This window comes from Streptomyces sp. NBC_00209 (assembly GCF_045206345.1).
Taxonomy (GTDB): Bacteria; Actinomycetota; Actinomycetes; order Streptomycetales; family Streptomycetaceae; genus Streptomyces.
Genome location: NZ_CP108121.1, coordinates 5,066,141 through 5,178,223 on the forward strand (window position 1 = coordinate 5,066,141; position 112,083 = coordinate 5,178,223).

At 72.9% G+C, this 112,083-nt stretch carries 109 protein-coding genes, 1 other RNA gene, 2 pseudogenes and 1 riboswitch (2 of these 113 only partly in view); of the genes and pseudogenes, 44 read left to right on the plus strand and 68 right to left on the minus strand.

Annotated elements, in window-relative coordinates:
- Together OG867_RS23005 and OG867_RS23010 are read left to right on the plus strand one after the other, a co-directional pair.
- Window positions 1-89: the final stretch of a hypothetical protein gene (locus OG867_RS23005; protein ID WP_406288012.1), read on the plus strand. The gene continues 550 nt to the left of window position 1, outside the view; 89 of the gene's 639 nt are visible here — the last part of the coding sequence; its start codon lies off the left edge, out of view; it ends in the stop codon at window positions 87-89.
- 84 nt (window positions 90-173) lie between these two features.
- Window positions 174-836 carry a hypothetical protein gene (locus OG867_RS23010; RefSeq protein WP_406288014.1) on the plus strand — a complete coding sequence of 221 codons (663 nt, stop codon included), beginning with the start codon at window positions 174-176 and terminating at the stop codon, window positions 834-836.
- A gap of 314 nt (window positions 837-1,150) precedes the next feature.
- Here the strand turns inward: OG867_RS23010 and OG867_RS23015 are convergent, their stop codons facing one another.
- Window positions 1,151-1,813, minus strand: a complete 663-nt coding sequence (locus OG867_RS23015) for a M15 family metallopeptidase (RefSeq protein WP_406288016.1) — start codon at window positions 1,811-1,813, stop codon at window positions 1,151-1,153.
- A gap of 77 nt (window positions 1,814-1,890) precedes the next feature.
- Between OG867_RS23015 and OG867_RS23020 the strand changes: the two genes are divergently transcribed.
- On the plus strand, window positions 1,891-2,865 hold the full coding sequence (locus OG867_RS23020) for a threonine/serine dehydratase (protein ID WP_406288018.1): 975 nt from the start codon (window positions 1,891-1,893) through the stop codon (window positions 2,863-2,865).
- Between the two features lie 31 nt (window positions 2,866-2,896).
- A complete protein-coding gene (locus tag OG867_RS23025; RefSeq protein ID WP_406291130.1) occupies window positions 2,897-3,313 on the plus strand; it encodes a DUF6578 domain-containing protein in 417 nt (138 codons plus the stop codon).
- A gap of 18 nt (window positions 3,314-3,331) precedes the next feature.
- Here the strand turns inward: OG867_RS23025 and OG867_RS23030 are convergent, their stop codons facing one another.
- Window positions 3,332-3,838, minus strand: a complete 507-nt coding sequence (locus OG867_RS23030) for a hypothetical protein (RefSeq protein WP_406288020.1) — start codon at window positions 3,836-3,838, stop codon at window positions 3,332-3,334.
- 367 nt (window positions 3,839-4,205) lie between these two features.
- Between OG867_RS23030 and OG867_RS23035 the strand changes: the two genes are divergently transcribed.
- Window positions 4,206-4,718, plus strand: coding sequence for a GNAT family N-acetyltransferase (locus OG867_RS23035; protein WP_406288022.1), 513 nt, complete (start codon window positions 4,206-4,208; stop codon window positions 4,716-4,718).
- A gap of 16 nt (window positions 4,719-4,734) precedes the next feature.
- On the opposite strand, the gene OG867_RS23040 is transcribed toward OG867_RS23035, so the two are convergent.
- Together OG867_RS23040 and OG867_RS23045 are read right to left on the minus strand one after the other, a co-directional pair.
- Complete coding sequence (locus OG867_RS23040; protein WP_406288024.1) at window positions 4,735-5,787, minus strand: hypothetical protein; 1,053 nt, start codon at window positions 5,785-5,787, stop codon at window positions 4,735-4,737.
- Between the two features lie 23 nt (window positions 5,788-5,810).
- The gene (locus OG867_RS23045) at window positions 5,811-6,161 is read right to left on the minus strand and encodes a MerR family transcriptional regulator (protein ID WP_406288026.1); all 351 of its coding nucleotides are present in this window, start codon (window positions 6,159-6,161) and stop codon (window positions 5,811-5,813) included.
- Between the two features lie 74 nt (window positions 6,162-6,235).
- Here OG867_RS23045 and OG867_RS23050 point away from each other — a divergent pair, with 74 nt between their 5' ends.
- The 4 genes and pseudogenes from OG867_RS23050 to OG867_RS23065 form a co-directional block, all read left to right on the plus strand.
- Window positions 6,236-6,586 carry a putative quinol monooxygenase gene (locus OG867_RS23050; protein WP_406288028.1) on the plus strand — a complete coding sequence of 117 codons (351 nt, stop codon included), beginning with the start codon at window positions 6,236-6,238 and terminating at the stop codon, window positions 6,584-6,586.
- Window positions 6,583-6,768 (plus strand): hypothetical protein, encoded by a 186-nt coding sequence (locus OG867_RS23055; RefSeq protein WP_018103370.1) that lies wholly within the window; start codon window positions 6,583-6,585, stop codon window positions 6,766-6,768. The genes OG867_RS23050 and OG867_RS23055 overlap by 4 nt, the downstream gene beginning before the upstream one ends.
- 53 nt (window positions 6,769-6,821) lie before the next feature.
- The gene (locus OG867_RS23060) at window positions 6,822-8,066 is read left to right on the plus strand and encodes an MFS transporter (protein WP_406288030.1); all 1,245 of its coding nucleotides are present in this window, start codon (window positions 6,822-6,824) and stop codon (window positions 8,064-8,066) included.
- 146 nt (window positions 8,067-8,212) lie between these two features.
- Window positions 8,213-8,608, plus strand: a pseudogene (locus tag OG867_RS23065) (class I SAM-dependent methyltransferase); the annotation flags it as partial.
- A gap of 13 nt (window positions 8,609-8,621) precedes the next feature.
- Here the strand turns inward: OG867_RS23065 and OG867_RS23070 are convergent.
- The 4 genes from OG867_RS23070 to OG867_RS23085 all read right to left on the minus strand — a co-directional run bounded on the left by OG867_RS23070 (window position 8,622) and on the right by OG867_RS23085 (window position 11,956).
- Window positions 8,622-8,942 (minus strand): hypothetical protein, encoded by a 321-nt coding sequence (locus OG867_RS23070; protein ID WP_406288032.1) that lies wholly within the window; start codon window positions 8,940-8,942, stop codon window positions 8,622-8,624.
- Window positions 8,943-9,152: 210 nt separating this feature from the next.
- Window positions 9,153-9,491: a PadR family transcriptional regulator gene (locus OG867_RS23075; protein ID WP_406288034.1), complete on the minus strand. Its 339-nt coding sequence runs from the start codon at window positions 9,489-9,491 to the stop codon at window positions 9,153-9,155.
- Between the two features lie 25 nt (window positions 9,492-9,516).
- Window positions 9,517-10,806, minus strand: a complete 1,290-nt coding sequence (locus OG867_RS23080; RefSeq protein ID WP_406288036.1) for an MFS transporter — start codon at window positions 10,804-10,806, stop codon at window positions 9,517-9,519.
- Window positions 10,807-10,999: 193 nt separating this feature from the next.
- Window positions 11,000-11,956 (minus strand): LysR family transcriptional regulator, encoded by a 957-nt coding sequence (locus OG867_RS23085; protein ID WP_406288038.1) that lies wholly within the window; start codon window positions 11,954-11,956, stop codon window positions 11,000-11,002.
- A 90-nt stretch (window positions 11,957-12,046) separates the two neighbouring features.
- On the opposite strand from OG867_RS23085, the gene OG867_RS23090 reads away from it, so the two are divergent.
- The 3 genes from OG867_RS23090 to OG867_RS23100 all read left to right on the plus strand — a co-directional run bounded on the left by OG867_RS23090 (window position 12,047) and on the right by OG867_RS23100 (window position 14,305).
- Window positions 12,047-13,516 (plus strand): MFS transporter, encoded by a 1,470-nt coding sequence (locus OG867_RS23090; protein ID WP_406288040.1) that lies wholly within the window; start codon window positions 12,047-12,049, stop codon window positions 13,514-13,516.
- Between the two features lie 66 nt (window positions 13,517-13,582).
- Window positions 13,583-14,023: a hypothetical protein gene (locus OG867_RS23095; RefSeq protein ID WP_406288042.1), complete on the plus strand. Its 441-nt coding sequence runs from the start codon at window positions 13,583-13,585 to the stop codon at window positions 14,021-14,023.
- 57 nt (window positions 14,024-14,080) lie between these two features.
- Entirely contained in the window at window positions 14,081-14,305 is a 225-nt protein-coding gene (locus OG867_RS23100) for a DUF2277 domain-containing protein (RefSeq protein WP_073965355.1), read from the plus strand.
- Here the strand turns inward: OG867_RS23100 and OG867_RS23105 are convergent.
- From OG867_RS23105 to OG867_RS23125, 5 genes are all read right to left on the minus strand, one after another.
- Entirely contained in the window at window positions 14,292-14,951 is a 660-nt protein-coding gene (locus OG867_RS23105; protein WP_406288044.1) for a DedA family protein, read from the minus strand. The two genes, OG867_RS23100 and OG867_RS23105, sit on opposite strands and share 14 nt — an antisense overlap.
- A gap of 238 nt (window positions 14,952-15,189) precedes the next feature.
- Entirely contained in the window at window positions 15,190-15,648 is a 459-nt protein-coding gene (locus OG867_RS23110) for a DoxX family protein (protein WP_406288046.1), read from the minus strand.
- A 469-nt stretch (window positions 15,649-16,117) separates the two neighbouring features.
- Window positions 16,118-16,762: an HNH endonuclease family protein gene (locus OG867_RS23115; protein WP_328900010.1), complete on the minus strand. Its 645-nt coding sequence runs from the start codon at window positions 16,760-16,762 to the stop codon at window positions 16,118-16,120.
- A 358-nt stretch (window positions 16,763-17,120) separates the two neighbouring features.
- The gene (locus OG867_RS23120; RefSeq protein WP_328900009.1) at window positions 17,121-17,783 is read right to left on the minus strand and encodes an HAD-IA family hydrolase; all 663 of its coding nucleotides are present in this window, start codon (window positions 17,781-17,783) and stop codon (window positions 17,121-17,123) included.
- 165 nt (window positions 17,784-17,948) lie between these two features.
- On the minus strand, window positions 17,949-18,983 hold the full coding sequence (locus OG867_RS23125) for a peptidoglycan-binding protein (protein WP_406288049.1): 1,035 nt from the start codon (window positions 18,981-18,983) through the stop codon (window positions 17,949-17,951).
- Window positions 18,984-19,118: 135 nt separating this feature from the next.
- Here OG867_RS23125 and OG867_RS23130 point away from each other — a divergent pair, with 135 nt between their 5' ends.
- The gene (locus OG867_RS23130; RefSeq protein ID WP_406288051.1) at window positions 19,119-21,179 is read left to right on the plus strand and encodes a DHA2 family efflux MFS transporter permease subunit; all 2,061 of its coding nucleotides are present in this window, start codon (window positions 19,119-19,121) and stop codon (window positions 21,177-21,179) included.
- Between the two features lie 34 nt (window positions 21,180-21,213).
- Here the strand turns inward: OG867_RS23130 and OG867_RS23135 are convergent, their stop codons facing one another.
- A complete protein-coding gene (locus OG867_RS23135) occupies window positions 21,214-21,702 on the minus strand; it encodes a GNAT family N-acetyltransferase (RefSeq protein WP_328900006.1) in 489 nt (162 codons plus the stop codon).
- A gap of 54 nt (window positions 21,703-21,756) precedes the next feature.
- On the opposite strand from OG867_RS23135, the gene OG867_RS23140 reads away from it, so the two are divergent.
- Entirely contained in the window at window positions 21,757-22,848 is a 1,092-nt protein-coding gene (locus tag OG867_RS23140) for a serpin family protein (protein ID WP_406288053.1), read from the plus strand.
- Between the two features lie 45 nt (window positions 22,849-22,893).
- Here the strand turns inward: OG867_RS23140 and OG867_RS23145 are convergent, their stop codons facing one another.
- Both OG867_RS23145 and OG867_RS23150 read right to left on the minus strand, forming a co-directional pair.
- A complete protein-coding gene (locus tag OG867_RS23145) occupies window positions 22,894-23,847 on the minus strand; it encodes an IS481 family transposase (RefSeq protein WP_406288055.1) in 954 nt (317 codons plus the stop codon).
- Window positions 23,848-23,964: 117 nt separating this feature from the next.
- Window positions 23,965-25,056 (minus strand): DUF2330 domain-containing protein, encoded by a 1,092-nt coding sequence (locus OG867_RS23150; RefSeq protein ID WP_406288058.1) that lies wholly within the window; start codon window positions 25,054-25,056, stop codon window positions 23,965-23,967.
- A 353-nt stretch (window positions 25,057-25,409) separates the two neighbouring features.
- Here OG867_RS23150 and OG867_RS23155 point away from each other — a divergent pair, with 353 nt between their 5' ends.
- Window positions 25,410-27,359, plus strand: coding sequence for a bifunctional glycosyltransferase 87/phosphatase PAP2 family protein (locus OG867_RS23155; protein ID WP_406288061.1), 1,950 nt, complete (start codon window positions 25,410-25,412; stop codon window positions 27,357-27,359).
- 109 nt (window positions 27,360-27,468) lie between these two features.
- On the opposite strand, the gene OG867_RS23160 is transcribed toward OG867_RS23155, so the two are convergent.
- From OG867_RS23160 to OG867_RS23185, 6 genes are all read right to left on the minus strand, one after another.
- Window positions 27,469-27,906: a transglycosylase SLT domain-containing protein gene (locus OG867_RS23160; RefSeq protein ID WP_328900002.1), complete on the minus strand. Its 438-nt coding sequence runs from the start codon at window positions 27,904-27,906 to the stop codon at window positions 27,469-27,471.
- Window positions 27,907-28,209: 303 nt separating this feature from the next.
- Window positions 28,210-29,034 carry an ECF transporter S component gene (locus OG867_RS23165; protein ID WP_406288064.1) on the minus strand — a complete coding sequence of 275 codons (825 nt, stop codon included), beginning with the start codon at window positions 29,032-29,034 and terminating at the stop codon, window positions 28,210-28,212.
- Complete coding sequence (locus OG867_RS23170) at window positions 29,031-30,746, minus strand: ATP-binding cassette domain-containing protein (protein WP_328900000.1); 1,716 nt, start codon at window positions 30,744-30,746, stop codon at window positions 29,031-29,033. Before OG867_RS23170 ends, OG867_RS23165 begins: the two co-directional genes overlap by 4 nt.
- A complete protein-coding gene (locus tag OG867_RS23175) occupies window positions 30,743-31,903 on the minus strand; it encodes an energy-coupling factor transporter transmembrane protein EcfT (protein ID WP_406288066.1) in 1,161 nt (386 codons plus the stop codon). The genes OG867_RS23170 and OG867_RS23175 overlap by 4 nt, the downstream gene beginning before the upstream one ends.
- Window positions 31,900-32,613: an SCO2322 family protein gene (locus OG867_RS23180; protein ID WP_406288069.1), complete on the minus strand. Its 714-nt coding sequence runs from the start codon at window positions 32,611-32,613 to the stop codon at window positions 31,900-31,902. Before OG867_RS23180 ends, OG867_RS23175 begins: the two co-directional genes overlap by 4 nt.
- The gene (locus OG867_RS23185; RefSeq protein ID WP_406288071.1) at window positions 32,610-33,872 is read right to left on the minus strand and encodes a prenyltransferase/squalene oxidase repeat-containing protein; all 1,263 of its coding nucleotides are present in this window, start codon (window positions 33,870-33,872) and stop codon (window positions 32,610-32,612) included. Before OG867_RS23185 ends, OG867_RS23180 begins: the two co-directional genes overlap by 4 nt.
- A 122-nt stretch (window positions 33,873-33,994) precedes the next feature.
- Window positions 33,995-34,068: riboswitch (cobalamin riboswitch) on the minus strand.
- A gap of 183 nt (window positions 34,069-34,251) precedes the next feature.
- Between OG867_RS23185 and OG867_RS23190 the strand changes: the two are divergent.
- The 3 genes and pseudogenes from OG867_RS23190 to OG867_RS23200 form a co-directional block, all read left to right on the plus strand.
- A pseudogene (locus tag OG867_RS23190) lies at window positions 34,252-34,413 on the plus strand (HAD family phosphatase); the annotation flags it as partial.
- A 185-nt stretch (window positions 34,414-34,598) separates the two neighbouring features.
- On the plus strand, window positions 34,599-35,237 hold the full coding sequence (locus tag OG867_RS23195) for a helix-turn-helix transcriptional regulator (protein ID WP_406288074.1): 639 nt from the start codon (window positions 34,599-34,601) through the stop codon (window positions 35,235-35,237).
- A gap of 47 nt (window positions 35,238-35,284) precedes the next feature.
- Entirely contained in the window at window positions 35,285-35,752 is a 468-nt protein-coding gene (locus OG867_RS23200; RefSeq protein WP_328899993.1) for a DUF3291 domain-containing protein, read from the plus strand.
- Here the strand turns inward: OG867_RS23200 and OG867_RS23205 are convergent.
- The 3 genes from OG867_RS23205 to OG867_RS23215 form a co-directional block, all read right to left on the minus strand.
- Window positions 35,749-37,959 (minus strand): CDP-glycerol glycerophosphotransferase family protein, encoded by a 2,211-nt coding sequence (locus OG867_RS23205; RefSeq protein WP_406288078.1) that lies wholly within the window; start codon window positions 37,957-37,959, stop codon window positions 35,749-35,751. The two genes, OG867_RS23200 and OG867_RS23205, sit on opposite strands and share 4 nt — an antisense overlap.
- A 231-nt stretch (window positions 37,960-38,190) precedes the next feature.
- Window positions 38,191-40,173 (minus strand): helix-turn-helix domain-containing protein, encoded by a 1,983-nt coding sequence (locus tag OG867_RS23210; RefSeq protein WP_406288081.1) that lies wholly within the window; start codon window positions 40,171-40,173, stop codon window positions 38,191-38,193.
- Window positions 40,174-40,208: 35 nt separating this feature from the next.
- The gene (locus OG867_RS23215) at window positions 40,209-41,015 is read right to left on the minus strand and encodes a 3-hydroxybutyrate dehydrogenase (protein WP_328899990.1); all 807 of its coding nucleotides are present in this window, start codon (window positions 41,013-41,015) and stop codon (window positions 40,209-40,211) included.
- A 283-nt stretch (window positions 41,016-41,298) separates the two neighbouring features.
- On the opposite strand from OG867_RS23215, the gene OG867_RS23220 reads away from it, so the two are divergent.
- Window positions 41,299-42,543, plus strand: a complete 1,245-nt coding sequence (locus OG867_RS23220) for an alpha/beta hydrolase family esterase (protein ID WP_406288083.1) — start codon at window positions 41,299-41,301, stop codon at window positions 42,541-42,543.
- A 51-nt stretch (window positions 42,544-42,594) separates the two neighbouring features.
- Here the strand turns inward: OG867_RS23220 and OG867_RS23225 are convergent, their stop codons facing one another.
- From OG867_RS23225 to OG867_RS23255, 7 genes are all read right to left on the minus strand, one after another.
- Window positions 42,595-43,488, minus strand: coding sequence for an alpha/beta fold hydrolase (locus OG867_RS23225; RefSeq protein WP_406288085.1), 894 nt, complete (start codon window positions 43,486-43,488; stop codon window positions 42,595-42,597).
- Entirely contained in the window at window positions 43,485-44,600 is a 1,116-nt protein-coding gene (locus OG867_RS23230; protein WP_406288088.1) for a branched-chain amino acid ABC transporter permease, read from the minus strand. Before OG867_RS23230 ends, OG867_RS23225 begins: the two co-directional genes overlap by 4 nt.
- A gap of 316 nt (window positions 44,601-44,916) precedes the next feature.
- On the minus strand, window positions 44,917-45,804 hold the full coding sequence (locus OG867_RS23235) for a branched-chain amino acid ABC transporter permease (RefSeq protein WP_328899986.1): 888 nt from the start codon (window positions 45,802-45,804) through the stop codon (window positions 44,917-44,919).
- Complete coding sequence (locus OG867_RS23240) at window positions 45,804-46,550, minus strand: ABC transporter ATP-binding protein (RefSeq protein ID WP_328899985.1); 747 nt, start codon at window positions 46,548-46,550, stop codon at window positions 45,804-45,806. The genes OG867_RS23235 and OG867_RS23240 overlap by 1 nt, the downstream gene beginning before the upstream one ends.
- Window positions 46,547-47,335: an ABC transporter ATP-binding protein gene (locus OG867_RS23245; RefSeq protein WP_406288090.1), complete on the minus strand. Its 789-nt coding sequence runs from the start codon at window positions 47,333-47,335 to the stop codon at window positions 46,547-46,549. The genes OG867_RS23240 and OG867_RS23245 overlap by 4 nt, the downstream gene beginning before the upstream one ends.
- 3 nt (window positions 47,336-47,338) lie before the next feature.
- Complete coding sequence (locus OG867_RS23250) at window positions 47,339-48,586, minus strand: substrate-binding domain-containing protein (protein WP_406288093.1); 1,248 nt, start codon at window positions 48,584-48,586, stop codon at window positions 47,339-47,341.
- Between the two features lie 136 nt (window positions 48,587-48,722).
- Window positions 48,723-49,322: a TetR family transcriptional regulator gene (locus tag OG867_RS23255; RefSeq protein ID WP_328899982.1), complete on the minus strand. Its 600-nt coding sequence runs from the start codon at window positions 49,320-49,322 to the stop codon at window positions 48,723-48,725.
- A gap of 176 nt (window positions 49,323-49,498) precedes the next feature.
- On the opposite strand from OG867_RS23255, the gene OG867_RS23260 reads away from it, so the two are divergent.
- From OG867_RS23260 to OG867_RS23270, 3 genes are all read left to right on the plus strand, one after another.
- Window positions 49,499-50,830, plus strand: coding sequence for a glycosyltransferase family 4 protein (locus OG867_RS23260; protein WP_406288095.1), 1,332 nt, complete (start codon window positions 49,499-49,501; stop codon window positions 50,828-50,830).
- A gap of 123 nt (window positions 50,831-50,953) precedes the next feature.
- Window positions 50,954-51,715, plus strand: a complete 762-nt coding sequence (locus tag OG867_RS23265; protein WP_406288097.1) for a class I SAM-dependent methyltransferase — start codon at window positions 50,954-50,956, stop codon at window positions 51,713-51,715.
- A complete protein-coding gene (locus tag OG867_RS23270) occupies window positions 51,712-52,785 on the plus strand; it encodes a prenyltransferase (RefSeq protein ID WP_406288099.1) in 1,074 nt (357 codons plus the stop codon). Before OG867_RS23265 ends, OG867_RS23270 begins: the two co-directional genes overlap by 4 nt.
- A gap of 4 nt (window positions 52,786-52,789) precedes the next feature.
- Here the strand turns inward: OG867_RS23270 and OG867_RS23275 are convergent, their stop codons facing one another.
- Complete coding sequence (locus tag OG867_RS23275; RefSeq protein WP_266536037.1) at window positions 52,790-53,077, minus strand: hypothetical protein; 288 nt, start codon at window positions 53,075-53,077, stop codon at window positions 52,790-52,792.
- Window positions 53,078-53,225: 148 nt separating this feature from the next.
- On the opposite strand from OG867_RS23275, the gene OG867_RS23280 reads away from it, so the two are divergent.
- From OG867_RS23280 to OG867_RS23290, 3 genes are all read left to right on the plus strand, one after another.
- A complete protein-coding gene (locus OG867_RS23280; protein ID WP_328899978.1) occupies window positions 53,226-53,780 on the plus strand; it encodes a hypothetical protein in 555 nt (184 codons plus the stop codon).
- Between the two features lie 39 nt (window positions 53,781-53,819).
- On the plus strand, window positions 53,820-54,596 hold the full coding sequence (locus OG867_RS23285; protein ID WP_328899977.1) for a maleylpyruvate isomerase family mycothiol-dependent enzyme: 777 nt from the start codon (window positions 53,820-53,822) through the stop codon (window positions 54,594-54,596).
- Window positions 54,597-54,688: 92 nt separating this feature from the next.
- Window positions 54,689-55,729 (plus strand): PHP domain-containing protein, encoded by a 1,041-nt coding sequence (locus OG867_RS23290; RefSeq protein WP_406291132.1) that lies wholly within the window; start codon window positions 54,689-54,691, stop codon window positions 55,727-55,729.
- Window positions 55,730-55,798: 69 nt separating this feature from the next.
- On the opposite strand, the gene OG867_RS23295 is transcribed toward OG867_RS23290, so the two are convergent.
- From OG867_RS23295 to OG867_RS23320, 6 genes are all read right to left on the minus strand, one after another.
- Window positions 55,799-56,590, minus strand: a complete 792-nt coding sequence (locus OG867_RS23295) for a hypothetical protein (RefSeq protein WP_406291268.1) — start codon at window positions 56,588-56,590, stop codon at window positions 55,799-55,801.
- Window positions 56,591-56,813: 223 nt separating this feature from the next.
- Window positions 56,814-57,755, minus strand: a complete 942-nt coding sequence (locus OG867_RS23300; RefSeq protein ID WP_406288102.1) for an N-acetylmuramoyl-L-alanine amidase — start codon at window positions 57,753-57,755, stop codon at window positions 56,814-56,816.
- Window positions 57,756-57,838: 83 nt separating this feature from the next.
- Complete coding sequence (locus OG867_RS23305) at window positions 57,839-58,483, minus strand: class I SAM-dependent methyltransferase (RefSeq protein ID WP_328899974.1); 645 nt, start codon at window positions 58,481-58,483, stop codon at window positions 57,839-57,841.
- Between the two features lie 101 nt (window positions 58,484-58,584).
- The gene (locus tag OG867_RS23310) at window positions 58,585-59,910 is read right to left on the minus strand and encodes a M20/M25/M40 family metallo-hydrolase (protein ID WP_406288105.1); all 1,326 of its coding nucleotides are present in this window, start codon (window positions 59,908-59,910) and stop codon (window positions 58,585-58,587) included.
- Window positions 59,907-61,298, minus strand: a complete 1,392-nt coding sequence (locus tag OG867_RS23315) for a cytosine permease (RefSeq protein ID WP_406288107.1) — start codon at window positions 61,296-61,298, stop codon at window positions 59,907-59,909. Before OG867_RS23315 ends, OG867_RS23310 begins: the two co-directional genes overlap by 4 nt.
- Window positions 61,298-62,251 carry a DUF1177 domain-containing protein gene (locus OG867_RS23320; RefSeq protein ID WP_406288110.1) on the minus strand — a complete coding sequence of 318 codons (954 nt, stop codon included), beginning with the start codon at window positions 62,249-62,251 and terminating at the stop codon, window positions 61,298-61,300. The genes OG867_RS23315 and OG867_RS23320 overlap by 1 nt, the downstream gene beginning before the upstream one ends.
- 148 nt (window positions 62,252-62,399) lie before the next feature.
- Here OG867_RS23320 and OG867_RS23325 point away from each other — a divergent pair, with 148 nt between their 5' ends.
- Window positions 62,400-63,233, plus strand: coding sequence for an IclR family transcriptional regulator (locus tag OG867_RS23325; RefSeq protein WP_406288112.1), 834 nt, complete (start codon window positions 62,400-62,402; stop codon window positions 63,231-63,233).
- Between the two features lie 29 nt (window positions 63,234-63,262).
- Window positions 63,263-64,012 (plus strand): dipeptidase PepE, encoded by a 750-nt coding sequence (pepE, locus tag OG867_RS23330; protein WP_406288114.1) that lies wholly within the window; start codon window positions 63,263-63,265, stop codon window positions 64,010-64,012.
- On the opposite strand, the gene OG867_RS23335 is transcribed toward pepE, so the two are convergent.
- Window positions 63,975-65,780, minus strand: coding sequence for an MFS transporter (locus tag OG867_RS23335; protein WP_406288116.1), 1,806 nt, complete (start codon window positions 65,778-65,780; stop codon window positions 63,975-63,977). The genes pepE and OG867_RS23335 overlap by 38 nt on opposite strands.
- 276 nt (window positions 65,781-66,056) lie before the next feature.
- Between OG867_RS23335 and OG867_RS23340 the strand changes: the two genes are divergently transcribed.
- Entirely contained in the window at window positions 66,057-67,580 is a 1,524-nt protein-coding gene (locus OG867_RS23340; RefSeq protein ID WP_406288119.1) for an MFS transporter, read from the plus strand.
- On the opposite strand, the gene OG867_RS23345 is transcribed toward OG867_RS23340, so the two are convergent.
- The 7 genes from OG867_RS23345 to OG867_RS23375 form a co-directional block, all read right to left on the minus strand.
- A complete protein-coding gene (locus tag OG867_RS23345) occupies window positions 67,519-68,961 on the minus strand; it encodes a hypothetical protein (RefSeq protein WP_406288121.1) in 1,443 nt (480 codons plus the stop codon). The genes OG867_RS23340 and OG867_RS23345 overlap by 62 nt on opposite strands.
- A 42-nt stretch (window positions 68,962-69,003) precedes the next feature.
- The gene (locus tag OG867_RS23350) at window positions 69,004-69,636 is read right to left on the minus strand and encodes a response regulator transcription factor (RefSeq protein ID WP_328904307.1); all 633 of its coding nucleotides are present in this window, start codon (window positions 69,634-69,636) and stop codon (window positions 69,004-69,006) included.
- A gap of 5 nt (window positions 69,637-69,641) precedes the next feature.
- A complete protein-coding gene (locus OG867_RS23355) occupies window positions 69,642-70,838 on the minus strand; it encodes a sensor histidine kinase (protein WP_406288124.1) in 1,197 nt (398 codons plus the stop codon).
- A 53-nt stretch (window positions 70,839-70,891) separates the two neighbouring features.
- A complete protein-coding gene (locus OG867_RS23360; protein ID WP_328899964.1) occupies window positions 70,892-71,611 on the minus strand; it encodes an ABC transporter permease in 720 nt (239 codons plus the stop codon).
- The gene (locus OG867_RS23365; RefSeq protein WP_406291134.1) at window positions 71,611-72,591 is read right to left on the minus strand and encodes an ABC transporter ATP-binding protein; all 981 of its coding nucleotides are present in this window, start codon (window positions 72,589-72,591) and stop codon (window positions 71,611-71,613) included. Before OG867_RS23365 ends, OG867_RS23360 begins: the two co-directional genes overlap by 1 nt.
- Window positions 72,592-72,847: 256 nt before the next feature.
- Complete coding sequence (locus OG867_RS23370) at window positions 72,848-73,024, minus strand: hypothetical protein (RefSeq protein ID WP_328899963.1); 177 nt, start codon at window positions 73,022-73,024, stop codon at window positions 72,848-72,850.
- A gap of 122 nt (window positions 73,025-73,146) precedes the next feature.
- Window positions 73,147-74,418 carry a hypothetical protein gene (locus OG867_RS23375; RefSeq protein WP_406288128.1) on the minus strand — a complete coding sequence of 424 codons (1,272 nt, stop codon included), beginning with the start codon at window positions 74,416-74,418 and terminating at the stop codon, window positions 73,147-73,149.
- 198 nt (window positions 74,419-74,616) lie between these two features.
- Between OG867_RS23375 and OG867_RS23380 the strand changes: the two genes are divergently transcribed.
- The 3 genes from OG867_RS23380 to OG867_RS23390 are packed head-to-tail and all read left to right on the plus strand — an operon-like array spanning window position 74,617 to window position 77,362.
- Window positions 74,617-75,453 (plus strand): Nif3-like dinuclear metal center hexameric protein, encoded by an 837-nt coding sequence (locus OG867_RS23380; protein WP_406288130.1) that lies wholly within the window; start codon window positions 74,617-74,619, stop codon window positions 75,451-75,453.
- The gene (locus OG867_RS23385; RefSeq protein ID WP_406291136.1) at window positions 75,450-76,193 is read left to right on the plus strand and encodes a zinc ribbon domain-containing protein; all 744 of its coding nucleotides are present in this window, start codon (window positions 75,450-75,452) and stop codon (window positions 76,191-76,193) included. Before OG867_RS23380 ends, OG867_RS23385 begins: the two co-directional genes overlap by 4 nt.
- On the plus strand, window positions 76,193-77,362 hold the full coding sequence (locus OG867_RS23390; RefSeq protein ID WP_328899960.1) for a bifunctional RNase H/acid phosphatase: 1,170 nt from the start codon (window positions 76,193-76,195) through the stop codon (window positions 77,360-77,362). Before OG867_RS23385 ends, OG867_RS23390 begins: the two co-directional genes overlap by 1 nt.
- Before the next feature lie 192 nt (window positions 77,363-77,554).
- On the opposite strand, the gene eda is transcribed toward OG867_RS23390, so the two are convergent.
- Both eda and yaaA read right to left on the minus strand, forming a co-directional pair.
- Entirely contained in the window at window positions 77,555-78,175 is a 621-nt protein-coding gene (eda, locus tag OG867_RS23395; protein WP_328899959.1) for a bifunctional 4-hydroxy-2-oxoglutarate aldolase/2-dehydro-3-deoxy-phosphogluconate aldolase, read from the minus strand.
- Between the two features lie 64 nt (window positions 78,176-78,239).
- Window positions 78,240-79,040 carry a peroxide stress protein YaaA gene (gene yaaA / locus OG867_RS23400; protein WP_328899958.1) on the minus strand — a complete coding sequence of 267 codons (801 nt, stop codon included), beginning with the start codon at window positions 79,038-79,040 and terminating at the stop codon, window positions 78,240-78,242.
- 200 nt (window positions 79,041-79,240) lie between these two features.
- On the opposite strand from yaaA, the gene OG867_RS23405 reads away from it, so the two are divergent.
- The 4 genes from OG867_RS23405 (at window position 79,241) to OG867_RS23420 (ending at window position 82,804) form a co-directional block, all read left to right on the plus strand.
- Window positions 79,241-80,659 (plus strand): RNB domain-containing ribonuclease, encoded by a 1,419-nt coding sequence (locus tag OG867_RS23405; RefSeq protein WP_406291138.1) that lies wholly within the window; start codon window positions 79,241-79,243, stop codon window positions 80,657-80,659.
- A gap of 64 nt (window positions 80,660-80,723) precedes the next feature.
- Window positions 80,724-81,233 carry a TetR/AcrR family transcriptional regulator gene (locus OG867_RS23410; protein ID WP_406288134.1) on the plus strand — a complete coding sequence of 170 codons (510 nt, stop codon included), beginning with the start codon at window positions 80,724-80,726 and terminating at the stop codon, window positions 81,231-81,233.
- Window positions 81,234-81,262: 29 nt separating this feature from the next.
- An RNA gene (gene rnpB / locus OG867_RS23415) (RNase P RNA component class A) lies at window positions 81,263-81,664 on the plus strand.
- Between the two features lie 186 nt (window positions 81,665-81,850).
- On the plus strand, window positions 81,851-82,804 hold the full coding sequence (locus OG867_RS23420; protein ID WP_406288136.1) for an IS481 family transposase: 954 nt from the start codon (window positions 81,851-81,853) through the stop codon (window positions 82,802-82,804).
- On the opposite strand, the gene OG867_RS23425 is transcribed toward OG867_RS23420, so the two are convergent.
- The 5 genes from OG867_RS23425 to OG867_RS23445 all read right to left on the minus strand — a co-directional run bounded on the left by OG867_RS23425 (window position 82,801) and on the right by OG867_RS23445 (window position 88,706).
- A complete protein-coding gene (locus tag OG867_RS23425; protein WP_406288138.1) occupies window positions 82,801-83,016 on the minus strand; it encodes a DUF397 domain-containing protein in 216 nt (71 codons plus the stop codon). The genes OG867_RS23420 and OG867_RS23425 overlap by 4 nt on opposite strands.
- On the minus strand, window positions 83,013-85,346 hold the full coding sequence (locus OG867_RS23430; protein ID WP_406288140.1) for a tetratricopeptide repeat protein: 2,334 nt from the start codon (window positions 85,344-85,346) through the stop codon (window positions 83,013-83,015). The genes OG867_RS23425 and OG867_RS23430 overlap by 4 nt, the downstream gene beginning before the upstream one ends.
- Window positions 85,343-85,750, minus strand: coding sequence for a hypothetical protein (locus OG867_RS23435; RefSeq protein WP_406288142.1), 408 nt, complete (start codon window positions 85,748-85,750; stop codon window positions 85,343-85,345). The genes OG867_RS23430 and OG867_RS23435 overlap by 4 nt, the downstream gene beginning before the upstream one ends.
- 209 nt (window positions 85,751-85,959) lie before the next feature.
- Window positions 85,960-87,654 carry a glycosyl hydrolase family 18 protein gene (locus OG867_RS23440; protein WP_406288145.1) on the minus strand — a complete coding sequence of 565 codons (1,695 nt, stop codon included), beginning with the start codon at window positions 87,652-87,654 and terminating at the stop codon, window positions 85,960-85,962.
- Between the two features lie 686 nt (window positions 87,655-88,340).
- Complete coding sequence (locus OG867_RS23445; RefSeq protein WP_406288147.1) at window positions 88,341-88,706, minus strand: VOC family protein; 366 nt, start codon at window positions 88,704-88,706, stop codon at window positions 88,341-88,343.
- Window positions 88,707-88,892: 186 nt separating this feature from the next.
- Here OG867_RS23445 and OG867_RS23450 point away from each other — a divergent pair, with 186 nt between their 5' ends.
- Window positions 88,893-89,762 (plus strand): ScbA/BarX family gamma-butyrolactone biosynthesis protein, encoded by an 870-nt coding sequence (locus tag OG867_RS23450; RefSeq protein ID WP_328899936.1) that lies wholly within the window; start codon window positions 88,893-88,895, stop codon window positions 89,760-89,762.
- A gap of 7 nt (window positions 89,763-89,769) precedes the next feature.
- Here the strand turns inward: OG867_RS23450 and OG867_RS23455 are convergent, their stop codons facing one another.
- Together OG867_RS23455 and OG867_RS23460 are read right to left on the minus strand one after the other, a co-directional pair.
- The gene (locus OG867_RS23455; protein ID WP_406288151.1) at window positions 89,770-90,642 is read right to left on the minus strand and encodes a PhzF family phenazine biosynthesis protein; all 873 of its coding nucleotides are present in this window, start codon (window positions 90,640-90,642) and stop codon (window positions 89,770-89,772) included.
- Between the two features lie 54 nt (window positions 90,643-90,696).
- Complete coding sequence (locus OG867_RS23460; RefSeq protein ID WP_406288154.1) at window positions 90,697-91,479, minus strand: SDR family oxidoreductase; 783 nt, start codon at window positions 91,477-91,479, stop codon at window positions 90,697-90,699.
- 240 nt (window positions 91,480-91,719) lie between these two features.
- Here OG867_RS23460 and OG867_RS23465 point away from each other — a divergent pair, with 240 nt between their 5' ends.
- On the plus strand, window positions 91,720-93,348 hold the full coding sequence (locus OG867_RS23465; protein WP_406288156.1) for an alkaline phosphatase D family protein: 1,629 nt from the start codon (window positions 91,720-91,722) through the stop codon (window positions 93,346-93,348).
- Here the strand turns inward: OG867_RS23465 and OG867_RS23470 are convergent.
- On the minus strand, window positions 93,345-94,343 hold the full coding sequence (locus OG867_RS23470; RefSeq protein WP_406288158.1) for a Gfo/Idh/MocA family protein: 999 nt from the start codon (window positions 94,341-94,343) through the stop codon (window positions 93,345-93,347). The two genes, OG867_RS23465 and OG867_RS23470, sit on opposite strands and share 4 nt — an antisense overlap.
- 77 nt (window positions 94,344-94,420) lie before the next feature.
- Between OG867_RS23470 and OG867_RS23475 the strand changes: the two genes are divergently transcribed.
- Entirely contained in the window at window positions 94,421-95,719 is a 1,299-nt protein-coding gene (locus OG867_RS23475; protein ID WP_328899931.1) for a multidrug effflux MFS transporter, read from the plus strand.
- Window positions 95,720-95,749: 30 nt separating this feature from the next.
- Entirely contained in the window at window positions 95,750-96,748 is a 999-nt protein-coding gene (locus OG867_RS23480) for a small ribosomal subunit Rsm22 family protein (protein ID WP_406288161.1), read from the plus strand.
- Between the two features lie 31 nt (window positions 96,749-96,779).
- Here the strand turns inward: OG867_RS23480 and ddaH are convergent, their stop codons facing one another.
- Window positions 96,780-97,595 carry a dimethylargininase gene (gene ddaH / locus OG867_RS23485; protein ID WP_406288163.1) on the minus strand — a complete coding sequence of 272 codons (816 nt, stop codon included), beginning with the start codon at window positions 97,593-97,595 and terminating at the stop codon, window positions 96,780-96,782.
- Between the two features lie 317 nt (window positions 97,596-97,912).
- On the opposite strand from ddaH, the gene OG867_RS23490 reads away from it, so the two are divergent.
- A complete protein-coding gene (locus OG867_RS23490; RefSeq protein ID WP_328899928.1) occupies window positions 97,913-98,659 on the plus strand; it encodes a bifunctional DNA primase/polymerase in 747 nt (248 codons plus the stop codon).
- Between the two features lie 23 nt (window positions 98,660-98,682).
- On the opposite strand, the gene OG867_RS23495 is transcribed toward OG867_RS23490, so the two are convergent.
- From OG867_RS23495 to OG867_RS23525, 7 genes are all read right to left on the minus strand, one after another.
- Window positions 98,683-99,585, minus strand: a complete 903-nt coding sequence (locus tag OG867_RS23495) for a hypothetical protein (protein WP_406291140.1) — start codon at window positions 99,583-99,585, stop codon at window positions 98,683-98,685.
- Window positions 99,536-100,504, minus strand: a complete 969-nt coding sequence (efeU, locus tag OG867_RS23500) for an iron uptake transporter permease EfeU (RefSeq protein ID WP_406288166.1) — start codon at window positions 100,502-100,504, stop codon at window positions 99,536-99,538. Before efeU ends, OG867_RS23495 begins: the two co-directional genes overlap by 50 nt.
- A gap of 30 nt (window positions 100,505-100,534) precedes the next feature.
- Window positions 100,535-101,797 carry an iron uptake transporter deferrochelatase/peroxidase subunit gene (efeB, locus tag OG867_RS23505; RefSeq protein WP_406288168.1) on the minus strand — a complete coding sequence of 421 codons (1,263 nt, stop codon included), beginning with the start codon at window positions 101,795-101,797 and terminating at the stop codon, window positions 100,535-100,537.
- Between the two features lie 23 nt (window positions 101,798-101,820).
- On the minus strand, window positions 101,821-102,957 hold the full coding sequence (efeO, locus tag OG867_RS23510; RefSeq protein WP_406288171.1) for an iron uptake system protein EfeO: 1,137 nt from the start codon (window positions 102,955-102,957) through the stop codon (window positions 101,821-101,823).
- A gap of 191 nt (window positions 102,958-103,148) precedes the next feature.
- Window positions 103,149-103,988: a heme ABC transporter ATP-binding protein gene (locus OG867_RS23515; RefSeq protein WP_406288174.1), complete on the minus strand. Its 840-nt coding sequence runs from the start codon at window positions 103,986-103,988 to the stop codon at window positions 103,149-103,151.
- Entirely contained in the window at window positions 103,985-105,082 is a 1,098-nt protein-coding gene (locus OG867_RS23520; RefSeq protein WP_406288176.1) for a FecCD family ABC transporter permease, read from the minus strand. The genes OG867_RS23515 and OG867_RS23520 overlap by 4 nt, the downstream gene beginning before the upstream one ends.
- Window positions 105,079-106,134 (minus strand): hemin ABC transporter substrate-binding protein, encoded by a 1,056-nt coding sequence (locus OG867_RS23525; protein WP_406288179.1) that lies wholly within the window; start codon window positions 106,132-106,134, stop codon window positions 105,079-105,081. The genes OG867_RS23520 and OG867_RS23525 overlap by 4 nt, the downstream gene beginning before the upstream one ends.
- 146 nt (window positions 106,135-106,280) lie before the next feature.
- Between OG867_RS23525 and OG867_RS23530 the strand changes: the two genes are divergently transcribed.
- From OG867_RS23530 to OG867_RS23540, 3 genes are all read left to right on the plus strand, one after another.
- Window positions 106,281-107,690 (plus strand): HtaA domain-containing protein, encoded by a 1,410-nt coding sequence (locus OG867_RS23530; RefSeq protein WP_406288182.1) that lies wholly within the window; start codon window positions 106,281-106,283, stop codon window positions 107,688-107,690.
- A gap of 64 nt (window positions 107,691-107,754) precedes the next feature.
- Complete coding sequence (locus tag OG867_RS23535) at window positions 107,755-109,293, plus strand: HtaA domain-containing protein (protein WP_406288184.1); 1,539 nt, start codon at window positions 107,755-107,757, stop codon at window positions 109,291-109,293.
- 81 nt (window positions 109,294-109,374) lie between these two features.
- Window positions 109,375-110,046: a PhzF family phenazine biosynthesis protein gene (locus tag OG867_RS23540; RefSeq protein WP_406288187.1), complete on the plus strand. Its 672-nt coding sequence runs from the start codon at window positions 109,375-109,377 to the stop codon at window positions 110,044-110,046.
- A 4-nt stretch (window positions 110,047-110,050) separates the two neighbouring features.
- On the opposite strand, the gene OG867_RS23545 is transcribed toward OG867_RS23540, so the two are convergent.
- Both OG867_RS23545 and map read right to left on the minus strand, forming a co-directional pair.
- A complete protein-coding gene (locus tag OG867_RS23545) occupies window positions 110,051-110,713 on the minus strand; it encodes a heme oxygenase (biliverdin-producing) (RefSeq protein WP_406288189.1) in 663 nt (220 codons plus the stop codon).
- Window positions 110,714-110,871: 158 nt separating this feature from the next.
- The gene (map, locus tag OG867_RS23550) at window positions 110,872-111,729 is read right to left on the minus strand and encodes a type I methionyl aminopeptidase (protein WP_328899919.1); all 858 of its coding nucleotides are present in this window, start codon (window positions 111,727-111,729) and stop codon (window positions 110,872-110,874) included.
- A 58-nt stretch (window positions 111,730-111,787) separates the two neighbouring features.
- Between map and OG867_RS23555 the strand changes: the two genes are divergently transcribed.
- Window positions 111,788-112,024 (plus strand): hypothetical protein, encoded by a 237-nt coding sequence (locus OG867_RS23555; RefSeq protein ID WP_328899918.1) that lies wholly within the window; start codon window positions 111,788-111,790, stop codon window positions 112,022-112,024.
- Between the two features lie 35 nt (window positions 112,025-112,059).
- Here the strand turns inward: OG867_RS23555 and OG867_RS23560 are convergent, their stop codons facing one another.
- Window positions 112,060-112,083 carry the end of an MFS transporter gene (locus tag OG867_RS23560; RefSeq protein WP_406288193.1) on the minus strand. The gene runs 1,287 nt beyond the window's last position, so 24 of the gene's 1,311 nt are visible here — the last part of the coding sequence; its start codon lies off the right edge, out of view; the stop codon is at window positions 112,060-112,062.

The window sequence follows — 112,083 nt, forward strand, 5'->3', positions numbered from 1 at the left end:
TCCTTGCGTACGACCGCTTGCGAGGCTGCTACACAGGATCGGTGATCAACTTGGCGATGGAGGAGTGGTACCAAGAGAACTGCAAATAGAATTATGTGGTCCGATGTATTCCAGGGTGTGTGTCGACTTCCCGTCCTGTGAGTTTCCGTCTCCCAGCCTGTAAGGAGTTGGCCGTGATCCCCATTGCTGACATCGATGTTGACCCTGCATTTCCTGCGAGTCTAGCCATGGGTCTACCCTGCGTGGATGAGATTGATGAGGAAGGGTATGGCAATTTTCGAGATGTCTGGTCAATTGGAGAGGTGAGTCACGAGGAGGCGGTTCGTATGATCGAAACAGAGAGGAGCTTGGTCGGCCTCGTGGATCAGGCGAGCAGGAACGCCGCCGAGTTTGAAGCCATGGCTAGGGCTGTTGAGACAGGGGAACTTGAAAACCTTCCCAATGGTTATGTCGCGGAAAACCCGCATAGTGATATTGTCCGATTCCTTTCCGCCATTGATGAAGAACAGTCGACGCTAGACGCTCTGGAACTTGGTGTGGCCGGCCTGGCTTATGCCTTGTCTTCAGTCGGATGCTTCACCGCAGCAAGTTGTCGGAGTCACTACTCCGATCACTCATGGGCAGACCGACCGGTGGTGTTCTTCGCCGCTGAGCGGCCTACGGTCCACTGGCTGACACCGCTCGTGCAGGACAGTGGATGCGGCTTCGCGGACGGCAGCGACCGAGCCGTCAGGCTCTTGGTCATGCAAGCGCCGTCGATCACGAACTTTTTGGATTTGGCTCAGGGCATCGTCGAGCAGGTCAGCAGACAGGGACCGACCCGCCCGTCGCCGTGAGTGTCAGGCATAGCGTGCGGCTGGCTCGGCCCACACCGGTCCCGCACCCCTCACTCCTGGAGTCGGGACCATTGACATCGAGAGTTGACATCAACGTGGACGAACACCAGCGACAAGAGGAAGTCGCCGAGAGCGCTTCAGGCCATGGAATAGGCATAAACGGCAGCTGTCCGGCCGAACTTACAAAGCAGATGTCGGCGATTCGAAACCGTCCGCGCCCACCAGCACAAAGACCCCCAGCCGATCATGGCTGGGGGTCTTCGGCGTCCACATCTGCCGTGTACCGGTCGGACAGGTGGGGTCGGGGCAGCCGGTTACCCGAGTGGGGTGATCTCCTTCGGGCCGTAGCAAGCGGCGGGGTTCCCCGTGGCCAGAGCCCAGTAGCGGTCGCCGAAGGACCAGTGCCACCATTCCGTGGGGTAGTTCACCAGCCCGGCCGCCGTCAGCGCGGAGCCCAGCAGCTTTCGGTTGGCGCGGGCTTCTTCGCTGATGTTGGCGGCGTGGGTGTAGCAGGCGCCCTCGCTCTCCTCCGGGTCCGCGTTCATTCGCGTGCCCAGGTCCAGTTCGTTTCCAGCGGTGTCGGCCAGGGTGAGGTCGACGGCCGCGCCGGCGCTGTGCGGGGCGATATCGGGTGGTGACACATAGCGGCTCGCTGCTGAATGGATCTGCCGGGCGGACCGCTCCGGGTGGGCAGACCGCAGTTGGCTCGCGTACTCCTCGAAGTACTTCCGCTGAAGAGAAGGGGGTCGATAGCCCTCGACGAACAGCAGTCGCAGGTTCTGTGGAAGCCCCGCCTGGGCCTTGAGCAGCCGCTCCAGCACGCCTTCGCGCAGGTGGGCGAAGGAGTCTGCCGGGTCCTGCTTGCGTGCATCGACCAGCAGCGTACCGGTGGTGCGCACGTCCACAAGACGTTCGCCGCACTCCGAGACTGGAACGGCGGCGACCTTCGGGTCCGACATCAGAACGATCTCACTCATGATGTGATCATCTCGCAGACCTTCGACACGGTGATCGCACCGAGGGTCGGTAGGTTGCTCCTATCGACCTGCTGAGCGTGGAGGGGAATGTGCTGATCACCGTCGCGGATGTGGAAGCCGAGGCCGAGCGGATTGCCGCGTATGTGGTGCGGACGCCGACCGTGCCGAGTCCCGGGCTCTCCGCGTTTCTGGGTGCGCCGGTCACCACGAAGCTGGAACTGCTTCAGCGCACCGGGTCCTTCAAGGCGCGCGGGGCGACGGCGAAGCTGCTGGCGCTCAGCGAGGCCGAACGGGCCGCGGGGGTCGTCGCCGTGAGCGGCGGCAACCATGGCATCGCGGTCGCGGAGATGGCCGGTGCGCTGGACATCAAGGCGACCGTCGTCATGCCCCGGTCCGCCCCCGGCCGTTCCGTGGAGATCGCCGAGGCAGCCGGGGCGAACGTCATCCTCGCCGACACCATGGGCGGCGCCTTCGCTCTCGTGGGCGAACTCCAGGAGTCGGGGCTCGCGCTGGTCCACCCCTTCGACGACCCCGTCGTCGTCGCGGGCCAGGGCACGGTCGGCCTGGAGTTCGCGGAGGATGCCGGCGAGCTCACCGACGTACTCGTCAGCATCGGTGGCGGGGGTTTGATCTCCGGTGTCGCGGCCGCGCTGCACGCGCGCCGTCCGGGTGTACGGGTCTGGGGCGTGGAGACCGAGGGTGCGCGAGCCATGTCGGAGGCCCTGGCCGCCGGGGGGCCGGTGCCCGTCGAACTGTCCTCGATCGTCTCGACGTTGAGCGCCCCGAGCGCCTCACCGCTCACCTACGAACACGTCTCGGCCCTGGTCACCGATGTCGTCACCGTGACCGATGCCGAGGCCGTGCAGGGGATCCTCGACCTGGCCGACAACGCGAAGGTCTGGGCCGAGCCCGCCGCCGGATGCCTGCTGCCCGCGGCACGCCAGGTGCTGGAGCGCGTCGGTGGGAGCGCCAGGCTCGGCCTGGTCGTCTGCGGCGGCAACGCGACCACCGCCGATGTGACCGCCTGGGCCGAAGGGTTCGGGCTGCGCTGACCCGTACCGCACGGCGCACAATGGCGGTGTGATGTTGACGATTTGGGTCGATGACTGGCAGATGCAGTGCTGTGGGGACCCCTTCGCGCCTGGGGATGTCGTGTCGTGGACGCTGATGGAGGTTGATCCCGAGGATTACGTCGATCTCGTCGGCGCGGAGCGCGCGGAGGGGATCGACTTCTGCGAGGAGCATCACGGCGGAGGGGAGGGGCTCCCGCCGGTCCCGCTGGAGGTGGTGTCCGTCGTGGAGGTGCACTGCCGTTACGGGGTGCCTCCCGGTGCGACGGACCGGGTGAACCACCCCGTTCCGGGCACGACCGTGATGGTTCCGGTCGAGGTGGCGGCGGACGGGTGGGCGAAGGCCCGGGACGGGGTCAGCTTCGCGGGCTACTTGGTGACGGCCAGGCGGGTCGCCGATCCGGTGGAGGACGCGGTTGCTCGCGGGTGATGACGGGGGCAGAGCGTCTCAGGCAGCGGGGGCGGCGAGCGCGAGGGGTTCGTGGCGGTGCCAGATCAGGTAGCGGTCCTCGCGGCGTAGTTCTGCCGAGCCCCACTCGGCGCGCATCACGCCTTCGTGCATGGAGCAGGCGTAGGCGACCAGGACCAGGCGGATGTCTTCCGGGAGGAGAGCGAGGTCGGGGTGGGCCTCGGGTTCTTCCAGTTCGTCCAGGCCCAGGTCGAGCATCTGTTGCCTCGGCTCAGGGCCGTGGCGGCGGATGAGTTCCGCGCGGAATCCCGTCGCCCGGCGCAAGCGGGCGGCTGTGACCGGGACGTCCCTCTTCGCGTAGCGGATCGGGTAGATGACGTGGCCCGAGACGACGACCACGGTGCGGCCCTGGAGGCGTACGACGGAGGCGTCCGCCAAGTGGGCCAGTCCGGAGGCCAGTTCCTCGTACTGTGCGGCATAGAGGCCGTGCCCGTACGCCTCCAAAGTCTGGGTGTGCACGCCCTCGTGCCCGCTGCGGGCCCTCATGTGGGCTCGTAGGAGGCAGGCCGGGACCCGGTCCGCCAGTTCATCGGCCGCATCGCCGAATGTCGCACGTGCCCACTCGCTTGCTGAGCCCACGAGGTGCCGCCCCTCCCTGATCAGCGCCGAAACGACGAGCAGTAGTAGGTGAACGGTGCGGTCTCGCGGCGATGCGCGCAAGTGGGCATGGTCAGCGCAGGTGGGTCCCGGTGGAGAAGGATGCGTGGCTGTAGCGGGTTGTGCGTTGCCACTTCTTGCCCATGGCCCGTTGGTATGTGGCTGTGAGCGCCCAGAAGTCGGCCCATGTCATGGTCGCCGGGGCCGGGTGGCAGGCTGGTCCGACAATTGTGCCCGTGCCCGTGGAGGATGACCCGTGTCCGAAGTCCTGGTTCGTCTCCGTGAGGACGCTGATCTGGGCGCGGCGGCTGCCGTGCTCGCCGGTGTTCATGAGTCCGACGGGTATCCCGTCGAAGGGGTGGCGGATCCCGAGGCGTGGTTGTCGCCGGAAGGGCTGATCGCGGCCTGGGTCGCCGAGCTCGACGGGCGGGTCGTGGGGCATGTCGCGGTCAACCGGGCCCGGCGCGGGGAGGACGTGACGCGGCTCTGGCGGGAGAGCGGCGGCGCCGGGGACGCGGAGGTCGCGGTGCTGGCCCGGTTCTTCGTGGGGCGGGACGCGCGGGGCGCCTCCGCCGGTGCGCGGCTCATGGGTGCGGCGGAGCAGCACGCCCGGGCGCATGGGCTGCCGTTGGTGCTGGAGGTTCTGACCAAGGACGCCGCTGCCATCCGGCTGTACGAGCGGCTCGGATGGCAGCGGATCGGTGAGCTCCGGCACTTCTTCGCCGGGCGGCACTTCGACGCGCTGTGTTTCGTGGCGCCGAGTGAGTGAGGAGGACCGTAAGCGGTCAGGTGGTCGGTGACGTGTGGGCGTACCACTTCTGGGTCTCGTCCGGCGGTAGTACGCGGATGAGCTCCGCCCGGCCCGGCAGGTTCGGGAAGAAGCGGTCGGCGTTCCAGGTGCGTGCGTAGGACGGGGCCTCCAGGACCAGCAGGCGGCGGCCCTGCACCAACGGGATGTCGTCGGGCAGGCCCTCGTTCCAGAGGCGGGTGCCGTCCGGGGCGAGGAGCTCGAAGACGCCGGTCGCCACCGCGTCCGATTCGCCCTCGGCGGGCTCGGGGCTCGTCGCCAGGCGGACGCTCTCCGGGGAGGGGGCCGTGCCGGGGACGTGGCCGCCACCGACCAGGACGTGGGCGAGCAGGGTGTGGAGCTGGAAGTTGTCCCCGATGCCGTCGAGGCGTATCTCGAAGCCCTGGCCCGTGGGGCGGTGGAGCACGATCACGGGTTCGTCGTCGAGCACCGCCAGGGCATACGACAGGCACTTGAGGTCGTGCCGGTCCAGGGCCTCCACCGCGCGGCAGAGCGGGAGGAGGCCCGACGCGTGCCGGCGGCGTACCTCCGTGCTGCGGCAGAGCACCGCGAGGGCGGGCGGCTGCCACTGCTCCAGGGAGCACCAGGCGAGGGCCAGGCGGGTCGCCTCGTAGTCGTCGTCGCCCAGCCGGGCCAGGAACGCGTCGTCGATCACATCCTCGTCCGGGGCGGGCAGTTCGTCGCCCCTCGCCGTCCAGCGGCGCGCGAACTCCGCCGCGTCCAGCAGGTCCCGGCGGACGCCGTCCAGGATCGGTTCCGCGCAGGCCGGCGGGTCGGCGCCCCGCTCGACGCAGTAGCCGGCCGCCATCGCGAGCATCGGGCGCGGGCCGGTCGGCGGGAAGGCGGGGAGCAGGGCCGCGAGACGGGGTCCCGCGTCGACGCACTCGGCGTCCGACGCCGACTCCGCACTGTTCATCACGGCGCCGAACGCGCGCCCGGTGCGGTCACCGTCGCGGGCCGCGACCGCCTCTTCCAGCTCGGACACGGCGGCGGTGAGGCGCACGGCCTCGCGCTTCTTGTTGAAGATCACCGGCACACCTTAGGGCGTGGCCGTCACGCCGCATCCGCCCGGGCCGCCGTCACCAGGACGGACAGGGACGAGCGGGTTTCCTGGAGTGCGGAGATGCGGTCGTCCAGGCCCTGGAGGTGCTGTTCCAGGGTGTCCAGCTTGCACAGGGCGACCGTGCCGTCCTGCCGTACGCACGGGAGCAGGTCGCGGATGGTCCGGGTCGGCAGGCCCGCGTCGAGGAGCGAGCGGATGCGGCGGACCACGGCGGGGGCGTCGGCGTCGTAGCGGCGGTGGCCGCCCGCGAGGCGGTGGGAGGCGAGGAGGCCCTGTTCCTCGTAATACCGCAGCAGCCGGACCGAGGTGTCGGTCTCTGCGGCCAGATCGCCGATCTTCATGTGGCGCACCTCACATGCTCGCGGCCTCGCGGGCCCTTGAACCTCACATCAGTGTCAGATTCTAGCGTGGGGGCATGACACAACGGAGCACCAACTCCCTTGCCCTTTACGGCTTCCTGCGACCGCGCCCGGAATACGTCGACGAGGTCCGGCGTACGCTGTCCGATCTCGTCGGGCCCACCCGGAGCGAACCCGGCAACCTGGCCTACCACCTCCACGAGCAGGAGGACGGGCGGTTCTTCCTGTACGAGGTCTGGCGCTCGCAGGAGGACCTGGACCGGCACAACGCCCTGCCCGCGCTGCGTGCCTTTCTCGACAACCTGTCGACCTTCCTGGAAGGGCCGCCCGAGGGGTACTTCGACACCATGATCAGTCCGTACGCGAACTCCGCGGAGAGCACTCCACTCGGTACAGTCCCCAGGTGACCAGCGAGCCCGAACCGAAGATTCCCGAGATCACCCGCACCGACTGCGCGCGGTGCGGCACCGAGGTGCACGGTCTGGCCGGGCGGTACGCCTGTGCGCTCTGCGGGTGGGTCAACCACTACTCGGAGGGGCACGAGGAACTGCCCGGCCTGGACGCGGACCCCGACCACGGGCGGCGGTAGGCCGCGTCCGAAAGTCGGGTGCCTTCCGGCCGTGCCGCCCCTACCCTGCCGGGATGGGTGACGCGCGTGCGGGACTGATAACCACCGACGACCAGGGCGTTTCGCCGCTGCGACTGCCCGCCTTCCGGCGGTTCCTGCTCGCCCATCTCGTCTCCGCGACCGGGTCCGCGATGGCCCCCGTGGCCCTGGCGTTCGCCGTGATCGAGCAGGGCGGGGGAGCGCGGTCGCTCGGGATCGTGCTGACCGCCAACACCGTGCCGGCGCTGGTCCTGCTGCTCGTCGGCGGGGTGCTGGCGGACCGGGTCTCGCGCAGCCGGATCCTCTTCCTCGGCAACCTCGGTGCGGGGGCCGCGCAGGCGGTCGTGGCCGTGCTCGTCGCGACCGGGACGGCGACCACCGCCGCGATGAGCGTGTGCGCGTGTGCCTCGGGGGCGGCGGCCGCGTTCACCGCGCCGGCGGCCCAGGGGGTCGTGCCCCGGCTCGTGGGGCCGGAGCACCTTCAGCAGGCGAATGCGCTGGTCCGGGTGCCCAGGAACGCGGTCAAGGTCGTCGGGCCCGTCGTCGGAGGGTTCGTCGTCGCGCTGACCGGGCCCGCCTGGGCGCTCGGGTGGGACGCCGTCACCTTCTTCGTGGCCGCGCTCCTGCTGGCGGGGCTGCGGCTCGCGGGGGCGGTGTCCCCCGGTGGCCCGGGCGCGGGCCTCGTGGCCGATCTGCGGGTCGGGTGGGCCGGGTTCAGGTCCCGGGTCTGGCTGTGGAGTTTCACCCTGTCCGGTACGGCGGTCGTGGCCGCCTGGCTGGCCGGGTATCAGCTGCTGGGGCCGCTCGTGGCGGACCGCAGCTATGCGGGCGCCGGTTCCTGGGGGCTGGTGCAGGGGGCGTTCGCGGCGGGGCTGCTCGCGGGGACGTTCGTCTGTCTGCTGTGGAAGCCGCAGCGGCTCGTGCTGGTCGCCGTGGTGACGAGTTCCGGGCTCTTCCTGCCGTTGGCCGCGATGGGCCTCGGGCTGCCGCTGCTCTGGGTACTGGGTGCGGCCGCCGTGGCCGGGGCGGGGATGGACGTGGCCATCGTCGCCTGGTCCACCGTCATGCAGCAGCAGGTCCCGGACGAGGAGTTGGGACGCCTCAACGCCTTCAACTCGCTGGGGGAGCAGATCGCGATCCCGGTCGGCTACCTCGTGGTCGCCACCGCGTCCGCGTACTGGTCCAGCGGGCGCATCCTCCTGGTGTGCTCCGCCGTCATCCTCGCCGCCGGGGCGGCCAACGCCTGCGTACGCGATGTGCACCGGATCAGGCGTACGTGAAGCGCGTCCGGACGGGCCAAAGGGTCGTTGGGTTATATATGTCGTTCGCCGACCTATAGTGGCGCCATGGCATCCAAGAAGAACCTCGTCGCCAACCGTGCGTCCCTCACCCACAAGGTCCGTTACGCCGCGAGCCGGCCGGACCGCATCGCGCCCTATCTGAAGCGGGCATCGGGTGCGGGAACCTCCGGGCGGGCCGGCGGTTCATCGACCATCTGGAGCCCGGGCACTACTACGGCATCGACATCTCGCCCGACATCCTGATCGCCGCCAAGCAGACCCTGACCACGCAGGGGCTCCAGGCCAAGGTGCCGCACCTGACCATCGCCAAGGACCTGACGCTGGACTTCCTGCCGGACGCGCACTTCGACTTCACCTTCGACCGCACCACCGGCGCCGAACACCAGGTACTGCGCGAGGACTTCTACTACCGCACCGAGACCCTGACCGCCCTCGCCGCCAAGCACGGGCTGCGGGCCCGGTTCATGGAGGACTGGGAGAAGCTGGGGCACGGGCAGTCGAAGATACGCGTGACCGCCTGACGCACCCGCGCCCTCAGCCGGTGCTCGCCCAGCCCCGCAGCCGCCACAGCCACAGGTCCGGAGGGCAGGCCGGCGGCAGCGCGGCCACCGCGACCGGGGCCAGCAGATACGGGGCGACTGCGGGCGGGGGAAGCACTCCGGCCGTCAGCGGGACCACGAGGAGCGCGAACTCCTGGGCCGGCGTGCCCGCGAACGCGCACCGCGCCCCCGCCGCGAACCGCCCGCCCAGCGCCAGGACCGCACCCGCCAGCGTCACCAGGTCGCAGCCGGTCATGACGAAGCTGAGCGGGACCAGGAAGTCCGGGTTCCCGCTCAGCCGCCAGTCGCCGAGCATCGAGACCAGGCCGAAGGCGGCGTACGCGGCCGTCGCGGCCAGCGCGAACGGCGCGGCGGCCGCGAACAGGCGCCCGGCGAGCTGCGCGGAACCTCAGGGGGCGCCTTGCCGATCAGGGCCGGGTCCGCGACGCCTCGCGGTACGCCTCCGCGATGTCCGCCCCGAAGGCGCGGCGGTAGCCGGCCGGGTAGAGCCGCAGCAGCGGCGTGCTCATGCGGTGGCCGGTTTCCCGGCGACACCCAGACGCCGGGTCGCCTCGCGCGCGGTGGCGGCGATCCGCCGCGCCTCGGCGGCCAGGGTGTCCCGGCCGGTCGCGGTGAGCGTGTAGGTGCGGCGGAGCCGGCTGTCCACGACCTCCTCCGCGTGTACCTCGATCAGGCCCTCGTTCAGCAGCCGCTCCAGCGCCCCGTACAGCGTGCCGGTGCGCATCGTGACCCGGCCGCCGGAGATCGTCTCGACCTCGCGCGCGATGGCGTAACCGTGCCGGGGCTCGTCCGCCAGGGCGGTCAGGAGGAGGAGGGTCGGTTCCTGCATCGCGCGTTCGCTCATGCCCGTATCGTACGCCAGGAATGGGTCACTCACCGGCATATGACGGGCCGCCCTGGGCTGGGACGGGAAGGGCTTTCCCCAGGCGGGCCAAGGGGGAGAGCGCCATGAAGAGCGGGGAGAGGGCGAGCGCGACCGCCGTGACGAGGAGGCTCGGGCGCAGCCCCCACGTACCCGCGAGGAAGCCGCCGAGCAGGGAGCCGAACGGGGTCAGGCCCATCCCCGCGAAGTTGATCGTCGCCACCACCCGCGCCTGGATGCGGACCGGCGTGACCGCCTGCCGTACGGACATCACCGTGACGTTGACCAGCTGGCCGAACGTACCGAAGACCAGGTTGACGGCCATCAGCGCGGGCAGGACCAGGGGCCCGGAGCCGTGCAGCGCCGGTACGCCGAGCATCACGCCGTCCGCCAGGACCGCCGACCCCACCAGCACCACGCCGTACCCCAGCCGCTCCGGCAGCCTCGCCGCGAGCAGCGAGCCCAGCACCGCGCCCGGGCCCGTCGCCGCGAGCGCCAGGCCCACCTCGGCGCCGGACAGGCCCAGTTCACGCGGCAGGAACAGCAGATAGACCGTCATCAGCGCGGCGAGCGAGAACTGGAACAGGGCCGACGCCAGTCCCACCGCACGCAGCGCCGGGTGCCGGGCGACGAAGCGGAGCCCTTCGTGGATGCGCCGCAGGACCGGCGCCGGAGCCCCGGCGGGGCCGGGTACGCGTTCCGGGCGGCGGATGCGGCCGATCGACACGGCCGACAGCAAGAAGAAGCCCGCACCGGTGACGACCGCGAGCACCGGCGAGAACAGCGACATCAGCGCCCCGCCGAGCGCCGGGCCGCCGATCCGCGCCGCCGACCTGCTGCCCTCCAGCGCGCTGTTGCCCCGCATCAGCAGTTCGCGGTCCACCAGCCGCACCAGCGACGCCTGGTACGCCACGTCGAAGAACACGCTGCCCACCCCGAGCAGGGCGGCCACCACGAGCAGGACCGGCAGCCCGAGCACACCCAGCAGCAACGCCAGGGGCACCGCCGCCAGGGCCAGCGCCCGGCCGAGGTCCGCCGCGACCATCACCGTGCGGGTGCGGCGGCGGTCCGCCCACGCGCCCGCGAACAGCGACAGCAGCAGGATCGGCGCCTGCTCCACCGCGCGCAGCAGGCCCAGCGCGCCCGCGTCGGCGTGCAGCGAGACGACGGCGACCAGCGGCAGGACGACCAGGAGCGCCTGCTCACCGAACTGGGAGGCGGTCTGCCCGGCCCACAGGTGCAGGAAACCGGAGTCCCGGCGGAGGGCGGGGGAGCAGGTACGGGAAACGGGATGCACGGGGGCCCCTTGGGCTGCGGACGGCAAGGCTCCGCCGCCACTCGACGCAGAGGTGTACGTCGGCGGTCCGGCGGGAAGGGCTCGCTGTGCCGCGCTCGGAGGCAGCACGCGATGACGGGTCGTACTACGGCGTCAGCGCGTGCGCGGGCTACCGGGCAACTTTCCCTCCTTCGGGTCGTCGGGTGAGGGGAGGCTAGCCGCCCGGCGGAACGGGGAACAACGGATTTCCGCCGTCACCGTCCGGCGCCTCCTCGCGGGCCAGCTGCCGGAAGCACTCCCGTAGCCAGGCGTGAGCCGGATCCGCGTCGTGGCGCGGGTGCCACGCCATGCCGAAGGGGAGCGGCGGCAGCGCGAAGGGGATCTCGAACGTCCGCAGCCCCAGGGGTTCCGTCAACGGGCGCGCCCGCAGGGACGTGAGGCCGACCAGGTCGCTGTTGAGCAGGATGAACAGGGACGACGGCAGGGTGCCCACACTGGCCACCACCCTTCTGATCAGGCCGAGTTCCGCGAGGGCGGTGTCCACCGGGCCCGCCGTCCGGCCACGACGCGACACCGTCACATGGTCGGCGGCGGCGAACCGGGCCGGGGTGATCTCCCCGTCCAGGAGCGGGTGGCCCGGGCGCACCACGCCCACCATCCGGTCGTTGTAGAGGTGTTCGCGGTGCACCTCCGGGGAACGCGTGTCGAGCACACCCACCTCCAGGTCGGCGGCGCCCTCGCGCAGGAACGGGCCGTCCACATGGCTCTCCATCAGGAAGCGGAGCCGTACGCCCGGCGCCTCGCGGGCGATACGGGCGAACAGCGCGGGGCCGGAGATCGCCGCCAGGGTGTCCTGGGCCAGCACCGTGAACGTCCGCGACAGGGCGCGCAGGTCCACCTTGCCGCCCGACAGGAACAGCCCGCGCGCCCGTTCCACGACCGCGCGCACCTCGCCGTGGATGGCCAGGGCGTGCGGGGTGGGCACCATCGTGCGCCCGGCGCGCACCAGCACCGGATCGCCGAGCGCCCTGCGGATACGGCCGAGGGTGCGGCTCATCGCGGGCTCGGACAGATGCAGCCGGGCGGCGGCCCCGGAGACGCTGCACTCGTCCAGGAGAACGTCCAGGGCGACCAGAAGATTGAGGTCAAGACCGGATTGCGTCACGCGCATACATCCCTTGCCAAAGATGCATTGGAAAGCAAGTCACGCCAACTCTACGGTGGAAGCACATCCCACCCGTCACGGCTCCCAGGAGGAGCGTTGTCCCCGTATGCCCAGAAGCCCCCGCGCCTTACCCTCGCCGCGCAGTACGCGCTCTGCGCCTGCGTGCTCGTCGCGCAGGGCATGGTCGCCGCCGTCAACCTGCTCATCCCCCAGCTCGCCGCCTCCGCCCTGCACCCGTCCGCCAGCGAACTGCTGTGGTCGGTCGACGCCTACGTCATCGTCTTCGCCGGGCTGCTGATCCCGGCCGGTGCGCTCGGCGACCGCTTCGGCCGCAAGGGCGCCCTCCTCGCCGGACTCGGCCTCTTCGCGGCGGGCGCCGCCGTCAGCGCGCTCGCCACCGTGCCCGCCGTGCTCATCGCCGGACGCGGGGTGTGCGGGGCCGGAGCCGCGCTGATCATGCCCGCGACCATGTCCCTCCTGATCACCCTCACCCCGCCCGCCCGCAGGTCCCAGGCGCTGGCGACCTGGACGCTCGCGGCCGGCCTCGGCGGCCTCGCGGGCAACGTCGGCGGCGGCCTCGCCGGTCAGTTCTCCACCTGGCGCGCCCTGTTCTGGGCGATGGTGCCGCTCGCCGCGCTGCTCGCCCTCGCCGTCGCCCGCCTCACGCCCCGCAGCCCCGAACGCTCGGACACCGCGCCCGACCCGCTCGGTTCGCTGCTGCTCGTCGCCGCCCTCACCGCCCTGGTGTACGGGATCATCGAGGGCCCGCCGCAGGGCTGGGGCTCGGCGCGGGTGCTGACGGCCTTCGGCCTCGGAGCCGTACTGCTCACCGCCTTCACCGTCCACGGGCTGCGCGCCGCACGGCCGCTGCTCGACCCCCGGATCTTCGCCTCGCCCGTGGTGCGCGCGGGAACGCTGGGCATCGCCACGGCGTTCTTCGGGCTGTTCGCGCTGTTCTACGTCAACTCCCAGTACCTCCAGTACGTGAAGGGCTTCCCGGTCGGCCTCGCCGGGGTGGCGATCGTGCCGCTCACCGTCGGGATGGCCGTCATGCCGAAGTTCGGGGCGCGCTGGCAGGACCGGTACGGCATCCGCCCGGTGGCGGGCGGCGGGCTCGCGATCATCGGGCTCGGGCTGCTCCTCGTCTCGACCGCCGACGGCAGCACCCCGTACGCCCTGTACGCCGTCTACCTCCTCGTCATCTCCGCCGGTACGGGGCTCTGCGCGCCCGCGCTCACCGTGGCCGTCGTCGCCGGGCTGCCCGCGCACCGCAGCGGCCTCGGCTCGGGGCTCAACACGGCGGCGCGCGAGATCGGGGCGGCGCTCGGGGTCGCCGTCGTCGGCACCGTGCTGGCGTCCCGGGCCGGCGGCGCCGGGGCCGCCCACGCCGCCGCCTTCGCCCCGGCGATGTCCTACGGGCTGCGGGTCGTGGCGGCGGTGCTCCTGGTCGCCACGGTGTTCGTGGTCCTGGGGACGTCGGGGCGGCCGCGTGGTGCGGCGGAAGAGGCGGGAGGCGGGGACGGGGCGGAGGCCGGGAGCGTCACCCGTACGGGGGTTTCCACGTAGCCGTGCCGGGAAGGGCGGCGCATGGTCGGTCTGACCTGTACGTTCCCCTCCGGCTCAGGAGTCCTCATGGCACAGACCGCGCCCCCGCCGGGCACCCCGTCCTCGCCGTCCGCACCGCGCCCGGGGGACGAGAACCCCTGGGCGTCCGGCGGGGTCATGTTCGCCGGTGTGCTGCTGATGGTGGACGGGGTGCTCGACGCGATCAAGGGCATCGCCGGTATCGCGTCGGACGACGTGTACGCGCGGATCAACGACTACGTCTTCAAGTTCAACGTGACGACCTGGGGCTGGATCCACCTCATCCTCGGCATCGTCATCGCGATCGTCGGCTGGGGCATCCTCAGGGGCTCCGCCTGGGCGCGCGGGGCCGGTGTGGGGCTCGCGGCGCTCAATATGATCGCCAACTTCATGTGGCTGCCCTACCAGCCGGTCTGGGCCGTGGTCTCCCTCGCCATCGACACCTTCGTCATCTGGGCCCTGTGCACGGCGCGGAAGCCGGTCATCTGACCGGCCGCTCCGGGCCGGGTGCGTGCCGTTGTCAGTGGCACGGGTCACACTGGAGACATGTGCCGCAGTATCAAGACGCTCCGACCGCCCGTCCTGCCCGAAGAGGCCACCGAGGACGACATCCGCGCCGCCGCCCTGCAGTTCGTCCGCAAGGTGTCGGGCTTCCGCGCCCCGGCCGCCCACAACAGGGAAGTCTTCGACCGTGCCGTGGACGAGATCGCCGAGGCGACCGCCCGGCTGCTCGACGGCCTGGAGATACGGGGTGGTGTCAGGACGCCATAGGGGGCGTGGCGGCCGCGGCGGCGGCCGGGCGCCGCATGAGCAGCGCGGCGAAGGAGCCCGCGAGGAACAGGGCGAGGACCGAGACGGCCGTGCCCAGCCAGCTCGCGCCCAGCCACTGCGCGCCGAAGTAGCCGAGCCCCACGCTGTAGCCGGCCCAGGCCACGCCCGCGACGGCTGACCAGGGCAGGAATTCCTTCACCTTGCGGTGCGAGGCGCCCGCGCCCAGCGAGACGACCGAACGCCCGGCCGGGGCGAAGCGCGCGATGACGACGAGGATGCCGCCGCCCCGGCTCAGGGCGGCGCCGAGGCGTTCCTGCGCGGAGGTCAGGCGGCGGGAGCGGGCGATGGCGCGGTCCAGCCGCTCGCCGCCGTGCCGGGCCAGCCGGTACGCGGCGAAGTCGCCGAGCACCGAGGCGGTCGCGGCGCACAGGACGAGGGCCAGCAGGGACGGGACCTCGGTCACCTGACGGGCGGCGCCCGCCGCGTCGGCGGCGACACCGGTGGTGCCGGCCGCGGCGGCCGTGGCGGCGGTGATCACCAGCACACCGCTGGGCAGTACGGGGAGGAAGACGTCCAGCAGCACGGAGAGGGCGACCGCAACGTAGATCCATGGGCTGCCGGTCAGCGCACCCACACTCTCTAGCACCGTCTACTCCCCGATCGGCAACAGCGCCGCGACGTCGCAGGGGAGCGGCAGGAGCGGCAGGGTCAGCTGTACAGCGTACGCCTGCCGTTCACCCGGTGATCCATATATATGCGTGATGTTGGGCACCCCGGTCGAGGGCGGCTTGAGCGCGCACCGCCGGGGAGCGGTTTTCCCGGCGGTACGCGAGGGGTGTGCGGGGCCCGGTCGGTCGGCGGGCCCGGGGGAGCGGGGAGAGGGGTCAGACGGCGACCGGGGAGCTCTGTTCCTGGGTGTGGTCCTGGTCCTGGCGGTCCGGGGTGCGGGCGGTGAGGAGGTTGTCCAGGGCCAGGGCGCCGGGGCCGGTGAAGACGAGCAGCAGGAAGACCCAGCAGAAGACGGCCGACGACTCGCCGCCGTTCTGCAGGGGGAGCAGGGCGTTCGACTGGTGGACCGTGAAGTAGGCGTAGGCCATGGAGCCCGACGAGACCAGGGCGGCGAGACGGGTGCCGAGGCCCAGGGCCACGAGGATGCCGCCGACGAGCTGGATCACCGCCGCGTACCAGCCCGGCCAGGTGCCGGCGGCTATGGAGCCGCCGCCGTGGGCGCCGCCGAGGACGCCGAAGACCGAGGCGGCGCCGTGGCAGGCGAAGAGCCCGCCGACGACGATGCGGAAGAGCGCGAGGACGTAGGGCTGTGCCCGGTGGAGGTGTGGGGTCATGGGGGGGAGGCTCCTTCGGTCTGTGGGGACGTGAACCGACTGGGCGCAAAAGATTAGGTAGACCTCACCAATACTTGCAAGTTCAACGTTTTGTCGACTGGCTGAAATTCGACGGGCTCTTGTGAGCCGTTCCGCGCGCCAATACCGCCTCGAACTGGGCAGCCTCGTTCCTTTGTCTGGCCTGAACCAATGGCGGCGCAGTTTTCCGGCCACGAGCGTCCGGTTCCGTCAGTGGGGGCTCCCACCACGGCACCCCCGGGTCTCACCGGAGTCCCACTGGAGTTCCGGGCCCCTCGTGCCCCGTGGGCGGACTGTCGGCCCGCCGGTCGGCCCGCGGGGCGGCATGTGGCTTGTCATGGACGGTCGTAGTAGGCCGAAAACACGCCGGTGGCCCCGCCGGCCGGCCCGTCGTCGGGGCATCGGCCGGTGGAGCCACCGGGGTTGGGGTCGCGGTCGGGTGTTTCCGGCTTCAGCAGCCGCTGAGCGCGGACTGCAGGGCCGACTTCTCGGCCGAGTCGACGGACAGGTTGTAGTAGTGCTTCACATGGATCCAGGCGCGCACATAGGTGCACTTGTACGCGGCGCGCGGCGGCATCCAGGACGCCGGGTCCCTGTCGCCCTTGGACTGGTTGACGTTGTCCGTGACCGCGATCAGCTGCGGGCGGGTCAAGTCGTTCGCGTACGCCTGCCGTTGGGCGGTGGTCCAGCTGGACGCGCCCGAGCGCCACGCCTCGGCGAGCGGCACCATGTGGTCGATGTCCAGGTCGGACGCGGCGGTCCAGGTGGCGCCGTCGTACTGCGAGTACCAACTGCCGCCGGTCGCCGTGCAGCTGGAGTTCTGGGAGACGTTCGTGCCGTCCCGCTTCAGGACGACCTCGCGGGTGTCGCAGGCTCCCGACTGGGTGATCCAGTGCGGGAACTTGTCCCGGCTGTACCCGCTGGACGAGCCCTCCGCCTTGACGGTGAGCTCGCTCAGATAGGTGCGGGCGGTGGACGCGGAGACCGGGGTGGGCATGGCCGCCTGGGCGCTCGGCGCGGTGAGCAGGCCGGTGGTGGCGGCGAGTGCGGCGGATGCGGCGAGGACGGCTATGCGACGCGCGTAGACACCTGACATGCGAACTCCCTTGACGTGGGGGGATGTGGACGGGCTGTCATGAACGGCCCGGCCATCGTGGCGGCGCCGGGTTTCCGTGGGGTGGGCGCCAGGTAACAGGGTGGCGACATGGGCACGTCACATCAAGGGATCTGACAAAGGGGTTCGTGGTGCGGGGGGCGTACGGACCCGTGCGCGCGGGCGCGGTGAGCCGGGCCGGGACGGTGCAGGCGCTCATGACCTGCGGGGGAGCGCATGCGTACGGCCCCCGCCCGGGGTGGGCGAGGGCCGTACGGAGGTTCGTGGTGCTGGTGTTTGACGTGGGGTCAGCGGCCCCGGTATCCGCCGTCGGTGGGGCGTCGGGCGTCCCGCCGGGAGACTACCGCGCCTCGACGTGCAGCGTGAAGGCGCCGTCCGCCGCCGCCTCGACGCGCAACCGCGTCAGGTCGGCCACATGGGCGTCCGGGGAGTGGGCCCCCGCGCGCGGGCCGACGCCCACCACGCGCATGCCGGCCGCCCGGCCCGCCGCGATACCCGCCTCGGAGTCCTCGAAGACCACGCAGTCCGCCGGGGCGAAGCCCAGCGCCGCGGCGCCCTTGAGGAAGCCCTCCGGGTCCGGCTTGCTGGCGCCGACGCTCTCGGCGGTGATGCGGAGCTCCGGCATCCGCAGCGCGGCGGCGTCCATCCGGGCCGTCGCCAGCGCCAGGTCGGCCGAGGTGACCAGGGCGTGCGGAAGGGCGGCGATGGCGTCCATGAACGCGGGGGCGCCGCCGATCGGGACGACCCCGTCGGTGTCGGCGGTCTCCTCGGCGAGCATCAGCTTGTTGTCCGCGTAGTTCTGCTCCATCGGGCGCTCCGGGAGCAGGACCGCCATCGTGGCGTAGCCCTGCCGGCCGTGGACCACCTTCAGCGCCTCTTCCGGGTCGAGGCCGTTCCGCAGCGCCCAGCGCCGCCAGCAGCGCTCCACGACGGCGTCGGAGTTCACCAGGGTGCCGTCCATGTCGAGCAGCAGGGCGCGGGCGGTGAGGGCGGTGGCCGGCATGGGCGGGCTCCAGAGCGGGGGGAAGCGATCGCCGCGGGGGTGAGCGGCGCGGGAGATCAAGCGGCCCCCGCCCGCCGGTCAGGGTGTGCGCGCAGGGGCCACTTTGTTTCTCCACGATACAAAAACGCCGTCGCGAATGCGAATCCCCTCCCGGAGGCGGGCCCGTCAGTGGCGTCCGCGCCCCGTCGTCACCGCCTCCAGGCGGCTCCGGGTGATCGGACCGTAGACGCCCTCCGGGTCGCCCTCGATGTTCCACCAGGTCTGGAGGTCGCTCACGGCCCGCTCCGTGCGGTCCCCGTAGTCCGAGTCGACCGGGCCGTTGTACACCCAGGCCTCCCGCAGCCGGTTCTGGAGCTCCGCGACCTCCGCGCCCCGGTCGCCCTGCCGCAGGGTCCCGGCGTCGTCCGGCGACGAGGGGGGCGGGGCCACGCCCTCGACCGGGGCGCTGTCGCTCGCGGTGGCCGACGGGGACGCCGGGGCGCCCGCGTCGGGGGCCGAGGCGGACGACGTGGCGGACCGGGAGGGGGAGGCGGAGGACGAGGCGGAGGCGGACGACGACGCGGAGGCCGACGCCGATGCGGTGGGGGAGGCGGAACGGGTGGGCGACGCGGAGGCCGAGGCAGAGGCGGACGGCCCGGGCTCGCCGCTCTCCTCGGGGAGGCTCGTCACCGTGGAGGGCAGGGCCTGGTCCAGGTCGGCCTCCCCGCCGCCGTCCCCGTTGAACAGCCCGCCGACGAAGGCCGCCGTGCCGACCACGGCGACCACGGCCGCCCCCGCGATCACCGCGGCGAACGGCTTGCGGCGGCGCGGGGCCACCGGGTCGGGGCCGGTGAGCAGGAGGGCGGTGTCGGACTCCTCGGCCCGCGGCGCGGCGCCCGCCGCCGGGTCCAGGAACAGCGGCATCGTGGTCGCCGCGTCACTCTCGGAGCCGTAGAACCGCGGGGCGCCGGGCGGAGGTGTCGCGGTGTCGTCGCCCAGGGTCACGTACGGGCGGATGCGCAGCGGGTCGAAGTCCTCCGCCGTGGCCATCTCCGCGGACCGGCCCGCGTGGTGCTCGTCGGCGATGCGCTGCTGCTCGGCGGCCCGCTCCGGGCCGGTGACGTAACCCGGCGTACCGGTGTTCCGGCCCGCGCAGGCGCAGCCGGGACCGGCGCCCGGTCTGCTCTCCGTACCGCACTCCGGGCATATATGTCCGGCCATCGTGGGTCCCCTCCCCTTGAACTGCCTGCGATTATGCAGCCCGCCGCCGAGAAGCCCAATCATCCGGCCTCCCGGCAGGCCATAACAGGGCAGAGCGGACAGGATGGGGGTGTAGCGGATCCGAGGAGATGTCTCATGGCCCAGCAGCTGAGCCCGACGGCCCAGGCCCCCGGCGGGGACCGCTCGACGCGGTCGATCCTGGTGGCGATCGGCGCACTGCTCCTCGGCATGCTGCTGGCCGCACTCGACCAGACCATCGTCTCCACCGCGCTCCCCACCATCGTCAGCGACCTCGGCGGGCTCGAACACCTGTCGTGGGTGGTCACCGCCTATCTGCTGGCCTCGACCGCCGCGACCCCGCTGTGGGGGAAGCTGGGCGACCAGTACGGGCGCAAGAAGCTGTTCCAGACCGCGATCGTCATCTTCCTGATCGGCTCCGCGCTCTGTGGCCTCGCCCAGAACATGCCGCAGCTGATCGGCTTCCGCGCCCTCCAGGGGCTCGGCGGTGGCGGTCTGATGGTGCTGTCGATGGCGATCGTCGGGGACATCGTCCCGCCGCGCGAGCGCGGCAAGTACCAGGGGCTCTTCGGTGCCGTGTTCGGTGCGACGAGCGTCCTCGGGCCGCTGCTCGGCGGCTTCTTCACCCAGCACCTCAGCTGGCGCTGGGTCTTCTACATCAACCTTCCCATCGGCGTCGTCGCGCTTCTCGTGATCGCCGCCGTGCTGCACATCCCGGTCCGCCGGACGAAGCACACCATCGACTACCTGGGCACCTTCCTCATCGCCTCGGTCGCCACCTGCCTCGTCCTCGTCGCCTCGCTCGGCGGCACCACCTGGCCCTGGGGTTCGTGGAAGATCATCGGCCTCGCGGTGCTGGCCGTGGTGCTCCTGATCGCGTTCGTGTCCGTGGAGCGGCGCGCCACCGAGCCGGTGCTGCCGCTGAAGCTGTTCCGGATCAGGACCTTCAGCCTCGTCGCCGTGATCAGCTTCGTCGTCGGCTTCGCGATGTTCGGCGCGATGACCTATCTGCCGACCTTCCTCCAGGTCGTGCACGGGATCACGCCGACGATGTCCGGTGTCCACATGCTGCCCATGGTGTTCGGGCTGCTCATCACCTCGACGGTGTCCGGGCAGATCGTCAGCCGTACGGGCCGCTGGAAGGTCTTCCCGATCGTCGGCACCGGCCTCACGACCATCGGCCTGCTGCTCCTGCACCGGCTGACGGTGTCCAGCGGTACCTGGGAGATGAGCGCCTACTTCTTCGTGTTCGGCGCGGGCCTCGGTCTGGTGATGCAGGTGCTCGTCCTGGTCGCGCAGAACGCCGTCACGTACCGGGACCTCGGCGTGGCGACCTCGGGGGCGACGTTCTTCCGGTCCATCGGCGCCTCGTTCGGCGTAGCGATCTTCGGCACCATCTTCACCAGCCGGCTCACGGACAAACTCGGTGACGCGCTCGACGGACGGCCGCTGCCGCCCGGGGTCGACGCGGACAGCCTGGCCGCCGACCCGCGCGCCATCGGACAGCTCCCGGACGCGCTGCGGGGGCCGGTGCTCCAGGCGTACTCGACGTCGATCACGGACGTCTTCCTCTACGCGGCACCCGTCGTCCTGGTCGCCTTCCTCTTCGCCTGGCTGCTCAAGGAGGACAAGCTGCGCGGATCGGTGACGGCGCCGGACCCGAGCGAGACCCTGGCGTCCAACCCGGTCGAGCGCTCCTCGTACGACGAGTGCGCGCGGGCCCTGTCCGTGCTGGCCACCCGGGAGGGCCGCCGCGAGGTCTACGTCAAGATCACCGAGAGGGCGGGCCTCGACCTGCTGCCCGCCGCCAGCTGGATGCTGCTGCGGATCAAGCGCCACGGCACGGTGGAGCCCGCCCGGCTCGCCGAGGTGGCCCCCGTGCCGCTGCGGGTGATCAACGACGCCGCCCGGCAGCTGGAGGGGCGCGGGCTCGTCCGGCGGGTCGGGGTGCAGATGGTGCTCACCGAACCGGGTGCGGAGGCGGTGGTGAAGCTCTCCCAGGCCCGCGAGGACTCCCTCGCCGAACTGCTGGGCGACTGGTGGGGGCCGGACCGGCCGACGGACCTGGTCGCGCTGGTCTCCGAGCTGACGCGGGAGACCAGCGGGTCCAGCAAGGAGCGCCCGCACAGCCCGGAGCCGAAGCGCGACCACGCGGCGGGGCACCCGTACCGGGACTGACCCGCAGCTGTACGGGGAAGGGCGCGCGGGCGCCCTACACCTTCTGGGCCAGTTCCTTGGCGAACCAGCGTTCCCGGTAGGGACCGCTGCTGAACGCCGGGACCTCCCGGTAGCCGTGCTTCGCGTACAGGCCGCGGGCTTCCACCAGGTCGTGCCGGGTGTCCAGCCGGAGCACCGCCACCCCCAGCGCCCGGGCCCGCTCCTCCAGCGCCGCGAGCAGCAGCCCGCCGCCGCCCGTGCCCCGGAACTCCGGGCGGACGTAGACCCGGGTCAGCTCCGCCGTGTCCGCGGCCACGAGGACCAGGCCCGCGCAGGCGGCCGCCCGGCCCCCGGAGCGGCCGACGACGAAGTCACCGGTCGGGGCGGTCAGCAGCGCCACGCCGTCGTCGGTGAGCCCGTCCTCGATCTCCTCGGCCGTCGCCGGGCGGCCCCAGTACCGGCTGGCCACCTCGTCGTAGTAATCCCACCGGAGCAACGCCGCGTCCGGGGAGTCGAAGGGTTCGGGTGCCACGATCCAGGTCATTGGGCCATTCTTGCTACCCACAGGTGTATGGGCCAGGCAATTTGAGGGGGCGGCGTGGTGACGCAGGGGAACGGGGCCCAGGTGGTCCGGCGGCTCGGCGAGCGATGGATCCGGGAGCTGGCCCGCCCGGGCGGTGACTTCGTCTGCTCGCCCGCCGGGCTCTGGCTGGCCCTGACCGCGCTCGCGGCCGGGGCGCGCGGGGAGACCGCCGACGAACTGCGGGCGGTGCTCGGGGCCGCCGGGGACGAGGCGGCCGGGGCCGCGACGGCCACGGCCCGGGCGCTGGCCGCCACCGACGGGCTGGGCGTGGCGACCCGGGTGTGGACCCGGACGCCGGTGCACCGCAGGCTCCGGAAGGCGCTGCCCGACATCGGCTTCGGGCCCATGGACCCGGACGAGGTGGACGCGTGGGTGCGGAAGACGACCGGTGGGCTCATCGAGCGGCTGCCGGTGACCGTGACCGACCAGATGCTGCTGGTGCTCGTCAACGCGCTCGCGCTCAAGGCGGACTGGGCGATCCCCTTCGAACGTGAGGCGACGGGGGACCGGCCCTTCACCGACGCGGCGGGCGTCACCCGCAAGGTGCCGACGATGTTCGGGACACCCCCGCCCTTCGACGTCTGGATGACCGGGGGCGCGTTCGTCCTCGATCTGCGGTGTGCCAGGCGTCAGGGCGGGCCGCCACCGGTCAAGGTGCGCCTCGTGCTGGGGCGGCCGGGCGAGGGGGCGGCCGAGGTGCTGCCGTCGGCCTGGGCGCCGAAGGAGGCGCGGACCGCCCTCGGCGCGGACACCGTGACTATTTCCGTCCCGCGCTTCACCCTTCGTACGCACATCCAGGCCACCCGCCAGCTGCCGGCGCTCGGGATCCGCCTCGCGACGACCCCCGCCGCCGACTTCTCCGGGCTCTCGGCCACCCCGCTCATGCTCTCCGAGGCGGTGCAGGAGGCCGTACTGAAGGTGACCGAGGAGGGCCTGTCGGCGGCCGCCGTGACGGCGCTGCCCGCACCGGCAGGCGCGGCGCCCGGCCCGCCCCCGCGCCGCCTGCACCTCGCCTTCGACCGGCCCTTCGGCATCGCCGTCCTGGACCCGGGCGAGGAGGTCCCGCTCTTCGCCGGCTGGCAGGCGGAGACGCCCTCGGCGGACTAGGGCCTGTCTGACCATTCCCGTTTGCCGGGCGGCGTCAGACAGGCCCTAGCTGTACTGCCCCGTGAGGTTGGGGACGCGGCTGGCTGGTGGTTGGCCTTTGAGTGCGGTGTGTCCGCGGTGGTGATTGTAGGTGTGTAGCCATTGCGGGTAGGCGTCGCGGCGTTCGGTCTCGGTTCGGTAGGGCCTTGCGTAGGCCCACTCCTCCAGCAGGGTCCGGTTGAAACGCTCTACTTTCCCGTTCGTCTGCGGCCGGTAGGGGCGGGTGCGCTTGTGTGAAATGCCTTGCGCTGCAAGGTAGTTCCGCCAGAGGTATGACTTGTAGCAGGAGCCGTTGTCCGTCAGGACCCGCTGGACGGTGACTCCGGCGGCGGAGAAGTAGGCGTGGGCCCGTTGCCAGAATCCGACAGCGGTTTCCTTCTTCTCGTCGCCGAGGATCTCGCTGTAGGCGAGGCGGGAGTGGTCGTCGACGGCGTTGTGGAGGAAGCTCGTCCCGGCGTTGGCCCGGTTCTTGCGGCCTGCCTGCCGGCCGAGGACCTTGTGGCCGCCGCCGTCGGGGATGTTGCCGAGCTTCTTGATGTCGACGTGGACGAGGTCACCGGGGGCGGCGTGTTCGTAGCGGCGGATCACCCGGCCGGTGGCCCGGTCCAGGTGGGTGAGCCGGGCCAGGTGGTAGCGGGTCAGGACGCGGTGGACGGTCGCCGGGTTCAGGCCGAGCAGGTAGGCGATGCGGGCGGGGCCCCACCGGCGCAGGACACGGACCTGGATGATCCGCCGCTCGGTTCGGGTCGGTGTCCGGCGCGGGCTGTGGTGCGGTCGGGAGGACCGGTCGGTCATCCCGGCCTCGCCGAACTCGCGGTAACGGGCGGCCCACCTCTGAGCGGTGGTGGGCGAGACCTGGAAGCGTTCGGCGGCCCGGCGCAGGGGCCATCCGTCGTCCACGACGCAGCGGGCCAGGCGCAGACGTCCGGTCTCGGTCAGGGGTGCATTACGGTGGGGCATGAGGGCCTTCTGGTCGTTCGATGTTGATGTCGCAATCCACACCGAACCCGGAAGGCCCTCACTCGTTCAAGATCACCCCACCGTGAAACCTGTCACCAACCTCCGTGGACAGAACACCTAGCGCAGCGGCGGCGGCGTGAACACCGGCGGCGGGGGCAGGACCGGGCGCCGCCGCCGGGCGCGTACGAACAGGAGCAGGGGCAGGGCCACCACCAGCAGCGCGCCGCCGAGCAGCGTGAGCAGCCAGGCCGGCAGGCCGGCCCAGGTCAGCAGCGTGTCCCGGTAGACCACGGTCCGGTACGGGGTGTCCTCGGCCGTCGCCCGCAGTTGGTGGTCGCCGTCGATCCGCTCCGGCGACGGGAAGACCTGCTCGATGGCCGTCACGAAGACCGGCTTGTCCCCGGTGACCGCCGCCAGCGCCTCGTACGGCTCCTTCGCGGGGTCGACGCGGCCCGCGTACGAGACCGTCGGGGGCCGCCCGCCGATCGTGCCGCGCGGTTCCATGCGGTGGTCGGCCAGGATGTACAGGCCGAGCGACTGCGGGGTGGCGGCCAGCTTGGACAGGCGCATCGGATAGACCAGCCGGTCGCTGGCGAACCGCAGCCGCAGCGGGTCGAGCGTCCCGCTCAGCGTGCCCCCCCGCTTCTCCGGCGCGAGGCGCACCGCCACGTACTCCCACTTCTGCTCGACGTACGGGGTCAGGGCCGTCGCGAGGCGGTCCGGCAGCTCGAAGCCGTTCTCCTTCAGCCAGCTCTCCAGCGCCTCCGGGTCGGTCGCCGTCAGCCGGGCCACGTCGAACGGGCCGAGCCGTTCCCGGCCGACCACGTCGACCGGGGCGCCGGGCTTGGGGGCGGCGGCGCTGTCGCCCGCGGAGTTCCCCGAACCGCCGAACGGCCAGTCCTTGTCACGGGGCCAGAAGTAGTGCCGCTCCTCGGTGACCGGGGCGGTGATGGCCTTCAACTCGTAGAACAGTTTCGCGTCGCCCAGCTCGACCGTGGCGCGGTGCGGCACCGGCATGATCCAGGCCGCGTCCGGCGCGTTCCCCCGGACGCTCAGCTGCATGACGATCTGTTCGGTGCGGCCGTCCCAGCCGACCGCCGACGTCTCCCGGTCGACCGACACCTGGCTGTTCCGGTCCACCACCATCGCCCCGCAGCCGCAGGCGTACGCCGGTGCGATTAGCGACCCCGCCTGGAGCGACACCAGCATCAAGAGCAGGGAGAGCCCACGGACCGCCCAGCCCCCCGTCCCTCTTTCTCTCCCCGCGCGCCGCATCTTCCGTCCTCCCCGTCGTTACTGATCACGGGCTCAGACGTGCGCGGGCCCCGGCCGGTTCCGGCCGCGCCGCGCACCCGGGCGGGCGGACTTTCGGCCGAAGCCGGGTGACAGTCAGGCGTAAAAGGGGTTGATTGGGTCTGCCCAAGAGCACAATGCGACGGTTTCACACATGCCGGACAATCGGCCGGCATCAGACCTTGGAGGGTCGGCGCAGCGTGGCGAACGCGGAGCACGGTGGCAGCACAAGCGCGACGGCGGGAGCGAGGACCGGAACGGTACGGGCGGTGCTCTGGCTGGTCGTGGCCGCACTGGCCGTCCGGCAGATGGCGGTGGTGCTGCGGCAGCCGCCGGGCGAACGGCTCACCGATCTGGAGACCTGGATCGGTGACAACGGGGTGCTCCATGTGACCGGTTCGCTGTACGACACCGACCGGTTCACCGGCACCCCGTTCTCCGGGCTCGTCCTCAAGCCGCTGACCCGCATCGCCGAACAGAGCCTCGGGGTCGCCTGGACCTTCGGCTCGCTGCTGCTCGTCGCCGCCCTCGGCCTCGTCGCCGCCCGCGCCCTGCCGGGGCCCGTCGGCCGGCGTACCGCGCTGCTCGCCGCGCCCGTCGCGATCAGCCTGCTGATGCTCTCGCTGCCGGTGCGCAACGCTCTCCACCTCGGCCAGGTCAGCATCCTGCCCGTCCTCCTGGTCCTCGTCGGCCTCTTCGCCGTCCGGGGGGAGCGCAGGGCCGGGGTGCTCATCGGCGTGGCCGCCGCCCTCCAGCCGACCGTGCTCCTCTTCGCCCTCCTGCTGTGGCTCACCGGAAGACGCCGTTCCGCGCTCACCGCGGCCGCCGCGTTCGCCGCCTGCACCGCACTGGCGTGGGCCGCGATGCCGCACGACTCGTGGACGTACTGGGTGCACCATGTCGCCGGGGCGGGCCTCGGCGACCAGGCGGACGGCCTCGCCAACCAGTCCCTGCACGGCGCTCTGTTGCGCCTGGGCCTCGCCGGGCCGGCGGAGATCGCGCTGTTCCTCGCGCTGGCCGCCGCCGTCTGCGTCATCGGCCTGCGCCGCGCCGTGCGGTACGCGCGCGACGGGCAGCTCCTGCTCGCGGTGGCCGTCACCGGCTGCGTCGCCGTCGCCGTGTCCCCGACCGCCTGGCAGCACCAGCTGCTCTGGGTGCTGCTCGCCGTGGCCGGCCGGGCGGGCCGCAGCGCCTCCGACCGGCTGGTGTGGCCCGCCGTCGTGGTCCTGGTGACGACCCTGCCGGGCACGATGCTGCTGCCGAACGTCGAGGCGGTGTTCCCCGTACGCGACAACGTGCTGCTGATCGCCGCACTCGGGGCCGCCTGCGTGACGCCGTTCCTGCCGCGCACCTCCCCGTACTGGCAGAAGCCCGTGCCCACCGCGTACGCGCGGCCCGTTCCGGCCCGTTGGAGCAGGGTGCCGCTGCTGCCCGTCTGGCGGCGGGTGCTCGGCCGCCCCAACCTGCTCCTTGAACTCCTCCTCATCCGCGTCGTCTACTCCGCGTACGGGCACGTCAGGCTGGCCGCCACGGCCGGGCGGGACACCGCCGAGCGGCACGGGCACCAGATCCACTCGCTCGAACAGTGGCTGCACATCGACATCGAGCACCGGATCAACCACGCGGTCGCGGGCGTCGGCCGGCTGCGGGACTTCTTCGACTCCTACTACTCGACGTTCCACTTCATCGTCCCGCTGGCGATCCTCGCCGTGCTGTACGTGCGCCGCCCCGCCGACTACCGCTGGGCCCGGTCCACCCTCGGCTTCGCCACGCTCCTCGCGCTCGTCGGCTTCTGGCTCTACCCGCTGGCCCCGCCGAGGCTGATGCCCGGGCTCGGCTTCATCGACACGGTGCACGGGGTGCAGGACTTCACCAAGCCGGACTACGGGGCGCTGACGGCGGTGACCAACCAGTACGCGGCGATGCCCTCACTGCACTTCGGCTGGTCCCTGTGGTGCGGGGTGATCATCGTGCTGCTCGCCCCCAAGGTGTGGATGAAGGCGCTCGGGGTACTGCATCCGCTGTTCACGGTCTCCGCGATCGTCGCGACCGCCAACCACTGGGTGCTGGACGCGGTGGGCGGGGCGGTCGTCGTCGCGCTCGGGTTCCTCATCACGTACGTGCTCGCGGGGCCGCGGCGGCTGCGCGTGGCGCCGGAAAAGGCGGAGGGCGAAGCGGTCCGTGCGCCGGAGGGCGAGGCGCTGGCGGGCAGGCGGTAGCCCGCGCGCAGACGGCTCAGTGCCCAGCGCCCACGCCCACCGGACGCGCCGATGCCCCGGCCGCAGGGCGGTCGGGGCATCGGGGGTCACTGGCTCAAGCCGGTCCGGCTCAGTACCAGTTGTGGGCCTGCCAGAAGGACCAGGCGCCACAGGGGCTGCCGTAGCGGGAGTTCATGTAGTCCATGCCCCACTTGATCTGCGTACCGGCGTTGGTCTTCCAGTCCGAGCCGGCGGACGCCATCTTCGAACCGGGCAGCGCCTGGACCAGGCCGTAGGCACCGGAGGAGGCGTTGGTCGCGCTCGGGTTCCAGCCGCTCTCGTGGCTGACGATGTTGCTGAAGCACTGGAACTGCGCGTCGTCACCGATCATCTGCTTCGCCGTGTCCTGGGCACTCCCGGCGGAGGCCGGTGCGGCGGACGGGGCCGCCATGGCCGGGGAGACACCCAGGCCGATGCCGGTGGCGCCCAGCAGCACGGAGGCGCCCGCGATGGCGGCCTTGCGGCGGGAGGTGCGGGGCTTGGCGATGAGGTTACGGGCGAACGTCACAGGGATCCTCACGGTGGGGAACGGGGGAGTCGCGGCTCGGTCCGAATCCTGCGCTGACCGGCGTTCGTCGACCGCGATCCCTGGTGAGGACCCTGCGGTGCTCGGCGACGAGATCCAGTCTTAGCGAGCCCGTTCGGCGGTGGCAACGACCCCTGATACGAACCCGCCTCGCACCCGGGGCCGAAGGTCCCGAACCACACCAAACCGCTCCATAGGAGGTCGCTTGGGGTGCGGCGGGGCCCCGCGAGCCCCGTGCGCGGCTCCTAAGCCGCTTCGTACAGGACCAAGGTCCTGTGGGTGCCCTCACTCGCCAGGGGCGCCGAATGTGACCTGGGCCTCGAAGGAAGCCCGCCGCGTCGCCCGCCGCAGCGCCTTCAGCAGCGGCGCCCCGACCGCAAGCGTCAGCACGATCGTGAGCACCGCCCGGCCCAGGTCCCAGCCCAGCGAGGTCGTCGCGCAGTACGCGAGGAAGCGGACCAGGTTGTCGCCCAGCGGGTCACCGGCCCGGAACGAGATGCCCGAGGCGAGGCCCGGCACGATCGTCCACCCGTACAGATTCATGATCGTCCCGTACGCGAGCGAGGCGACGGCCCCGTAGGCCGCCAGCATCAGCAGCTCGCCGCGCCCGCGCAGCCGGTCCGGTCCCGGCAGCAGCCCGGCGCCCATCGTGAACCAGCTCATCGACAGCATCTGGAACGGCATCCACGGCCCCACCCCGCCGGTCAGCAGCGCGGACGCGAACATCGTCACGGACCCCAGCACGAAGCCGAAGCCCGGCCCCAGCACCCGCCCGCTCAGCACCATCAGGAAGAACATCGGCTCCAGGCCCGCCGTGCCCGCCCCCAGCGGGCGCAGCGCCGCCCCGACCGCGGCCAGCACCCCCAGCATCGCGACCGCCTTCGCGTCGAGCCCGGCGTCCGCGATCATCGCGACCACCACCCCGACCAGCAGCGGCAGCAGCGCGGCGAACAGCCACGGCGCGTCCTGCGCGTGCGCGAGCCCCGAGTCCCGGTCCGCGAGCAGCGGCCACCCGAAGGCGGCGATCCCGATCGCGCTGATCAGCACCAGCGCGACGATCGCCCGGGGGCCGAGCGGGACCGGGCGGCCACGTTTCAGCACCTCGCTCACACGCCACCTCCCAGAGCCGCGCGCACCTGGGGGACGGTGAGCCATTCCTGCGGGGCGAGGATCTTGGCGGTCTGCGGGGCGAACGCGGGCGAGGACACCACGACCTCGGCGGTCGGGCCGTCCGCGACGACCTCCCCGTCGGCGAGGATCACCACCCGGTGCGCCAGCTCGGCGGCCAGCTCCACGTCATGGGTGGCCAGCACGATCGCGTGCCCCTCGGCGGCCAGCGCGCGCAGCACCCCGACCAGCCGGGCCTTCGCCGCGTAGTCCAGACCCCGGGTCGGCTCGTCCAGGAGCAGCAGCGGCGGCCGGGCGGTGAGCACCAGGGCGAGGGCCAGCGCCAGGCGCTGCCCCTCGGACAGGTCGCGGGGGTGCGTGTCGTCCCCGACCCCCGGCAGCAGTTCCGAGACCAGGGCCCGGCAGCTGCCCGGCTCCGCCCCGGCGTCCGCGTCCGCCGCCGCGCACTCGGCGGCGACCGTGTCCGCGTACAGCAGATCGCGCGGCTCCTGCGGTACGAGGCCGACGCGGCGCACCATCTCGCCCGGCGGGGTCCGGTGCGGGGGCAGGCCCCCGGTCAGGACGGTGCCTGAGGTGGGCTCGACCATGCCGACGAGGGCGCCGAGCAGCGTGGACTTGCCCGCGCCGTTGCGCCCCATCAGGGCCACGGTCTCCCCGGCCCGGACGGTGAGCGACACCCGGCGCAGCGCCTCGACCCGGCCGCGTCGGATGCCGAGCCGTTCGACCCGGGCGGCGGGGGCGCCGGTGGCGGGTTCCGGGGCCTCGTGCGGGTCGCGCCGGAAGAGGCGGGCGAGGGCGCCCCGGCCGGAGGCGGGGCGGGGCGGCAGGGGTGCCGCCGGAGAGCCGGGCGCGTCCGGGGCCGGGTGCCCCGGCGTCACCTCCGCCAGCCGCTCGCGCAGGTCGCCGGCCCTGCGCCGCGCGTCCCGGACCGTAAGGGGCAGCGGGTCCCAGCCCGCGAGGCGGCCGAGCGCGACGACCGGGGGGTGCACCGGGGAGACCGCCATCACCTCGGCGGGCGTGCCCATCACCGGGGCGGCGCCCGGCGAGGGGAGCAGGACGACCTGGTCCGCGTACTGCACCACGCGCTCAAGGCGGTGTTCCGCCATCAGGACCGTGGTGCCCAGGTCGTGGACGAGCCGCTGGAGGACCGCGAGGACCTCCTCGGCGGCTGCCGGGTCCAGGGCGGACGTCGGTTCGTCCAGGACCAGGACGCGGGGGTGCGGGGTGAGGACCGAGCCGATCGCGACCCGCTGCTGCTGGCCCCCGGACAGGGTGGCGATCGGGCGGTCGCGCAGCCCGGCCAGGCCCAGCAGGTCAAGGGTCTCCTCGACCCGCCGCCGCATCACGTCCGGGGCCAGGCCCAGCGACTCCATGCCGTAGGCGAGCTCGTCCTCGACCGTGTCGGTGACGAAGTGCGCCAGGGGGTCCTGGCCCACCGTGCCGACCAGGTCCGCCAGCTCCCGGGGCTTGTGCGTCCGCGTGTCGCGCCCGCCCACGGTGACCCGCCCGGTCAGCCGGCCGCCCGTGAAGTGCGGCACGAGCCCCGAGACGGCACCGAGCAGCGTGGACTTGCCGACCCCGGAGGGGCCGACGAGCAGCACCAGCTCACCCTCCGGGATCGTCAGGTCGACCCCCGAGAGCGTGGGGCGCTCGGCCCCCTCGTACCGCACCGAAACAGCGTCGAACCGGATCACACCTGCTCCTGGAAGCCTGTGGGGGAGGGCGGGACGGGCGCGACCACCGCCGGAAGGAGCCCGAGCAGCACGGCGGCGGCCGGCCACAGCGGCAGCACGGGAGCGGTCAGCGGTACGACCCCGGGGTGCAGAGCCGCCGGGTCGGCGTTCCCGGCCCAGATCATCGCCGTCGCGACCGCCGCCCCGGACCCGGCGATCAGCCAGGCCCGTACGCCCCAGCGGTCGGGCCGGTAGCGGGTCCGCACCGAACGCGCCCCGCCGAGGCGCAGCCCCGCCATCGCCGCGAGGAGACCGGCGACGAGCAGCGGGACGCCGTAGCCGGCACCCTCGGCGGCCAGCAGCCCGTACGTACCGGCGCACACGCCGAGCAGCCCGCCGAGTGTCAGGACGTTCGTGGTGTGCCGGACGGCGGCCGGGACACGGGCGGTACGCCCGTAACCGCGCGCGTCCATGGAGGCGGCCACGGCGACCGACCGTTCGAGGGCGCCCTCCAGGACCGGCAGGCCGATCTGGAGGACGGCCCGCACACCGCCGGTCGGGCGGCCGCGCAGCCGGCGGGCGGTGCGCAGCCGCAGCACGTCGGCGACCATGTTCGGCGCGAAGGTCATCGCCACGACGACGGCCACCCCGGCCTCGTACAGCGCGCCGGGCAGCGACTTCAGCAGCCGGGCCGGATTGGCGAGGGAGTTCGCCGCGCCGACGCAGATCAGCAGGGCCGCCAGCTTCGCCCCGTCGTACAGCGCGAACAGCAGCTGCTCGGCGGTGACCCGGCCGCCGATCCGGACGCCCTTCGCCCAGTCGGGCAGCGGCACCTCGGGCAGCGTGAACAGGGTGTGCGTGCCGGGGATCGGCGAGCCGAGGAAGACGGAGAACAGCAGCCGGACCGCGATCACGAAGAGCCCGATCCGGATGAACATCCCGTACGACCGGGCCCACGGCGCGTCCGTGCGGCGCGCGGCCACCACATAGCCCGCGACCCCGACCAGCAGGCCGAGCAGCAGCGGGTTGGTGGTCCGGGAGGCGGCGGTGGCCAGGCCCAGCGCCCACAGCCACCACGCCCCGGCCGGCACCGCGTTGGAGCGGGTCGCGGCGGGGGCGCGCCAGGCGGGGAGCCGGTGTGTCGCGGTGTCCGTGCGGCCGGCCGTCGTGCCGGTCATCCGCGGCGGCGGCGGGCCTGCGCGACTGCGGCGATGCCGAGGAGCAGCACGGCGCCGATCCCGACGAGGATGCCGGCGGACGGGCCGCCGTCGTCGCCGTGGCCGGCGGTGGAGGCGGCGTCGGAGGAGGCCGGGGTGGGTGCCTCGCTGCCGCCGTCCGTGCCGCCGTTCGCAGCGCCGCCGTCCGTGCCGCCGGTGTCGGCGCCGGAGACCTGTTCGCCGCAGCCGGTGGCCGGGTAGCCGGAGATCGCGCAGAGCATCGCGCTCGCGTCGTAGCGCAGCGGCTTGGCGACCGCCGCCAGGGCCTCCGCGCTGCTCGCGTCCTTCGCGACCCGCGCGCAGGCGGTACGCAGCGGGGGCGGGGTCTCCCCGTCCGGCGCGTCGGCCGCGGTGCCCGGGTCGATGACGACCGCGACGCGCTTGCTGCCGTCCTTCGCCGGGGTGTCCGCGCAGACCTTTCCGAAATCGGGGGCGCGGCGCGGCTTGGTGGCGTCCTGCGAGTCCGCGCTCACCGCGAAGCGGAAGCCCTGCACCGAGCCGTCCTCGGGCCGTACGAGCGACGGCCCCTGGGTGGCGTACGACCAGCCGCTCGCGGAGCCCTCCCAGAACGACCAGTAGCGGTAGCCGGCCGCCTGAGCCGCGCCCGCGCCGAGCAGCGCCAGGACGGCGCCGATGACGAGGAGCGCGAGCGCCCGCGCGACGCGCCTCATAGCTGCTGGTTCTTGCGGCGGCCGCTGATCAGGAAGCCGGCGCCCGCGCCGACCGCGAGGCCGATACCGACGAACCACCAGACGCCGCCGATGCCGTCGCCGTCACCGCTGTCCTTCTTCTCCTCGTCCTCCGTGGCCGTCGGTTGCGGCTTCGTCACGGCGGCCGGCTCGGGGCCGGTCGCGTTCAGCTGGGCGACGAGGTCGGCGCCGCCGAAGTCGTGGACGTCGGCGCCGGTCGCGTGGGCGGCCAGGATCAGCTGGGCGTAGGCGGCGGGGCCGCTCTGCTTGGCCCAGGCGGCGGAGTTCTTCTTCAGCCAGGCGACCGGGCCGGCCGCCTTGTCCTTGTGCCCGGCGGCGGACAGGGCGACGACCGCGTCGGCGGTGTTGCCGAAGTCGGGCTGCGGGGCGCTGTCCTCCGCGCCGGGCATCGGGGCCGCGTCGAGGTGGCCGCTCTTGGCGAGGGCCGTCGCGAGGTAGGAGGCGCCGTTCTGCGCGGCCTGCTCGGGTTCGAGCGGGGAGCCCTTGTGGCAGGAGGGTTCCTTCACGGCCGCGTTGTCCGCGACGACCAGGCCCTTGCCGAGCGCGCCCAGGACACCGGCGGCGGTGGCGTCACCATTGGCGGCGAGCTTTCCGGCCTTGTCGGGCTGGTAGGCGAAGGCGCCGCCGTCCTTGCCGCCGCAGGGGATGGAGAACGTGAGCAGGGCGGCGTACGGGGTCTTGCCGCCGTGCGTCGTGACGTCGCCCAGCTTCTCGCCGGCCCGGGCGAGGGTGCCGATCACGATGGACGTGGAGTTCGCGTCGCTGGGGCTGCCGGCGGTGTAGCCCCAGCCGCCGTCCTCGTTCTGGATGGACTTGAGCCAGCTGACCGCGTTCGCCATGGCCTCCTGGTGCCCGCCGATGGCGCGCAGGGCCTGGGCGGCGGCGGCCGTCGCGTTGGTGTCGACCATCGTCTTGCCGTTGCAGGGCGCGGAGGCGTCCGGGCGGTACGCGGGGAAGGCGCCGCTGTCGCACTGCTGGCCGGTCAGCCAGTCGACGGCCTTGGCGGCCGGGGTCACGCCGGTGGCCTGCTGTGCGAGGAAGGCCAGGGACTGCCGCCACACCCCGTCGTACGTCGGGTCGCCGGTGCCGTAGAGCCCGGAGGGCAGCGCGGCCGGGGCGGAGGGCGACGGCGACGGCGCGGCGACGGCGGCCGGGGCGGCGGCCGCGCAGAACGCGGCGGCGGTGACGGCGAGCGCGGCGGCGCTGCGGCGTGCGGTCATGGCGGGCGGTGCCTCTCCTGGGGACCGGGCACGGCACACACGGCACCAGGCTCCGGCTCCGTATACCTCGACGGGGCGGGCCGCCGGGGTTCCGGCGGAGTGAGCCGGTCACGACTCGGACAGGGCATTCCGACTTTCGCCGCGTGCGGCGGTTTACGGCTGCGGGTCAGTGCCGGATTCGCACCGGCTTCCCCCTGAACGGGCATAGTGACGACGCGGCCAGTCTAGCGGGCGGGGTTTGTTCCCCTACCCGCCCCTTCCCGTAACCGGGGCGCTGCCCAGGACCCCGCGCCTCAAACGCCGGCGGGGCTGGATTTCGGGGCTCCGCCCCGGACCACGCCTTTCACGCGCTGGTGCAGGCACTACTCCTCGTTACGACCGCGAGTCCAACAGCTTCGGTCTCGACCCGTTCAACCCGTACGAACACGTCGGCATCTGGAACCTGTTCGACGTGCACGTCGTGTCCGAGCTGGTGGGCCTGGCGAAGCCCGACCCGGAGATCTACCGAGTCACCCTCGATCTCATCGGTGTCCCGGCCGAGCTGGGGCCCGCTTGAGGGCGAAACTTCCGCCCGCCCCGCTCGCGTCGGTCACCCGGGCGACGATACGGGAGCCGGCTGCCCAGGCGCACAAGGATCGGGCGGCCAGATCAAGCCCTTACGGCGATTGAGGAGCGGGGGTTCGGGGGCGGCGCCCCCCGAGAGGCGTGCGGCCTAGACTCGGGGCCGTGAGCAGTGATGACGCCGCCCTGGACGCGCTAGCGATGCTCGGGGACCCCGTACGCCGCGGGCTGTACCGGCACGTGGCCGCCGCCCCGGGCGACGTCACGCGGGACGCCGCCGCGGACGCGGTCGGCGTGACGCGGGCCGTCGCCGCGTTCCATCTGGACAAGCTCGTGGACGCCGGGCTCCTGGAGACCGCCTTCCGCCGGCTCTCCGGTCGCACCGGACCCGGCGCGGGGCGGCCGTCCAAGCTGTACCGGCGGGCGGACGGCGAGCACGCCGTCTCCGTACCGCCGCGTGCGTACGACACCGTGAGCCAGTTGCTCGCCGAGGTGGTCGAACGGGCCGGGCTCGACACGGAGTTGCAGGCGGCGGCGCGGGCCGCCGGAAAGGCGGCGGGCGCGGCGGACCCCGTCGAGGTGCTGCGGGGGCGCGGCTACGAACCGTACTGGGACTGCGGGAAACTCCGCCTGCACAACTGCCCGTTCCACGCGCTGGCGGAGCAATTCCCGGCCCTGGTCTGCGGGATGAACCTCGCGGGCATCGAAGGGCTGCTCGGCGAGGGCTGGAGCGCCGCCATGGACCCGCTGCCCGAAGGGTGTTGCGTCGCGATCGAGGGGCCCGAAGGGGTCGGCGAAGTCTAAAAAAGATTCCGTTGACTTTAGAAGGTTCACCCGGCCATGCTGGGCCCGTGAACGACTTCCACCTTGCCCAGGTCAACGTCGGGCGCATCCTCGCCCCGCTCGACAGCCCCCAGCTCGCCGACTTCGTCGCACAACTCCCCGAGATCAACGCCCTCGCCGACCACGCCCCCGGCTTCGTCTGGCGGATGGTGGACGACGAAGGGGCCGACGCGACGGGGCTGCGCCCCGAGGACGAGGACGACCTCCTCCTGTTCAACTGCTCCGTCTGGGAGTCGGTCGACGCGCTGAAGGCGTACGTCTACCGCAGCGACCACCTGAGGGTCATGGCTCGCCGCCGCGAATGGTTCGAGCGGCTGGCCGACCACCACATGGCCCTGTGGTGGGTCCCGGCCGGCCACCGCCCGAGCGTCGAGGAGGCGATGGACCGCGTCGCCCTCCTCCGCGCGCAGGGCGCCACCCCCGACGCCTTCACCTTCCGCGCCCCGCACCCGCCGCCGACGGGCAACGCCTCTTAGGGCCTCGGCGCCGGAGTGCGCCGCGCGAGCGGGACCGGCGCCGGGCCCTCCTCGGAGAGGAAGAGGCGGCGGACGACGCGTTCGGCGGCGTGCCCGTCGTCGTACGGGCAGAAGCGCTCCCGGAACGCGGCGCGCAGCGCGGCCGACTCGGCGTCGCGCCAGCGGCCGCTCCGGAAGACCTCGGTGAGCTCGTCCTCGGTGGCCGTGACCGGCCCCGGGGTATCGCCGGGAAGGCCGGAGAGCAGGTCGAAGGTGACCCCGCGGACCTGGTTGTACGTCTCCCAGTCGTCGGCGTGGATGACGAGGGGGCGGTCGAGGTTGGCGTAATCGAAGATCACGGACGAGTAGTCCGAGACGAGCACGTCCGCGGCCAGGCACAGTTCCTCGACCGAGGGGTGGCGGGAGACGTCGATGACGCCGTCGTGCCCGGCGAGTTCGCCCAGGCGCGGGCTCCGGCTGTCGAGCGGGTGGGCCCGGACCAGCAGGACGAAGTCCTCGCCCAGCGATTCGGCGAGCCGGGCCGGGGCGAAGGGCGGCGTCCACTCCTTCCGGTAGTCCCGGTGGGTCGGCGCGTACAGCACGGCCGTCCTGCCGGGGGCGATGCCGAGCCGGGCCCGGGCGGCGGCGACCTCCTCCGCTCCGGACGTGTAGAAGCGGTCGTTGCGCGGGTACCCCGTGGCCAGGGACTCGAAGGTGCCCGGGTAGACACGCTCCCACTGGGCCGTCGAGTGCGGGTTGGCGGAGACGCTCAGGTCCCACTGGTCCACCCGCTCCAGGAGCCGGTCGAAGTCCATGTTCCGGGCGGCGGCGGGATAGGACTTCCGGTCCAGGCCCATGCGCTTGAGCGGAGTGCCGTGGTGCGTCTGCGCGTACACCTGGCGCGGGCGCTTGACGATGCCGTCCGGGAAGTCGCCGTTGCTCACGAAGTACGTGGCGCGGGCCATCACCTCCCAGTAGCGGCGCGACCCGTGGACGACGTAATCGATGCCTTCGGGCACCTCGCGGGCGAGTTCCGCGCGCACCAGCCACACACCGCGCACCTCGGGGGCCAGTTCCCTCGCCTTCTCGAAGACGGCCAGCGGATTGCAGGAGGGCAGTCCGCCCCCGTACGAGGAGTAGACGGCGAGGTTCGGGTCCAGCGGGCGCCGGCGGTGCACGCCGTACAGGCGCTCGGCCGCGCGCTCGCCCGCCTTCGCTGTGATCCTCCGGACCTTCTTCGGTCCCTTCCGCCTGGCCCGGACGGCGAGTTCGGTCGCCCGGTAGGTGCCGAACGACCGCTTGGCCAGGGCGCGCATGGCGGCCCCGACCGCCCCGCCCGGCGGCGTGAACCCGGCCGGGAGGTGCTTCGCGTAGAAGTCCGCGGTGAGGGCGAAGAAGTCCTTGCGGTCGGCGACCTGCACCCGGTCGGGGCGCTTGAGCACGAACAGCATGTGGTCCAGGGCGCGCCCGAACAGCAGGCTCTGCGCCCAGGCCAGTCCGGGGCGCTCGGCGAGGGCCGCGAACAGCCCCTCGTACTGCCCGAAGATGTCGAAGTGCTTGCGGCCCGGCGTCTTGGTGATCGCGCCGTGGCGGCGCTGGCGGTATTCGACGCCGACCCGGTCCAGGCAGCCGATGCGGTCGGCCGTGACCATCGCCAGATGGGAGACGGGCGCGTCCTCGTACAGGCCGGGCGCGTACTGGAAGCCCTCCCGCAGGAAGAACTCCCGGCGGAACGCCTTGTTCCAGGCCACCAGGAACAGCTCGATGAACTCGGGCCGGTCCTGGACGCGGAAGACGTCCGTGCCCGCCCTCGCGACCAGGTCCGCGGTCTGGCTGCGCGGGCCCTTGCCGTACCAGTGGGTGCGCACATGGTCGAAGACCAGGATGTCCAGGCCCCCCACCGCGTCGAGCCGTTCCGCGAGCGCCTGGAGCAGACCGGGGGTGTAGGAGTCGTCGCTGTCCAGGAAGAGGACGTAGTCACCCCGCGCGTGCTCCAGTCCGGCGTTGCGCGCCCGCCCCAGGCCCACGTTCTCGGGCAGGTGCACCGCCTTGACGCGTGCGTCGCGGGCGGCGTACTCGTCGATGATCGCCCCGCAGGCGTCCGGCGAGCAGTCGTCGACCGCGATCACCTCGATGTCCCGGAACGACTGCCCCAGCACCGAGTCCAGGCACGCGTGCAGGTATCCCTGAACCTTGAACACAGGGACGACAATGCTGAATCGGGGCATTCGGGAACTCCAGGTCACGTGCGGGAATGCGGGAGGTCGGACAGACAAGACTCCCGAGCCCGCCGAAGCGTTGTACGAGGTGAGGAGGGGTGCGTCCGCACTCTGCCGGGTACCTTACGGGCTGACGCCGGGCGGCAGGCTTCAGGACGGGCCTAGGGCCTGTCTGACCATTCCCGTCGTCCGCCCGGAGGGCGGGCCGGGCGGCGTCAGGCGGGAATGGTCAGACAGGCCCTAGCGGAGGCCCGCGCCCCCGCCCGCCCCCGACAGCAGGTGCAGTCGCAGTGCCAGTTGCAGTTCCAGCGCCCGGTCCGGCTCGTTCCAGTCGCGGCCCAGCAGCACCTGGATGCGGTCCAGGCGCTGCACGACCGTGTTCACATGGACGTGCAGCTCGTCCTTGGCCCGGATCAGGCTGCCGCCCGCCCCGAAGTACGCGCTCAGCGTCCGCACCAGATGCGTGCCGCGCTGCGCGTCGTACTCCAGCAGCGGCCCCAGCGCCGCCGCCACGAAGCCGTCCACGTCCTGCGCGTTCCCCAGCACCACGCCCAGGAACCCCAGCTCCTCCACGCACGAGCCCTCGCCCGCCCGCCCCAGCACCCGCATCGCCCGCAGACAGCGCGCCGCCTCCGCGTAGGCGGCGGCCAGCTCCCCGGCGCCCCGGGCCGGACCGGCGGCCGCCACCGTGACGGGGGCCTGGGCCAGCTGCCCCAGCTGGGCCGCCGCCGCCCGGGCCGCCGCACCCGCGTCCGTACCGGTGTCCTCCGTCAGCAGCACCACCGTGCCCGCGTGCTCGGCGCTCACGCCCTGGTGCTCGCCGCCGAACAGGAACCGCATCGCGGCCGGGGCCAGCCGCTCGCGCGCCCCGGTCTCCGCCACGAGCAGCAGATGCGGGCGGTCCAGGTCGATGCCGAGGCGCCGGCCCCGCTCGGCCAGCCCGGCCGGGTCCCGGGCCGGGTCCGACAGCAGGTCCGCGATCAGCTCACCGCGTATCCGGTTCTCCGTCTCGGCCACCGTGCGCCGCAGCAGCAACAGCAGGCCCGTCACCACCGCCGACCGCTCGAACAGCCGCCGGTCCGAGTCGTCCAGCGGGCGGGCCCGGTGCAGGACGAGCCCGGCCAGCAGCTCCTGTCCGGCGAGCACCGCGCACACCACCCGCCCGTCGCGGTGCACGGCCCGCGCCCCGGTACGCGACTCCTCGGCCGCCTCCGCCAGCCAGCCGGCGTCCATGCTGTCGGCGGCGAAGCCCGTACCGTCCGGGCGGACGGCGGCCAGCGGGCGGCCGCCCGGGTCGTGGATGGTCAGCGGCGAGCCGAGCAGCCCGGCGACCGCCGCCGCCACGTCCCTGACGTCCCGGCCGCGCAGCACCAGGTCGGTGAGCCGGTCGTGCGACTCCTCCGCCCGTCGCATGGCCGCCGAGTGCGCCCGGACGGAGGCGTTGGCCTCGGCCAGCTCCGCGTTCGCCTCGGCCAGTTCGGCCAGCGCCGCCGTGGTGTCGGCGAGCGCGCGGGCCGTGTCGATGGCGATCGCCGCGTGCGCCGCCAGCGAGCAGAGCAGGGCCACCTCGTCCGGGCTGAAGACCCGGGGCGAGCGGTCCGCCGCGAACAGGACGCCGATCACCTTCCCCGTACCGCCCCGGCTCGACCCCAGCAGCAGCGGCACGCCCAGGATCGCGACCAGGCCCTCGTCCAGGACCCCGGCGTTGATGTTGCGGGTGTGGCGGAAGCGGTCGTCGGTGCGGTAGTCCGGCGTCGCGTACGGGCTCGCCGTCTGCGCCACCAGCCCGCCAAGACCCTCGCCCAGCTCCAGCCGCAGCCGCTGGAAGAGCACCGAGACCGAGCCGTCGGTGACCCGCATATAGGTGTCCCCGGCCTCCTCGTCCGGGAGCGTCAGATACGCGGTGTCCGTGCCCAGCAGCATCCTGGCCCGCCGCACGATCGCCTTCAGCACGTCGTCCAGGTCGCGCGAGGCCGCCAGGTCGCCCGCCGTGTCGAACAGCGCGGTCAGCTGGGCCTCACGCCGCCGGTGCTGGCGCAGCGCGCTCCTGATCCGCAGCGCGGTCGCCGTCGCCCGTTCCACCTCCGCCAGCTCCTCGGCGGGCACCCCGGCCGCCCGCGCCTGCGAGGAGACCGCCCCCAGCGCCTCGGCCGGGGCGTCGTCGGCCAGCAGGTCGAACAGGCGCCGGAGGTGGGGCGCGGCGGAGGGGAGCGGTTCGGGCATGGCGTCCAGGGTTCCTCGGGGGTTCGGGGCGGCGGTCAGTTCGCGGTCCAGCCGCCGTCCATGGAGAGCGAGGAGCCGGTGATGTGCCCGGTGCGCGGGCCGCACAGCCACAGGACCGCCTCGGCCACGTCCGCCGGCTCGATCAGCCGCTTGACCGCGCTGCGCTCCAGCATCACCCGCCCCACCACCTCGTCCTCGGAGATGCCGTGCGTGCGGGCCTGGTCGGCGATCTGGTTCTCCACCAGCGGGGTGCGCACGTACCCGGGGCAGACGCAGTTGCTCGTCACCCCGTGCTCCGCCGCTTCGAGCGCGACCACCTTGCTCAGCCCCTCCAGTGCGTGCTTGGCCGTCACATAGGCCGATTTGTACGGGCTCGCGCGCAGCCCGTGCACCGACGAGATGTTGACCACGCGCCCCCAGCCGCGTTCGTACATGCCCGGCAGGGTCCGGCGCAAGACGCGGAACGGGGTCTCCACCATCACGCGCTGGATCAGGGCGAACCGGTCCGGCGGGAAGGCGTGCACCGGGGCCACGTGCTGGATGCCCGCGTTGTTGACCACCACGTCCACATCGGCGGGCAGGGTGTCCACGACGTCGGGCTCGGACAGGTCCACCACCCAGGGCGTCCCGCCGATCTCCTTCGCCAGCCGCTCGGCGGCCTCACCGGCCCGGTCCACGACGTGCACATGGGCGCCCGCGGCGGCGAGCGCCTGCGCACAGGCCCGCCCGATGCCGCTCGCCGCCCCGGTCACCAGCGCGGTGCGCCCGGCCAGGACGGGTTCTGCGGGCGCCTGCGCGGGGGCGGCGGCGGGCTGGTGATCCGGTCTGCGGGAAGTCTCCATGGCGGTCACCGTAGGTACGCGCGGGCCCGCGTCACACGGCGTCGGTGCACACACCCGCGTACCGGGGCATGGTGGCGGCGTACATGGTGCGGGTGCCCGGGCGGCCGCCGGGCCGGGCCCGCCGGGGCCCGCGGCCCGGGTCCCATCGCCGCACCCCTTCGCGCAAGGGCGTCGGGGCACACAGCGGGGGCCCGGGTGTGGCCACCGGTCCCATGGGCGGGGGCCGGTGCCGCTCGTAGGTTCCAGCAGCAATCCGTACCCCCACGGCAGGGAGAAAGCACCCGTGCGCCCACCGATCCTGAAACGTCTCGTCCGCCGCCTCGCGGCGACGGCCGTCCTCGGACTGCTCGCGGCGACGCTGAGCGTCACCACCGCGCAGCCCGCCGCCGCTGCCGCCGGCCTCCAGCAGGTGACCGGCTTCGGCTCCAACCCCGGCAACCTCCAGATGTACGCGTACACCCCCGCAGGACTCCCCGCGAACGCCCCCCTGGTCGTCGCCCTGCACGGCTGCACGCAGACCGCGAACGCGTACTACACCAGCTCCGGCTGGCCGAAGTACGCCGACGCGTGGGGCTTCGCCGTCGTCTTCCCGCAGACCACATCGGCGAACAACGCGCTGTCCTGCTTCGGCTGGTTCGACCCGAACGAGGACACCCGGGGCAAGGGCGAGGCCGCGTCGATCGTGCAGATGGTCGACTACGCGAAGAAGACCTACGGCTCCGACGGGCGCCGGGTGTACGTCACCGGGCTCTCGGCGGGCGGCGGGATGACCGCCGACCTGCTCGCCGCCTACCCGGACGTCTTCGCGGGCGGTTCCGTGGCCTCCGGGCTGCCCGCCCAGTGCGCGACGAGCCAGGCGGCCGCCTCGGGCTGCCAGACGGGGCCGCAGAAGCTGACGCCCGCGCAGTGGGGCGACAAGGTCCGCGCCGCGTACCCCGGTTACAGCGGTCCGTGGCCCCGGGTCGCGATCTGGCAGGGCACCTCGGACTACACGGTCTACCCGGCCAACGCGACGGCCCTGCGCGACCAGTGGACCAACGTGTGGGGCATCAGCCAGACCCCGTCGTCCACGGACAGCCTCCCCGGCAGCACCACCCGCACCGTCTACGACGACGCCTCCGGGCAGCCGGCGGTGGAGATGTACTCGGTCTCCGGCATGGGCCACGGCCTGCCCGTCGGGCCCGGCTCGGGCGCCCAGCAGTGCGGCTCCACGGCCGCGTACTTCCTGAACACCCTCTGCTCCACGTACTACACGGGCGTCTTCTGGGGCCTGGACGGCGGCACCGACCCGGGCGACCCGGGTGATCCCGGCGACCCGGGGGACCCCGGTGACCCCGACCCCGCGCAGTGCTACTCCGCCACCAACTACGCCCACGTCACGGCGGGCCGGGCGCACCTGTCCGGCGGGTACGTCTACGCCAACGGCTCCAACCAGAACATGGGCCTGTACAACGTCTTCGTCAGCCACACCCTGAAGGAGACCCCGGCCGGCTACTTCGTCATCGCGGACAGCGGCTGCACCACCTGACGCACGACGAGCGGGGCCCGGCACACCCGCCGGGCCCCGCTCGTACGGCCGTCAGCCCCGCGCCAGCGCCACCAGCCGGTCCGCGATCTCCCGGCCGCCCCGGTCGCCCGTCAGGACCGTGTAGTGGTTCACGTCCTGCACCGCGACCGGTTCCACCCGGGTCCCGTCCAGTCCGGCGGCGGCGAGCCGGCCCTCGTCGTACAGGCCCTGCTCCTCGTCCATCAGGCCGCGCGCGGCCCACAGCAGCGTCGCGTCGACGGGCAGCCTCCGCACCGCCGACAGGACCTCCTCGTCGAACAGCCCGACCCCGTCCGTGCGGATCGCCTCGATCCGGCAGGACGAGCACAGGTCCGGCTCCTCGCCGGTCAGGTCGCGCTGGATGTACGCGTCCACCTCCTCCGACCACGCCCCGGCGAACGCCGGATGCGCCTGCCAGAAAGCGCGGTAGGCGGCCCGGTCCGGGAAGGTCATCGACAGCCGGTCCATCGCCGGGCCGATCACCGCCGTCATCAGCTCGTCGGGCGTCAGGTGCGTCGGCGCCGGGAAGCCGATGCCGCCGTCCACGAGCAGCAGCGGTCCGAAGCGGTCCGGGTGGCGCACCGCCGCCAGGGCCGCCACGAACGCCCCCATCGAGTGGCCCGCGAGCACCACCCGGTCCTGGCCCAGGGCCTCGGTCAGGGCGGCGATGTCGTCGGTGTGCGCGGCGATCCCGTACGGGCCCGGCAGCCGCGCACTCCCGGCCCGGCCGCGCAGATCCGGCGCGACCAGCGTGACCCGGCCGTCCAGCAGCCGGGCCACCGCCGCCCAGGACAGGGCATTGGAGGTGATCCCGTGCAGGGCCACCACGACCGGGGCCTCCGGGTCGGAGGCCGGCCAGCGCAGGGCCGCCAGGAAGCCCCCGCGCACGGGGACCTCGATCTCTTCGTACTCCGTGAGCGGGCTCAACTGACTCCGGTCTCCTTACGGTGCGAGGCTGCTGCCCTCAGCCGGGACGGCAGCCGGGCCAGGCCGCCGGGCAGCAGATGTACCACGGCCACGAACAGCACGCCCAGCAGGAACAACGGCTGCGACAGCGGTACGCGCAGGACCGCCGGCAGGTCCGCGACCGCGCCCGAGCCGGCCAGATCGCCGAGCCGGTGGTCGGCCCAGGTGTAGAGGACGCCGCCGACCATCGGGCCCCACCGGGTGCCCGAGCCGCCGAGCACCACCATCACCAGCAGCGACAACGTGAAGTCCGACGTGGTGGTCTGCGGGGTCGAGCCGCCCGTCAGGAGCAGGTGCACGATGCCGCCGAGCGCGGCGAGCGCCCCCGCGACCACGAAGGCCGTCAGCTTGAACCCGTACGGCTTCAGGCCCAGGACCTCCACCCGGCGCTCGTTCTCCTTGATGCCCTCCCAGACCCGGCCGGTGGGGGAGCGGACCGCCCAGTGGACGACGCCCAGGGTCAGGACGAGGTAGGCCAGCGCGATCCAGTACAGATTCGCGGTGTTGTCGATGCCGACCAGCGAGGACGGCAGCAGGTCGGACGGGGCCGCCCGGCCCTCCTCGCCGCCGGTGACCCCGCCGGGGTTGCGGGAGACGAGGATCGAGCCCGCCTGCGCGAAGGCCAGGGTCACCATGGAGAAGCCGATCCCGGTCACGCGCAGGCTCACCGAGCCCAGGGCCAGGGCGAGCGCGATCCCGAAGAGCAGCCCGAGGACCGTGGCGAGCGCGAACGGCAGCCCCGCCTCAAGGAGGAACAGATTGGTGGCGTAGCTGCCTGCCGCGAAGTACAGCGCGTGCCCGAAGGAGAGCAGCCCGGTCCGCCCGAGCAGCAGGTCGTAGCCGGTGGCCAGGGCGCCGAACAGCAGGCAGGTCGCCAGGAGTTGCAGGCTCCCCGCCGAGCCCAGCGGCCCGTCGAGCAGCCCCGGCACCGGCACCGCGCTGAACGGCGCGACCACCAGGACGAGCAGGACGGCGGCGGGCCACCAGCGCAGCAGCCGGGCCCGCCCGGCCGGGGCCGGGACGGCGGCGGCACGGCCCGCGGTGCGGTCGGGTGTGTCGGTGGCGGTGCTCACCGGAGACCTCCGAGGATGCCCCGGCCTTCAGGCCGGGGAGGGATCGGACTCCTGCGTCGCAGGGCCGGGGACGGGGTTTCGCCCTCAGGGCGAAGAACCGCCCGAATGGTCGGGTATGCTTCCCGGTGTGCGGTGCGAGAACCAAGCTCCGTACGCGTGCTGATCGAGAACCAAGACGGCACATGCACCTCCAAGCTTTGCTGTACAAAACCGGGCAGGTTTCGTCCCGGCTGGTGTTGATCGTGGAAGACCTGTCGGGTCGCTGATCCGCAGGCGGCGTGAGCCAGGAATCCCCCTGCTTCGGCTGGGGGAGGATTCAAGCGAGCCTCCCCGTCAGTCCGCGCGGCCGGATCAGCAGCAGCACGGCGAGCAGGACGACGACCGCCAGATCGCCGAGCCCCGCTGCGGTGTAGTAGTTGGCGAACTGCTGGACCAGGCCGATGACCACCGACGCCACGGCGGCGCCCGTCACCGAGCCCATGCCGCCGGTGACCACGACGACGAACGCGAAGATCAGCAGCGAGGTCCCCTGGCGCGGGTCGACCGAGCCGAAGTACAGCCCGCCGAGCGCCCCGCCCAGCGCCGCCGCGCAGCCGCCGATCGCGAAGACCAGCGTGAACGCCTTGCGGACGTCGATGCCGAGCGCGGTGACCATCGCCCGGTCCTCGACACCGGCCCGGACGACCAGGCCGTGCCGGGTCCGCCCGAGGAACACCCGGAGCGCCACCAGCACCACGACCGCCGCACCCACCAGGACCAGTCGGTTGACCGGGACCTGCGCGCCCAGCAGCCCGAAGGTCCCGGACAGCGCCTCCGGCCCCGGGAACGGGTGGGCGTCCGAGCCCCAGATGCCGGAGAGCAGCGCGGGCACCGCGAGCCCCACCCCGACCGTGGCGAGCACCTGCTCACGCGGCCGGGTGTAGAGCGGCCGGACCACCGCGAGTTCGAGGAGCACGGCGGCCGCGGTGCCCACCGCCGTACCGAACAGGACCGCCAGCACGAAGCCGGCGCCGCCGGGGCCCGCGCCGGGGAGATTCCCGGACGCGGCCCACCAGGTGCCGTACGCGCCGATGGACAGCAGCGCCCCGTGCGCGAAGTTGAGCACGTCCATCAGGCCGAAGATCAGCGAGAGTCCGGACGCGACGAGGAAGTAGAGGGCCCCCAGACCGAGACCGGTCATGGTGAGCAGGACGAGGGTGGACATCAGGAATCCGCCTTCACGGAAGGGGGTGCGGTGACCGGGCCGTGGCCCACACCGAGCAGCGTGCGGGCGGCCTCCGCGTCGCCCAGCAGCTCGGCGGCCGGGCCGCGGTGGGCGGTGCGGCCGTCGGCGAGGACCACGCAGTGCCCGGCCAGCCGGCGCACCACGGCGAGGTTCTGCTCCACCAGGAGCACCGGCACCGCCTCGGCGGCCCGTTCCAGCACCTGGGCCACCTCGGTGACGACCTTCGGAGCCAGGCCCTTGGTCGGTTCGTCCGCGATGATCAGCCGGTTGGCGTTGAGCAGGGTGCGCCCGATGGCCACCATCTGCTGCTGACCGCCCGACAGCGTCCCGGCCGACTGCCGTGCCCGCTGCTTGAGTTCCGGGAACAGCTCGTGGACCAGGCCGTACGCCGGCTCGCCCGCGCCGCGCCGCTCGGCCAGGCGCAGGTTCTCCGCGACGGTCAGCCCGGCGAAGATGCCCCGGTCCTCGGGGGCGTAGCCGATGCCGCGCCGGACCAGGGCGTGCGTGGGCAGACCCGCGGTCTCCTCGCCGTCGAGCCGGACGCTTCCGGCACGTGGGACGAGCCCGAGGATGCCCCGGACCGTGGTGGTCTTCCCGGCGCCGTTGCGCCCGAGGAGCGCGGTGACGCCGTGCGCGGTGACGTCGAGGTCGACGCCGTGCAGGATGTGCCGGCCGCCGATCAGGACCCGCAGGTCCCGTACGTCCAGGAGGGGTTGCTCCGTCACAGCCCCTCCCCGAGGTACGCCTGCTGCACGACCGGGTCGGCGGTGACCGCCTCCGGGGTATCCAGGGCGAGGAGCCGGCCGTGGTGCATCACGGCGAGCCGGTCCGCGAGGCCGAGCAGGACGTCCATGTGGTGTTCGACCATGAGGACCGTGCGCCCCTCCTCGCGGTGCAGGGTGCGGATGAGTTCGGTGAGGGCGGGGACCTCCTCGGCGCTCACCCCGGCCATCGGCTCGTCGAGCAGCATCAGCCGGGGCTCGCCCACCAGCAGCACGGCGAGCTCCAGCTTCCGCTTCTCGCCGTGCGACAGCTCGCCCGCCGTGGCCTTCGCCCGGTGGCCGAGGCCGGTGCGTTCCAGGACGCCGGCCACGTCGGCGGTGTACGGGTCGGCGCGCCGCCACAGCCGGTACGAGCCGCCCCGGGCGGCCTGCGCGGCGAGCCGGACGTGGTCGCCGACGCTCATCGCGGGCCACAGGCTGGAGGTCTGGAAGGTCCGGCCGACGCCGCGCCGGGCCCGGACGTGCGCGGGCCGGTCCGTCATCTCGGCGCCGTCCAGCTCGATCCGCCCGGCGGTCGGCAGGTTCAGCCCGCTGATCAGGTTGAACAGGGAGGTCTTGCCCGCCCCGTTGGGCCCGATGAAGGCCAGGAACTCGCCCTCGCGGACGCTCAGGGAGACGTCCTCGACGATGGTGGCGCCGCCGAGGCTCCAGCCGAGTCCGTCCAGCCGGAGCACGGGCGTCTCCCGGTCCGCCGGGCTCGCCTGCCCGAGGATGTGGGGTGCGGTCACGGTTCAGCCCGCCGCGGGCTTCACGGGCGGCGCGACGGCGTCCAGCTGCTCGGTGTCCAGCAGCTTCGGCTCTGCCGTCTTGCCCTTGCCGTCCAGCTTGGCCACGAACATCGGCTGGAGCAGCGCGTGGTCCTCGCCGCGCACCCGGGTCCGTCCCTTGACCCCGTCGAAGCTCCAGCCCTCCAGGGCCTTCGCCATCGCGGCGGTGTCGGTGGCGCTGCCCTCCTCGATGGCGTGCACGATCATCTGGGCGGCCGTGAAGCCGTCCGGCGTGAACAGGTCGGGCTTGCCGCCGTCCTTCCGCACCGCGTCCAGCATCGCCTTCTCCACGGCGTTGTTCCCGCCCGCGCCCGGGAAGTAGTGCGCCAGGAACGACACCTTGGACCCGGCCGCGCCGAAGATCGGGTACGAGGCGGTGCCGGCCAGGCCGGTGACGACCTTGCTCGCGCCGAGCACGCCCTGCTGGTCCAGCGCGGTCCACAGCGCCGGTGCGGTGGAGCCGGCCCAGGCGACGAAGACCAGGTCGGGGCCGCCCGCCTTGACCTGCCGGGCGAACGGCGTCAGGTCCGTCGCGCTGGGCGGCGCCAGCACCGAGCCGACCTTGGCGCCCTTCCCGCCGAGCACCGCCTTCACGGCGGCGACGTTGGCCTGGCCGAAGGTGGAGTCCTGGGCGAGGACGGTGACCTTCTTGCCCTGGGCGTCGCCGAGCATCGTGCCCGCCGTCAGGATGTCCTGGTAGGACTGGCGGCCGGAGCGGAAGGTGTAGTCGTTGATCCCGGTCACCGCGTCGGTGGCGGCCGGCCCGCTGACGTACAGAACCTTGTTCTGCGCGGCGAGCGGGGCCATCTGGAGCGCGACACCGGAGTCGGTGGTGCCGGCCAGCACCCGGTAGCCCTTGCCGATGAGGTTCTTCGCGGCGGAGACCGCCTTGCCGGGGTCGCCCGCGTCGTCCTGCTCGGTGACCTCGACGCGGTGTCCGGCGACCTTGCGGGTGCCCTTGGTGGCGTAGTCCAGGCCGGCCATGAAGCCGTCGCGGTACTGCTTGCCGTAGTCGGCGAGGAGCCCGGTCCTGGAGTACACCAGGCCGACCTTGACGGCCGCGTCGTCGGCGGACTTCGCGGAGTCGGACCCGCCCGCCTTCCCGGCGGCGGTGCAGCCCGTCAGCAGGAGGCCGGCTGCGGCCAGGACGGCGACGGTACGGATGTCACTGAGGGATCTGCGGGCTCTGCTGGCGGTGCGGCTGCGGGGCATGGTGACCGGCTCCTCGGCGTGTTCCTGTGATGTCGCCGAACCGTATGAACACCGCGCCGCCGTCGATATGGTGCAGGGCACCCCACCTCGCCCCCGAGGCGTGTGGGCGCCGCACATGGCAGTCGCCCGGGAGGGCTCAGGGGGCCGCCGGGCCGACCAGCCGGCACACGGTCTCGATGTCCGTGCGCACCTGCGCGACCGTCGCCCGGCCGGCGAGCCAGGTGATCAGCGCGGAGTGCCAGGTGTACTCGATCACCCGCACGGCGGAGAGCTGTCCCGGTGTCGGGTGGCCGGTGCCCATCGCGTCCAGGATGATCGCCGTCGTGAGCCGTGAGACCGCGTCGACCTCGCTGCTCGCGCCCCGGTCCGCGAACGTCAGGGCGCGCACCATGGCGTCCGCCAGCTGCGGTTCGCGCTGCATCGCGCGGAACGCCCGCTGCAGGGTCTCCGCGACCCGGGCCGCCGCGTCGTCCCCGGCCGGGGGATGCTCGCGGAGGGCGGTGTGCAGAAACTGGAGGCGGTCGCGCAGGGTGGCGACGAGGAGGTGGATCTTGGACGGGAAGTACCGGTACAGGGTGCCGAGGGCGACCTCGGCCGCCTCCGCCACCTCGCGCATCTGGACGGCCTCGAAACCGCCGTGGCCGGCCAGCTCGGCGGTGGCCCGCAGGATGCGGCGGCGACGGGCCTCCTGGCGTTCCGTCAGGGGCGGCGATGCCGGTCTGGCTTCCGCTGTCATGTGTCCCGTCCCGTGGCCAGGGTGTGTGCCGTGGCGTGAATCACCTGATCCGGCCGTTGCACCGACGCTACCTGCCGGTAGATTCGTAGCTCATTGAACTACCCAGTCTGAAACTTGTTCTAGATTAGCGCCGGCGGTTACGCTCCGGCGAACACGCAGTGAGAAGGGGGCCGAGTGTGACCGCTGAGGCCGTTGAGTCGGGCCCCCGTACGGGCGTCGCCGCATCGGGCACGGGCCCCGGCGACGGACCCCTGCGCATCGCGCTCCTCACGTACAAGGGCAACCCCTTCTGCGGCGGACAGGGCGTCTACGTACGGCACCTCGCCCGCGAACTCGCCCGCCTGGGCCACCGCGTCGAGGTCATCGGCGCCCAGCCCTACCCGGTCCTCGACGAGGGCGTCCCGCTCACCGAGCTGCCCAGCCTCGACCTGTACCGGCAGCCCGACCCGTTCCGCACCCCGAGCCGCGGCGAGTACCGGGACTGGATCGACGCCGCCGAGGTCGCCACCATGTGGACCGGCGGCTTCCCCGAACCGCTCACCTTCAGCCTGCGGGCCCGGCGCCACCTCACCGCCCGGCGCGGCGAGTTCGACGTCATCCACGACAACCAGACCCTCGGCTACGGGCTCCTCGCCGACCTCGGCGCGCCCCTGGTCACCACGATCCACCACCCGATCACCGTCGACCGGCAGCTCGACCTGGACGCCGCGACGAGCCGCCGCCGCCGGGCCTCCGTGCGCCGCTGGTACGGGTTCACCCGCATGCAGAAGCGGGTCGCGCGCCGACTGCCGTCCGTGCTCACCGTCTCCGGCTCCTCCAAGCAGGAGATCGTGGACCACCTCGGTGTCGACCCGCGCCGCATCCGGGTCGTCCACATCGGCGCCGACACCGATCTGTGGTCGCCCGACCCCTCGGTCCCCGAGGTCCCGGGCCGCATCGTCACCACGTCGAGCGCCGACGTCCCGCTCAAGGGCCTGGTCCACCTCGTGGAGGCGCTCGCCAAGCTCCGCGCCGGCAACCCCGCCGCGCACCTCGTCGTCGTCGGCAGGCGCGCCGAGGACGGGCCGGTCGCCCGGGCCATCGAGCGGCACGGCCTCGCGGACGCCGTCGAGTTCGTCAAGGGCATCAGCGACACCGAGCTGGTCGACCTGGTGCGCGGCGCGCAGGTCGCCTGCGTCCCCTCGCTGTACGAGGGCTTCTCGCTGCCCGCCGCCGAGGCCATGGCCACCGGCACCCCGCTCGTCGCGACGACCGGCGGCGCCATCCCGGAGGTCGCCGGACCCGACGGGGAGACCTGCCTCGCGGTCGCGCCCGGCGACCCGGGGGCCCTCGCCGACGCGCTCGGCCGGCTGCTCGGCGACGCGGAGCTGCGCGCCCGGCTCGGGGCCGCAGGGCGTGAGCGGGTGCTCGCCCGCTTCACCTGGAAGCAGGCCGCCATCGGCACCGCCGAGCTCTACCGGCAGGCCATCGCCGCCCGCGCCGCCACCGGCCCCGGCGGCCGGCGGTGACCCCGGCGCTAGGGGCTGTCCGGCGGATCTTCGCGGGCCCGCGAAGATCCGCCGGACAGCCCCTAGCGCCGGGCCCCTGATCCCGTTCCCCCGACCCACCCCCGACCGCGAAAGCAGGCACTCGTGCTGACCGTGGACTTCACCCGCTTCCCGCTCGCCGCCGGCGACCGCGTGCTCGACCTCGGGTGCGGCGCCGGACGCCATGCCTTCGAGTGCTACCGGCGCGGCGCCCAGGTGGTGGCCCTCGACCAGAACGGCGAGGAGATCCGCGAGGTCGCGAAGTGGTTCGCCGCGATGAAGGAGGCCGGGGAGGCCCCCGAGGGCGCCACCGCCACCGCGATGGAGGGCGACGCGCTCAACCTGCCGTTCCCCGACGAGTCCTTCGACGTCGTGATCATCTCCGAGGTCATGGAGCACATCCCCGACGACAAGGGCGTCCTCGCCGAGATGGTCCGCGTGCTGCGGCCCGGCGGCCGGATCGCCGTCACCGTCCCGCGCTACGGCCCCGAGAAGGTCTGCTGGGCGCTCTCCGACGCGTACCACGAGGTCGAGGGCGGCCACATCCGCATCTACAGGGCCGACGAGCTCCTGGGCAAGATGCGCGGCGCCGGCCTCAAGCCGTACGGCACCCACCACGCGCACGCGCTGCACTCCCCGTACTGGTGGCTGAAGTGCGCGTTCGGGGTGGGCCGTGACGGCGAGGACGCAGCGCTGCCGGTGAAGGCGTACCACAAGCTCCTGGTCTGGGACATCATGAAGAAGCCCGCACTCACCCGGGTCGCCGAGCAGCTGCTCAACCCGGTCGTCGGCAAGAGCTTCGTGGCCTACGCGACCAAGCCGCACCTGCCCCTCGCCGCCGCAGCGGTCGCCGAGGCCGAGGCGTGAGCCTTCCCGAGCGGACCGAACACCTCGTCCTGCCCGGAGTCCTCACCGCCGCGCAGGCCGCCGAGACCGTCGCCGCGGTGCGCGCCGTGCAGCGCCCGGACGGTGCCATCCCGTGGTTCCGCGGCCACCACCTCGACCCGTGGGACCACACCGAGGCCGCCATGGCCCTGGACGCGGCCGGCGAGCACACCGCCGCGGAACGCGCGTACGAGTGGCTGGCCCGCCACCAGAACGCCGACGGCTCCTGGTACGCCGCCTACCACGACGGCGACGCCGGGCAGCCGACCGACCGCGGCCGGGAGACCAACTTCTGCGCCTACGTGGCCGTCGGCGTCTGGCACCACTACCTCGCCACCGGCGACGACGCCTTCGTGGACCGGATGTGGCCCACGGTCCACGCGGCCGTCGAGTTCGTCCTGCGCCTCCAGCAGCCCGGCGGCCAGATCGGCTGGAAGCGGGAGGACGACGGCACCCCGGTCACGGACGCGCTGCTCACCGGCTCGTCCTCGGTCCACCAGGCCCTGCGCTGCGCGCTCGCCCTCGCCGAATGCCGCGAGGAGCCGCAGCCCGACTGGGAGCTGGCGACCGGAGCTCTGGGGCACGCGATCCGCAGTCACCCGGAACGCTTCCTCGACAAGAGCCGGTACTCGATGGACTGGTACTACCCGGTCCTCGGCGGCGCCGTCACCGGAGCGGCGGCCAAGGAGCGCATCGAGGAGGGCTGGGACCGCTTCGTCGTCCCCGGCCTCGGGGTGCGCTGCGTGCTGCCCAACCCGTGGGTGACCGGCGGCGAGAGCTGCGAACTGGCCCTGGCCCTCTGGGTGATGGGCGAGTCCGACCGGGCGCTCGACATCCTCCAGTCGGTCCAGCACCTGCGGGCCGAGGGCGGCATGTACTGGACGGGTTACGTCTTCGAGGGCAACCGCGCCTTCTGGCCCGAGGAGCACACCTCCTGGACGGCCGGTTCGCTGCTGCTGGCGGTGGCCGCGCTCGGAGGGGACGAGGCGACCACCGCCGTGTTCAGCGGCGAGAGGCTCCCGAAGGGGCTGGAGCCGGACTGCTGCGGCTGAGGCGTCAGCGCCGGACGCGGCCGGCGACGGCGTGCCCGATGAACAGGTACACCAGGGCGGCGAGGCCGTAGCCGGCGACGACGTTGGCCCATGCCCTGTCGAACGTGAACAGGTCGTACGACCAGCCGGCGAGCCACCTGGCGGTGTCCCGCACGAACTCGACCAGCTCGTTGCCGCGGTTCGCGTCGAGCAGGTACATCAGGATCCACAGGCCGATGATGAAGGCCATGACGTCCGCCACGAGGGCGATGACACGTGCTGCGGTGAAGCCGTTGCCTCTGCTGTAGGACATGGTCTCCGCTTTGCCGCTCCGGCGCGGCCGAAACCCGTCGGCCGGACTCGTACGGCCGCGCAGCGGTGGCGGGTTGGCCGCGGCGCGGCGAGCCTGGCGGGGAGTGCCGGGCCCCGGCACCCGCTCCGCCCGGCCAGGGAGGTCCGCCGTGCCCCGACCCGTACCGCTCCGCCGCCTGCTCCTCGCGCTGCTGCTGGCCTGCGCCGTGTCGGCGGGCACCGCCGCGTGCGGGAGCGACGACAAGGACGGCGGTACGAGCAGTTCGGCGTCGCCCACCGGCACCTCGTCGGCCGAGGCGCAGAAGTGGGCCAAGACCAGGTTCGTCGCCAACGCGGGGCTCGCCGCGGGCGCCACGTATCAGTGGATCGTGAAGCCGTACCGGGCCGGGAAGTTCAAGAAGGGCGCCGACGGACGCACCTTCGCCCTCGTCAAGGCCGGGCTCGCGGGCGGCTTCGCCTACAACCGGCTGAAGGCCGCCACGGACAACGCGAAGGGCGACCCGCTGCTGTCGAAGGCCGTCGCCCCGCTCACCGCGGGCATCGCCTCGCTCAAGGGGCTCGGCACCAAGCTCCGCAAGGGCGAGGCGGGGGCGGGCGACATCGGCATGTTCGAGGACGTCATCAGCGGTATCAAGGACGCCGGGAAGAGCGCGGGCGCCGAGGTGAAGGACAAGGTCCCGTCCACCTCGCAGCTCGGCGGATAACCGCATGTGAAACGGGATCGGTCGCACTAGGGTGCGATCATGGGACTTCTGGCGCATGAGCGCTACTGCGATGAGATCGTCCGGCTCACGGGGGAGTTGAGGGCGACCTTGCGGGGTGCCGACCTCGGCGCGACCGTGCCGACCTGCCCGGACTGGAGCCTGCGCGAACTGGCCGAGCACGTCGGCCGCGCCCACCGCTGGGCCGGCGAGATCGTCCGCACCCGGGCCGCCGAGCCGGTGGCGGACGACAAGGTGCCGGACAACAGCCCCGCGGGCGACGACCCCGCAGCCCTCGACGCCTGGCTCGCGGAGGGCGCCGCCGGCACCGCCGACGCCCTGCGGGAGGCCGGTCCTGACGCCGAGGCGTGGTCCTGGGCCTGGGACCGCAGCGCGGGCTTCTGGGCCCGCCGCATGGCCATCGAGACCGTCGTCCACCTCGCCGACGCGGCTCTCGCCGCCAAGGTCCCGTACACGATGACGCCCGAACTGGCCGCCGACACCGTCGACGAGTGGCTGGAGATCGTGACCTTCGCGCAGCACGACGGCGACCGCGAGGTCGCCGAGCTGCGCGGGGCCGAGCGCTCCCTGCACCTGCACGCCACTGACGTGCCCGACGCCGAGTGGCTGATCGAGCTCGGCGCGGAGGGCGTCACCTGGCGCCGGGCGCACGGCAAGGCGGATGTGGCGCTGCGCGGGCCGCTCACCGACGTCATGCTCGTCTTCAACCGCCGCCTCGCCCCGGACAGCGACCGGGTCGAGGTGCTGGGCGACGCCGAGCTGCTGGACTTCTGGCTGGCGCGCACCTCCTTCGGCTGAGCGGGGAGCACCCGGCCGGTGTGCGGGCCCGGCCGGGCTGGGCCAAGCTGGACGGGCGGCCACCGGCCGTCCCGTCCCGCGAGGAGGTGCCGATGGACCCGGTCCGGGCCCTGGAGCGGACCGCCTTCCTGCTGGAGCGCGGCAAGGCGGACACCTACCGTGTCCAGGCGTTCCGCACCGCCGCGCGCACCGTCGCCGCGATGGACGACGGCGAGGCGGAGCGGCGCGTGGCGGACGGCTCGCTGGAACGGATCAAGGGCATCGGCCCCCGCACCGCCCAGGTGATCCGCGAGGCCGTGGCCGGGGAGACCCCCGGCTATCTGGAGCGCCTGGAGTCCGAGGCTTCGCGTGCCGGCCCCCTGGCGAAGGGCGGCGAGCACCTGCTGTCCCTGCTGCGCGGTGACTGCCATACGCACTCCGACTGGTCGGACGGCGGCAGCCCCATCGAGGAGATGGGCCGCGCGGCCGCGGAACTGGGCCACGACTGGACGGTCCTCACCGATCACTCGCCCCGGCTCACCGTGGCCAACGGCCTCTCGCCGGAGCGGCTGCGCAGACAGCTCGCCGAGGTGGCCGAACTCAACGAGCGCTGGGCGCCGTTCAGGCTGCTCACCGGCATCGAGTGCGACATCAACCTCGACGGCTCCCTCGACCAGGAGGAGGACCTGCTCGCACAGGTCGACCTGGTCGTGGTGTCCGTCCACTCCAAACTCCGCATGGACGCCGCCCCGATGACCCGCCGCATGGTCGCCGCCGTCCGCCATCCGCAGGCGAACGTCCTCGGCCACTGCACCGGCCGCCTCCTCACCGGACGGGGCCGCCCCGCGTCGTCGTTCGACGCCGACGAGGTCTTCGCCGCCTGCGCGGAGGCGGGCACCGCAGTCGAGATCAACAGCCGGCCCGAACGGCTCGACCCGCCCCGCGCACTCCTGCGCCGGGCCGTGGCGGCGGGCACCCTGTTCGCCGTCGACACCGACGCGCACGCACCGGGCCAGCTCGACTGGCAGGCGTACGGCTGCGCCCGCGCCGAGGAGTGCGAGGTCCCGCCGGAGCGCGTGGTCACCACCTGGACGGCCGACGAGCTGCTGCGCTGGACCCGGAAGGGCAAGCTCCAGGCGCGCGCGGCCGGTTGAGCCCGGGTACGCCGACGGCCCCCCGCCCGGAAGGGGCAGGGGGCCGCTGGGACGGACAGGGTGCGGGCGTCAGCCGCGCTGGATGCCCGTGGTGTCCTGGAGGACGCCGCGGCGGCCGTCCTGCGTCTGGGCGATCAGCGCCGAACCGTGCTGCTCGACCGCGAGGTACCAGGTGCCCGGCGCCAGCTCGGCGATCGGGGCCTGGGAACCGTCCTCGTTGTACAGCTGGCGGGCCACCGGCACCGCGAACCAGAACGGGGTGAAGTCACCGGAGCCGCCACCGGCCGCCGGCGCCGCCGGAGCCTTCTGCGCCTCGGGCTGACCGGGCTGACCGGGCTGGCCCGGCTGCTGCGCACCGTACGGCTGCGGCTGGCCCGGCTGCTGACCGCCGAACGCCGGCTGAGGACCGCCCGGGTAGCCGTAGCCCTGGCCGGGCTGGCCACCGTACGGCTGCTGCACGGCCTGCGGGCTCGGGGCGCCGGCGAGCGGGGCCTTGAGGGCCGGGACCAGCGGCGAGGCGACCGCGCCACCGGCCAGCGCCAGGGAGGCGATGAAGCCGAGGATCAGGCCGGCGCCCGCGTCGATCTGGCCCAGGTCGATGATCGTCCAGAACAGGTTCCACGCGGTGAACACCGTGGCGGCGACACCGAACTGGGCGAGGTCGAGACCCACGACCTTGCGCGGCTGGGGCTGGGAACGGGAGAGCACGATCAGCGCTGCGCCGATCACTCCGACCATGTAGACACCGATGCCGTTGCCCAGCATGTCCCAGGAGTTGGGGGCGTCGGCGGCGGCGTTTCCGTAGTCGTAGTAGTCGAGGAACGAGGCGATGAACAGCACGACCGCTGCTCCGATCACCACGCCATCGCCTCGAGTGAGGGAGCGGATATTCACGTGAAGGTCCTTAGTCGATCGTCTCGTCGGGGCGGTCGTCGCTGCCGCCGGATGCACGGCGGGCAAGGCTTGAAGCTCGGGAACGGCTCCCCATCGTAGGGATGAATCTATCGTCTGCCCGGGCGGGTTGTGTTCCTGCCCGGTTGGTGCGAGAACATCCTCCCGAATTCATCGCAGAATCACCCCTTGACTACCCCTTGAGGTAGCTGCTGATACCGTCCGCGATGCCCTGGGCCGCCTTCTGGCGCCAACCCGGGCTGGTGAGCAGGGCGGCGTCCTTGGGATCACGCATATTGCCGCATTCGATGAAGACTTTGGGCACGGTCGACAAATTAAGTCCGCCGAGATCCTTGCGGACGTCCAAACCCGTTTTGCCGCCTACATAATTGGAAGGGGAACTTCCGGTACTGCGTACGAACAGTCCGGCGATACGGGTGCCGAGATCGCGTGAAGCAGCCACGATCTTCGAGGTGTCCGCGCTCCCGCCGCGCACGAGTGCGGGAAGGATCACATGGAACCCCCGGTTTCCCACGGCCGATCCGTCCGCGTGCACCGAGACCACCGCGTCCGCGTGCGCCTCGTTGCCGATACGCGCCCGCTCGTCCACGCACGGCCCGAACTCCCGGTCCCCGTCGTACGTCAGGAGCACCTTCGCACCCTGCGCCCGCAGCAGGTCCCGCAGCCGGTGCGCCACGTCGAGGGTGAACTCCGCCTCCGCGTAACCCCCGTTGGTGGCGGTTCCGGTGGTGTCGCACTCCTTGTGGCCGGTGCCGATGCCGACCTGGCGGTTGATCGCGGCGGTGTGCAGGTGGTTGCGCGGGTTGTGCCCGGGGTCGATGACCACGGTCTTGCCGGACAGCGGCCCGCCGGGAACGGACGGCGGCTTCGCGGGGGACTTCGCCGGGGACTTCGAAGGGGACTTCGACGGCGACGGGGCGGCCTTCGTGGGCGCCGGTGACGGCGAGGCCGGTGCGGCCGGGGCGCTGGCCGCACCGCCGCTCGGCCCGGCCTGGGCCTGCGCGGCGCCGTCCCCGTCGCCGCAGCCGGCCAGGCCCAGGCACAGCAGGGCAGCGGCGGCGGCGAGCCGGAGCGGGCGGCGCGGGGTGGGGGGAAGGCTCTCGTGGTGACGCACCCGGCGATGGTAGCGGCACTCCCTTGCCCTGTCCGGGGCGTCCGCGGCCCGGCCGGGAACACCCCGTGAACGGGTCTTCGCCGTCAGATGCCCGGTCCGGTGCGGCGCAGCACGCGCAGCGAGTCCGTGACGGAGACCTCCGTGAACGCGCCCGATTCCAGCGCCCGCAGATACACCCGGTACGGGGCCTGGCCGCCGTGTGCCGGGTCCGGGAACACGTCGTGGATCACCAGCAGCCCGCCCTCGGCGACGTGCGGGGCCCAGCCCTCGTAGTCGCCGTTCGCGTGCTCGTCGGTGTGGCCGCCGTCGATGAAGACGAAGCCCAGCGGGCCGCCCCAGACCGCCGACACCTGCGGCGAGCGCCCCACGAGCGCCACCACGTGGTCCTCCAGGCCCGCCGCGTGCAGCGTCCTGCGGAAGGTGGGCAGGGTGTCCATCCGGCCGACCTCCGGGTCCACCACGGTCGGGTCGTGGTACTCCCAGCCGGGCTGCTGCTCCTCGCTGCCCCGGTGGTGGTCGACGGTGAGCGCGGTGACGCCGGCCGCCCGCGCCGCGTCGGCGATCAGGATCGTGGAGCGCCCGCAGTAGGTGCCGACCTCCAGCAGCGGCAGGCCGAGCGCGGCGGCCTCGGTGGCCGCCTCGTACAGCGCGAGCCCCTCGACCACCGGCATGAAGCCCTTGGCGGCCTGGAACGCGGCGAGAATCTCCGGCTTGGGCTCGGCGGCCACGGTGTTCCTCCTGGTGGGACGGGTAGGGCGCCATCGTGCCGTACGCCCCCCGCCGACTGTATCGGCGGGGGGCGTACGCGGGGTGTGGAGAGCGCGTCGGGTCAGCAGCTCTGCCAGAGGCGGGTCATGACGCGGACGCCGAAGCGCAGCCCCTCCAGCGGGACGCGCTCGTCCACGCCGTGGAAGAGGCGGCCGTAGTCCAGGTCGTGCGGCAGCTTGAGGCCCTTGAAGCCGAAGCAGCGGATGCCCAGGTGCGTGAACGCCTTGGCGTCCGTGCCGCCGGGGTTGCAGTACGGGACCGGGTGGCCGTCCGGGTCCTCGGCGCGGACCGCCGCGCACATGGCGTCGACCAGCGGGCCGTCGAACGTGGTCTCCATGGCGATGTCGTGGTTGACCCACTCCCGGCTGACCGAGGGCAGCAGCAGCCGGTCGATCGTGTCGATCAGCTCCTGCTCGTGGCCCGGCAGGAAGCGGCCGTCCACGCGGGCGGTGGCCTTCCCCGGGATCACGTTGGTCTGGTAGCCGGCGCTGAACATCGTCGGGTTCGCCGAGTTGCGCAGCACCACCTGCATGAAGTCGGCGACCGGGCCCAGCCGGGCGAGGCTGCCCTCGATGTCGTCCTCGTCGAAGGCGACGCCGTAGAGCCGGGCGGCCTCTTCGAGCAGCGCGCGGACCGGCTCGATCAGGCGGATCGGGAAGGTCTCGCGGCCGATCCGGGTCAGCGACTCCGCGAGGTCGGTGACCGCGTTCTCGTCGTTGGGGGAGGAGCCGTGGCCGGCCCGGCCGGTGGCGGTGAGCTCCATCCAGGCCATGCCGCGCTGGGCGTTCTCGATGGGGTAGAGCCGCCGGGTGTCGTCCAGGGCGAAGGAGAACCCGCCGCCCTCGCCGATCGCCTCGGTGACCCCGGCGAACAGCTCCGGGCGGTGCTCGACCAGCCAGTGCGCGCCGAACGCGCCGCCCGCCTCCTCGTCCGCGAGGAAGGCGAGGACCAGGTCGCGCGAGGGGGCGGCGCCGGTGCGGGCGAAGTGCCGGGCGGTGGCCAGCATCACCGCGACGGTGTCCTTCATGTCGATCGCGCCCCGGCCCCAGAGGTAGCCGTCCCGGATCTCGCCGGAGAAGGGCGGCACCTGCCACTCGGAGGCGTCCGCCGGGACCACGTCCAGGTGGCCGTGGACCAGCAGGGCGCCGCGGTCCGGGTCGCGGCCGGCGATCCGGGCGATGACGCTGGCGCGGCCGGGCGCGGACTCGACCAGTTCGGAGCCGATGCCCACCTCGGCCAGGCGGGCCACGACCCACTCGGCGCTCGCGCGCTCGGTGCTCGTCGGGTTGGAGGTGTCGAACCGGATCAGCTCGGCGCAGAGGGCGATGACCTCGTCCTGCGCCTCGTCGGAGGCCGGGACGAGTGCGGTGCCGGGTGCGGTGCTCATGCTGCTCCCACAGGGGTGGTGGTGCGGGCGGCCGGGGCCGGGCCGTCCTGCTCGTCGGCGAGGACGGAGGTGCCGTAGGGCTTGATCCAGCCCAGCAGGCCCAGGGCGCTGTACAGGACGAAGGCGGTGGCCAGCGAGTTCAGGGCCGGGATGCCGCCGTCGTAGAACTTGCCGACGCAGAACGCGGCGATCCAGATCGCGATCGACATCGGCACCCAGGTCGGCGAGTGCGCCGGCAGGGTCTGGGCCTCCCGGGTCTCGTCCAGCGGCTTGCGCATCCGCTTCACGACCCAGTACTCGGCCACGATGATGCCGCCGATCGGCGGGATGGCGACGCCGAGGATCGTCAGGAACTCGGTGAAGTGGCTCATGATCCCGACGGCCGACAGGACCGTGCCCGCGATGCCCAGGACGATGGTGACCGCGCCGCGGTGGACGCGCTTGTTGAAGACGACCTGGAAGAAGTTGACGACGCCGAGCGAGGAGCCGTACAGGTTCCAGTCGTTGATCTTCGCCGTGGACATCAGGACGACGAGCACACCGAAGGCGCCGGAGGTGGAGAGCACGATGTGCGAGACCTCGTTGCTCTTCACCAGGTGGCCCAGGAGCACACCGGTCAGGCCGACGATGTACTCGGAGAGGATCATGGACGACGCGCTCTGCAGGAAGACGTGCGAGCCCTTGCGGTTGTAGCGGGTCATCTCGGGGGAGACGATCGCGCCCGTCATATAGCCGCCCGCGATGGCGGTGGCGGCGACGGCCAGCGGGATCGTGTCGCCCGGCGGCGGCGAGTGGACCAGGTCGCTGAACGAGTGGTCGTTCAGGGTCCGGATCACGGAGAAGGCGACCATGGCGAAGAACAGCGGGGTGACGACCTTCGCGAAGTTCGCCATGTACTGGAAGCCGAAGATCACCAGAGTCGTGATGGCGATGCCCGCGAGCACGCACCACATCCAGGAGGGGCCGCCGACCAGCGCCGAGACGCTGTCGCCGAAGATCTTGTTCTGGACGCCGAACCAGCCGACCAGACTGACCGCGATCACGAAGCTGACCAGCGCCGAGCCGTTGCGCCCGAAGCCGGCCCAGCGGGTCAGCATCGGCGTCGCCAGGCCCTCGCGCATCCCGGCCAGGCCGATCGCGAAGATCACCACCTCCAGGATCACCGCCCCCAGCGTGAACGCGAGGAACGCGTCGCCGAAGGTCATCCCGACGCCGATGGTGGCGCCGAGCGTGAACTGCGAGATCGAACCGGACTGGGCCAGCCACTGGAGGAGCATCGACCAGAAGCCGAACCGCTTGTCGCGCGGGACGCGCGAGAGCGCGTAGTCGTCGCTGCCGATGCTCTTGGGCGCGGGCGCCACGGCACCGGACTGCGGGGCGGCTGACATCAGGACTCCTGGGGGGTACGGCCGAAGGTCTGCAGGTGGGTCAGCGAGCCGTAGCGGCTGACGAGGTTGTCGAACTCCACCGCGTCGTGGAAGTCCAGCCGGCCGTCGCCGTACGCCTTGGCGACCTCGACGGCATAGCGGGCGGCGGACGCGATGTCGCTCTCGTGACTCGCGCCCGTCCCGCAGCCCGGCACCGCCGCGGCCGAGGTGATGGCGAGGCCGATCACGGGGGCCGCTGTCGCGGTGGAGGGCTGGAGGATCGAATTGATGTGGTGTGCCCCATTACCGTACGGGGTGATGTCCTGGGTGGTCACGGGGTACGTGACCAACGGCTCACCGGTCACCACGGCCAGCAGCTCCCCCAGCTGCTCGTTCACGCGGAGCACCCAGCCCTCCTTGACGGTGGGCGACAGGGCGAGGCCCTTGTGGTTGATGACGCGGTTGCCCTTGGTGGTGTCGATGGAGAGCACGGCCTCCATCTCGCCGGTCACCTCATGGCGGTTCATCGTGGCGATGTCCACCGGCGAGCCCATGAACGGCACCGGGTCGTGCGGCTCGGTCGGCGCGTTCGGGCAGATGTGGGTGGCGATGATCACATCGCCGGGCAGCACGTCGCCCCGGCGGCGCATGTCGAGCAGCTTGGCGGCGGCGGCCAGCGCCGAGATCGCGCCGTCCGCGTCGGAGACCAGTCCGGTCACCTCGGGGCGGGCGCCGATTCCGCCGAGCCGGCCGACGACCCCCAGGGTGCGGGCCGCGCCCCCGGCCGTACGGCCCCGGGAGCCGGGGATGCGGACCGACACGAAGTCCGTCGAGCCCCGCTCACCGGCGACCGTGGTGACCTGGGCGCCCGAGCCCTCGGCCCCCGCCGCGGCGTCCAGGTACTCGACGGCCGTCTTGCCATGGGCCTGGGGGTCGTCGAGCAGTTCGACGAGATCCAGTACGTACTTCAACATGGGGGGCCTTTCTCGCGCATCCGTCACACCCGTCCGGAACCCGCCAGGGAGCCGCGGCTCCGGACGGGGTGCTGAGAGCAGATTCGGGATCGGATAGCGTTGAGCGCAATGATTTCCCGTTATCTGCAATTCACGTCTGAATGGTGAGATGGCCATGGCGGAGTTCGAACTCGACCGGCGCACCCCCGCCGGAGCCCTCCAGACCGTCGACCGCGCGCTGCTCGTGCTGCTCGCGTTCGAGCGGACCCGGCCCGACTGGGGTGTGACCGAAGTCGCGGCGGAGTTCGGCTGGGACACCTCCGTCGCCCAGCGGCTCCTGGCCACACTCGCGGGGCGCGGCTTCCTGGTCTCCGACCCCGCCACCCGCCGCTACCGCATCGGCCCCGCCGTGCTGCGCCTCGGCCGCCTCTGGGAGCGCTCGGGATCGCTGGAACTGCTGGCCGGACCGGTCCTGGAGGAGCTGCGCCGGGTCACCGGCGACACCGTGCTCTTCTGCCTGCCCGACAGCTTCCACATGCGGTGCGTGGCCGCCGAGGAGGGCGAGGCGGGACCGCTGCGCTACTACCCGCTGGTCGGCGAGCTCTACCCGGCGCACGCCGGGGCTACAGCCAAGTCCTTCTACGCCTACCTGCCCGACGAGCAGCGCCACCGGCTCTTCCGGGGCCGCCCGATGGCCCGCTTCACCGACCGCACCGTCACCGACCCGGACGTGCTGGAGCAGCAGCTCCTCCAGGTCCGGGCCCAGGGGTACGCCTGGACCGTCGGCGAGTACGACACCGGCATCGCGACCCTCGCCGTCCCCGTCTTCCTGGGCCGCGAACCGTACGGGAGCCTCAGCCTCGGCGGCGCCGAGGAGCGGTTCGAGGGCGCGCCGGAGAACCGCCTCGACGCGCTGCGAAACGCCGCCGCCCTCCTGGAGAAACGCCTCACCCACCCGCCGCAGCGCCCGAAGCCCCGGGCGCGCCGCAGCCCGTCCGCCTGACCGAACGACACCCCGGAGGAAGTACCCCCGTGCACCTGCTCCTGCTCTCCAACTCCACCCAGTACGGCCGCGGCTACCTGGAACACGCCCTGGACACGGTCACCGCGTTCCTGCCCGCCCGCGCCCGCCTCGCCTTCGTGCCGTACGCGCTCGCCGACCACGACACGTACACCGCACGCGTCCGCGGCGCCCTGGAACCGGCCGGGATCACCGTGCGCGGCGTCCACGAGCACCCCGAGCCGGCCGCCGCGCTGAAGGACGCCGACGCCGTGTTCATCGGGGGCGGCAACTCCTTCCGGCTGCTCAGCGCGCTGTACCGGACCGGGCTGCGCGAGGCCGTCGTGGACGCCGTGCGCGCCGGGCTGCCGTACATGGGGGCGAGCGCCGGGACCAACATGGCGGCGCCCACCCTGCGGACCACCAACGACATGCCCATCGTGCAGCCGCCGTCCTTCGCGGCCCTGGGCCTCGTGCCGTTCCAGATCAACCCGCACTACCTGGACCCGGACCCCGCCGGCACCCACAAGGGCGAGACCCGCGAGGAACGGATCACCGAATTCCTGGAGGAGAACGACGTCCCCGTCCTCGGCCTGCGCGAGGGCTCCTGGCTCCGCGTCGAGGGCGAGGCGGCCCGCGTCGAGGACGAGGCGGCCCGCGTCGAGGGCGTCCGCCCCGCCCGCCTGTTCACGCGGGGCGCCGAGCCCCGGGAGCTGGCGGCCGGGACGGACGTGTCCTCGCTGCTCAGGACGGAACCGCGGTTCGACGCTCCGGTGCGCTGACCCCCGCGAGGACGAGGTCCGTGTCGACCGGTCCGCCGTTCGCCGGGCAGGCGGCCGGGCAGGCGCGCGGTGCGTGTCCGGTGGCCGACGCCGCCAGGACGAACGTGCCGGCCTCCGGGGCCGCCAGCGCCCAGCGGCCCCCGGCGTCCGTGGTGGTCAGCCCCGCCTGCCGGCCCTGCCGGTCGATCAGGGTCACATTGGCCCCGGCGACCGGCACCCCGTCCGCGTCCAGCACCCGGCCGCGGAAGCCCTCCGGGGCCGCGAGGGGGAGCGGTTCGGCGTCCTCGGCGGCGCGCCGGGCCGCCTCGTCGCCCTCGCTGCTCGCCAGCAGGACCGGCGCGGTGGCCGTGCGCCGGGACGGCAGGAACGAGGCCAGGACGAGACCGGCGACCACGGCGCCCGTCGCGATGAGGAACGAGATCCGGAAGCCCTTCATCGTGGGCACCGCGACCGAACCCATCCGGGTCGAGGTGTGCGCCAGGACCATGCCGATCACCGCGCTGGACACCGAGGTGCCGATGGAACGCATCAGGGTGTTGAGGCCGTTGGCCGCGCCGGTCTCCGAGGCGTCGACGGCGCCGATGATCAGGGCGGGCAGCGAGGAGTAGGCGAGCCCGATGCCGGCGCCGAGGAGGACGGCGATGATCACGGTCTGCCAGGCGGCGCTCATCAGGCCGAGCCCGGCCCCGTAACCGATGGCGATGACCAGCATGCCGAGGATCAGCGAGACCTTCGGGCCCCTGCGGGCCGAGATCCGCGCGTACAGCGGGGCGACGAACATCATCGTCAGGCCGAGCGGGGCCACGCACAGCCCGGCGACCACCATCGACTGGCCGAGGCCGTAACCGGTGGCGGCCGGCAGCTGGAGCAGCTGGGGCAGGACCAGCGAGACGGCGTAGAACGCGACGCCGACCATGATCGAGGTCAGGTTGGTGAGCAGCACCTCGCGGCGGGCCGTGGTCCGCAGATCGACCAGCGGCGCGTCGCTGCGCAGCTCGAACACGCCCCACAGCACCAGCACGACGAGCGAGGCGGCGATCAGCCCGAGCGTGGTGGGCGAGCCCCAGCCCCAGTCGCTGCCCTTGGTGATCGGCAGCAGCAGGAGCACCAGGCCGAGCGAGAGCCCGAGCGCGCCGACCGTGTCGAACCGGCCGGGGGCGCGCAGCGTGGTCTCGGGCACCGCGAACACGGTCAGCGCCATGGCCAGTACGCCGAGCCCGGCCGAGCCGAAGAAGAGGGCGTGCCAGTCGGTGTGCTGGGCGACGAGTGCGGCGGCCGGCAGCGCGAGTCCGCCGCCCACCCCGATGGACGAACTCATCAGCGCCATCGCCGAACCGAGCTTCTCGCGCGGCAGCTCGTCGCGCATGATGCCGATCCCCAGCGGGATCGCGCCCATCGCGAAGCCCTGGAGGGCGCGGCCCACGATCATGACGACGAGGTCGTCGGTGAAGGCGCATATCAGGGAGCCGACGACCATCACGGCGAGGCTGGCCAGCAGCATCCCGCGCTTGCCGTACAGGTCTCCGAGCCGCCCCATGATCGGGGTGGCGACGGCCCCGGCGAGCAGGGTGGCGGTCATCACCCAGGTCGCGTTGGAGGGGGCGGTGTGCAGAAGGGCGGGCAGATCCTTGATGACGGGGACGAGCAGGGTCTGCATCACGGCGACGGTGATACCCGCGAAGGCGAGCACGGGGACGATCCCCCGGCCCGCCTTCGCGCGCGGATCAGGAAGCTCCGCGCCGGGCTGTTCGTGCGTCGTCTGTGGCATGCGTGCGGCCTCCGGGCAGCGGTGGGAAGGGGGTGTGCGTACGGTTACGGGTCGTGCTGCGGTCAGCACCGACCGCCAAGTCTGTGCAGGGTGAACCTTCCTCGGCTACGGCGTATTCCGGGGCGCGGGGTGCGAATCCGGTCCGGCCGCGCGCGGGGCGCGTGCGCAGCCGATGTGGCGTCGCGTCAATTCCTGTGGTCGTACGCCGCTGGACCGAGGCGCGGGACGACCTGAAACCGATGTACGGGGCACAGCGGGGCTGCGAGTATGACGCCCATGGCCGACGCCCCCCTGCTCGCAGCGCCCACCGACCGGAACTCCGTCCGCACCTGGGCGGTGATCCTCGCCGCCTGTGTCGGGCAGTTCCTCGTGGTGCTCGACGTGTCCGTCGTCAACGTCGCCCTCCCGTCGATGCGCGCGGACCTCGGGCTGAGCTCCACCGGACTTCAATGGGTGCTCAACGCGTACTCGATCGCCTTCGCCGGGTTCATGCTGCTCGGCGGGCGCGCCGCCGACCTGTACGGCCGCAAGCGGATGTTCCTCGTCGGCCTCGGCCTGTTCACCGCCGCCTCCCTGGCCGGCGGGCTCGCCCAGGAGGGCTGGCAGCTGCTCGCCGCCCGCGCCGCGCAGGGCCTCGGCGCCGCCGTCCTCGCCCCCGCCACCCTCACCCTGCTCACCGCCGCCGTCCCCGAGGGCCCCGCCCGCGCCAAGGCCATCGGCACCTGGATGGCGGTCGGGGCGGGCGGCGGCGCGGCCGGCGGACTCGTCGGCGGCGTGCTCACCGACGCGCTGTCCTGGCGCTGGGTGCTCCTGATCAACGTGCCCGTCGGGGTGCTCGTGCTGACCGGCGCCGCCCTCTGGCTCGCCGAGGGCCGCACCGGCGGACGCAGCCGCGTCGACCTGCTGGGCGCCGCCCTCGTCACGGCGGGTCTCGCCTCCACGGCGTACGGCATCGTGCAGACCGAGGAAGCGGGGTGGACCGATGCCGCGACCCTGGTCCCGCTGCTCGGCGGACCCGTGCTGCTCGCCCTGTTCGCCCTCGTGGAGACGCGCACGGCCAAGCCCCTGATGCCCTTGCGGGTGCTGGGGTCGCGGGCGGTGGCATCCGCGAACGCGGCGATGCTCGTCATCGGCTCGGCCACGTTCTCCATGTGGTACTTCATGACGGTGTACGCGCAGAACGTGCTGGACTACAGCGCGCTGGAGGCCGGGCTCGCCCTGATGCCGTCCTCGCTGGCCGTGGTCATCGGCTCCAAGAGCGCGCCCCGGCTGATGGTCCGCGTCGGGGCGAAGAACCTCGCGCTGATCGGCACCGCCGTCACCGCGGCCGGCTTCGGCTGGCAGTCCACGATGACCGCGCACGGCTCCTACCTCACCGCGGTCTGCCTGCCCGGCGTGCTCATGATGGCCGGTGCCGGGCTCGCCTCGACCCCGCTCGCCTCGCTGGCCACGTCGGGCGCGGCGCCGGGGGAGGCCGGGCTAGTCTCGGGGCTCGTCAACACCTCGCGGACCATGGGCGGCGCCCTCGGGCTCGCCGTGCTCTCCACGGTCGCCGCCGCCCGCACCGGGGGCGGGGCCGACCCGGCCGCCCTCACCGCCGGCTACGCGCTGGCCTTCCGCACGGCGGGCACCGTCCTGCTCGGCGGCCTGCTGCTGATGCTGCTGTGGCTCCCGCGCCACCGGCCGGAACACCTGACGACCTCACCCGCGAGGGTCAGCGGCGTCGCGGGTGAGGCCGTTACCTCCGTGCGTACAGCGTCACCCGACGCCCCCGCACCCGCTCGTCCTCGATCACGGTGAAGTAGTCCCTCAGGACGGCCGCCTTCACCTTCTCCCGCCGCCCGTTCTCCGGACGCGCCGCCTCCGGTGCGTCCGTGACCAGCAGTATCCGGCGCTGGGTGAGCATCGCGGCCCTGATCCGGGCCGGCTCCGCCTCCACCCCGTTCAGCGTCCCGGACGCGCGCGGGCTCCGGGCCAGCGCTATGTCCCGGAGCCCGCTGAACGCCTCGGGCGAGACCAGCTCCGCGTCGCGCCGGGCACCGGGCAGGAACACCACCGCGGTGCCCGGTTCCTTCATCCGGCGCACGTCCGCCGTCATGGCCAGCACGTCGTCCACCCGGCTCGACGGCGACCGCTTGGCCAGCGCCTGCGGCAGCAGCGCCGCCACCGCGCAGGCCAGCAGCACCGGTACGAGCCACCGCGCCGCCGCCGGGAACCGGGGCGCCACGACCCGTACCGCCGCGCCCAGCAGGGAGCCGATGAGCAGCGCCAGGCCGAGCAGGCTGAAGAGGATGTAACGGTCCAGGAAGAGCGGCTTGTCCAGCGAGACGGCGGCCAGACCCAGCTGGGGGACCGCCAGCAGCGGCAGCCCCACCGAGGCCACCGAGAGCCGGCGCCCGCCCGGCCGGTCCACCAGGGCCCCGAGGCCGCCGACCGCCAGCAGCACCGCGGGGCCGATCATCATGTGCCAGGTCAGCGGCGGTATCCAGGACACCTGCCTCGACTGGCCCGAGGTGAACAGGATCAGGGGCAGCGCCCCCGCCACGGCCGCCGCCGAGGCCGCCGTCCAGCGCGCCCACATCCGGCGCCCGGCCCCGCTCCACGCCAGCGTCGCGGCGTGCGCGGGCAGGATCAGCAGCGAGAACCAGTTCAGCAGCGCACAGACCAGCACCGTCCCCGCGTACGCCGCCCAGCGCCCCCACCGGTCGCGCCCGCCGAGCAGCGTCACCAGCAGCAGCGTCGAGACCCCGGCGCCCGCCGCGACCAGCGCGTACGGGCGGCCCTCCTGGAGGTAGAACTGCACGGCCGGCAGCAGGCCGAGCGCCATCCCGGCGCCCAGGCCCGCCCCTCTCCCGGCCAGCCGCTCCCCGATGACCGTCACACAGGCCGCCGCCCCCGCCATCGCCAGCACGGAGGGCAGCCGCAGGGTCGTGGTCGTCGGCCCGAACCAGTCGAAGAGGCCGTGCATCAGCAGGTAGTAGAGCCCGTGGACCGCGTCGACATGGGCCAGCATGGCCCGTATGTCCGCGGCGGACCGCAGCGCCACCTGCCAGGTCGCCGCCTCGTCCCGCCACAGGCTGCCCTGCCGCGAGAGCCCCCAGAGCCCGAGGCCCAGGGTCCAGAGCGCCGGTATGAGCCAGAGCGGGGGAGTGCGCCGGGGCGCGGATATGTGAGACGGCATGAGGTGACCGGGTCCCTGAGTGCGGACGAAGCGCGGACGCGGTCAGAGCCAGCCCTGCTGCCGGGCCGCGCGGACCGCCTCCATGCGGTTGCGGGTGCCCGTCTTGCCGATCGCCGACGAAAGGTAATTGCGGACCGTTGATTCTGACAGATGCAGTTTGGCGGCGATGTCGGCGACCGTCGCCCCATCCGCCGAAGCGACCAGCGCGTCCCGCTCCCGCGCGGTCAGCGGACTCGCCCCCGAGCTGAGCGCGGCGGCCGCCAGGGCCGGATCGACCACCGTCTCCCCGGCGAGCACCCGGCGGATCGCCTCGGCCAGATCCTCGACCGGGCCGTCCTTCACCAGGAAGCCCGCCGCCCCCGCCTCCATCGCCCGGCGCAGATATCCGGGCCGGCCGAAGGTGGTGAGGATCAGCACCCGGCAGTCCGGGACCTCCTCGCGCAGGTCGGCCGCCGCGTCCAGACCGCTGCGCCCCGGCAGCTCGATGTCCAGCAGCGCCACGTCCGGCCGGGAGGCCAGCGCGGCCGCCACGATCTCGTCGCCCGCGCCGACCTGGGCCACCACCTCGATGTCCGGTTCGAGCCCGAGCAGCAGGGCGAGCGCGCCGCGCATCATCCCCTGGTCCTCGGCGAGCAGGACGCGGACGGACGTGGCCGGGGGGTGCTCCTGAGGCATCTCGTTCACCGGCCCAGGGTAGGCGAGCAGGCCGGGCCGTCCCCGGCTCCGGGCACCGGCGCCGCGTCGCCGTCCTCCTCGCCGCCCGCGTCCACCGGGAGTTCGGCGGTCACCACGAAGCCGCCGTCCGGGCCGGGGCCCGCCACCAGGGAGCCGCCCGCCGCCGCGAGCCGTTCGGTGAGCCCCTTCAGACCGGTGCCGCCGATGCCCGGGGTGGGCGCGGGGCCCTCGGGTCTGCCCCGGCCGTCGTCGGTCACCGTGAGCCGGACCTTCTCGCCCGTGCCGGCCACCTCGAACACGCAGCGCGTCGCCGTCGAGTGCCGCACCACGTTGGTGACGGCCTCCCGCACCACCCAGCCCAGCAGCGCCTCGGTCTGCGGGGAGAGCGGCGGCCCGGAGCGCCGGACGACCGGTTCGACCGCGGCGGCGGTCAGCGCGGATCTGGCCCGGTCCAGCTCGGTCGCGAGGCTGCCCTCGCGGTAACCGGTGACGGCCTCGCGGATCTCGGTGAGCGCCTGCCGCCCGACGGACTCGATGTCGGCGACCTGGGACAGCGCCGCGTCCACGTCGCGCGGGGCGAGCCGGCGCGCGGCCTCCGACTTCACCACGATGACCGAGAGCGTGTGGCCCAGCAGGTCGTGCAGGTCCCGCGAGAACCGCAGCCGCTCCTGCTCGACGGCGGCCCGGGCCAGCTCCTGCCGGGTGGCCCGCAGCTCCGTCACGGTCTCCGCCAGCCGGAGGATCGCGGACGTCACGGCCCCGGAGATGAACGTCCCGTACCCCAGCGTCCACGGCGGCGAGGCGCTGTCGTCGCGCCAGACCGCGACCGCGCACGCGGCGACCGCGAGCCCGAGCAGTCCGACCGCCAGCAGACGGTGGCGCAGGACGGTGCCGGCGGCCAGCGAGAGCAGCGGGAAGAACAGCAGCCAGCTGCCCCCGTAACCGATGGCCAGGGCGAAGGTGACCGCGGCCAGCGCGCCCAGCAGGACGTACGTCACCGGGCTCTCCCGCTTCTCCTTGCTGAAGCCCCGGAACACCACGGAGATGTAGAGCGAGTTGAAGGCCAGCAGGCCGGCTCCGGCGATCCACGGGGTGGGGGTCTCGCCCTGGAAGAGGTTGGAGAAGGCGCCGAGCCCCATCAGCAGCCACGGCAGCAGGGCGTACGGCGAGGGCGGTCCCGGCCTGCGGTTCTCCTTCCGCATCCGGCGGCGCTCCCTGAACGATGGTCGTCCGGTCCCCGGCATGTTCGCTCCCGTCACACGGTCCTGGCGGACCGACGGTACGAGATCACCGCGTACGCGCCGAACAGCAGGAGCCACGCGGCGAGCACGCCCAGGGTCATGGCGCCCGGCGCGTGCCCGTCCGTCGTCGCCCAGCCCAGGTCCGCGAACCGGTTGGCCGGTGTGAACCGGCCGACCGAGCGCAGCCACTCGGGCAGCATCTCCAGCGGGAACCACAGCCCGCCGACGACCCCGAAGCCCATCAGGCAGGCGACGTTGACGACGCCCGTGCCCTGGGGGGTGAGCCGGTAGCCGTTGCCCAGGCCGAGCAGGGTGAAGGGCAGCGCGCCGATCCACAGCAGCAGCACCAGCACCGCCCACTGCCAGGCCGCCATCCGCACCCCGTTGAGCAGGCCGCCCGCCAGCAGCACGGTCAGGATCACCGGCAGCACGGTCACCGATCCGCTGACCGCCCGGCCCACCACCGCGTGCGACGGGGAGAGCGGGGTGATCCTCAACTGCTGCAGCCAGCCGAGGGACTTGTCGGAGGCGACGCCCGTACCGATCGACATCGCGGAGCCGAGCGCGCCGTACGCGGCCATGCCGACCATGGACGCGGTCTTCCAGCCGTCGGCGCTGTCGTCGCCGATGTTGGTGAAGATCAGATACATCATCACCGGCATGCCCGTGCCGAAGATCAGGAATCCGGCGTCGCGCAGGGTCCGGCGCATTTCGAGCAGGATGTAACGGAACATCAGACGGTCTCCTTCTCGGTGCTGGGCGCGGTGCTCGCGCGAGCGGTGTCCCCGGGCGGGGCGGTGTCGGCGGGCCTTGCGGTGTCGGCGGGCGCGCGCTCCCCGGGCGCGGTGAGCGCCAGGAAGGCGGTCTCCAGCGTGGCCCGGGAGACCTGGAGGCCCCGGACCAGGCCCAGCCCGGCCAGCTCCACGACCGTCGCGTCCGAGTCGTCGGTGCGCAGCAGGGCGCGGTCGCCGGTCACCTCGACGCCGACGACACCGGGCAGCCGGTCCAGGCCCTCGGTGGAGCGGCCCGCGAGGTCGAAGGAGACCTGGCTGTGCCCGGCCGCGTCCTTGATCGCCTCGCCGCTGCCGTCCGCGACGATCCGGCCCCGGTCGATGACGACGATCCGGTCCGCGTTCTCGTCGGCCTCCTCCAGATAGTGCGTGGAGAAGAGCACGGTGTTGCCGCGCCGGGCGTAGGCCCGCATCGAGTCCCAGAACGCGCGCCGCCCCTCCACGTCCAGCGCCGCGGTCGGCTCGTCCAGCACGATCAGCTCGGGATTCCCGGCCAGCGCCACGGCGAACCGCACCCGCTGGGTCTGGCCGCCCGAGAGCTTGTCGATGCGCCGGTCCGCGTACTCCGTCACCCCCGCCAGGGCCAGCGCCTCGGCGACCGGCAGCGGACGCGGGTAGGTCGAGGCGACGAAGGCGACCAGCTCGCGCACGGTCACCCTGGGTATCGGCCGCCCCTCCTGGAGCATGGCGCCGACCAGCCCCGCCCGCACCGCCTGCTCGGGGGAGCGGCCCAGGACCCGCACGGCCCCCTCGTCCGGCTCGTTCAGCCCGAGCAGCAGCGAGATGGCGGTGGACTTCCCCGCCCCGTTGCGCCCCAGCAGGGCCACGGTCTCGCCGCGCCCGATCCGCACGTCCACCCCGTCGACGGCCCGGACGCTCCGCCCGGTCCGCCCGAACGTCTTCACCGCCCCGGTGAAGACCACCGCGGCCTCGTCGTCCCTTGTCTGCGTCATGTCTACGACGTTACGCAGCGTGAGCAGGCGGCGGCAGAGGTATATGTACGCGGTCCGCCATGACATTTGTCATCGCGGATCCGGAGGGTCCGCTTCCGGCTGTGCTTCCGGTCGCTTCCGGCTCCGCCTCCGGTCGCTTCCGTGGGCGGACGGAGCGGTGCCCCCGCCGCCACGGATGGTCTCCCGGGCGGCGGGGGCACCGCTTTCCCCTCCTCGATGCGGCGGGTCAGGCCGCTGCCGCGCCGCTCTCCTCGGCGGGGCGGCGATGACGGCCGGCCGGCGCTGCCGTCGTGTCGTCCGTCGCCACACCCCCTCGGTGCTTTCCGGAGCCGCCGGCGTCGCCCCGCCGCGCGTCCGCCGCGGGCGGGAACGTCTGGGTCGTGTCGGTGCGGGCTTCAGACATGTGGGAAGTCACCCCGTTGTGATCGCTTACGTGTGTGCCGACCGGAGCGTCACGCCGCCGCCCGTCCGGTAAAAGGGCACGTTCGGTGACCGAGGCGAACGGTGCGTGAGCCCGGCCCCAGCTTAGTCAGGGACCGTACGCCCCACGAGAGGCGCCTGCCCCAGTGGAACCGGTGTACACACAGGAGGATTCACCGATGGCTCGGAAGGTTGCCTGCCCCTTGCGTCGTCCGCGAACTCCGCCTCCTCCGGCATCTCCAGCAGCGCCACCGCGCAGGCCGTGTCCCCGTCCGCGTAAGGGAGTTTCAGCACCCCGTCCCGCGACCAGACCCCGCTGCCCGCCAGCCAGCCCCCGGGCGCCGCGAGCTGGTGCAGCCGGCGGCCCGACGGACGCCACAGGCCGATCCAGCTGCCCGCCGCCCCGTCGATCCTGAGGGCCACCGCACAGCTCTCCGGCATCAGCATCTGCCCCGGCTGCACGGCGAACGGCTCCACCGAGCAGTCCGGCAGCCGCAGGCAGTCCGGGAACCGCACCGGCAGGCAGCTGCCGAGCACGCCCCAGCCGAGCCGGTCGTGGCCGGGCGCGTCCGAGCGGATCAGCAGCAGCCCGCTGTCCGGGTCCGCGAGCAGCAGCCGGTCGTCGCTGTCCGGCGCGATCTGGAGCAGCGGGGTCATCTCGGTGCCCCGCCCCAGGTCCACCGCGACCGTCTTCACCGGACCGCCGCCCGCAGGTTCCCGGTCGAGGGCGAGCAGCCGGCCCGCCCGGTCCAGCCAGACGCCGCCGGAGCAGCGCCCCGGCAGGTCCGCGAGGTGCTCGGGCCCGGCCGCCCCGCCCGCCACCCGCCACAGCTCCGTGGAGTACGCGCCGACCGCCAGGGCGTACGCGCTCACCCCGTCCGGAGAAGGCGGCAGCAGGGCGAGCGTGTCCCGCTCGACGGCCCCGAGCGGCAGCTCGCCGGTGCCGGGGCCGGTCGGATAGAGCAGCGAGAAGGTGTGCCGCTCGGCGACCCGGCGCCGGATCAGCACCCGCCCGTCGGCCAGCGGCACCACCTGCGCCTCGGCCTCCTCCGGCTGGTCGGTGGGCAGCGGCACGGCATACGGCTCGGGCCCGTCGAGCGTCCAGCGCTCGGCGTACCAGGCGGTGTCGGCGCCGGGCACCGGGGCAGCGGTGAGCCGGGCACCGTACGCGCCGTCGGCGGTGAGCGTGAAGGCGGGCAGAACCGTTTCGGCGGGGGCGTCCGCCGCAGGCACGGCGGCCGGCACGACCGCCTCCGGCGCCGGGTCGTCCTCCGTCGGGCCGGTCTCCGCGACGCCCCCCGCGGGATCGCCGGGACCGGGCTTCGCCGGTCCGTCGTCACCCGTGGTGGTCCCGTCCTCGATGGCACAGGCAGTCATCGACTCATCACCTCCGGCAACCGAAGCTAGTTTTCGCACTTCCAGCCGAACAACACGACCTCCCCCACTTCACACATAAGGGTGGTGATGGCCGGATTTCGCTGTACGACCGAGGGTGCGTGTGCTGTACGGGGCCGGGCTGCGGGCGGCCCGTTCCCGGGGCTCCCCGGGGCGCGGCGGGCAGGTAGCCTTTCCTCCGTGCCCCGTCTGTCTGAAGTCATCTCCGAGCTCGACGCTCTCTGGCCGCCCGAGCGGGCCGAAGGATGGGACGCGGTCGGCACCGTCTGCGGTGATCCGGACACCGAGATCCACCGGGTGCTCTTCGCCGTCGACCCCGTCCGGGAGATCGCCGACGAGGCGAAGGAGCTGGGCGCGCACCTCGTCGTGACCCACCACCCGCTCTACCTGCGCGGTACGACGACGGTCGCGGCGGACACCTTCAAGGGCCGCGTCGTGCACACGATGATCCGCGACGGCATCGCGCTGCACGTGGCCCACACCAACGCCGACACCGCCGACCCCGGCGTCTCCGACGCCCTGGCCGCCACCCTCGACCTGCGCGTCGAGCGCCCCCTCGTCCCGGACCCGGCGGACCCGGCCGGCCGCCGGGGGCTCGGCCGGATCTGCGTGCTCGACCACCCCGAGACCCTGGGCGCGTTCGCCGCCCGCGCCGCCGCCCGGCTGCCCGCCACCGCGCAGGGCGTCCGCCTCGCCGGCGACCCGGACGCGCTGGTGCGCACCGTCGCGGTGAGCGGCGGCTCCGGCGACAGCCTCTTCGACGCGGTGCGCGCCGCCGGTGTGGACGCCTTCCTCACCGCCGACCTGCGCCACCACCCGGCCTCCGAGGCCACCCAGCACTCGCCGCTCGGCCTGGTCGATGCCGCACACTGGGCCACCGAGTGGCCGTGGTGCGAGCAGGCCGCGGCACAGCTCGAAGCGATTTCCGACCGCCTCGGATGGGACCTGAGGGTCCACGTCTCGAAGCAGGTCACCGACCCCTGGACCGCCCACCACTCTTCTGGAGCCCCCAACTGAACGCCGCGCCCGCCGACCAGATCCGACTTCTCGACGTCCAGGCGCTCGACCAGCGCCTCTCCCAGCTCGCGCACCGCCGCACGTCCCTGCCCGAGCACGCCGAGATCGAGTCGCTGACGGCCGACCTCGCCCAGCTCCGCGACCTGCTCGTCGCCTCGACCACCGAGGAGAGCGACACCGCCCGCGAGCAGACCAAGGCCGAGCAGGACGTCGACCAGGTCCGCCAGCGCGCCGCCCGCGACCAGCAGCGCCTGAACTCCGGCGCGGTCACCTCGCCGAAGGACCTGGAGAGCCTCCAGCGCGAGATCACCTCGCTCGCCAAGCGCCAGGGCGACCTGGAGGACGTCGTCCTGGAGATCATGGAGCGCCGCGAGTCCGCGCAGGAGCGCGTCTCCGAGCTGACCGACCGGGTCGCCGCCGTGCAGGCCAAGGTGGACGACGCCACCGCCCGTCGCGACGCCGCGACCCAGGAGCTCGACGCGGAGGCCGCCACGGTCACCAAGGAGCGCGAGGTCGTCGCCGGCTCGGTCCCCGCCGACCTGCTGAAGCTGTACGACAAGCTCCGCACCCAGCAGGGCGGGGTGGGCGCCGCCCGCCTCTACCAGCGCCGCTGCGAGGGCTGCCGCCTGGAGCTCAACATCACCGAGATCAACGACGTGAAGGCCGCGTCCTCGGACACGGTGCTGCGCTGCGAGAACTGCCGCCGCATCCTGGTCCGCACCGCCGACTCGGGCCTGTAGTGAGCCTGCCGCGCCGGTTCGTGATCGAGGCCGACGGCGGCTCCCGGGGCAACCCGGGCCCCGCCGGCTACGGCGCGGTCGTCATCGACCCGGACACCGGCGAGACGCTGGCCGAGACCGCCGAGTACATCGGCGTCGCGACCAACAACGTCGCCGAGTACAAGGGCCTCGTCGCCGGCCTCCGCGCGGTGGGCGCCCTGCTCGCGGACGGCCCGGTGGGCACCGGCGTCCAGGTGCGCGTCCGGATGGACTCCAAGCTCGTCGTGGAGCAGATGTCCGGCCGCTGGAAGATCAAGCACCCGGACATGAAGCCGCTCGCGGCCGAGGCGGCGGCGGTCCTGCCCGGCGCGGACCTCACCTACGAGTGGATCCCGCGCGAGCGGAACAAGCACGCCGACCGGCTGGCCAACGAGGCCATGGACGCGGGCCGGCGCGGCGACCGGTGGGAGCCCTCGGCGTCCACGGCCGCCCTGGACACCCCGCGCACCCCGGTGGCCTCCGACCCCGTCACCCCGCAGGTGGGCTGGGGCTCGGCGCCCGACCTGGGCGCGCCCGCCACCCTCGTCCTGCTGCGGCACGGCGAGACGGCCCTCACCCCGCAGAAGCGGTTCTCCGGAAGCGGCGGCACCGACCCCGAGCTGTCCCCGGCGGGCCTGGACCAGGCCGAGCGCGCCGCCTCGGCGTTCGCCGCCCGCGGCACCGTGCAGGAGATCGTCAGCTCACCGCTGCGCCGCTGCCGCGAGACGGCCGGCGCGGTCGCGGCCCGGCTCGGCCTGGAGGTCCGCGTCGAGGACGGGCTGCGCGAGACGGACTTCGGGGCCTGGGAAGGGCTCACGTTCGGCGAGGTCAGGGAGCGGTACGGAGCCGACCTGGACGCCTGGCTCGCCTCCCCGGACGCGGCCCCCACGGGCGGCGGCGAGAGCTTCACGGAGGTCGCCGACCGCGTGGCGGCCGCCCGGGACGGCCTCGTCACGCGGTACGCGGGGCGCACGGTCCTCGTCGTCACGCACGTCACCCCGATCAAGACCCTGGTCCGGCTCGCCCTGGGAGCGCCCCCGGAGGCGCTGTTCCGGATGGAGCTGTCGGCGGCGTCCGTCTCGGCCGTCGCGTACTACGCCGACGGCAACGCCTCCGTACGCCTGCTGAACGACACGTCCCACCTGCGATAGAGGCACCGGGACAGCACTCGGCCCCACCGGCGGGGGGAAGGCCGGTGGGGCCGAGGCGGTTCCGGCGGGTCGGGGGATTACCGGCCGGAACCCGGGTCACCCGGCATGCGGGCTACGTCCCCTGTAGAGGTCGTGCCCCGAATACCGGGGAGCATGCACAACGAGGTACGACGGGTTCTCCCGCCGCCCCGTTCAGCCCCTCAGCGCCGCCGCCCCGGCGGCCAGCCGCTCCACGCGCGCCCAGTCCCGGGCCGCCACCGCGTCTCCCGGGACCATCCAGCTCCCGCCCACGCAGCCGACGTTGGGCAGCGCCAGGTACGCGGGCGCGGAGGCGGCCGAGATGCCGCCCGTCGGGCAGAACCGGGCCTGGGGGAGCGGGGCGGAGAGCGCCTTGAGATAGGCCGTGCCGCCCGCCGCCTCGGCCGGGAAGAACTTCATCTCGGTGACCCCGCGCTCCAGCAGCGCGACCACCTCGGAGGTGGTCGAGACGCCCGGCAGGAACGGCAGCCCGGAGCCCTTCATCGCGTCCAGCAGCGCGTCCGTCCAGCCGGGGCTGACCAGGAACCGGGCCCCCGCCGCCACGGTGTCCGCCACGTTCCGCGCCGAGATCACCGTGCCCGCCCCGACGACCGCGTCCGGGACCTCCGCCGCGATCGCCCGGATCGCGTCCAGGGCGGCGGCGGTGCGCAGGGTCACCTCGATCGCCGGAAGCCCGCCCGCGACCAGGGCCCGGGCGAGCGGCACCGCGTCGGCCGCGTCCTCCAGGACGACGACGGGCACGACGGGGGCGAGGTCCAGCACGGAGGAGGTCATGCGCCCATCCTGCCCGGTGTGCGGCGCAGTACGCAACGACCGTTGCGGAGGATGCAACGTAGGGTCAGTGGATCTCCGCGACGACCACATCGAGCTGCCACGGCCGCCCCGCCCGGGTGGGCGCCTCGGCCTCGACGGTGTACCCCAGGTCCCGCAGGGCGGTGACCAGCTCGGCGGGGCCGGCCGGGCGGGCGCCCGCGAGCAGCAGGTCGCGCACCATGCGGCCCTTGGTGGCCTTGTTGAAGTGGCTGACCACGGACCGCTTCTCCACCCCGTCCACGAGCTGCGCGTGGAGCACCCGCACGCTCGCCGTGCGCTCCGCGACCGCCCCCTTCGGCTTCCACGCCGCCGTGTACGCGGACGAGCGCAGGTCCAGCACGAGCCCGTCGCCCGCCGCCTCCGGCATCACCTCCGCCATCGGCGTACGCCAGAACGCCCCGAGCGCGCCGGGCCCGGGCAGCTTCACGCCCATCGAGCAGCGGTACGGCGGAATCCGGTCGCCCACCCGCACCGCGCCCCACAGCCCGGAGAACACCAGCAACGACTTCCCGGCGAGGCGGCGGGCGGCCGTGTCGAGCGAGTCCAGGCCGAGGGCGTCGTACAGCACACCCGTGTACAGCTCCCCGGCAGGACGCGTCCCCGCCGTCCGCAGCTCCGCGTTCTTCGCGATCTCGCCCCGCAGCCCCTCGCTGAGCCCCAGCACCTCCCGCGCCTTCTCCTCGTCGGCCACGCACAGCTCCACGAGCGCTTCCAGCGCCTCCGCCCGCGCCCCGGCGAGACCGGGCAGCGACAGGGACTCGGGCTTCAGGGGTGCCCCGCGCCCCGAGGCGGCCTTTCCTTCGGAGGGCGGCAACAGCACGAGCACGGCGGTTCTCCTTCGTACGTACGGGGAAGAGGCGCGGCGGTGTGCGGACCGCACGGATGCCCCAGGTCAGCGTACGGGGGCGGAGGGGCTGTTCGTACGGGGCGGAGGGGCACCCCGTACGGGCACAAAGCCCTCCGTTCGGAATGCCGCGTTCCGTGCCCCGCCCTACGCTCGGGACCATGCCCCGCCGCCATCTGCACATGACCGGCGCAGCCGAGACCCCGCTGCGGGCGGCCCTGCGCGGCCTGCGCACCGAGCTGTCGCTCCCCGACGACTTCCCGCCCGAGGCGCTCGCCGAGGCGGCGGACGCCGCGCGGAGCCCGGAGCTCGCCGGGCACGCGGACGCGACGGACCTCCCCTTCCTCACCATCGACCCGCCCACCTCCACGGACCTCGACCAGGCGATGCACCTGGAACGCCGCGCCCACGGCTACCGCGTGCACTACGCCATCGCGGACGTGGCCGCGTTCGTGCGCCCCGGCGGCGCGCTCGACACCGAGGCCCACCGCCGGGTGACGACGCTCTACTTCCCGGACGGCCGGGTGCCGCTCCACCCGGAGGTCCTGTCCGAGGACGCCGCCAGCCTGCTGCCGGGCCGGGTCCGCCCCGCGGTCCTGTGGGAGATCGACCTCGACCCGGAGGGCGCGGCGGTCGCGACCCGGGTGCGCAGGGCCCTCGTACGCAGCCGCGCCAAGCTGGACTACGCGGGCGTGCAGCGGCAGATCGACGCGGGCACCGCGGAGGAACCCCTCGCCCTGCTCCGGGACATCGGCACGCTCCGCGAGGAGCAGGAAGTGGCCCGGGGCGGCATCTCGCTCCATGTGCCCGAGCAGGAGATCACCGAGCAAGACGGCCGCTACGGCCTGGCCTACCGCGCCCCGCTCCCCGCCGACGGCTGGAACGCCCAGGTCTCCCTGCTCACCGGCATGGCGGCGGCCCACCTCATGGCGGAGAGCGGCACCGGCATCCTGCGTACGCTGCCGGTCGCGCCCGACGGCGCGGTGGCCCGGCTGCGGCGCAGCGCCGAGGCCCTGCACATCGACTGGCCGCACCACGTCCCGTACGACCGGCTCGTCCGCTCGCTCGACGCGGGGCGCACGGACCACGCGGCGTTCCTCCAGGACTGCACGACGCTGCTGCGCGGCGCGGGCTACACGGTCTTCGACGGCGGTGACCTGCCGGTACCCGCCGTGCACGCGGCGGTGGCGGACCTGTACACGCACTGCACGGCGCCGTTGCGCCGCCTCGTGGACCGTTACGCCTCCGAGCTGTGCGTCGCGGCCTGCGAGGACCGGGACCCGCCGGAATGGGTCCTGGCCGCCCTGCCCGCGCTGCCCCAGGAGATGGCGGAGGGCACGCGCCGCGCCAACACCGTGGAGCGGGAGTCCGTGGACCTGGTCGAGGCGGCGCTGCTCAAGGACCGGGTGGGCGAGGTCTTCGACGGTTACGTGGTGGACGTGAAGGAGAACGAACCGGCCACCGGCACCGTCCACATCGACGCCCCGGCGATCGTCGCCCGCGTCGAGGGCACCGCGCCCCTGCCCCTGGGCGAGCGCCTGCGGGTCCGCCTGGCCCAGGCCGCCCCGGGCACGGCGAAGGCCCTGTTCGTTCCGACCTGACGGCGTCTCGTACGATCGCGAGTCCGGCCTCCGCGCCCCGCGCCCGTACGACGGAAGGACCGGCGTGACCGACCGTGCCCGCCAGCACCAGATCCTGGCCGCCGCCCGCATGCTCCTGGAGCAGGAGGGCCCGGAGGCGCTGACCATGCGCCGGCTCGCGGGCCTGCTGGGCATCACGGCCCCGTCCCTCTACAAGCACTTCCCGGACAAGTCCTCGGTGGTCGACGCGCTGGCCGACGCGATGCTGACGGAGACCGCCGAGGCCCTGGAAGCGGCGGAGACGGCTGCCCCGGGCTCCTTCCCGGCCCTGGCCACGGCCTACCGCGCCCACGCCCTGGCCCACCCCCACCTCTACCGCCTCACCACGTCCCGCCCCCACCCCCACCACTTGGAGGACCGCGCCGCCGCCCCCCTCTTCCGCGCCCTGGCCCCCGACGACCACCTGGCCCGCGCGGCCTGGGCCTTCGCCCACGGCATGGTCATGATGGAGCTGAACGACCGCTTCCCCACCCCGGAGTCCGTCACCACGGCCTGGACGGCGGGCATCACGGCACTGGCGTCGAGCCGCCTCTGACCGGCCGGGTAGCATGGCCCTACGGCAGACGAGCCGGGCGGACGGCCGCGTGGGGATCCTCGGATCCTCCCGAGGAACGTCCGGGCTCCACAGGGCAGGGTGATGGCTAACGGCCACCCGGGGTGACCCGCGGGACAGTGCCACAGAGAAGAGACCGCCCGGGACCTCGGTCCCGGGTAAGGGTGAAACGGTGGTGTAAGAGACCACCAGCGCCTGGGGCGACCCAGGCGGCTAGGTAAACCCCACCCGGAGCAAGGTCAAGAGGGGCCGTCGCGAGACGGCCCTGCGCGAACGTTCGAGGGCTGCCCGCCCGAGTTCGCGGGTAGACCGCACGAGGCCGGCAGCAATGCCGGTCCTAGATGGATGGCCGTCTCCCCGGCCGCCGCGAGGCGACCGGGCGACAGAACCCGGCGTACAGCCCGACTCGTCTGCCGCCACTCGCCCTCGTCGCCCGGCGCGAGGTACCCGCCCTCGACTGCCATGGCACAGGCCCTAGGTGTTCTGTCCGAGGAGGTTGTGGACGGGTGAGCCATATCTCGGCTGAGGGATCTTGAACGGGTGAGGGCCTTCCGGGTTCGGTGTGGATTGCGACATCTGCACCGACCAGAAAGGCCCTCGTGCCCCACCGTAATGCACCCCTGACCGAGACCGGCCGCCTGCGTCTGGCCCACTGCGTCGTCGAGGACGGCTGGCCCCTGCGGCGGGCGGCCGAGCGCTTCCAGGTCTCACCCACCACCGCCCAACGATGGGCGAGCCGCTACCGGGACCTCGGCGAGGCCGGCATGACCGACCGCTCCTCCCGCCCCCACCACAGCCCACGACGGACCCCGACCCGCACCGAACGCCGGATCATCAAGGTCCGACTCCTGCGCCGGTGGGGACCGGCCCGCATCGCCCACCTGCTGGGCCTGGTCCCCTCCACCGTCCACCGCGTGCTGGTCCGCTTCGGCCTGGCCCGCCTCACCCACCTCGACCGCGCCACCGGACACGTCATACGCCGCTACGAACGCGACCGCCCCGGCGAACTCGTACACGTCGACATCAAGAAGCTCGGCAACATCCCCGACGGCGGAGGCCACAAGGCCCTGGGCCGCCAGGCCGGCCGCAAGACCCGCTCGAACGCCGGCTACAGCTACATCCACACCGCCGTCGACGACCACTCCCGCCTCGCCTACAGCGAGATCCTCACCGACGAGAAGAAGGAAACCGCCACCGCCTTCTGGACCCGCGCCCACGCCTACTTCACCAGCGCAGGCATCACCGTCGAACGCGTCCTGACCGACAACGGCTCCTGCTACAAGTCCCACACCTGGCGCGACACGCTCGCAGCGGCCGGGATCGCCCACAAACGCACCCGCCCCTACCGCCCCCAGACCAACGGCAAGGTCGAACGCCTCAACCGCACCCTGCTCGACGAATGGGCCTACGCACGCCCCTACCGATCAGAACAAGAACGCCGCGACGCGTTCCCACAATGGCTCCACACCTACAATCACCACCGCGGACACACCGCACTCAAGGGCCAACCACCCACCAGCCGCGTCCCTAACCTCACGGGTCAGTACACCTAGTGCCGCGGGGTGCCAGGCGTTCCATTCCTCCGGACGGCCTCGACGAACGAGTTCCATGCCGTGTCCGGGAAATCGATCACATGACCGTGCGGAACTTTGGAGTCCCGTATCGGGGCCCTTCCCAGCGGGGGGGGGATGAGTATTTCCATGCATGCGTTGTCGGCCCCGCTGTAGCTGCTTCTGCGCCAGGTGCGGGCAATGGATTCGGTCAAGGCCGTTCCTCCTCATGGTGGTTCAACGCTCCGGTGGCCGCCGCCAGCTCGCGGCGGCAGCGTTCGGTGTCCGGGTGGGTGCCACCCAGCACGCGGACGCAGGCCGCCAAGGTCTCGGTCGCGGTATCGCGCGCCTCGGCGAGCGCGCCCCTGGCCCGCAGGATGCGGGACAGGAGGATCTGCACGGACAGCGTGTGGGGGTGCTCGTCCCCCAGGGCGTGTTGGCGCACCGACCGCACGGCCCGGGCGGCGGCCTCCGCTTCCTCCCACTGCTCAAGGTGGGTCAGGACATCGGCGAGCCGTTGCCGGGCCGCGAGCGTACGCGGATGATCGGTGCCCAGCGTCCGTTCGCGGCCCTCCAGCGTCCGGCGGGTGTGCACCTCCGCCTCCTGCCATTCGCCGGTACCCGCCAGGACCCAGGCGAGCGCGATGCGCGCGGTCAGCGTGTGTCCGTCCTCCGGGCCCAGCGCCGCCTCCGCGGCGCGCAGGTTCGACCGCCCCAGCGCCTCCGCCTCCGCCCAGCGGCCCTGTTGCCCGATGGCTTCGGCGAGGCAGCTGACGGCGTCGATCGTGTCGGGATGACCGGCCCCCAGGACCCGCTCGCGGCCCTCCGCCGCCTGCCGCATGTACCGCTCGTCGTCCGCCCAACGACCCAGCCCGTACAGGGCGAGCCCCAGCGCGTAGGCACTGTCGAGGGTGTCCGTGTGGCCGGCGCCCAGCAGTTCCCGCCGGGCCCGCAACGCGTTGCTCTGTGTCTCGACGGCCTGCGCGTAACACCCGAGTCCCGCCAGCGCGCGGCCGTGTGCGTGCAGGTCGTCCAGCGCCTCCGCCGACACGGCGTCCTCGGAGGCGCGGACCGCTTCGGCCGCCAGCGCCCGGGCGGCGGTGAGGTCGCCGCAGGCGAAGGCGTGCCCGCGCAGCTCGCGTACCACGGCCAGAGCCGTCGCCCGTACCTCGGCCCGCTCACGGCCCGTGCGGCGCAGCAAGTGGATCGCGTGCGGGGTGAGCAGCCGCAGGGCGTGTGGACCGGTGCCCTGATCCGCCCCGGCCGGGAGGAGCCCCTTCAGCAGGGTGGTCGCGGCGCGCAGCAGGGTGCCGCGCTGGTCGGCGGGCGTGCGCGCGGCCACGGTCTCCAGCAGGAGCGGATGGGCCCGCACGCCGCGTACGGTGGTGTGCCCGGCACCGACGGGCACGTCGAGCAGGGCCACGAGTGAGTGCGAGAGCAGTCCTTCGAGGGCTCCGTTGACCTGCTCGCCCCGCAGCGGGGGACCGGCGTCGGGCAGGCCGGCGGCGTCCAGGCCGGCCGGACGCAGCAGGGCGGCGGGCAACGGGTCCGGCGCGAAGCAGGAGATCAGCCGCAGCAGGGTCGTGGTCTCCGGTGCGCCCCGCTCGGAAAGGGCGTCCAGCGACAGCTGCCAGGTGCCGCTGATGAGCCTGCTCAGGTCCTGTTCGCCCGGTTCGGCTCCGCGGTCGATCAGGGACGGGTCGGCGTCGAGGCGTTTGAGGTATTCGTCCACGGTGACCGACTCCAGCAGTTGGCGGCCGAAATACGCGCCGGCCAGTGAGAGGGCGAGCGGGTGGCAGCCGAGGCGGGCGGCCAGCAGCTCCAGCTTGGCCTGTTCCTCGGCACCGACGGCCAGGTCACGCAGTACGTCGACGGCGTCGGCGATCCGCAGGACGTCCAAGGGGTGCCTGGCGGCAGCGCGCCGGGCGGGCGCGTTCGCGTTCCGGCTGGTGACCAGGACGATGCCGCGCCGGCTGGTCCGGAGCCACAGCTCGTCCCGGAAGACCTCCGGGTCGTTCGCGTTGTCGATGACGAGGAGCCAGCGGTCCGGCGAACGGTCGAGGTAGTGCCAGACGAAGTCCGCGGCGGCCCGCCGGTTGGTCCGGGCGGCGTCCACTTCTTCCTGCGAGGCGCCGCGGTCGTGCGCCACCGCCAGCATCCCGGAACGGAAGGAGGAGGGGTGGGACGCGTCCACCCACAGCCCGACGACACCGTCCCGCACCGCCTCGCCGAACACGGTCTGGGCGACCGCCGTCTTGCCGCACCCCGCCATCCCGCACACCACATGCAGCCCATGGCCCGCCGTGGCGGGATCGCGGATGTCGCGGAGGAGCGCCGCCCGCAGTTCGTGGCGGTCCCGCAGGGGAGAGCTCAGGGGTGAGGTGAGCGGCACCCGCACCGACTCGGGACTCGGCGCCGCCGGCTCGTGCTCGATGCTGTACGTGGTGATGTACTGGTTTCCGCCGGCCTGGTAGACCCGCCCGTGGCCGGTGGCCTCTGCTCCGAACTCGCCGGCCCCGTAAGGGATTCGGGCCGGCCGGGTCATCGTTCGGTGATGTGCTGGTCGCGCCCCGCGAGGTAGGCGCGGCCGTGCCCGGAGACCTGGGTGTGGAAGACCGGGCCCGGTGCGGGCCGTTCGGCCTCGGGGAGCGACCCGCGCACCTCGGCGAGCAGCCGCTCCAGCTGTTCGGCGACCTCCGGGTCCTCGGCCAGGATGCGCCGCAGCCGGCGCTGCCAGTCGCGCGCCAGGTCGGCCTCGCCCTGTGTGTCGCCGTCTCCGCGCGCGGCCAGGAGCTCCTCGCGGGTCTCGTCCAGCGCGAGCGTCACCTCGTCCGCCTGCGTGGGACGGAACCGGCGCCAGAGCGCGACGATCCCCTCGCGCGCCTGCATCCACGCGTCGGTGGCCAGGAGCGCCACCAGAGTGCTGCCGCCCGTGTCGACGATGTCCATGTGTACCGCCCCCTCGCCCGGCGATCCGCTCCCGGATCGCCCTGCGATCGTAGGGGCCCGGCCCGGCGAAATGCCGGGGAACGCGGACAGGGCACCCGTAGAGGGCCGAGGTTGGCCGGATCCTGCCGGCCGGGCCGGGCGGGCCGCTCGCGTTCCACGCACGAGCCCCCCGCCGGTCGCCGGCGGGGGGCTCACTTCGGGCGGGGCGCTCAGCAGGCGCCCTGGTCCTTCCAGACGCCCCAGTCACCGGTGCTGCCGGGGGTCTCGTTCTGGGTCCACCACTGGGCCTTGTACCTGCGGCCGTTGTGGGAGACCTCGTTGCCCGCGTTGTAGACCGTGCCGGCCACGTACGCCGGGACCGAGCCGCAGTCACCGGCGGGCGGGTCCGTCGGGTCGGTGGTGGGCGGGGTGGTCGGGTCCGTGGGGTCGGTGGTCGGCGGGGTGGTGGGCTCGGTGGTGGAGCCGCCGATCGCGGTGTTGATCTCGTTCAGCAGGGTGGTCTTGTCGTCCAGGCCGAGGAGGGAGTACATCATCGCGCCGGCCAGGCCGCGCTGCTTGGCGTAGTCGGCCCTGGCCTGGATGGACTTCTGGTCCAGGCCCGTGAAGAACTCGCCGTCCTTGTAGAAGTAGGACGCCTTCGCCTCGTCGTCCCAGTACGTCGTCGCCGGGTTGTCGACGATGCCGCCGAGCTCCTTGTAGTGCGCGATGCCTGCCTGCTGGCTCAGCGGGCGGGCGGAGGAGCCGCCGGTCGCGGACTGGGTCAGGCCGTGGGTGGTCCCCTCCGGGACGCCCTTCCAGCCGCGGTAGTAGAGCTCGTAGCCCAGGGTCAGCTTGTTCGCCGGGAAGCCGCCGGCGATGCCGTAGGCCGGCTTGCCGTCGAGCCAGGAGTCGACCGCGTTGTCGATCGAGTACTTCTCGGTACCGGGCGCGACCGGGTCGGAGGGGTCGTTGGCGCCCGAGTAGAGCGGCGACTGGTGGTACGTCGGCCCGTCGCCGTCCCAGGCGCCGTGCATGTCGTACGTCATCAGGTTCGCGTAGTCGAGGTACTGGCCGATCTTGTCGGTCTCGATGTTCGCGATCTTGTCCTGGCCGGCCCCGAAGGCCGCGGTCAGCAGGTACTTCTTGCCGCCGTTGGCGGCGCCGTACGCGTCGAGCTGCTTACGGAACTCCGCCAGCAGCAGCGTGAAGTTCTGCTTGTCCTCGGGGGCGTAGTGGTTGCCCAGGTGGCCGCCCGCGGAGGCCGGGTACTCCCAGTCGAGGTCGATGCCGTCGAAGATGCCGGCCGCCGCGCCGGCGCCGCCGAAGCCGCCCTCGACGGGCAGGTTGCCCTTGATGTACTGGTCGACGCAGGAGGAGACCAGCTTCTTGCGGCTCGCGTCCGTCTTCGCCGCGTCGCTGAAGTACTTGGAGTACGTCCAGCCGCCCAGCGAGATGTTGATCTTCAGGTGGGGGTACTTCGCCTTCAGTTCCCTGAACTGGTTGAAGACGCCCACGATCGGCTGGTCCCACTTGTCGGCCACGCCGTCGACGCTGTCCGCCGCGCTGAAGGACTTCTGGTAGTCGGCGTACGAGTCGCCCGCACCGTCACCCGCGTTGGGGTTGTTGTCGTCGCCCGCCGCCTTGTTGGCCTCGAAGCACGTGAGGTCGGTCGGGTGGATGTTGCCGAACGAGTAGTTGATGACGTCCAGCTTGCCGGCGATGCCCCGGGTGTCGAGCTGCTTCGGGTAGAAGGCGTTGCCGTACACGCTCCACTGGTCGTAGTACGCGATGCGCACGCCGCCCGGCGAAGCGGAAGCCGGTGCGTCGGCCGCCTGCGCCGAGCCGATGCCGACGGTCGCGGCGAGGCCGCCGGTGACGAGGGCCGTGCTCAGGAGCGCGGCGATCAGAGTTTTACGGGGGTGCACGTGCGGCCTCCAGCGGGGGAGCGGTGGTGCTGTGGATGGGCTGGAGCAGTGATAACCGGCCCGTGACCTGCACGTCAACGATTCCTACGAGATTAGGACTAGACCAATTTGACGCCGGGCGGGCCGTGCGGAGGGCGTGCCGTCGCCGGGTGGTCACCGGGCGCCGCCGGTGACCAGCGGCTTAAGGATCACTTAAAAATGGCGCCGCGAGTAGTTCGGTGACGAACCACTCGATGCCGAAAAGTGGAGGCGCGAACCGACGCCGTTCATCCCCCTTGACCGGACTCTGTCCGTCACTAAGGTCCAGACCTGCAGTGGACAGGTCTGGACCAAGGGCGCACGTCGCACCACCGAGAACTCGGCGACGACGGCGGCAACCCCTGCGCCTGCGCCTGACCGCACGACCCGCCCGGCGGGGGAGTGGTGCCCCCGCGCCGCCCGCAGCTTCGGCAGGCCCGCGACGACGACGCGGTCCGCGGCGCCCCGCTCGAAGAGGGCGGCGACCTGCGTGACGGCCTGGCGCGAGGTGCCTCATGCCCGTGAGGACGCCGTTGAGCCCCGCTGCCGGGCCGGCGTCCCCGCGGACCTGGTCCGGCAGCGGGCATACCGGGAGGCGGCCGCGAAGGGCGCGGAGCGGACGGCCGCAGTGGACGGGGCGGCGGAGACGACGGAGGCGGTACGGCGGCTCAGCGGTGCGTCAGTACGTTGACCACGCGGCCGTTCGGGTCGCGGACGAAGAAGCGGCGGACGCCCCACTCCTCGTCGTGCGGGCCGTACACGATCTCGGCCCCCTCGCGGACGAGTGCGGCGTGCACCGCGTCCACGTCGGCCACCTCCACGCTGAGGTCCGGGTTGACCGGGCCGGTCTCGTCCTTGGTCATGAAGCTGATCTGGGCGGCCGGCTGGGTGGGCGAGGCGAGGGTCATGATCCAGCCATGGTTCATGACCTCCTCGAAGCCGAGCAGGCCGTAGAAGGAGCTGGAAGCCCGCAGGGCGGACGCGTCCGCCCCGGCGCCCACCGGGATGTTGGGGACCACACGGTGCACGGACATGAGCCACTCCTGTCACATGGATGACGTTCGGTCGCCCGACTCACCTTAGGTCCTGGCTCCAGGGGGACTCGAGAGGCGGCGGGGAGGGTGGCTGGAGACTGTGGGTCGGGCCAGGGCAAACTGGCCAGGTCACAGCCGGGTCGGGGGCAACCGGCCCATCGAGCCGCAGTCTCCCGGGGGCGCCCCATGGTCCAGTTCTCCTCACGCGTCACCGGGGAGGAGCTCGGGCGGATGGCCCACCGCCCGGACGCGCGGGACCTCTTCCCGACCGGCGTGGCCCGGCTGGGCGACACCCGGTTCTGCGTGCCCGCGCACTGGCCGCGCGCCCACCGCTTCTTCACCCCCGTCGCCGGCCACCAGGACCCGCTGCTGATCGCGGAAACGATGCGGCAGGCGGCCATGCTGGTCTGCCACGCCGAACTCGGGGTGCCGCTCGGCGACGCGTTCGTGATGTGGGAGCTGCGCTACACCACCGCCGCCGAACACCTCGTGCTCGGCGACGAGCCCTGGGACGTCATGGTCGAGGTGAACTGCTCCGAGGTCCGCCGCCGGGGGCGCGGTCTCGGTTCGATGGGCGTCGACTTCGTGCTGCGCCGGGGCGGGGCGGTGCTCGCCGTCTGCGGTTCGCGGATCAGCTGCACCTCGGCCGCCGCCTACCACCGCCTGCGCGGCGACCGGTCCGCCGCCGTCGCCGCGCCCCCGCTCCCGGCGCTCGCGCCGCGCACCGCGGGCCGGGCCACCGAGCGGGACGTCGTCCTCGCGCCCCCCGTCGCGCCCGGGCGCTGGCCGCTGCGGCTCGACACCGGGCACCCGACGCTGTTCGGCCGCCCCAACGACCATGTGCCCGGCATCCTGCTCCTGGAGGCGGCCCGGCAGGCGGCCCACGCCACCGTGCCCGGCTTCCTCCCGGTCACCCTGCGCTCCGACTTCCTCCGCTACGTGGAGCTGGACCGGCCCTGCTGGATCGAGGCGAGGACGGCCCCGGCAGGGGTGCGGGTGCGGGCGCTGCAGGACGGGGAACCGGTCTTCACCTGCACGCTCGGCCGGCCGGTCTGAGCGGGGGTCAGGCCGGGTCCGGCAGCCGGGTGCCGGTCCCGCTCACCCGCACCCGCGCGTCGCCCGCCCCCAGCGTCACGGTGAGCGTGCCGGGGCGGCCCATGTCCTCACCCTGGTGCAAGGTCAGCACGGCGGCCTCCGGCACGAGGGCCAGCTCCCGCAGGTACGCCCCGAACGCGGCCGCCGCCGCACCCGTCGCCGGGTCCTCCACCACACCGCCCACCGGGAACGGATCACGGACGTGGAACACCGCGTCGGAGGCCCGCCACACCAGCTGCACGGTCGTCAGGTCCAGCCGGTGCATCAGCGCTTCCAGGCGCGCGAAGTCGTAGTCCAGCGCGGCCAGCCGCTCCCGGGTGGCCGCCGCCAGCACGAGGTGGCGCGCCCCGGCGTACCCGATCCGGGGCGGCAGGGCCGGATCGAGGTCGGCGGCCGGCCAGTCCAGCGCGGCCAGCGCCTCCGCGAGGTCGCCCGCGGCCACGTCCTCGACGCGCGGTTCCACGCTGGTCAGCGTCGCCCGCAGCTCGTCGCCCTCGCGGACCACGGTGACCGGCACCGTACCGGCGGGGGTGGCGAACTCCACCTCGCCCGGCCCGTCCCGCTCGGCGAGCGCGAGGGCGGCGGCGACCGTCGCGTGACCGCAGAACGGCACCTCGGCCTTCGGGCTGAAGTAGCGGACCGCGTAACCGCGCGCACCGGGCTCCGACGCCTCCGTCCGCCCGGTCAGGAACGCGGTCTCGCTGTAGCCGAGGCTCGCCGCCACGGCCAGCATGGCCGCCTCGTCGAGACCGGAGGCGTCCAGCACCACCCCGGCGGGGTTGCCGCCCTCGGGGTCGGCGGAGAAGGCGGTGTAGCGCAGGATCTCGGGAAGCTCGGTCATGTGCCGCTCAACCGCCCACGCCCCGGCGGCATTCCCGGTGCGGGGCGCGCCCCCTCAGCCCCGTCCCACGTACGGCATCGCCGTCGCCATCACCGTCGCGAACTGGACGTTCGCCTCCAGGGGCAGCTCCGCCATGTGCAGCACCGTGCGGGCCACGTCACCGGCCGCCATCACCGGCTCCACGGCCAGTTCGCCGTTGGCCTGGAGGGTGCCCGTCCGCATCCGTTCCGTCATCTCCGTCGCCGCGTTCCCGATGTCGATCTGGCCGCAGGCGATGCGGTACGGACGTCCGTCCAGCGACAGCGACTTCGTCAGGCCGGTGATCGCGTGCTTCGTCGCGGTGTACGCCACCGAGTGCGGGCGCGGGGTGTGCGCGGAGACGGAACCGTTGTTGATGATCCGCCCGCCCCGCGGGTCCTGCTCCTTCATCTGCCGGTACGCCGCCTGCGCGCACAGGAACGCCCCCGTCAGGTTGACGTCGACCACCCCGCGCCAGTCCTCGTACGCCAGCTCCTCGACGGGTCCGCCGGGGCCGAACGTCCCCGCGTTGTTGAAGAGCAGACCGAGGTGGCCGGCCCACTCCCGTACGGAGGAGAACAGCGCGTCCACGTCCTCGGGCCGGGTCACGTCGGCCGGGACGGTGATCACCCGGGCGTGCTCGCCGGCGAGGGCCGCCGTCTCGGCCAGGGCGCCAGGCCGGCGGCCCGCGAGCGCCACCGACCAGCCCGCCCCGGCCAGCGCGAGCGCCACCGCGCGGCCGATGCCGGACCCGGCGCCCGTGACCACCGCCACCCTTGACGGGGAGTTCTCCGCGGAATTCAACAGACTGTTGCTCATGCTGCCGCAGCGTACGCGCCGCCCCGGCGGGGTGATTCGGGACGGGGCTCCGGCGATTCCCGTGCCCGTACGACGCCGGCGGATGATCATGGATTTGGCCGCGAACGCGGAGTTTGCCCCTGGGGGCACCATCCTGCCGCACTCCTCATCCGGGCGACGCCCGCGCGACGCGAACACGTCAGCCTCCGGATGTGCCGGGCCGCTGGACTTCCCCCACACCACCAGTCAGGGGAGGGACAGATGACGCACTCATCGCCACAGCAGGAGATGCGCGACGCCGCCCGGCACACCGACCGCCGCCGCTTCCTCACGGTCACCGGAGCCGCCGCCGCGCTCGCCTTCTCGGTCGGGCTGCCCGCCGCCGGGACCGCCAGTGCCCGCGAGATGGAGGCCCGGAAGATCGGCGAGGACCCGTTCACGCTCGGCGTCGCGTCCGGCGACCCGCTGCCCGGCTCCGTGCTGCTGTGGACGCGGCTCGCGCCCCGCCCGTTCGAACCCGGCAGCGGACTCCCGGACGCCCGCGTCGAGGTCCGCTGGGAGCTGGCGTACGACGAGCGGTTCCACCGCGTCGTCCGGCGCGGCACCACGTACGCCCACCCGGAGTTCCACCACAGCGTCCACGTCGAGGTGCAGGGCCTCGCCCCGGACCGCGTCCTCTACTACCGCTTCCGCGCCGGACAGTGGACGAGCCCGGCCGGCCGTACCCGTACGGCACCGGCGCCCGGCGCCCGCAAGCGGGAACTGGCCCTGGCCGCCGTCTCCTGCCAGGCGTACCACGACGGCTACTTCACCGCGTACCGGCACCTTGCCCAGGAGGACGTGGACGTCGTCTTCCACCTCGGCGACTACCTCTACGAGTACGCCGTCACCGCCACCGGCGGCGCCCGCAACTACACCGACCGCACGCTGCCCGCGCTGTTCAACCGGGAGACGACGACGCTGGAGGACTACCGGCTGCGGTACGCCCTCTACAAGTCCGACCCCGACCTGCGCGCCGCCCACGCCGCGCACCCCTTCGTCGTCACCTGGGACGACCACGAGACAGAGAACAACTACGCGGGCGACATCCCCGAGAACGACGTGCCGCCGGAGGAGTTCCTGATCCGCCGCGCCGCCGCCTACCGCGCGTACTGGGAGAACCAGCCGCTGCGCACGCCCCAGCGGCCGACCGGCCCCGACATGCGGCTCTACCGCCGCCTGAGCTTCGGCCGGCTCGCCCAGTTCGACGTACTCGACACCCGGCAGTACCGCAGTGACCAGGCGTACGGCGACGGCTGGCAGACGCCCGGACCGGAGTCCGAGGACCCGAGGCGCACGCTGACCGGTGCCACCCAGGAGCGCTGGCTCATCGACGGCTGGCGCCACTCGCACGCCACCTGGAACGTCGTGCCGCAGCAGGTCACCTTCGCCCAGCGGCGCGACGTGCCCACCGACGCGTTCAAGCTGTCCATGGACTCCTGGGACGGCTACCCGGCCTCCCGCGACCGCATCCTCCAGGGCGCCGAGCGCGTCGGCGTGGACAACCTCATGGTGCTCACCGGCGATGTGCACGTCAGCTACGGCTTCGACATCAAGCGGGACTTCGACGACCCGGCGTCGCGCACGATCGGCACCGAGATCGTCACCACGTCCCTCACCAGCGGGAAGGACGGCTCCGAGAAGCCGTCCAACTACACCAACCTGATGGCGGCCAACCCGCACCTGAAGTTCTACAACGGGCGCCGCGGCTACGCCGTCGTCACCCTCCAGGAGCGGGCGGCCCGCGCCGACTTCCGTACGGTCCCGGCCGTCACCACACCGGGCGCCCCCGTCACCACCGCCGGCTCCTACGTCACCGAGGCCGGCCGCCCGGGTCTGAACCCGGCCTAGACGGCGTCCACCGGGTAGCGGACGCCGATGCGGTCACGCACCGCGTCGAGCGTCCGCATCACCGCGAGCGAACCCTCCAGCGGCACCAGCGGGGACTCCGTCTCGCCCGCCAGGACCGCCCGCATCACCTCGGCCGCCTCGTACTGCATCCCGGACAGGCCCTGCGGACCCGGGCCCGAGGTGATCTCCTCCGGCTCGGCGCCCGCCCGGTGCAGCACGAAGCCCTCCGGGTGGAAGAAGCTGTGCGGGATGTCGATCCGCCCGCCCGTCCCGATCACCGTCGCCGCCGTCGGGTGGTGCCCGACGATCGAGCAGGACAGCAGCGCGTTGGCCCCCGAGTCCCAGCCCAGCAGCATCCCGGTGTTCAGGTCCACGCCCTCCGGCGACAGCAGCGCGTCCGCCCGCACCCGGTCCGGCTCGCCCAGCAGCAGCTGCGCGAACGACACCGGGTAGACGCCCAGGTCCAGCAGCGCCCCGCCGCCCAGCCGGGGATCGCGCAGCCGGTGCTCCGGGCCCAGGTCCGCCGCGAAGCCGAAGTCGGCCTGCACGGTCCGGATCTCGCCGATCGCCCCGTCCCGCACCAGCTCGGTGAGGCGCCGGATCACGGGGTTGCAGTAGGTCCACATCGCTTCCATCAGGAAGACCCCGCGGTCCCGGGCCAGTTTCACCAGCTCCCGCGCCTCGCGCTCGTTCAGCGTGAACGCCTTCTCGCACAGCACGTGCTTCCCGGCCTCCAGCGCGAGCGCGGCGGCCTCCCGGTGCGCCGAATGCGGCGTGGCCACGTACACCACCTCGACCTCGTCGTCCGCGACCAGGCCGGCCCAGTCGCCGTACGCCCGCGGTATCCCGAACCGCTCCGCGAACGCCCGCGCCGAGGCGTCCGAGCGGGACGCCACGGCCACCACCTCCGCACCGGGCATGGCCCGCAGATCGGCGGTGAACGTCGCCGCGATCCCGCCGGTCGCCAGCACGCCCCAACGGACAGTCCTGCTCATGCACGCTCCCAAAAGGTGTCGACCATCCCCGCCGAGCTGAGAGCATAGAGCCGGATTCAACAACTATGGAGACGAGAATGCCGGAGAGCGGCCTCAGCGGGGCCCAGTACATACGCACCACCGACACCACCCCGCGAGGGACTCCTCCTACCGGCAGAGCCACCGCCGCCGCCCGGCGCACCGGCCTCCTCGTCACCCTCGTCCTCGGCGGCCTCACGGCGCTCCCGCCGCTGTCGATGGACATGTACCTCCCGGCGCTCCCCGCCGTCACGGACTCGCTGCACGCACCCGCCGCCACGGTCCAGCTCACCCTGACCGCCTGCCTCACCGGCATGGCGCTCGGCCAGGTCGTCGTCGGACCGATGAGCGACCGCTGGGGCAGGCGCCGCCCGCTGCTCCTCGGCATGGCCGTCTACGTGCTGGCCACCGCGCTCTGCATCTTCGCCCCGTCCGCCGGGCTCCTCATCGCCTTCCGCCTGCTCCAGGGCCTCGCGGGCGCGGCGGGCATCGTCATCGCCCGCGCCGTGGTCCGCGACATGTACGACGGCGTCGCGATGGCCCGGTTCTTCTCCACGCTGATGCTGATCTCCGGCGTCGCCCCCGTCATCGCCCCGGTCATCGGCGGCCAGGTCCTGCGGCTCACCGACTGGCGCGGCATCTTCGGGGTCCTGACCGTCGTCGGCCTGCTGCTCACCTTCGTCGTCTGGAAGTGGCTCGGAGAGACCCTGCCGCCCGCCGAGCGCCACACCGGCGGCATCGGCGACGCGCTGCGCACCATGCGCGCCCTGCTCGCCGACCGCGTCTTCACCGGCTACATGATCGCGGGCAGCCTCGCCTTCGCCGCCCTCTTCGCCTACGTCAGCGCCTCGCCGTTCGTCATCCAGGAGATCTACGGCGCCTCACCGCAGACCTTCAGCCTGCTCTTCGGCATCAACTCCGTCGGGCTGATCACGGTCGGCCAGATCAACGGCAAGCTGCTCGTCGGCCGGGTCAGCCTGGACAAGGCCCTCACCTTCGGACTCGTCGTCATCGTGGCCGCCGCGACCGCGCTGCTCCTGATGACCTCCGGGGTCTTCGGCGACGTCGGTCTCGTGCCGGTGGCCGCCGGGCTCTTCGTGCTGATGTCGGCGATGGGTCTCGCGATGCCCAACACCAACGCCCAGGCGCTGATGCGTACCAAGCACTCCGCCGGCTCCGCCTCCGCGCTGCTCGGCACCTCGCAGTTCCTGATCGGCGCCATCGCCTCCCCGCTCGTCGGGATCGCGGGCGAGGAGACCGCGGTCCCGATGGCCGTCGTCCAGCTGGTCTGCGCGACCGGCGCCCTCGCCTGCTTCCTGGGCCTGTGCCGCCCCTGGCAGCGTCCCTCGGCGATCTGAGCGGGCCGGCACCCCGCCTACAATTCATCGGTGATCGCCACCCTCCCCACCGCGGACGCCCTGCGCGCGGCCCTCGCCGGACTCCTGGACGGGCTGCCGCCCAAGCAGGCCGGCCAGGCAGTCGAGCGGCTCATCGCCCACTACCGGGGCACGATTCCCACCGACACCCCGGTGCTCCGAGACCGCTCGGACGTGGTCGCGTACGCGGCGTACCGGATGCCCGCCACCTTCGAGGCGGTACGGTCCGCCCTCGACGCGCTCCGCGAGGCCGCCCCCGACTGGGCGCCCGCCACGCACACCGACGTCGGCGGCGGCACCGGGGCGGCGAGCTGGGCCGTCGCGGGGGAGTGGGAGGGCCACCGCACCACCGTCCTGGACTGGGCCGAGCCCGCGCTCGCCCTCGGCCGCGAACTGGCCGCCGCCTCCGGAGCCCCCGCCCTGCGTACGGCGGACTGGCGGCGGGCCCGCATCGGCGAGGACCTCGACCTCGCCCCGGCGGACCTGGTCACGATCTCCTACGTGCTCAACGAGCTGACCGTCCCCGCCCGCACCGCCCTCATCGACGCCGCCGCCCGGGCCGGGCAGGCCGTCGTGGTCGTGGAGGCCGGGACCCCCGACGGCTACGCCCGGATCATCGACGCCCGGGACCGCCTGACCGCCGCCGGGCTCACCGTCGCCGCGCCCTGCCCGCACAGCGGAGCCTGCCCCATCGAGCCGGGCACCGACTGGTGCCACTTCTCGGCCCGGGTCAGCCGCTCCTCGCTGCACCGGCAGGTGAAGGGCGGCTCACTGGCGTACGAGGACGAGAAGTTCAGCTACGTCGTCGCCACCCGGTTCACGCCCCTGCCCGTGGCCGCCCGGGTCGTCCGCAGGCCCCAGATCCGCAAGGGGCAGGTGCTCCTCGACCTCTGCACCCGCGACGAGGGCCTGCGGCGCGACACGGTCACCAAGCGGCACGGCGCCCTGTACCGCGCCGCCCGGGACACCGACTGGGGCGACGCCTGGCCGCCCCCGGAGGACGCGGCCTAGTACTGCAACCGCATGAGATGCGGTTGCAGTACTAGGCCCGCAGCTCCTGCGTACAGCACTTCACGCTGCCGCCGCCCTTCAGCAGCTCGCTCAGGTCCATCGGCACCGGCTCGAAGCCGCGCGCCCGGAGCGGGGCGAAGAGCCCCGTCGCGGCCTGCGGCAGCAGTACGTGGAGGCCATCGCTCACCGCGTTCAGGCCGAGCGCCGCCGCGTCCACCTCACCGGCGATCAGCGCGTCCGGGAAGAGCCGCGCCAGGACCGCCCGGCTGCCCGGTGAGAACGCCTGCGGGTAGTACATGACCTCGTCGGCCGCGTCGTCCAGCACACACAGGGCCGTGTCCAGGTGGTAGTAGCGGGGGTCCACCAGGTCGAGGCCGAGCACGGGCCGCCCGAAGAACTCCTGCGCCTCCGCGTGCGAGAGCGGCGACGACCGGAAACCCCGGCCCGCCAGCACAAAGGAAGCGGTCACCGCGAAGTCGCCCTCGCCCTCGTTGACGTGGTCCGGCTCGTGGACCTCGGTGAAGCCGTGGCCGAGGAACCAGTCGCGGTGGGCGGCCGCCTCCTCGAACCGTTCCTGGTAGGCGAAGCGGGCGCCCAGCACCCGGCCGTCGATCACCGTGGCCCCGTTCGCCGCGAAGACCATGTCCGGCAGACCGGGGTGCGGCTCCAGCAGGTCGACGGTGTGGCCGAGGGCCCGGTAGCGGTCGCGCAGGTCCTCCCACTGGGTCTGCGCCAGCGGCAGGTCGACCGGCTTGGTGGGATCCATCCACGGATTGATGGAATACGTCACCTTGAAGTGGGAAGGGGCACACATCAGATAGTGCCGGGGTGTGGCTTCACGAGGCATTGAGGCTCCTCACGAATCGTCGCGGCGGCTGGTGGCCGCTGCGGCCGGTGCGTCGCACGGGTGTGTGCGTGAGCTCATGGTGCGCCGTACGGGGCCCCCGGCGCTGTGGTCCGAACGGGTGGTTCGCGCGGACGCGAACCCCGGGCGCGTGACGCGGCCCGGCCGGGACCGGTCACCACACGTGCTCTTTCATGACAAAGCGTGTGATAGTTCCCCCCCTGCGGCATCGACCGTCCCACCCCGCTTCCGGACTCTGGCCACCCGAGGCGCAGGATGGTGGGACCATGGGCAGGGGCAACGCAAAGGCAAGGGGATAGATGGGCGCCGATTTCGGCCGTAATCGCGGCTCAGAGAGCAAGATTTCCCAGTGGCTGCGGCGACGACCCAAGCCGCAGCAGCGCGAGGTCGACGACGCCGCACGGGAGGCGCTGCTCCTGGCTGTCGCCGAGGCCGGAATGCCGATCGCACCCGCCGCCCACCCGGTCGGCTACCGATGTTCGTGCGAACGCATCGGCTGCCCCACCCCGGCCCGCCATCCGCTCTCCTTCGCCTGGCAGACGCAGTCCACCACCGACCGCGCCCAGATCGAGCGCTGGGCCAGCACTCAGCCGCAGGCCAACTTCATCACCGCGACCGGCATGATCCACGACGCCCTCGACGTCCCGCTGGCGGCCGGTGAGCAGGCCCTGGAACGGCTCCTCGCCGCCGGGGTCGAGGTAGGGCCCGTGGCCCGCTCCGGCGACGACCGGATGCTGTTCTTCACCGCGACGCGCGGTACCCCGGAGGACGAGGACGAGTGGTGGCCGTGCGAGCTGGACTGCCACCCCGAGACGATGGACGAGCACCCCGGCCTGCGCTGGCACTGCCGGGGCAGCTACGTCCTGCTGCCCCCGGCCCAGCTCCCCGGTGAGCTGGACGTCGCCTGGCTGCGGGGCCCCGAGCACCCGCTGCCCGACCCGCTGACGCTCCTGGAGACCCTGACGGACGCCTGCGCGCGGTTCGTCGGCTCCGAGGGCCAGAGTGAGGTCGACCACGAATCGGTGGCCTGGCCGCTGCGCCGGTAGCCGGGGGCCCGGGGCCCAGCGCCTTACGAGCCCTTCGCCGAGGTCAGCCCGGGCAGTCGGCTGAGCACGGTCACCCTGCCCGCGCCGGCGCCCTTCTTCGGCACGTACACCAGCTGGCTGGAGACCCGCTCCTTGGTCAGCGTGCTCTTCACCTCGCCGGTGAGCAGCGCCTCCACATCGGGGTCGACCGCCGGGCGCAGCCCCGGCGCCGCGGTCTGCCGCTCGAAGTGCCTGCTGCTGAAGAAGACCAGCGCCCCGCCGTCCTCGGTGGCCACCCCCAGCGGGGCGTACGCGCCACCGTCCAGCGGCTGGTCGGCGTACTGGTACGAGAACCCGGCCCGCCGGGTGTTCAACCGCGCGTCCCGCCACTGCGAGGTGGCCGCCCCCGGGGCGAAGACGTCCGGGGCGCCCTGCTGGAGGTACTGCGTGTACCGCGTGCCGAGATCGCGCGGGGCCACGGCCAGGCCCGGTCCGTCCGCCGCGACCGGCGCGGCGTCCGTCGCGACAGCGGGCAGCCGGTTCTTGGTGACGACCGACAGATAGGCGGCCTTCCAGCCCGCGTCGGGGCCGGTCTTCGTGAACGCCAGCAGCCAGCGGCTGTTCTTCCCGCCCTCGTCCGTGTCGCGGTTGGAGCCCGTGTCGGCGAGGAACCAGCGCGGCCAGCCCGCCTTCTCGGGGATGACGAAACGGGCGTCGGTCAGCTGCAGCGGCTGGTGCCGGGAGTTGCCGGTGGGCGCTATCCGGTGCCGGGCCTTCAGCCCCGCCTGGTTGACGGCGCCGAGCGAGCCCGTCACCACGTCCGCGTCCAGCGCCGGATCGTACGCCTTGTCGGCGGCGTTGTACGCGGCGGTGAACTCCTTCAGTGCCCGGGCGGCCTCAGACCTCGTCGCCGCCGGTACGGCTGCCCGCTCGCCGTGCACCGTCACGCACCCGCTCGCCGTCAGGCTCAGCACCGTCGCCACCGCGAGCCCCGTCGCCCGCCGCACCGGCCCCAGACTTCTCATCCGCTGCTTTCCGCGCCTTCTGATCCGTCGCCACTGACCGTCCGAACCCTACCGGGGACAGGAACAGCGCGAGGGTCGGGACCAGATACAGCGCCCAGACGGTGAGTTGGAGGACGGTGGGGTCCGGCTGGAAGTTGAACGTGCCCTTCAGCAGCGTCCCGTACCAGCTGTCCGGCGGGATCGCGGAGCTGATGTCGAACGCGCGGTTCTGCAGACCGCCCAGGAACTCCGCCTCCTGGAGGTCGTGCACGCCGTACGCCAGCACACCCGCGGCGACCACCACCAGCATCCCGCCGGTCCAGGTGAAGAACTTCGCCAGGTTGATCTTCAGCGCGCCCCGGTAGAACAGCCAGCCCAGCACGACCGCCGTGGCGATGCCGAGCACCGCGCCGATCATGGGGTGCCAGCCGTCGTCCGCCGCGTGCACCGCCCGCCACACGAACAGCGAGGTCTCCAGGCCCTCCCGGCCGACCGCCAGGAGCGCGGTCGCGACGAGCGCGCCGGTGCCCATGGCGAGCGCCGCGTCCAGCTTGCCGTGCAGCTCCGCCTTGAGATGACGGGCGGTCCGCCGCATCCAGAAGACCATCCACGTCACCAGGCCCACCGAGACGATGGACAGCGAACCGCCCAGCGCCTCCTGCGCCTTGAACGTCATCTCCTGCGAGCCGAACTCAAGACCGGCGCCGAAGCCCAGGCTGACGACGATCGCGATCGACACACCGATCCAGATCGGCAGCAGCCGGTTCCGGTTGCCGGTCTTCACCAGATACGCGATGAGAATGCAGACGACCAGGCTGGCCTCAAGGCCCTCACGCAGCCCGATCAGGAAGTTGCTGAACACGTCTCGGTTCCCTTTCCGCTTCGAGTCCCGTTACGAGAACAGCGCCCGGCCCCACCAGTCGTCCTTGTCGCGGACGCCCGGTGGGACGGCGAAGTGCGCCGAACCCACGTGCTGGATGTACTCGTTGAGTGCGTCGTGTGCCGCCAGGCGCCGCTGCAGAGGAACGAACGCCTTGCGGGTGTCGCGCTGATAGGCCAGGAAGAACAGCCCCGCGTCGAGCCGGCCGAGGCCGTCGGTGCCGTCCGTGAAGGAGTAGCCCCGGCGCAGGATCATCGCCCCGCCGTTGCTGTCCGGGTGGGCGAGGCGCACATGCGCGGTCGGCAGCATCGCCTTCAGGAACGGCTCGTCGCGTTCCTTCGACTTGCCGACCGGCGCGCCCTCGCCCTTGTCGCGGCCGAAGACGTCCTCCTGCTCCTGGAGCGAGGTGCGGTCCCAGGTCTCGATGTGCATCCGGATGCGCCGGGCCACCAGGTACGAACCCCCGGTCATCCAGTCGGGCCCGTCCCCTTCCCCGGCCCACACGTGCGTGCCGAGGGCGGCCGTGTCGGTGCCGGAGATGTTCCGGGTGCCGTCCTTGAAGCCGAGCATGTTGCGCGGGGTCCGGTCGTCCGGCGTGGTCGAGGACGTCTTGCCGAAGCCCAGCTGCGACCAGCGGATCGCGGTCCGGCCCATGCCGATCCTGGCGAGGTTGCGGATGGCGTGCACGGCCACCTGCGGGTCGTCCGCGCACGCCTGGACGCACAGGTCGCCGCCGCTGCGGGCTTTGTCGAGGTTGTCACCGGGGAACTTCGGCAGGTCCACCAGCGCCCCGGGCCGCCGTCCTTCGAGGCCGAACCGGTCCTTCGCGAACAGCGAGGGCCCGAAGCCGAAGGTCAGCGTCAGCCGGGACGGCCTCAGCCCCAGCGCCTCGCCCGTGTCGTCCGGCGGCGCCTCGGGCAGACCCCCGTACGCCCCGTCGCCGACCGCGTGCCCGGCGGTCATCCGCTCGGCCGCCCGGGTCCACTCCTTGAGCAGCGCGATCAGTTCGGCCCGGTCCTTCGTCGTCACGTCGAACGCGGCGAAGTGCAGCCGGTCCTGGACGGCGGTGGCGATCCCGGCCTGGTGCGCCCCGTGGAACGGCACCGCGGCGCCGCTGTCGGCGGTGGCCCGGCCGTCGTCACCGGAGCGGGCCGCGGCGACGCCCACGCCGGCCGCGGCGGCGCCGAGCGCGAGCCCGGCACCGCCCCAGCCCAGCAGTGCGCGGCGCGACGGGGTGCTGCCGTCGGCGGGTGCCTCGCGGGTCTCCTCGGTCATGCCCGGAGCCTCTTTCCGTCCGGTTACTTCGTGACCGCGGCGGCCAGCTTGGACAGCGGCTCGGCCAGCGCGTTGACCGCGTCCGACAGCTCCTTGCGGTCCGCCTTGCCGACCTTCTCGTAGGAGGTGAAGTCGTACGAGGACGGGTTCGCGCGGTACTTCTCCAGCAGCTTGTTCAGCGCGGCGAACCGCTTGTCCAGGGTGGCGGTGAGCGCGGAGTCGTTCTTCGACGTGATCGGCTTCAGCAGCCGGTAGGACTGCTCGGCGCCCTCGACGTTCGCCTTGAAGTCGACCAGGTCGGTGTGGCTGTAGCGCTCCTCCTCACCGGTGACCTTGCCGGTGGCGACCTCGTCGAGGAGCTCCTTGGCACCGTTGGCCATCGAGGTCGGGGTGATGTCGGCGGTGCCGACGCGCTTCTGCCAGTCGGTCAGGTCCTTGTAGAGGACCGGCGCGAGGGCCTTCTCCTCGGCGCCGAGCTTCTTGTCCTGCCACAGCGCCTTCTCCAGGCGGTGCCAGCCGGTCCACTTCTGGCCGTCCTCCAGGCCGTCCGCCCGCACGTCGACCTTCGGGTCGATGTCGCCGAAGGACTCGGCGACCGGCTCGGTGCGCTCCCAGCCGATGCGGGAGTTCGCGTACGCCTTCTTCGCGGCCTCGATGTCCCCGGCGGCGACGGCGTCCGTGAAGACCTTGACCTTCGGCAGGGTCTCGTCGGCCTGCGCCTGCACGTAGGTGCGGTACGCGGCGACGGCCTTGTCCATCTCGGGGCTGCGCTTGGCCGCCCTGCCGCCGCTGACCTCGATCTTCTGCCGGATGCCGTGGCCCTTCATGCCGGGTTTGCAGGCGATCTCGTACGAACCGGCCTTGATCTCGGCCGTGATGGTGGCCTTGGTGCCGGGGCCGATGTTCTCGCGCTCGGCGACGATGCGGTCGTCCGGGAAGAGGACGTAGACCTCGGTGACCTTGGAGCCCTTGTTCTGCACGGCCAGCTCGATGTGGCCGGCCGGGAGCTTCGTCTTCGAGACCTCGCAGGAGTCGTCCTTGGCGACGACCTGGACGGCCCCCTCGCCCTTGCCGTCGCTCTTCTCGGCGCAGCCCGTGACGGCGGTCAGAGCGGCCGCGGTCGCGGCGGCGGTGACGACGGAGAGACGAACGGCTCGCATCAGGGCTCCACTTGAGGATGAAGGAGAAGAAGGAAAAGGGCCGGACCAAGCCGGGTGAGGCGGACCTAACTTAGCCGAGGCTTACCTGTTGGCCACCCCCGTGTGCAGTGATTCAGGTCTCACTGCGCCGACCCGGAAACGGCCGGATCACGGCCGACCCATGGACGTACCTCGCACAGGTAATGCACAGGTCAAGAGGCGCGGTCGGGGACCACCAGCGGCACCCCGGTCCGCGGGTGCGGGAACACCTCGACCGGCTGCCGGTAGACCCGGCCGAGCAGTTCACCGGAGAACACCTCGCCCGGCGGGCCCGCCACCGCGACGCGCCCCTCGTGCAGCACGGCCGCCCGGTCCGCGTAGGCGGCGGCCAGTCCCAGGTCGTGCAGGACGACCACCACCGCGTCCCCGGCGGCGGCCCGCTCCCGGCAGATCCGCAGCACCAACTCCTGGTGGCGCAGGTCCAGCGCGGCCGTCGGCTCGTCGAGCAGCAGCAACGGGGCCCGCTGCGCCAGGACCCGGGCCAGCGCCACCCGCGCCCGCTCGCCGCCCGACAGCGCGGAGAAGGGGCGCCCGGCGAACCCGGTGACCTCGGTGGCCGCCATCGCCTCGGCGACCGCCGGATCGTCCTCGTCGGCCCGGTCCGTCCCGGCCCAGGGCGCCCGGCCCATCCGGACGACGTCCTCCACCGGGAACGGGAAGGCGAGGGCCGCGGTCTGCGGCAGGACCGCCCGGCGCAGGGCCAGTTCGGGTGCGGACCAGTCGGTGACCGGGCGCCCGTCGATGCGCACGGCCCCGCTCTCGGCGGGCAGGTCGGCGGCGAGCGCGGCGAGCAGCGTGGACTTCCCGGCCCCGTTCGGGCCGACGAGGGCCAGCACCTCGCCCGCGTACGCCGTCAGGTCGATCGAGTCCAGCACCTGCCGTCCGCCGAGCCGGACCCGCAGCCCTGTCACCTCGGCGGACGGTTTCCCGGCGGGCACGGGCACCGGCAGCCGCCGGGTGTGCGGGGCGAACAGGTTCCGGAGGGACTTCATGCCCAACCACCTTGCTTGCGACGGGTCCTGCGCAGCAGCCAGAAGAAGAACGGGCTGCCGAAGAGCGCGGTCAGCACCCCGAGCGGGAGCTCCGCCGGGTCCGCGACGGTCCGGGCCGCGAGATCGCCCGCGACCAGCACCAGCGCGCCGCCGAGCGCGCTGCCCGGCACCAGGAAGCGGTGCCCGGGCCCGTTCGCCATGCGCAGCAGGTGCGGGACGAGCAGCCCGACGAACGAGATGATCCCCGCGACCGCCACGGCCGCCGCCGTCAGCAGGGCCACGACCAGCACCAGCACCAGCCGCAGCCGCTCCACGTCCACGCCCAGGTGCCGGGCGGGCCGTTCGCCGAGCGCGAGGAGGTCCAGCTTGCGCGCGTAGAACGGGGCGATCAGCAGCCCCAGCGCGGCGCACGGCAGGACGGCCAGCACCTTGGGCCAGGTCGCCTGGGCCAGCGAGCCGAGCTGCCAGAAGGTGATCTGGGTGATCTGCGCGTTGTCCGCGAAGAAGATGAACAGGCCGATGAGCGCGCCCGCGAAGGCGTTGACCGCGATCCCGGTGAGGATCAGCGTCACCACCTCGGTCCGCCCGCCCGACCGCGACAGCGCGTAGACGAGCAGCACGGTCAGCAGACCGGCGGCGAACGCGCAGACGGTGATGGTCCAGTTGCCGAAGAAGCTCAGCCCGAGTGCGATCGAGGCGACCGCGCCGACCGCCGCACCGGCCGAGATCCCGATGACGCCGGGCTCGGCGAGCGGATTGCCGAACACGCCCTGCATCAGGGCGCCCGCGCAGCCCAGCGAGGCGCCGACGAGGAGGGCGAGGACGACCCTCGGCAGCCGTACGTTCCACAGGACGCTCTCGCCGACCCGGTCCAGGGCGTGCCCGCCGAGCCCGATCCGGTGCTGGACGGAGGCGAGCACGTCACCGAGCGGGATGCTGTACGCGCCGAGTCCGGCGGACAGCAGGCAACCCACGACCAGGGCGGCGACGAGTCCGGCGGTGAGCGTGAAAGCGGTGGAGCGCCGGGCCCGTGGCAGGGCCGTTGGAGCCTCGGGCCCGGCAGTCTTGGCGGTGATCCCGCAGGAGGCCGTCACTGGTCCGCACCGCTCTCCGGGTAGAGCTGCTCGACCAGTTCGCTCAGGACGCGGTCGGTGCGCGGGCCGTAGTTCAGCAGCACGCCGTCGTCGACCGAGACGATCCGCCGGTCCATCCCGGCCGGGGTCTCCGCGACGCCCGGGATTTCCACCAGGCCGTCGATCCCGCCGACCGATTCCAGCCCCTTCGTCATGACGAGGATCGCGTCGGGGGCGGCCTTGGCCAGGGCCTCGCTGGTGATGGCGGTGAAGTCCTTCTTCAGCCCGGACGCCTTGCCCGCGTCCACCGCGCCCGCCGCCTCCAGCAGCGAACTCGCCCCGGAGTCCCGGCCGCCCAGCAGATAGACGGACGCGGAGCCGCGCAGATAGAGGAAGGCGACGCGCGGCTTCCCGCTCCCGTCGGCCGGTGCGGGCACCGACTCGCGTACGGCGTCGATACGGTCCTGCGTCCGCTTCTTCAGCGTCTCCCCGGCCTTCGGCACGCCGAGCGCGGCGGCCACGGTCCCGATCCGGCGGCCCACGTCGGACAGGTCCTTCGCGGGTTCGACCACGACGAGCGGAATCCCGGCGTCGCGGATCTGGCCGATCGCCTCCGCCGGGCCGGTCGTGGTGTCCGCGAGGACCACGGTCGGCTTCAGCGACAGCACGCTCTCCGCCGACACGTCGTGGGCCCGGGTCACCACGGGCAGCTTCTCGGCCTGTTCGAAGGTGGCGGTGATGTCACGGGCCACGACCCGCTTGCCGAGCCCGAGCGTGAAGACGATCTCGTTCAGGCTGCCGGTGAGCGGGACGATCCGGTCCGCCGAGGTGATGGTGGTCCGCTTGCCGTCCGCCGAGTCCACGGTGACCGGGAGCTTCGGTGCGGCGGTGCCGGTGAGCGGTTCGATCCGGTCCGCGTCCGCCGCCGAGGCGCCCGCGGACTTCGCCGAGGGCGCGTCCGTACCGCCGCAGCCGGCCAGGAGGAGCGCGGAGGCCAGGGCGAGGGCGGTCGCCAGGGTGCGCGTACGCCGTGCGCCACGGCCCGGTGGGGCGAAGTCCTGCGTGCAGCGCACGGGGCACCGTCCTGTCGTTCTACGGCTCGTACTACGGCGAGCAGTTGGTGGTGGTCTGCGAGGAATGTGACGGAAGGGAGTACCGGCACAGGATGTTCATACCTTAGGTTAGCCTTACCTCAGTTTCCAGACCTCGGAGGGGTTCCATGCCACCGTTCAGACCTGCCCGCGCTCTCGCCGTCGCGCTGCTCGCGGTCCTGCCGGGTGCGCTGTTCCCGGCCACCGCCGCGCAAGCGGCGAGCCGCACGGTGCAGGGCGGACGGCTGGACTGGGGCATCAAGTCCTCGTTCCAGAGTTACGTCACCGGGCCGATCGCCCAGGGGAGTTGGGGGCTGACCGGCGGCGCCGCCACGGTCGGCGGCAGCCAGTTCCGCTTCCACTCCGCGACCGGCTCCTACGACCCGGCGACCGGCGCCTTCCGGGCCGGCTTCTCGGGCGGCGTCCGCTTCACCGGCCACAAGAAGTCCGACGGCTCCTACGAGCTGGACCTCACCATCAGCCGCCCCACCGTCCGCATCCAGGGCGGCAGCGGCACCCTGTACGCGGACATGACCAGCAAGGAGCGGGGCAGCGGACGCGTCACCACCGCCGCCCAGGTCCCGCTGGCCGCGCTCGGCCTGTCCGGGATCGACATGCGGGGCGGCACCACCCCCGTCGCCCTCACCAACATCCCGGCCACGCTGACCGCGCAGGGAGCCAAGTCCTTCGCCGGCTACTACACCGCCGGCACGCCCCTGGACCCGGTCAGCCTCTCCGTGGACACCACGGGCCCGGCCGCGAAGCCCTCCAAGTCCCCGGCGAAGCCGGGCGGGAGCGCCGAGCCGGAGAAGAAGTCCACGGCCGGGCGCTTCGAGGACGCCGCCGTCGACTGGGGCGTGCGCCGCACCTTCCGCGAGTACGTCACCGGCTCGATCGGCCAGGGCCAGTGGACCCTCGCCGGCGGCGCCCAGGACGGCGGCGCGCTCTTCCGCTTCCCGAAGGGGAAGGGCACGTACGACCCCGAGGGGCAGACCCTCGCGGCCGCCTTCGCGGGCAGCATCCGCTTCACCGCGACCGACGGCCTCGATCTGAAGCTGTCCCGGTTCGCGGTCGCCGTGAAGTCCGGCAGGGGCACGCTGAGCGCCGACGTCCTGAGCGACGGCAAGGCCACCAAGTCCGTCCCGCTCGTCACCTTCGCCGCCAAGGACTTCGCGCCGAAGAAGGGCCTCGCGGTCCTCACCGAGGCACCCGCCACCCTGACCGCCGACGGGGCGAAGGTCTTCGGCTCGCTCTACAAGGCGGGCACCGCGATGGACCCGGTCTCGCTCGCCGTCGCCCCCGACGCGAAGGCGGCCCTCCCCGCCCTGCCCGACCTGGGCAGCGACGCCTCGGCATCGCCCGAGCCGACCGGCAGCCCGGCGGCGAAGGCGGCCCCGGTGCCCACGGCGGCCGCGAAGGACGACGACTCCCGCACCGGGCTCTACCTGACCCTCGGCGGAGCCGGACTGCTCGCCGCGGCGGCGGTCACCGTGCTGCTGCTCGTACGCCGCAACCGGGCGACGCCGGACGCCTCCTGACCCCCCGCACCACCCCGTCCCCACCCCCCGTACACCCTGTTCATCCCTGAGGAGACCATCCGCCATGGCAGCCACCCGCCGCCCCATAACCCTCGCCGCAGCCGTCGCGACCGCGGCCACCCTCGGCGCCGCACTCGCCCTCCCGGCCCTCGCCGCCGACCGCACCGCGCCGAACGCCACCGCTGCCGCGCCGACGATCGAGCTGAAGGACGGCACGCTGGACTGGGGCTTCAAGGAGTCCTTCCGCCGGTACATCGGCGGCGCAGGCAAGATCACCGTCAAGGACGGCGCGAAGCAGGCCGAGAACAACGGCGTCTTCACGTTCGTCAACGGCAAGGGCAGCTACGGCACCGGCACCCACGCCACCGACACCGCGTTCGAGGGCGGGGTCAACTTCTCCGCGCACGGCGGCGTCCTGGACATCACCCTCTCCGACGTCAAGGTCTCCACCGCCGGCACGGGCGGCGCGATCACCGCCGACGTGGCCACCCCGCAGGGCACCCAGAACGACGTCGCCGTCGCGGCCCTCGACCTCTCGGCGGTGAAGCCGGGCCAGGGCGCGGGCGGCGCGATGGTCTTCAAGGACATCCCGGCCACGCTGACCAAGGCCGGCTCCGAGGCGTTCAACGGGCAGTACAAGGAGGGCGAGGTGCTGGACCCGGCCACCCTCACCGTCACGGCGGCCGCGGCCCCGACCGAGAAGCCCACCGACAAGCCCACCGACAAGCCGACGGAGAAGCCGACGGAGAAGCCGACGGAGAAGCCCACCACCAAGCCGACGGCCGAGCCCAGCCCCACGGCCACCGTCACCGACAAGCCGTCCGCCGCGTCGGGCGAGGTCGTGGACGGCGCCCTGGACTGGGGCGTGCGCGCGTCCTTCCGCTCCTACGTCACGGGCCCCATCGCCCAGGGCAAGGTCGAGACGACGTCCGGCGCCAAGGCCACCGCGAGCGGCTACCGCTTCCCCGACGCCACCGGCACCTTCGACGCCGCCGGGCAGAACCTCAAGGCCACGTTCGGCGGGAAGGTCCGCTTCCTCGGCCACCAGGAGGACGGTGCCTACGCCCTCGACCTGTCGCTGTCCCACCTGAAGGTCCAGGTCTCCGGTGGCAAGGGCACCCTCCTCGCCGACGTCTCCTCCAAGGACCGCGCGACCAAGAAGGTGTCCACGTACGCCGGTCTGGTCGTCGCCGACCTGAAGCTGCCCGCCGGCAAGCTCACCGCCAAGCACGGTGTGGTGACCCTCTCCGGCGTCCCGGCGACCCTGACCTCCGACGGCGCCACCAAGGCGTTCGGCGGGATGTACCAGGCGGGCGAGGCGCTCGACGCGCTGACCGTCGCGGTCTCCCTCGACAAGGACGCCACGCTCCCGACCGGCTCCACCACCGGGGGCTCCTCCACGACCGGCGGCTCCACCACCGGCGGCGGCAGCGTCGGCGGTTCGGGCTCCGTCGGCGGGGGCGGCACGGTCGGCGGCTCGGGCGCCCTCGCCTCCACCGGCTCCGACGTGCCCACGGGCTCGCTGCTCGCCGCCTCGGGCCTGATCGTGGCGGCCGGTGCCGGAGCGGTCGTCGTGGCGCGCCGTCGCCGTACCACCGTCTGACCCACCGCACACCGCACGACACCGCCCGGGTACCGGCCCTTTCGTCGGGGCGGGTGCCCGGGCGGGTGCTTGAATGCGGGCGTGAACGACTACGACGTACCCGCCGGCACCGACGTCCTCCGCGTGTTCTGCGGCCCGGACGGCCGGCACGGCAACGCCCTCGGTGTCGTACGCGACGGGCGCCGCATCCCCGACCGCGCGGACCGGCAGGAGCTCGCCGGGAAGCTCGGCTTCAGCGAGACCGTGTTCGTGGACGACCCCGAGCGCGGCCGGCTCGACATCTACACCCCGGGGCTGCGGCTGCCGTTCGCCGGGCACCCCGTCGTCGGCGCCGCCTGGCTGCTCGACCTGGAGGTCCTGGAGCTGGAGGTGGGCGACGTGTTCGCCCGCTACGACGGGGAGTTCTGTTGGATCACCGCCCGCCCGGAGTGGGCGCCGCCGCGCACCCTGAAGCAGTACGCCTCGGCCGCCGAGGTCGACGCGCTCCCGGCACCGCCGCCCGGAGAGGGCCGGCTCTATGCCTGGGCGTGGGAGGAGGAGGCGGCGGGGCGCGTACGGGCGCGGGCGTTTCCGCGCCGGGACGACGGGATCGTGGAGGACGAAGCGACGGGAGCCGCGGCCCTGTTGTTGAGCGCGCACCTCGGGCGCGCGCTCAACATCACACAGGGCCGCGGCTCCCAGATCCTCACGGCTCCCGCGCCGGACGGCACGGTGGAGATCGGCGGCAGGGTGGTCCTGGCCCACCACGGGTAGCGGCTCAGGCGGCGCGGAACTCCTGGCCCAGCTCCCGGAACACGGCGGTGTTCAGCGCGAAGGCGCGCTTGCACTCGTCCACGATCCGGCGCTTCTCCAGGTCGTCCGCGTTCACCGCGTCCAGCAGCTCGCGGTAACCCCGCTTGAAGGCGGCCGGGTTGGGGATCTCCTCGAAGACGTAGAACCGCACCCCGTCGCCCTTGCGCGCGAAGCCCCAGGTCTTCTCCGCCTTGTCCCGGATGATCTGACCGCCCGACAGATCGCCCAGGTAGCGCGTGTAGTGGTGCGCGATGTACCCGGCGGGCCAGGTCCGGGCGCACTCGGCGACCCGCTCGGCGTACGCGGCGGTGGCCGGCAGCGGCTCCAGGCCCTCGCGCCAGCGGTCGCCCCGCAGATGGGCGAGGTCGCGCTCCAGCTCGGCGGTGCGCATCAGTTCGGGCTGTATGAACGGCCCCGCCACGGGGTCCGAGGCCAGTGCCCCGGCGCCCTCCTCCAGGGCGCGGTACACGAACCACAGCTGCTCGGTGTAGCGCGCGTACGCGTCGACGCCGAGGCGCCCGCCGAGCAGGTCGCCCATGAACGTCGAGGTCTCCGCCTCGGTGTGCTGCTCGTGGGAGGCGATGCGGATCAGCGTCGAGAAGGGTGTGGCGGTGACGGTTGCGTCCAAGGCGGACCTCCGGGGCCAAGGGGGACGGGAAGTACCCTGATCCTCCTACTTAGGCAAACCTAAGTCAACCGCTTGCCGACGTCTTGTCGGCAACTGCGCGGAAACGAGAACGGCCGCCCAAAAGGGGCGGCCGTTTCGGAAGCGGGCAGGTCGGGGCGCTACGGGAGGGTCAGGATGTCCGCACCGGTCTCCGTCACCACGAGCGTGTGCTCGAACTGCGCGGTGCGCTTGCGGTCCTTCGTCACCACGGTCCAGCCGTCGTCCCACATGTCGTAGTCGTGGCTGCCGAGGGTCAGCATCGGTTCGATGGTGAACGTCATGCCGGTCTGCATCACGGTCGTCGCGTGCGGGCTGTCGTAGTGCGGCACGATGAGCCCGGAGTGGAACGAGGTGTTGATCCCGTGCCCGGTGAAGTCCCGGACCACGCCGTACCCGAAGCGCTTCGCGTACGACTCGATGACCCGCCCGATGACGTTGATCTGGCGCCCCGGCCGCACGGCCTTGATCGCCCGCCGCAGCGACTCCTCGGTGCGCTCGACCAGCAGCCGCGACTCCTCGTCCACGTCGCCGCAGAGGTACGTCGCGTTGTTGTCGCCGTGCACCCCGTTGATGTACGCGGTCACGTCGAGGTTCACGATGTCGCCGTCGCGCAGCACGGTGGAGTCCGGGATGCCGTGGCAGATCACCTCGTTGAGCGAGGTGCACAGCGACTTGGGGAAGCCGCGGTAGCCCAGCGTCGACGGATAGGCGCCGTGATCGCACATGAACGCGTGGGCGACGCGGTCGAGTTCGTCCGTCGTGACACCCGGGGCGATGTGCTTGGCGGCCTCCGCCATCGCCTGCGCGGCGATGCGCCCCGCGATGCGCATGCGCTCGATGGTGTCGGTGTCCTGCACCTCCGGCCCTGTGTAGGGCGTCGGAGCCGGCTTGCCCACATACTCGGGGCGCCGGATGTTTCCGGGCACGGAACGGACGGGAGTGATCTCCCCTGGTACGAGCAGCGACTGGCCAGACATGCCAGCGAGTCTAACCAGCGTGTCCGGGGCACCATGGCAGAGAGGAAAGGAACCGATGATGGCCCTGTTCAAGAAGCGCACGGTCGGCAAGCCGGGCGAGTGGTTCTACTGCCTGGAGCACAAGAAGGTCGAGGAAGGCCCCGACTGCCCCGCCAAGGACCGCTTCGGCCCGTACGCCTCCCGGCAGGAGGCGCAGCACGCGATGGAGACCGCCCAGGAACGGAACCTGGAGTGGGACACGGACCCGAAGTGGCACGACCGCAAGGGCCCGGACGAGGGCAGGACGGCGGGCTGACGGAGACGCGGGGTTTTCAGGACGGGGGCCCGGCCTCAGGCCGCCGGTTCCACGGCCGG

Coding starts and splice junctions, on each gene's coding strand:
- OG867_RS23015 (WP_406288016.1), bottom strand. CDS start 1,813: ATGAGTGAGATCGTTCTGATGTCGGACCCGAAGGTCGCCGCCGTTCCA.
- OG867_RS23025 (WP_406291130.1), top strand. CDS start 2,897: ATGTTGACGATTTGGGTCGATGACTGGCAGATGCAGTGCTGTGGGGAC.
- OG867_RS23030 (WP_406288020.1), bottom strand. CDS start 3,838: ATGAGGGCCCGCAGCGGGCACGAGGGCGTGCACACCCAGACTTTGGAG.
- OG867_RS23045 (WP_406288026.1), bottom strand. CDS start 6,161: ATGAAGATCGGCGATCTGGCCGCAGAGACCGACACCTCGGTCCGGCTG.
- OG867_RS23050 (WP_406288028.1), top strand. CDS start 6,236: ATGACACAACGGAGCACCAACTCCCTTGCCCTTTACGGCTTCCTGCGA.
- OG867_RS23060 (WP_406288030.1), top strand. CDS start 6,822: ATGGGTGACGCGCGTGCGGGACTGATAACCACCGACGACCAGGGCGTT.
- OG867_RS23070 (WP_406288032.1), bottom strand. CDS start 8,942: ATGCTCGGCGACTGGCGGCTGAGCGGGAACCCGGACTTCCTGGTCCCG.
- OG867_RS23075 (WP_406288034.1), bottom strand. CDS start 9,491: ATGAGCGAACGCGCGATGCAGGAACCGACCCTCCTCCTCCTGACCGCC.
- OG867_RS23085 (WP_406288038.1), bottom strand. CDS start 11,956: ATGCGCGTGACGCAATCCGGTCTTGACCTCAATCTTCTGGTCGCCCTG.
- OG867_RS23095 (WP_406288042.1), top strand. CDS start 13,583: ATGGCACAGACCGCGCCCCCGCCGGGCACCCCGTCCTCGCCGTCCGCA.
- OG867_RS23100 (WP_073965355.1), top strand. CDS start 14,081: ATGTGCCGCAGTATCAAGACGCTCCGACCGCCCGTCCTGCCCGAAGAG.
- OG867_RS23110 (WP_406288046.1), bottom strand. CDS start 15,648: ATGACCCCACACCTCCACCGGGCACAGCCCTACGTCCTCGCGCTCTTC.
- OG867_RS23115 (WP_328900010.1), bottom strand. CDS start 16,762: ATGTCAGGTGTCTACGCGCGTCGCATAGCCGTCCTCGCCGCATCCGCC.
- OG867_RS23120 (WP_328900009.1), bottom strand. CDS start 17,783: ATGCCGGCCACCGCCCTCACCGCCCGCGCCCTGCTGCTCGACATGGAC.
- OG867_RS23125 (WP_406288049.1), bottom strand. CDS start 18,983: ATGGCCGGACATATATGCCCGGAGTGCGGTACGGAGAGCAGACCGGGC.
- OG867_RS23130 (WP_406288051.1), top strand. CDS start 19,119: ATGGCCCAGCAGCTGAGCCCGACGGCCCAGGCCCCCGGCGGGGACCGC.
- OG867_RS23135 (WP_328900006.1), bottom strand. CDS start 21,702: ATGACCTGGATCGTGGCACCCGAACCCTTCGACTCCCCGGACGCGGCG.
- OG867_RS23145 (WP_406288055.1), bottom strand. CDS start 23,847: ATGCCCCACCGTAATGCACCCCTGACCGAGACCGGACGTCTGCGCCTG.
- OG867_RS23150 (WP_406288058.1), bottom strand. CDS start 25,056: ATGCTGGTGTCGCTCCAGGCGGGGTCGCTAATCGCACCGGCGTACGCC.
- OG867_RS23175 (WP_406288066.1), bottom strand. CDS start 31,903: ATGACCGGCACGACGGCCGGCCGCACGGACACCGCGACACACCGGCTC.
- OG867_RS23180 (WP_406288069.1), bottom strand. CDS start 32,613: ATGAGGCGCGTCGCGCGGGCGCTCGCGCTCCTCGTCATCGGCGCCGTC.
- OG867_RS23185 (WP_406288071.1), bottom strand. CDS start 33,872: ATGACCGCACGCCGCAGCGCCGCCGCGCTCGCCGTCACCGCCGCCGCG.
- OG867_RS23205 (WP_406288078.1), bottom strand. CDS start 37,959: ATGCCCCGATTCAGCATTGTCGTCCCTGTGTTCAAGGTTCAGGGATAC.
- OG867_RS23210 (WP_406288081.1), bottom strand. CDS start 40,173: ATGCCCGAACCGCTCCCCTCCGCCGCGCCCCACCTCCGGCGCCTGTTC.
- OG867_RS23215 (WP_328899990.1), bottom strand. CDS start 41,015: ATGGAGACTTCCCGCAGACCGGATCACCAGCCCGCCGCCGCCCCCGCG.
- OG867_RS23235 (WP_328899986.1), bottom strand. CDS start 45,804: ATGTCCACCCTCGTCCTGCTCACCATGACCGGTCTCGGTCTGGGGGCC.
- OG867_RS23250 (WP_406288093.1), bottom strand. CDS start 48,586: ATGCCCCGCAGCCGCACCGCCAGCAGAGCCCGCAGATCCCTCAGTGAC.
- OG867_RS23255 (WP_328899982.1), bottom strand. CDS start 49,322: ATGACAGCGGAAGCCAGACCGGCATCGCCGCCCCTGACGGAACGCCAG.
- OG867_RS23275 (WP_266536037.1), bottom strand. CDS start 53,077: ATGTCCTACAGCAGAGGCAACGGCTTCACCGCAGCACGTGTCATCGCC.
- OG867_RS23285 (WP_328899977.1), top strand. CDS start 53,820: ATGGGACTTCTGGCGCATGAGCGCTACTGCGATGAGATCGTCCGGCTC.
- OG867_RS23290 (WP_406291132.1), top strand. CDS start 54,689: ATGGACCCGGTCCGGGCCCTGGAGCGGACCGCCTTCCTGCTGGAGCGC.
- OG867_RS23310 (WP_406288105.1), bottom strand. CDS start 59,910: ATGAGCACCGCACCCGGCACCGCACTCGTCCCGGCCTCCGACGAGGCG.
- OG867_RS23315 (WP_406288107.1), bottom strand. CDS start 61,298: ATGTCAGCCGCCCCGCAGTCCGGTGCCGTGGCGCCCGCGCCCAAGAGC.
- OG867_RS23320 (WP_406288110.1), bottom strand. CDS start 62,251: ATGTTGAAGTACGTACTGGATCTCGTCGAACTGCTCGACGACCCCCAG.
- OG867_RS23325 (WP_406288112.1), top strand. CDS start 62,400: ATGGCCATGGCGGAGTTCGAACTCGACCGGCGCACCCCCGCCGGAGCC.
- OG867_RS23335 (WP_406288116.1), bottom strand. CDS start 65,780: ATGCCACAGACGACGCACGAACAGCCCGGCGCGGAGCTTCCTGATCCG.
- OG867_RS23340 (WP_406288119.1), top strand. CDS start 66,057: ATGGCCGACGCCCCCCTGCTCGCAGCGCCCACCGACCGGAACTCCGTC.
- OG867_RS23345 (WP_406288121.1), bottom strand. CDS start 68,961: ATGCCGTCTCACATATCCGCGCCCCGGCGCACTCCCCCGCTCTGGCTC.
- OG867_RS23350 (WP_328904307.1), bottom strand. CDS start 69,636: ATGCCTCAGGAGCACCCCCCGGCCACGTCCGTCCGCGTCCTGCTCGCC.
- OG867_RS23355 (WP_406288124.1), bottom strand. CDS start 70,838: ATGCGGAAGGAGAACCGCAGGCCGGGACCGCCCTCGCCGTACGCCCTG.
- OG867_RS23360 (WP_328899964.1), bottom strand. CDS start 71,611: ATGTTCCGTTACATCCTGCTCGAAATGCGCCGGACCCTGCGCGACGCC.
- OG867_RS23370 (WP_328899963.1), bottom strand. CDS start 73,024: ATGTCTGAAGCCCGCACCGACACGACCCAGACGTTCCCGCCCGCGGCG.
- OG867_RS23375 (WP_406288128.1), bottom strand. CDS start 74,418: ATGACTGCCTGTGCCATCGAGGACGGGACCACCACGGGTGACGACGGA.
- eda (WP_328899959.1), bottom strand. CDS start 78,175: ATGACCTCCTCCGTGCTGGACCTCGCCCCCGTCGTGCCCGTCGTCGTC.
- OG867_RS23405 (WP_406291138.1), top strand. CDS start 79,241: ATGACCGGCGCAGCCGAGACCCCGCTGCGGGCGGCCCTGCGCGGCCTG.
- OG867_RS23430 (WP_406288140.1), bottom strand. CDS start 85,346: ATGACCCGGCCGGCCCGAATCCCTTACGGGGCCGGCGAGTTCGGAGCA.
- OG867_RS23435 (WP_406288142.1), bottom strand. CDS start 85,750: ATGGACATCGTCGACACGGGCGGCAGCACTCTGGTGGCGCTCCTGGCC.
- OG867_RS23445 (WP_406288147.1), bottom strand. CDS start 88,706: ATGTCCGTGCACCGTGTGGTCCCCAACATCCCGGTGGGCGCCGGGGCG.
- OG867_RS23450 (WP_328899936.1), top strand. CDS start 88,893: ATGGTCCAGTTCTCCTCACGCGTCACCGGGGAGGAGCTCGGGCGGATG.
- OG867_RS23455 (WP_406288151.1), bottom strand. CDS start 90,642: ATGACCGAGCTTCCCGAGATCCTGCGCTACACCGCCTTCTCCGCCGAC.
- OG867_RS23460 (WP_406288154.1), bottom strand. CDS start 91,479: ATGAGCAACAGTCTGTTGAATTCCGCGGAGAACTCCCCGTCAAGGGTG.
- OG867_RS23465 (WP_406288156.1), top strand. CDS start 91,720: ATGACGCACTCATCGCCACAGCAGGAGATGCGCGACGCCGCCCGGCAC.
- OG867_RS23470 (WP_406288158.1), bottom strand. CDS start 94,343: ATGAGCAGGACTGTCCGTTGGGGCGTGCTGGCGACCGGCGGGATCGCG.
- OG867_RS23475 (WP_328899931.1), top strand. CDS start 94,421: ATGCCGGAGAGCGGCCTCAGCGGGGCCCAGTACATACGCACCACCGAC.
- ddaH (WP_406288163.1), bottom strand. CDS start 97,595: ATGCCTCGTGAAGCCACACCCCGGCACTATCTGATGTGTGCCCCTTCC.
- OG867_RS23490 (WP_328899928.1), top strand. CDS start 97,913: ATGGGCGCCGATTTCGGCCGTAATCGCGGCTCAGAGAGCAAGATTTCC.
- efeB (WP_406288168.1), bottom strand. CDS start 101,797: ATGACCGAGGAGACCCGCGAGGCACCCGCCGACGGCAGCACCCCGTCG.
- efeO (WP_406288171.1), bottom strand. CDS start 102,957: ATGCGAGCCGTTCGTCTCTCCGTCGTCACCGCCGCCGCGACCGCGGCC.
- OG867_RS23515 (WP_406288174.1), bottom strand. CDS start 103,988: ATGAAGTCCCTCCGGAACCTGTTCGCCCCGCACACCCGGCGGCTGCCG.
- OG867_RS23530 (WP_406288182.1), top strand. CDS start 106,281: ATGCCACCGTTCAGACCTGCCCGCGCTCTCGCCGTCGCGCTGCTCGCG.
- OG867_RS23535 (WP_406288184.1), top strand. CDS start 107,755: ATGGCAGCCACCCGCCGCCCCATAACCCTCGCCGCAGCCGTCGCGACC.
- map (WP_328899919.1), bottom strand. CDS start 111,729: ATGTCTGGCCAGTCGCTGCTCGTACCAGGGGAGATCACTCCCGTCCGT.
- OG867_RS23555 (WP_328899918.1), top strand. CDS start 111,788: ATGGCCCTGTTCAAGAAGCGCACGGTCGGCAAGCCGGGCGAGTGGTTC.